96 protein-coding genes and 1 other RNA gene (2 of these 97 cut by a window edge) are annotated in these 115,343 nt (G+C 61.2%); 89 read left to right on the top strand and 8 right to left on the bottom strand.

Annotation, left to right across the window (positions count from 1 at the left end):
- The 14 genes from CIC07_RS16090 to holA all read left to right on the top strand — a co-directional run.
- Positions 1-184 carry the 3' end of a carbohydrate ABC transporter permease gene (locus CIC07_RS16090; protein WP_076354684.1) on the top strand. The gene continues 1,106 nt to the left of window position 1, outside the view, so 184 of the gene's 1,290 nt are visible here — the last part of the coding sequence; the start codon falls outside the window, past its left edge; it ends in the stop codon at positions 182-184.
- Positions 184-1,026: a sugar ABC transporter permease gene (locus tag CIC07_RS16085; RefSeq protein ID WP_049867718.1), complete on the top strand. Its 843-nt coding sequence runs from the start codon at positions 184-186 to the stop codon at positions 1,024-1,026. The genes CIC07_RS16090 and CIC07_RS16085 overlap by 1 nt, the downstream gene beginning before the upstream one ends.
- Positions 1,027-1,143: 117 nt before the next feature.
- Positions 1,144-7,368 carry an S-layer homology domain-containing protein gene (locus tag CIC07_RS16080; RefSeq protein ID WP_139334407.1) on the top strand — a complete coding sequence of 2,075 codons (6,225 nt, stop codon included), beginning with the start codon at positions 1,144-1,146 and terminating at the stop codon, positions 7,366-7,368.
- Positions 7,369-8,459: 1,091 nt separating this feature from the next.
- A complete protein-coding gene (locus CIC07_RS16075) occupies positions 8,460-10,004 on the top strand; it encodes an ABC transporter substrate-binding protein (RefSeq protein WP_076354686.1) in 1,545 nt (514 codons plus the stop codon).
- Positions 10,001-11,800, top strand: a complete 1,800-nt coding sequence (locus tag CIC07_RS16070; RefSeq protein WP_076354688.1) for a sensor histidine kinase — start codon at positions 10,001-10,003, stop codon at positions 11,798-11,800. Before CIC07_RS16075 ends, CIC07_RS16070 begins: the two co-directional genes overlap by 4 nt.
- 19 nt (positions 11,801-11,819) lie before the next feature.
- Positions 11,820-13,445, top strand: coding sequence for a response regulator (locus CIC07_RS16065; RefSeq protein ID WP_076354690.1), 1,626 nt, complete (start codon positions 11,820-11,822; stop codon positions 13,443-13,445).
- Complete coding sequence (locus CIC07_RS16060) at positions 13,396-13,635, top strand: hypothetical protein (RefSeq protein ID WP_139334408.1); 240 nt, start codon at positions 13,396-13,398, stop codon at positions 13,633-13,635. The genes CIC07_RS16065 and CIC07_RS16060 overlap by 50 nt, the downstream gene beginning before the upstream one ends.
- Before the next feature lie 200 nt (positions 13,636-13,835).
- Complete coding sequence (locus CIC07_RS16055) at positions 13,836-14,804, top strand: ABC transporter permease (RefSeq protein ID WP_076354692.1); 969 nt, start codon at positions 13,836-13,838, stop codon at positions 14,802-14,804.
- Positions 14,805-14,816: 12 nt separating this feature from the next.
- A complete protein-coding gene (locus CIC07_RS16050) occupies positions 14,817-15,710 on the top strand; it encodes a carbohydrate ABC transporter permease (RefSeq protein ID WP_076354694.1) in 894 nt (297 codons plus the stop codon).
- Between the two features lie 47 nt (positions 15,711-15,757).
- Positions 15,758-17,368 (top strand): extracellular solute-binding protein, encoded by a 1,611-nt coding sequence (locus CIC07_RS16045; RefSeq protein WP_076354696.1) that lies wholly within the window; start codon positions 15,758-15,760, stop codon positions 17,366-17,368.
- Positions 17,369-17,538: 170 nt separating this feature from the next.
- Positions 17,539-18,672: a GntR family transcriptional regulator gene (locus CIC07_RS16040; protein WP_076354698.1), complete on the top strand. Its 1,134-nt coding sequence runs from the start codon at positions 17,539-17,541 to the stop codon at positions 18,670-18,672.
- A gap of 221 nt (positions 18,673-18,893) precedes the next feature.
- Positions 18,894-19,442 (top strand): RNA polymerase sigma factor, encoded by a 549-nt coding sequence (locus tag CIC07_RS16035; RefSeq protein ID WP_048747286.1) that lies wholly within the window; start codon positions 18,894-18,896, stop codon positions 19,440-19,442.
- 23 nt (positions 19,443-19,465) lie between these two features.
- Positions 19,466-20,521, top strand: a complete 1,056-nt coding sequence (locus CIC07_RS16030) for an anti-sigma factor family protein (protein WP_157741922.1) — start codon at positions 19,466-19,468, stop codon at positions 20,519-20,521.
- Positions 20,522-20,901: 380 nt separating this feature from the next.
- Positions 20,902-21,942: a DNA polymerase III subunit delta gene (gene holA, locus CIC07_RS16025; protein WP_076354702.1), complete on the top strand. Its 1,041-nt coding sequence runs from the start codon at positions 20,902-20,904 to the stop codon at positions 21,940-21,942.
- A gap of 142 nt (positions 21,943-22,084) precedes the next feature.
- On the opposite strand, the gene rpsT is transcribed toward holA, so the two are convergent.
- Positions 22,085-22,357, bottom strand: coding sequence for a 30S ribosomal protein S20 (gene rpsT, locus CIC07_RS16020; protein ID WP_021881778.1), 273 nt, complete (start codon positions 22,355-22,357; stop codon positions 22,085-22,087).
- A gap of 176 nt (positions 22,358-22,533) precedes the next feature.
- Between rpsT and gpr the strand changes: the two genes are divergently transcribed.
- On the top strand, positions 22,534-23,541 hold the full coding sequence (gene gpr, locus CIC07_RS16015; protein ID WP_076354704.1) for a GPR endopeptidase: 1,008 nt from the start codon (positions 22,534-22,536) through the stop codon (positions 23,539-23,541).
- Between the two features lie 55 nt (positions 23,542-23,596).
- Here the strand turns inward: gpr and CIC07_RS16010 are convergent, their stop codons facing one another.
- Positions 23,597-24,190 carry a TetR/AcrR family transcriptional regulator gene (locus CIC07_RS16010; RefSeq protein WP_076354706.1) on the bottom strand — a complete coding sequence of 198 codons (594 nt, stop codon included), beginning with the start codon at positions 24,188-24,190 and terminating at the stop codon, positions 23,597-23,599.
- Positions 24,191-24,487: 297 nt separating this feature from the next.
- On the opposite strand from CIC07_RS16010, the gene CIC07_RS16005 reads away from it, so the two are divergent.
- The 13 genes from CIC07_RS16005 (at position 24,488) to CIC07_RS15945 (ending at position 42,631) form a co-directional block, all read left to right on the top strand.
- Positions 24,488-25,252, top strand: coding sequence for an SDR family NAD(P)-dependent oxidoreductase (locus tag CIC07_RS16005; RefSeq protein ID WP_076354708.1), 765 nt, complete (start codon positions 24,488-24,490; stop codon positions 25,250-25,252).
- A 212-nt stretch (positions 25,253-25,464) separates the two neighbouring features.
- On the top strand, positions 25,465-26,703 hold the full coding sequence (gene spoIIP / locus CIC07_RS16000) for a stage II sporulation protein P (RefSeq protein ID WP_076354710.1): 1,239 nt from the start codon (positions 25,465-25,467) through the stop codon (positions 26,701-26,703).
- A 27-nt stretch (positions 26,704-26,730) separates the two neighbouring features.
- Positions 26,731-27,219: a hypothetical protein gene (locus tag CIC07_RS15995; RefSeq protein ID WP_076354712.1), complete on the top strand. Its 489-nt coding sequence runs from the start codon at positions 26,731-26,733 to the stop codon at positions 27,217-27,219.
- A gap of 111 nt (positions 27,220-27,330) precedes the next feature.
- Complete coding sequence (gene lepA / locus CIC07_RS15990) at positions 27,331-29,148, top strand: translation elongation factor 4 (protein ID WP_076354714.1); 1,818 nt, start codon at positions 27,331-27,333, stop codon at positions 29,146-29,148.
- Positions 29,149-29,281: 133 nt separating this feature from the next.
- On the top strand, positions 29,282-30,499 hold the full coding sequence (gene hemW / locus CIC07_RS15985; RefSeq protein WP_076354716.1) for a radical SAM family heme chaperone HemW: 1,218 nt from the start codon (positions 29,282-29,284) through the stop codon (positions 30,497-30,499).
- Between the two features lie 103 nt (positions 30,500-30,602).
- Positions 30,603-31,010, top strand: a complete 408-nt coding sequence (locus CIC07_RS15980; RefSeq protein WP_076356866.1) for a HEAT repeat domain-containing protein — start codon at positions 30,603-30,605, stop codon at positions 31,008-31,010.
- 235 nt (positions 31,011-31,245) lie between these two features.
- Complete coding sequence (locus CIC07_RS15975; protein WP_076354718.1) at positions 31,246-32,268, top strand: LacI family DNA-binding transcriptional regulator; 1,023 nt, start codon at positions 31,246-31,248, stop codon at positions 32,266-32,268.
- A 162-nt stretch (positions 32,269-32,430) separates the two neighbouring features.
- Positions 32,431-34,557 (top strand): amylo-alpha-1,6-glucosidase, encoded by a 2,127-nt coding sequence (locus CIC07_RS15970; RefSeq protein WP_076354720.1) that lies wholly within the window; start codon positions 32,431-32,433, stop codon positions 34,555-34,557.
- A 76-nt stretch (positions 34,558-34,633) separates the two neighbouring features.
- Positions 34,634-35,986, top strand: coding sequence for an ABC transporter substrate-binding protein (locus tag CIC07_RS15965; protein ID WP_076354722.1), 1,353 nt, complete (start codon positions 34,634-34,636; stop codon positions 35,984-35,986).
- A gap of 167 nt (positions 35,987-36,153) precedes the next feature.
- Positions 36,154-37,104, top strand: a complete 951-nt coding sequence (locus CIC07_RS15960; RefSeq protein ID WP_234992882.1) for a carbohydrate ABC transporter permease — start codon at positions 36,154-36,156, stop codon at positions 37,102-37,104.
- A 4-nt stretch (positions 37,105-37,108) separates the two neighbouring features.
- A complete protein-coding gene (locus CIC07_RS15955; RefSeq protein ID WP_200801144.1) occupies positions 37,109-37,939 on the top strand; it encodes a carbohydrate ABC transporter permease in 831 nt (276 codons plus the stop codon).
- A gap of 7 nt (positions 37,940-37,946) precedes the next feature.
- Complete coding sequence (locus tag CIC07_RS15950; RefSeq protein ID WP_076354726.1) at positions 37,947-40,262, top strand: class I SAM-dependent methyltransferase; 2,316 nt, start codon at positions 37,947-37,949, stop codon at positions 40,260-40,262.
- Positions 40,262-42,631, top strand: coding sequence for a glucosidase family protein (locus CIC07_RS15945; protein ID WP_076354728.1), 2,370 nt, complete (start codon positions 40,262-40,264; stop codon positions 42,629-42,631). The genes CIC07_RS15950 and CIC07_RS15945 overlap by 1 nt, the downstream gene beginning before the upstream one ends.
- A gap of 273 nt (positions 42,632-42,904) precedes the next feature.
- On the opposite strand, the gene CIC07_RS15940 is transcribed toward CIC07_RS15945, so the two are convergent.
- Together CIC07_RS15940 and CIC07_RS15935 are read right to left on the bottom strand one after the other, a co-directional pair.
- Entirely contained in the window at positions 42,905-43,201 is a 297-nt protein-coding gene (locus tag CIC07_RS15940; RefSeq protein ID WP_076354730.1) for a hypothetical protein, read from the bottom strand.
- Positions 43,198-43,740 carry a DUF1572 family protein gene (locus CIC07_RS15935; protein WP_076354732.1) on the bottom strand — a complete coding sequence of 181 codons (543 nt, stop codon included), beginning with the start codon at positions 43,738-43,740 and terminating at the stop codon, positions 43,198-43,200. The genes CIC07_RS15940 and CIC07_RS15935 overlap by 4 nt, the downstream gene beginning before the upstream one ends.
- A 199-nt stretch (positions 43,741-43,939) precedes the next feature.
- On the opposite strand from CIC07_RS15935, the gene CIC07_RS15930 reads away from it, so the two are divergent.
- From CIC07_RS15930 to CIC07_RS15860, 16 genes are all read left to right on the top strand, one after another.
- A complete protein-coding gene (locus tag CIC07_RS15930; RefSeq protein ID WP_076354734.1) occupies positions 43,940-44,407 on the top strand; it encodes an N-acetyltransferase in 468 nt (155 codons plus the stop codon).
- Positions 44,408-44,606: 199 nt separating this feature from the next.
- Positions 44,607-45,440, top strand: coding sequence for a sugar phosphate isomerase/epimerase family protein (locus CIC07_RS15925; RefSeq protein WP_076354736.1), 834 nt, complete (start codon positions 44,607-44,609; stop codon positions 45,438-45,440).
- A gap of 141 nt (positions 45,441-45,581) precedes the next feature.
- Positions 45,582-46,610 (top strand): heat-inducible transcriptional repressor HrcA, encoded by a 1,029-nt coding sequence (hrcA, locus tag CIC07_RS15920; protein ID WP_076354738.1) that lies wholly within the window; start codon positions 45,582-45,584, stop codon positions 46,608-46,610.
- Between the two features lie 156 nt (positions 46,611-46,766).
- The gene (grpE, locus tag CIC07_RS15915; RefSeq protein WP_076356870.1) at positions 46,767-47,315 is read left to right on the top strand and encodes a nucleotide exchange factor GrpE; all 549 of its coding nucleotides are present in this window, start codon (positions 46,767-46,769) and stop codon (positions 47,313-47,315) included.
- Between the two features lie 90 nt (positions 47,316-47,405).
- Positions 47,406-49,244, top strand: coding sequence for a molecular chaperone DnaK (dnaK, locus tag CIC07_RS15910; protein WP_076354740.1), 1,839 nt, complete (start codon positions 47,406-47,408; stop codon positions 49,242-49,244).
- A gap of 346 nt (positions 49,245-49,590) precedes the next feature.
- A complete protein-coding gene (gene dnaJ / locus CIC07_RS15905; protein WP_076354742.1) occupies positions 49,591-50,730 on the top strand; it encodes a molecular chaperone DnaJ in 1,140 nt (379 codons plus the stop codon).
- Positions 50,731-51,017: 287 nt separating this feature from the next.
- Positions 51,018-51,713 (top strand): FadR/GntR family transcriptional regulator, encoded by a 696-nt coding sequence (locus CIC07_RS15900; protein ID WP_076354744.1) that lies wholly within the window; start codon positions 51,018-51,020, stop codon positions 51,711-51,713.
- 113 nt (positions 51,714-51,826) lie between these two features.
- Complete coding sequence (locus CIC07_RS15895; protein WP_076354746.1) at positions 51,827-53,176, top strand: acyclic terpene utilization AtuA family protein; 1,350 nt, start codon at positions 51,827-51,829, stop codon at positions 53,174-53,176.
- A 14-nt stretch (positions 53,177-53,190) separates the two neighbouring features.
- Entirely contained in the window at positions 53,191-53,517 is a 327-nt protein-coding gene (locus CIC07_RS25205) for a DUF4387 domain-containing protein (RefSeq protein ID WP_076354748.1), read from the top strand.
- Positions 53,518-53,520: 3 nt separating this feature from the next.
- On the top strand, positions 53,521-54,414 hold the full coding sequence (locus tag CIC07_RS15890) for an ABC transporter permease (RefSeq protein ID WP_076354751.1): 894 nt from the start codon (positions 53,521-53,523) through the stop codon (positions 54,412-54,414).
- 12 nt (positions 54,415-54,426) lie between these two features.
- The gene (locus CIC07_RS15885; protein ID WP_076354753.1) at positions 54,427-55,299 is read left to right on the top strand and encodes a carbohydrate ABC transporter permease; all 873 of its coding nucleotides are present in this window, start codon (positions 54,427-54,429) and stop codon (positions 55,297-55,299) included.
- A gap of 70 nt (positions 55,300-55,369) precedes the next feature.
- A complete protein-coding gene (locus tag CIC07_RS15880) occupies positions 55,370-56,863 on the top strand; it encodes an extracellular solute-binding protein (protein WP_076354755.1) in 1,494 nt (497 codons plus the stop codon).
- A 13-nt stretch (positions 56,864-56,876) separates the two neighbouring features.
- Positions 56,877-58,061: an ADP-ribosylglycohydrolase family protein gene (locus tag CIC07_RS15875; protein ID WP_076354757.1), complete on the top strand. Its 1,185-nt coding sequence runs from the start codon at positions 56,877-56,879 to the stop codon at positions 58,059-58,061.
- Entirely contained in the window at positions 58,058-60,184 is a 2,127-nt protein-coding gene (locus CIC07_RS15870) for an ADP-ribosylglycohydrolase family protein (protein WP_076354759.1), read from the top strand. The genes CIC07_RS15875 and CIC07_RS15870 overlap by 4 nt, the downstream gene beginning before the upstream one ends.
- The gene (rbsK, locus tag CIC07_RS15865; protein WP_240923480.1) at positions 60,181-61,128 is read left to right on the top strand and encodes a ribokinase; all 948 of its coding nucleotides are present in this window, start codon (positions 60,181-60,183) and stop codon (positions 61,126-61,128) included. Before CIC07_RS15870 ends, rbsK begins: the two co-directional genes overlap by 4 nt.
- Before the next feature lie 233 nt (positions 61,129-61,361).
- Positions 61,362-61,547 carry a hypothetical protein gene (locus tag CIC07_RS15860; protein ID WP_076354763.1) on the top strand — a complete coding sequence of 62 codons (186 nt, stop codon included), beginning with the start codon at positions 61,362-61,364 and terminating at the stop codon, positions 61,545-61,547.
- Between the two features lie 190 nt (positions 61,548-61,737).
- Here CIC07_RS15860 and CIC07_RS15855 read toward each other — a convergent pair whose 3' ends face one another.
- Complete coding sequence (locus tag CIC07_RS15855) at positions 61,738-62,871, bottom strand: cytochrome P450 (protein WP_234992884.1); 1,134 nt, start codon at positions 62,869-62,871, stop codon at positions 61,738-61,740.
- Positions 62,872-63,071: 200 nt separating this feature from the next.
- Between CIC07_RS15855 and prmA the strand changes: the two genes are divergently transcribed.
- The 5 genes from prmA (at position 63,072) to CIC07_RS15830 (ending at position 67,603) form a co-directional block, all read left to right on the top strand.
- A complete protein-coding gene (gene prmA / locus CIC07_RS15850) occupies positions 63,072-64,130 on the top strand; it encodes a 50S ribosomal protein L11 methyltransferase (protein ID WP_076354764.1) in 1,059 nt (352 codons plus the stop codon).
- 3 nt (positions 64,131-64,133) lie between these two features.
- Positions 64,134-64,814, top strand: a complete 681-nt coding sequence (locus tag CIC07_RS15845; RefSeq protein ID WP_076354765.1) for a site-2 protease family protein — start codon at positions 64,134-64,136, stop codon at positions 64,812-64,814.
- 135 nt (positions 64,815-64,949) lie between these two features.
- Complete coding sequence (locus CIC07_RS15840) at positions 64,950-65,735, top strand: RsmE family RNA methyltransferase (protein ID WP_076354766.1); 786 nt, start codon at positions 64,950-64,952, stop codon at positions 65,733-65,735.
- 5 nt (positions 65,736-65,740) lie between these two features.
- The gene (mtaB, locus tag CIC07_RS15835; RefSeq protein WP_076356874.1) at positions 65,741-67,096 is read left to right on the top strand and encodes a tRNA (N(6)-L-threonylcarbamoyladenosine(37)-C(2))-methylthiotransferase MtaB; all 1,356 of its coding nucleotides are present in this window, start codon (positions 65,741-65,743) and stop codon (positions 67,094-67,096) included.
- 63 nt (positions 67,097-67,159) lie between these two features.
- Positions 67,160-67,603, top strand: coding sequence for an NUDIX hydrolase (locus CIC07_RS15830; protein ID WP_076354767.1), 444 nt, complete (start codon positions 67,160-67,162; stop codon positions 67,601-67,603).
- Between the two features lie 45 nt (positions 67,604-67,648).
- Here the strand turns inward: CIC07_RS15830 and CIC07_RS15825 are convergent, their stop codons facing one another.
- Complete coding sequence (locus CIC07_RS15825) at positions 67,649-68,635, bottom strand: Na/Pi cotransporter family protein (RefSeq protein ID WP_076354768.1); 987 nt, start codon at positions 68,633-68,635, stop codon at positions 67,649-67,651.
- Positions 68,636-68,849: 214 nt separating this feature from the next.
- Between CIC07_RS15825 and CIC07_RS15820 the strand changes: the two genes are divergently transcribed.
- From CIC07_RS15820 to rnpB, 34 genes are all read left to right on the top strand, one after another.
- Positions 68,850-70,271, top strand: a complete 1,422-nt coding sequence (locus tag CIC07_RS15820) for a class I SAM-dependent rRNA methyltransferase (RefSeq protein ID WP_076354769.1) — start codon at positions 68,850-68,852, stop codon at positions 70,269-70,271.
- Positions 70,272-70,802: 531 nt separating this feature from the next.
- Positions 70,803-71,975, top strand: coding sequence for an exonuclease SbcCD subunit D (locus CIC07_RS15815; protein WP_076354770.1), 1,173 nt, complete (start codon positions 70,803-70,805; stop codon positions 71,973-71,975).
- Positions 71,972-75,064: an AAA family ATPase gene (locus CIC07_RS15810; RefSeq protein WP_076354771.1), complete on the top strand. Its 3,093-nt coding sequence runs from the start codon at positions 71,972-71,974 to the stop codon at positions 75,062-75,064. Before CIC07_RS15815 ends, CIC07_RS15810 begins: the two co-directional genes overlap by 4 nt.
- A 100-nt stretch (positions 75,065-75,164) precedes the next feature.
- Positions 75,165-78,749, top strand: a complete 3,585-nt coding sequence (gene addB, locus CIC07_RS15805; protein ID WP_076354772.1) for a helicase-exonuclease AddAB subunit AddB — start codon at positions 75,165-75,167, stop codon at positions 78,747-78,749.
- Positions 78,746-82,876, top strand: coding sequence for a helicase-exonuclease AddAB subunit AddA (addA, locus tag CIC07_RS15800; protein WP_234992885.1), 4,131 nt, complete (start codon positions 78,746-78,748; stop codon positions 82,874-82,876). The genes addB and addA overlap by 4 nt, the downstream gene beginning before the upstream one ends.
- 5 nt (positions 82,877-82,881) lie before the next feature.
- On the top strand, positions 82,882-83,472 hold the full coding sequence (locus CIC07_RS15795) for a hypothetical protein (RefSeq protein ID WP_094248055.1): 591 nt from the start codon (positions 82,882-82,884) through the stop codon (positions 83,470-83,472).
- Positions 83,473-83,665: 193 nt separating this feature from the next.
- The gene (locus CIC07_RS25465) at positions 83,666-84,172 is read left to right on the top strand and encodes a hypothetical protein (RefSeq protein WP_234992886.1); all 507 of its coding nucleotides are present in this window, start codon (positions 83,666-83,668) and stop codon (positions 84,170-84,172) included.
- A gap of 231 nt (positions 84,173-84,403) precedes the next feature.
- A complete protein-coding gene (locus CIC07_RS15785) occupies positions 84,404-84,760 on the top strand; it encodes a histidine triad nucleotide-binding protein (protein ID WP_076354775.1) in 357 nt (118 codons plus the stop codon).
- An 85-nt stretch (positions 84,761-84,845) separates the two neighbouring features.
- Positions 84,846-85,019, top strand: coding sequence for a 30S ribosomal protein S21 (rpsU, locus tag CIC07_RS15780; protein WP_005547957.1), 174 nt, complete (start codon positions 84,846-84,848; stop codon positions 85,017-85,019).
- Between the two features lie 15 nt (positions 85,020-85,034).
- Positions 85,035-85,478: a GatB/YqeY domain-containing protein gene (locus CIC07_RS15775; RefSeq protein ID WP_076354776.1), complete on the top strand. Its 444-nt coding sequence runs from the start codon at positions 85,035-85,037 to the stop codon at positions 85,476-85,478.
- A gap of 306 nt (positions 85,479-85,784) precedes the next feature.
- Positions 85,785-86,525, top strand: a complete 741-nt coding sequence (locus CIC07_RS15770) for an NfeD family protein (protein ID WP_157741921.1) — start codon at positions 85,785-85,787, stop codon at positions 86,523-86,525.
- Between the two features lie 13 nt (positions 86,526-86,538).
- The gene (floA, locus tag CIC07_RS15765) at positions 86,539-87,534 is read left to right on the top strand and encodes a flotillin-like protein FloA (protein ID WP_076354779.1); all 996 of its coding nucleotides are present in this window, start codon (positions 86,539-86,541) and stop codon (positions 87,532-87,534) included.
- 43 nt (positions 87,535-87,577) lie between these two features.
- On the top strand, positions 87,578-88,222 hold the full coding sequence (locus tag CIC07_RS15760; RefSeq protein WP_076354781.1) for a hypothetical protein: 645 nt from the start codon (positions 87,578-87,580) through the stop codon (positions 88,220-88,222).
- Between the two features lie 338 nt (positions 88,223-88,560).
- Positions 88,561-88,854, top strand: coding sequence for a sporulation protein YqfC (yqfC, locus tag CIC07_RS15755; RefSeq protein WP_076354783.1), 294 nt, complete (start codon positions 88,561-88,563; stop codon positions 88,852-88,854).
- Positions 88,851-90,044 (top strand): sporulation protein YqfD, encoded by a 1,194-nt coding sequence (gene yqfD, locus CIC07_RS15750; RefSeq protein ID WP_076354785.1) that lies wholly within the window; start codon positions 88,851-88,853, stop codon positions 90,042-90,044. The genes yqfC and yqfD overlap by 4 nt, the downstream gene beginning before the upstream one ends.
- Positions 90,045-90,051: 7 nt before the next feature.
- Positions 90,052-91,023, top strand: a complete 972-nt coding sequence (locus tag CIC07_RS15745) for a PhoH family protein (protein ID WP_076354787.1) — start codon at positions 90,052-90,054, stop codon at positions 91,021-91,023.
- Positions 91,024-91,040: 17 nt separating this feature from the next.
- On the top strand, positions 91,041-93,290 hold the full coding sequence (locus tag CIC07_RS15740) for an HD family phosphohydrolase (RefSeq protein WP_076354789.1): 2,250 nt from the start codon (positions 91,041-91,043) through the stop codon (positions 93,288-93,290).
- The gene (gene ybeY, locus CIC07_RS15735; protein ID WP_076354791.1) at positions 93,287-93,787 is read left to right on the top strand and encodes an rRNA maturation RNase YbeY; all 501 of its coding nucleotides are present in this window, start codon (positions 93,287-93,289) and stop codon (positions 93,785-93,787) included. Before CIC07_RS15740 ends, ybeY begins: the two co-directional genes overlap by 4 nt.
- 6 nt (positions 93,788-93,793) lie before the next feature.
- A complete protein-coding gene (locus CIC07_RS15730; protein WP_076354793.1) occupies positions 93,794-94,159 on the top strand; it encodes a diacylglycerol kinase in 366 nt (121 codons plus the stop codon).
- A 45-nt stretch (positions 94,160-94,204) separates the two neighbouring features.
- The gene (gene cdd / locus CIC07_RS15725) at positions 94,205-94,648 is read left to right on the top strand and encodes a cytidine deaminase (RefSeq protein WP_076354795.1); all 444 of its coding nucleotides are present in this window, start codon (positions 94,205-94,207) and stop codon (positions 94,646-94,648) included.
- Position 94,649: 1 nt separating this feature from the next.
- Positions 94,650-95,591 carry a GTPase Era gene (gene era / locus CIC07_RS15720; RefSeq protein ID WP_076354797.1) on the top strand — a complete coding sequence of 314 codons (942 nt, stop codon included), beginning with the start codon at positions 94,650-94,652 and terminating at the stop codon, positions 95,589-95,591.
- A gap of 108 nt (positions 95,592-95,699) precedes the next feature.
- Positions 95,700-95,867 carry a YqzL family protein gene (locus tag CIC07_RS15715; protein ID WP_076354799.1) on the top strand — a complete coding sequence of 56 codons (168 nt, stop codon included), beginning with the start codon at positions 95,700-95,702 and terminating at the stop codon, positions 95,865-95,867.
- A 96-nt stretch (positions 95,868-95,963) separates the two neighbouring features.
- Positions 95,964-96,827, top strand: coding sequence for a DNA repair protein RecO (gene recO, locus CIC07_RS15710; RefSeq protein ID WP_076354801.1), 864 nt, complete (start codon positions 95,964-95,966; stop codon positions 96,825-96,827).
- 168 nt (positions 96,828-96,995) lie between these two features.
- Positions 96,996-97,154, top strand: a complete 159-nt coding sequence (locus tag CIC07_RS15705; RefSeq protein WP_157741920.1) for a hypothetical protein — start codon at positions 96,996-96,998, stop codon at positions 97,152-97,154.
- Positions 97,155-97,558: 404 nt separating this feature from the next.
- Positions 97,559-98,446 (top strand): glycine--tRNA ligase subunit alpha, encoded by an 888-nt coding sequence (glyQ, locus tag CIC07_RS15700; RefSeq protein ID WP_049869661.1) that lies wholly within the window; start codon positions 97,559-97,561, stop codon positions 98,444-98,446.
- Positions 98,439-100,526: a glycine--tRNA ligase subunit beta gene (glyS, locus tag CIC07_RS15695; protein WP_076354803.1), complete on the top strand. Its 2,088-nt coding sequence runs from the start codon at positions 98,439-98,441 to the stop codon at positions 100,524-100,526. The genes glyQ and glyS overlap by 8 nt, the downstream gene beginning before the upstream one ends.
- Positions 100,527-100,586: 60 nt before the next feature.
- On the top strand, positions 100,587-101,417 hold the full coding sequence (locus tag CIC07_RS15690; RefSeq protein ID WP_083687911.1) for a pyruvate, water dikinase regulatory protein: 831 nt from the start codon (positions 100,587-100,589) through the stop codon (positions 101,415-101,417).
- Positions 101,418-101,517: 100 nt separating this feature from the next.
- Positions 101,518-101,991, top strand: coding sequence for a YaiI/YqxD family protein (locus tag CIC07_RS15685; RefSeq protein ID WP_076356878.1), 474 nt, complete (start codon positions 101,518-101,520; stop codon positions 101,989-101,991).
- Positions 101,992-102,032: 41 nt separating this feature from the next.
- Positions 102,033-103,880, top strand: coding sequence for a DNA primase (dnaG, locus tag CIC07_RS15680; protein ID WP_076354807.1), 1,848 nt, complete (start codon positions 102,033-102,035; stop codon positions 103,878-103,880).
- Between the two features lie 19 nt (positions 103,881-103,899).
- Positions 103,900-105,027 carry an RNA polymerase sigma factor RpoD gene (rpoD, locus tag CIC07_RS15675; RefSeq protein ID WP_048744411.1) on the top strand — a complete coding sequence of 376 codons (1,128 nt, stop codon included), beginning with the start codon at positions 103,900-103,902 and terminating at the stop codon, positions 105,025-105,027.
- Between the two features lie 210 nt (positions 105,028-105,237).
- Positions 105,238-106,062 carry a DUF2339 domain-containing protein gene (locus tag CIC07_RS15670; RefSeq protein WP_076354809.1) on the top strand — a complete coding sequence of 275 codons (825 nt, stop codon included), beginning with the start codon at positions 105,238-105,240 and terminating at the stop codon, positions 106,060-106,062.
- A gap of 40 nt (positions 106,063-106,102) precedes the next feature.
- Complete coding sequence (locus tag CIC07_RS15665) at positions 106,103-106,849, top strand: tRNA (adenine(22)-N(1))-methyltransferase (protein WP_234992887.1); 747 nt, start codon at positions 106,103-106,105, stop codon at positions 106,847-106,849.
- The gene (locus CIC07_RS15660) at positions 106,816-107,937 is read left to right on the top strand and encodes a Nif3-like dinuclear metal center hexameric protein (protein ID WP_076354813.1); all 1,122 of its coding nucleotides are present in this window, start codon (positions 106,816-106,818) and stop codon (positions 107,935-107,937) included. Before CIC07_RS15665 ends, CIC07_RS15660 begins: the two co-directional genes overlap by 34 nt.
- Before the next feature lie 35 nt (positions 107,938-107,972).
- Positions 107,973-108,380, top strand: an RNA gene (gene rnpB / locus CIC07_RS15655) — RNase P RNA component class A.
- A 120-nt stretch (positions 108,381-108,500) separates the two neighbouring features.
- Here the strand turns inward: rnpB and CIC07_RS15650 are convergent.
- A complete protein-coding gene (locus CIC07_RS15650) occupies positions 108,501-110,420 on the bottom strand; it encodes a S8 family peptidase (protein WP_076354815.1) in 1,920 nt (639 codons plus the stop codon).
- A 213-nt stretch (positions 110,421-110,633) separates the two neighbouring features.
- Between CIC07_RS15650 and CIC07_RS15645 the strand changes: the two genes are divergently transcribed.
- From CIC07_RS15645 to thiI, 6 genes are all read left to right on the top strand, one after another.
- A complete protein-coding gene (locus CIC07_RS15645) occupies positions 110,634-111,134 on the top strand; it encodes a YpuI family protein (RefSeq protein ID WP_021877509.1) in 501 nt (166 codons plus the stop codon).
- Positions 111,135-111,188: 54 nt separating this feature from the next.
- Positions 111,189-111,404 (top strand): DUF1540 domain-containing protein, encoded by a 216-nt coding sequence (locus CIC07_RS15640; RefSeq protein WP_021877508.1) that lies wholly within the window; start codon positions 111,189-111,191, stop codon positions 111,402-111,404.
- Between the two features lie 6 nt (positions 111,405-111,410).
- Entirely contained in the window at positions 111,411-111,800 is a 390-nt protein-coding gene (locus CIC07_RS15635) for a hypothetical protein (RefSeq protein ID WP_076354817.1), read from the top strand.
- A 159-nt stretch (positions 111,801-111,959) separates the two neighbouring features.
- Positions 111,960-112,679: a lytic transglycosylase domain-containing protein gene (locus tag CIC07_RS25685; protein ID WP_076354819.1), complete on the top strand. Its 720-nt coding sequence runs from the start codon at positions 111,960-111,962 to the stop codon at positions 112,677-112,679.
- Between the two features lie 147 nt (positions 112,680-112,826).
- Positions 112,827-114,008: a cysteine desulfurase family protein gene (locus CIC07_RS15625; RefSeq protein WP_076354821.1), complete on the top strand. Its 1,182-nt coding sequence runs from the start codon at positions 112,827-112,829 to the stop codon at positions 114,006-114,008.
- The gene (gene thiI / locus CIC07_RS15620; protein ID WP_076354823.1) at positions 114,009-115,244 is read left to right on the top strand and encodes a tRNA uracil 4-sulfurtransferase ThiI; all 1,236 of its coding nucleotides are present in this window, start codon (positions 114,009-114,011) and stop codon (positions 115,242-115,244) included. It begins immediately after the preceding gene.
- A gap of 59 nt (positions 115,245-115,303) precedes the next feature.
- Here the strand turns inward: thiI and CIC07_RS15615 are convergent, their stop codons facing one another.
- A protein-coding gene (locus CIC07_RS15615; protein ID WP_076354825.1) for a TerC family protein crosses the window boundary here: on the bottom strand, positions 115,304-115,343 show its final stretch. 653 nt of this gene lie beyond the right edge of the window; the window shows 40 of its 693 coding nt (coding positions 654-693); its start codon lies beyond the right edge, outside the window; it ends in the stop codon at positions 115,304-115,306.

The raw sequence follows: 115,343 nt of genomic DNA, 5'->3' as shown, positions 1-115,343 counted from the left end.
GGCGGTGCCGGGCCAAAGCGCGGGAGCGACCGACATTCTCATCTCCTGGGTGTACAACCTGACCTTCACCGACAACAACTACAAAATGGCCGCCGCCATCAGCATCATCATGGGCCTCATCGTCGCGGCGTTCGCGTTCTATCAGTTCCGGAAGACGCGGTCATTCCGTGAGGAGGGATATTGATGGGACGCACGCTGAGATCCAAGCTGGAAGTATCCGGCATCTACCTCGTTGTTCTGATCATGTTCGCCGTCATCCTGTATCCGCTGCTGTGGGCGGTCAGCATCTCGCTGAATCCCGGCACGAGCCTCTACAGCGCCAAGCTGATTCCCGACAATCTGTCGCTGGAGCATTACCGCTGGCTGTTCACGGATCCGCAGAGCGATTACGGCCTCTGGTACAAAAACACGATCATCGTCGCCGTCTGCAATGCCGTCGCCTCCGTGACGATGGTGTCGCTGCTGGCGTATGTGTTCTCGCGCTTCCGCTTCACGGGCCGCAAGTACGGCATCTACACCTTCCTGCTGCTGCAGATGTTCCCGGTGCTCATGGGCATGGTGGCGATCTACCTGCTGCTCAACTTGGTGAACCTGCTGGACACGTTCACCGGCCTGATCCTGATCTACGCCGTCGGCGGACTGCCGATGAACGTGTTCCTCGTCAAAGGGTACCTGGACACCATTCCGCGCGATCTCGACGAATCGGCCACGATGGACGGCGCGGGGCATCTGACCGTATTCTTCCGGATTCTGATGCCGCTGACGGCTCCGATCCTGGCGGTCGTCGGGCTGTTCACCTTCATGGCGCCGTTCATGGACTTCCTGACGCCGCGCATCATCCTGCGCTCGCCCGAGAAGTACACGCTGGCGCTCGGGCTGTACAACTTCATCAACGACAAGTTCTCCAACAACTTCACGATCTTCGCGGCGGGCACCATCCTGATCGCCGTGCCGATCGCGACCGTATTCCTGCTGCTGCAGCGCTTCCTCATCTCCGGCCTCGCGGACGGAGCGACGAAGGGCTGAGCTCTCCGAACAAGCAACAAAAAGGAAAAGCTGCACTCTTGATTGTCTTGGACATGATTGGGCGGCTTTTCTTTTGCCAAGGAAAGAAAGCGCAACCATAACGAAAGGGGATCCAACATGGCAATTCAATTCAGGCGGCTTGCTGCCGCTCTTCTGAGCCTGCTGCTGTTCCTGCCGGCGATGGCTCCGGGCGCGCGCGCCGCGGAAGCGGACCTCAGCTCGGCCGTACAGGACCTCGGGTACGAGGCTGCGGCATCCGCAACGGTTTCTGTTTCCGATTCCGTCTACGTCCGGCTGAAAAATGAATGGAAAGGCGTGTATCTGTACGAAGCGGAGGGACAAGCCCGCTACGGCTTCACGGCAGTGAACGATCCTGCATCCCAATGGGAGATCAAAAGCGGCGAAGGAGGCGCGCAGCTGCTCGTGAACCGGGCGACCGGCCATCTGCTGAACCGGGAGCTGGCATCGGATCCGCATGACAATCTCAAGAGCTCCGCGCTCGACAGCGGCGCGGCATCGGCTCAGTGGCAGGTGACGGAAGCATCCGGCAAGCCCGGTTACGTCAATCTGTCCATTCCCGGCCGCTCGAATCAGCTCGTCAACATCCAGGTGCTGAACGGTTACGCGCAGGCGAGCGACTGGGCGCAGCCGGGCTGGGGCTCGGCGTTGTGGCAGGTGGAGCCGGGGCATGGCGAGGAGCCGGTCCGGCTGGTCGACGGCTGGAAGGGGTACGTCCTCTATGAGGAAGCCGGTCTGGCGAAATATGGCGCGCCGGAGCTGAACGACGCTTCCTCGCAATGGTTTGTCGTGGACGGCGTGGCGCCGGGCTCGAAGAAGTTCGTCAATCGGGCGACGGGGCATGTGCTGAACCGTCTGGGCAACGATGGGGACCGTCTCAACGATCCCGTCAAAAGCTCGGATCTGCCGGAAGCTTCCACGGCAGGCGATTTTTCCATTCAGGAGCAAGCGGGGTCTGCAGGGCTGTATACGATAGCGAGCAGCGAGAAATCCTCCTACCTGCTCCATGTGCAGAGCCAGACCGGCCATGCGCAGATCAGCGACTGGGCGCAGCCGGGCTGGGGCAGCTCCTCGTGGAGACTGGAGCCGGCGGCCGATTCTTCCGCCAAGCGGCTGCAGGACAGTTGGAAGGGAAGCTTTTTGCAGGAGCAGGGCGGCCTGATCGCATACGGCACCCCGGATTACACCGATGCGTCCTCCCAATGGATTGTGGAGGACTACGGAACGGCGGTTCGGCTGCGCAACGTGCAGACGGGCCGTTACATGCAGCAGACGGAGCTGAAGGGCGGCGCCGCCCTTGCTGCCGCCGCTCCTCAAGCGGCGGATCCGCTGCTGACGAGCTGGATTCAAGCTCCGGGCATGGACGGCAGCGGCGATGTCCAGGCCGGACAGTCCACCTTCCAGGCCGCTTCCGATGGAGACGCGTATCTGAACGTGCAGAGCCAGGACGGCTACGGACATGCCAACAACTGGGCGCAGCCGTCCTGGGGCAGCGCGCGCTGGCTGGTGAAGGCTCCCGCGCCTGAGGGGCCGGCCGAGGAGCTGACCCCGTATGTGAAGATTCGCAACGACTGGCTGCAGCTGTATTTGTTCGAGAAGGACGGCAAGCTGGCCTACGGCAACGTCCAGCCGGGCGACGAGAGCGCGCACTGGCTGATCGAGTCGAAGGACGGCGTGCAGCATATCGTGAACCGGAAGACCGGCCATTACGTCACGCTGAGCGGCGTGAAGCCGGATTCCCGCGAATCGGTCCGGGTAGCGGATCCGGAAGGCGATATGGATTCGGCCGCATGGACCGTGTCGGATCATCAGGGCTTCAAGCTGATCCGCAGCGCGGGGGATGCCCGCCCGGCCGAAGCTTCCGGATACTTGAACGTCGAGCATAAGCTCAAGGCGGCCGAGTACAGCCCGGTGAACCGGGATTGGGGCAGCCCGAAGTGGGAATTCATTCCGGTGAAGGCAAGCGAGACCGGCACGGGTGGCGGCGCTCCGGTGCTGCTGCCTGACGGGGCGATCCGCTTGACGAGCAAGTCCGGCGGAGCGGCGCTCTACGAGAATGCCGGCGGCGTCGTGCTTTACGGCAGCCTGGACGCCAAGGACCTGCGTTCGCACTGGTTCGTGAAGGAAAGGGACGGAGGAGGCGTTTCGATCGTCAATGCCGTCACCGGCCGCGAGCTCTCCTGGCTGCCGGGCGTGAGCTATCTCGGCACCGTTGCTGCAGGAGGAGCGGGAGCAAACGCGGGATGGGCGCTCGAGAACGCGCCTGCCGCCGGAGCGATTCTGCTGCGCAGCCTGGCCGAGGGCCACGAGGATGAATACGCGCAGATCGCGGACGTACTCGGCTATGCCCAGCTTGACCTGCGTTCCATCGACAACGGAGCCGTCCAGTGGGTCGCTGCCGCGGCGCCCGAGGGAGGATACATCCCGGAGGTTCAGGATACGGTCGGCAGCGGTCTCACGCCGGCGGCGCCGCATGGGGGCTTGTACCGGCTGCAAAACTCGGCCGCCGGCTCGCTGCTGGCGATGAGCGGCGATGGGTTGGGGCTGTCCGGCGGAGATGTCCGCAGCAAGAGCGTCCTTTGGAGAATGGAAGACCGCAACGGCAGGCTGCTGCTCCGGAACGAGGAAACCGGCAGCTACCTGCTGCGGGACGGAAGCTCCGTCTCGGCGGGTGAGGCCGGCCCGACAGCGGAATGGACGCAGGAGCGGCAGTCCGGCTTGCTGATGCTGGCCGAGCCGGGCGGCAGCCGCGTGCTGTCAGCCTCCTCCGGTCATGCGACGCTTGCCGAGCGTGAAACGGCGGGAGGCTCAGGCCGCTGGAAGCTGCTCGAGGCCGCAGGCGATGTCGTGTACGAAGCGGAAAAAGGCTTTGTCTCCGGCGGCGCGGGCATACATGCCGAAGCGCCCGGTTATGCCGGCAGCGGGTATGCATCCGGCTGGAAGGATGCCGATGACCGGCTGATCCTGTCCGTTCAAGCGCAGGCAGCAGGCCGTTATGAAGCGGAGTGGACCGTTGCGGTCTTGGCGGGAGAGGAAGGGGGCAGGCTGTCCGTCTATGTCAACGGCCAGCCGCAAGGCAAGCTGGATGCGGCAGCCGGCGACGGCAGCGGGATGTGGAAGACGGTATCGGCCAAGCTGGACCTGCGGGCAGGCTACAACTCCGTTGAGCTGCGCAGGGCCGGGGACGACGGAGGCGGCCTGCTGGTGGATCGGCTGCTCGTCCATGGCGCGGTCAGCCGAGATTATCGCGGAGCGACTCTTCCTTATACGACTTATGAAGCCGAGGACGGAGCGACGAACGGAACCTTGCTTGGTCCCGACCGGACGTACATGACGCTTGCTTCCGAAGCGTCCGGCAGAAAGGCCGTCAAGCTGGATGCAGCCGGCCAGTATGTGGAATTCAAGCTTGCGGAACCGGCCAGCTACATGTCCTTGCGCTACAGCATACCGGACAGTCAGGACGGCGGCGGCCAGCAGGCGACGCTGAGCTATTCGGTGGACGGAGCCCCGGGCGGCAAGCTGGAGCTATCCAGCCGCCACGCCTGGGTATACGGCAAGTATCCATGGTCCAACAATCCCGAGGACGGAGATCCTCACCGCTTCTATGACGAGACGCAGCTGGACTTCGGCCGCACGCTCCCGGCAGGGACCGTGCTGAGGCTGGAGAAGCAGGTCTCCGATGCAGCCTCCTCTTATGTTCTCGACTCCGCCGATCTGGAGCTTGCGCCGGCGGCATACGCCATGCCGGCAGGCTTCCTCTCCGTGACGGATTTCGGCGCGGCGCCGAACGACGGCAAGAGCGATTCGGCTGCGTTTCTGGACGCAATCAGGGCAGCCAAGGCTGCGGGCAAAGGAGTCTGGGTGCCGCAAGGCTTGTTCCGGCTCGATTCGCCGCTGGAGGTGCAGGGAATCGTCATCCGCGGCGCGGGCATGTGGCATACGGCTATTGAAGGCGCAGGCTTCATGGGCACGGGAGACGGAGTCGGCGTGTACGATCTCAAGATCGACGTCGGCGTGACGGGGCGGCATGACGAGCTTCGGGAGGCCGCTTTTGACGGAACGTTCGGCAAGGGCTCCACGATTCAAGGCGTATGGGTCGAGCATGCCAAAGCCGGCATCTGGTCGGTCCGCAGCGACGACGAGGACGGCGGCATCGCCACCGACGGCCTGTACGCCGCAGGCATGCGCATCCGGGATACGTATGCGGACGGCATCAACTTCTCGACGGGAACCATCAACTCCATGGCGGAGCAGAATGCGATCCGCAATACGGGCGACGACTCCATCGCGATCTGGTCGTCGCAGCCGGACGGAGTAAGCGCGGACGACGCGCGGGCTTCGGGCAACACGATCCGCTTCAACACCGTCCAGCTTCCATGGCTGGCGGACAATGTCGCGATCTTCGGCGGCAGCGACAACAAGGTGCAGGACAACATCCTGTCCGATACGGTCGGATTCGGCGCCGGCATCGCGGTGTCGACGCGCTTCAATCCCGTCGCCTTCGGCGGCAGGACGGTCGTGGAGCGCAATACGCTGATCCGTGCCGGCGGCCATGAGTTCAACTGGAACCAGGACTTCGGCGCGATCTGGCTGTTCACCGGCGACAAGCCGATCGAGGCCGATATCGACATTCTCGACAATACCGTTCTGGACAGCACGTTCCAGGGGCTGTACATCAACGGAGCCTATCCGTTCAATGTCAGCGGCCGGCATCGCATTCTCATCCGCAATCTGGTGCTCGATGGAGCGGGCACTTGGGGCATCCACGCGGGCGGCGGCATCAGCGGCTCCGTCCAGCTGGACATGCTGCAGCTCCGCGGCGCTAAAGTAGGGCCGTTCTTCAACGCTTCCGGCAGCGCGTTCCAGCTGGCGCTGACCGAGCAAGCGCCGCCGGCAGGCGTGCTCCCGGTCGACGGCTACCAGACCGGAGAAGGCTTGACGTGGGACAGCCAGCCGGAGCCGGGAACGGGTTCGCCGACACCGGCGCCGACAGGCACGGCGTCGCCGACACCGGCGCCGACAGGCACGGCGTCGCCGACACCAGCGCCGACAGGCACGGCATCGCCGACGCCGGGGCCGACAGGAGCGGCATCGCCGACGCCGAGGCCGACAGGCTCGCCGGAGCCGGGAATGGGTTCATCCGCCGCCAATCAGGATGCGCTGGCGAAGGCGGCCGCCGGCAAAACGTCGCCCGTGCAGCTCGGATCGACAGCTCTCGCAGGCGGCGGAAGAGCGGCGGAGCTGCCGCTGGACGCCTTCCTGGCATATGCCGAGGCCATGCCGCTAGGAACGATTGCGCTTCAAGCCGGAAGCTCGTCGATTTCGATCCCGGCATCGGCAGCCGCCAAGTTGGCCGCCATGCGGGGCAAGGCGGATACGGCTGGAGCCGTCATCCGGATCGTGCTCGGCACAGCGGATCAGCAAGCCTTAGCCGCGATGAAAGCACGGGCTTCGGCCTTGAATGGCGCTGCTTTTTCCGGAACGGCAGCCTGGAGCCTGAGCATGGAGCAAGGCGGACGTTCCTTGCCGCTGACGGGCGAAATCGGCTATGTCGATGTCGAATTCCTTGCGGGCAGCGGCAGCAAGCCTGGCCCGAGCGCCGGCTTGCTGAGGACGGGAGACGGCGCGGTTCGAGCCGTGCCGGCATCGTTCGCAAAAGGCAAGGACGGGACGATCGTCCGCATCCGCACGCTGGGAGCAGGCAGCTTCGGGACGGCTGCGCTTCCGTCCAAGGCCTTCCGGGACACAGCGGGCAGCTGGGCGGCAGCGGATATCGAGCGGCTGTCCGCGGCTGGAATTTTGAACGGCATCTCCGCTGAGCGGTATGCTCCGGCGCAAGCCGTATCGAGAGCCGACTTCGCGGCGCTGATCAGCCGCGCATTGGGACTGGATCTGCTGGCCGGCGGGGCAGCCGACGGCCGAAGCTGGAAGGACGGCAAGCCCAATTACGGCTGGACAGCCGCAGCCGACGCCGTCCGTTCGGCCGGCATCATGCAGGGCGACTTGGACGGCAGCTTCCGGCCGGGAGCTTCCGTCACCCGCCAGGAAATGGCTGTCATGCTGAATCGCGCCATCCTCTTCGCCGCAAGCGGCAAGCCGCGCACTTCCGCTCCGGCTCCACAAGCCTCTGTATTCACCTTCACCGATGCGGCTAAGATCAGCCCGTGGGCGGAAGACGCCATAACCGCCCTGACCGCGAGAGGGATGCTGCGCGGAAGGCCGGATGGAGCCTTCCAGCCACAGGCGCCGGTCACCCGCGCCGAAGCGGCTGCGCTGCTGGCGCGGCTCTTGTTGGAAGCGGGCTTGCTCGGCAGCTTCGATTGATATAAAGGCATTGACTTGAGAAGCTGCTCCACGCAGGCGGCGACTCCTTCATTCAAACCGCATGGAAGAGCAGGATGAAGCTGAGCCTTGGCTTCGTCCTGTTTTCTTTTCGTCCATAGCTTCTAAGAATAGTGCGGAGCAAGGCGAAAGCCATCCGGACCCAGATTTTTCAGCTGGTTTTCGGAGCAAAACGGTCATCGAGCGGGGTCCTTTCTTGGTGGCGCCGCAACCGCGGGATTGGCCTGCTTTTTTTCTTCTATTCATGGGACAGGCCGATTTTCGTTGCCCAGGAAGGGAATTGTTGCCCGGGAAGCGGAATGGGTTCGTCTCATGCGGAAAAAACCAAGGCAAGCAAATAAGGGGGGATAAAATAAGGCTGAATTCGAGCCTTAGTTCAGAAAAAGTTGCCGATCGAAGGAAAATAAGGTTCATTGTGGGGCTTATTTCTAGAAAGTCAATAAAATCAGGGCGGCAGAACGGAAATAAGGCTGCATATGGAGCTTGCGCTACCGCATGACGGGCGGAAAAGACCAGATAAGGCTCGTTTTAGACCTTAGCCGATTGCTAGCCTGCATCTACGGCCTCAAACCCTTCTCACCGGAAGAGGATGCCCGACGGGCCGCCCCGAGTCATGCCCACGGCTCATGAGCCCCCTTTTTCGCGGAATGGAGCCGCTTTTACGAATGCGGCGGCGCGGCCAGCAACATTTCCCTCCCTTCCCTCCAGCTTCATATGGCAAGCGTCGCCTGAATGGCGTATACTATCGCTACCAAGGACGCAAGTCCGCGGCGTTGCAGCCCGACCACCCTTTTCCCAGAGCGTTTATGTGAGAGTGGGCGCTGATCAGGAACCGGGCTGCATCCATAACCTTTTGTTTCCTCCTCGCACATAAGTGCAGGAGGACTTTTTTGTTTGGCAGCATCATTCCCTCTTGCCCGCCCGAATCCGGCGCTCAGCCGGACAAGTCATCGGAGTGTTACAAAAGGTCACTATTTTTACCTATTTGGTTGAAATAAGAGTAGAGCGGCCAGCGGCGCGGGCGTATAATTGAAATCGCTTACTCCATTATCGCTGCAAGAGGGGTTCTTGCCATGACAGCCAAACGCAAACGACTGACGCTTGCGCTCGCCGCCGCAATCGCGCTGGCCGCGCTGGCGTTCTATTCCCGTCCGTGGACGATGCTTGAGCGCGACGATGCTCCGTCCGGAGTGGCGTCGGCCGCCGCCCCCGACCGCCTGGTCATGATGTTCCCCGCGAGCGTCGTGCCGGATGATCTGCCGCAGGTCCAGAATGAGATCAATGCGTACCTGCAGCAAAAAATCAGCGCCGCCGTCGAGATCCGGCCTGTCGATATGGGCAGCTGGTGGGACCGCACCGGCCTAGTATACGCTTCGGGCAGCCAGGTCGATCTCATGTTCACGGCCGGATGGATGAAGTTCGGCGACGAGGTGGCCAGAGGCCGCTTCTTGCCTCTGGACGACCTGCTGCGGCAATACGGCGGCGGAATCCGCGGGGTCATCAATCCTGACATTCTCGATGCCAGCCGCATCGGAGGCAAGCTGTACGCCATTCCGACCAACAAGGAGTTCGCCGCGAGCAAGGGCATCGTCATGCGCCGGGACCTGACGGAGAAATACGGAATCAAGCTGGCTTCGATCCGGTCTCTCGCCGACCTTGGCCCCGTGCTGGAGACGATCAAGCGGCGGGAGCCTTCGGTGACGCCGCTGCAGGTGCGCTCCGACCGCAGCCCGTTCACTTTCCTCATGCAGTACGGCCTGTTCGACATGCTCGGGGACGGACCCGGCGCCCTTCAGCGCGAAGGGGGCGGGACGAAGGTCGTGAACATGGTGGCGACCGAAGCGTACCGCATCAACGCCAAGCTCATGCACCAATGGCATCTCGACGGTTACCTCAATGCCGATGCGGTGACGTCAAGGGACAGCGAATACGAAGCGGTCAAGGCGGGAGCCGCCTTCTCCTTCGCCGAGTCGATCAAGCCGGGCTTCGAGATCCAGGCATCGCGCAACACCGGCATGCCGATGGCGGCCGTGGAGCTGACCAAGCCGTTCACGACGACGGCAGACGTGACGAGCGCGATGTTCGCCATTCCCCGCACTTCCCGCCATCCGGGCAAGGCGATGCAGCTGCTGGATCTGCTCTATACCGACCCTTATTTGCTGAACTTGCTCGATTGGGGCATCGAGGGCAAGCATTACGTCGTCCGGCCGGACGGCCGGATCGGTTACCCGGAGGGAGTAGATTCCCGAACCGTCGGCTACAACCTGAACCTGCCGTGGATGTTCGGCAATCAGCTCAATTCCTATCTGTGGGACAACGAGGATCCGGAGCTCTGGACGAAATACAGGCAGTTCAACGAGGAAGCGGAGCCGTCCCGGGCGCTCGGCTTCGTGTTCAACCCGGATCGGGTGACGAGCGAGATCGCGGCTTGCAGCCGCGTCGACGAGGAGTTCGCTCCGGCCATCATCGCGGGAGAGCTGGATCCCGACCTGGTCATCCCGATGTATCTGGACAAGCTGAAGGCGGCGGGAGCGGACCGGGTCATCGCGGAGAAGCAGCGCCAGCTCGACGAGTGGCTCGCCGCGAAGCGGGCGGCGGGCAAGGAGGGAGGCCGATGAAGGGCCTCCGGCTCCCCCAGGCGACGCTGCGCACGCGCCTGATCATCGGGTTCGCGGTCGTCACGGCGCCGCTTGTCATCCTGCTGTTATGGAACAATCTGTATTCGACGACAGTCGTGCGCTCCCAGGTGGCCCAGTCCAACCGGAGCCTGCTGACGATGTACATGAACGACATGGACAAGGTGCTGGAGGAAATCCAGAATTATCTGTTCAAGACCGCCGAGCAGAACCGCGATCTGCTGTCGCTGTCGCAGAACGAGCGCGGAGGCTGGGATTACTACCGGGCCAAAACGCAGATGGCCGCCGACCTCGGGGTCAACTCGAACTATTACGAGGCGGCGGATGTGCTGTTCGCCTACAGCTCCAAGTACGACGATCTGTTCGTCTCCCAGCAGCAATCGGTCAGCTTCCAGCGGAAGCGGGAAATCCAGCGGAGGCTGCATGAAATTCTGAAGGCGGGAGCAGGGGCAGACACTCCATTCAGCGGCTGGACGGTGACGGAGCTGAACGGCTCCCATGCCCTTGTGCGCATCGTAGACACGGGCTACGGCTCGGCAGCGGGAGCGTGGGTCGATCTCGACCGGCTCATGAAGCCGCTCCATGCCCTCGGCGAGAGCGGCAAGGGAGAAGCCTTGCTGCTCGGCGGCCGCTCCGGCAGCCTGCCGCTGACGACGCTCAAGGCCGGCCTGCGCGACGAGCTGCAGGCGACCGGAGCGGCCGCGGATACGGAGGCTGCAGCCGGGGCGTACACGATCGCGAAGCTCCCGCAGCCCTATCTTCTCGTCGCCCAGCCTTCGCGGATGGCGGGCATGAGGCTGGTCCTGCTCGTGCCGGAGAAGTCGCTGCTCGAAGGGCTTCCGTATTTCCGCTATCTGACCTATACGGTTCCGGTGCTGGCCGCCATTCTGCTCGCCCTGTACCTGTACTACCTTCAGCGGGCGGTCGTCGTGCCGATGCATCGGCTCATCAAGGGGATGCGCAAGATCCGCTCCGGCGATCTCAGCGCCCGCCTGCCGGACAGCAGGCTGCCGGAATTCGTCACGATCAACGAGACGTTCAACGGCATGGCCTCGCAGATCGAGCATCTGAAGATCGACATCTACGAGGAGCAGATCCGTACCCAGAAGGCCGAGCTCAAGCATTTGCAGGCGCAGATCCAGCCCCACTTCTTCATGAACTCGCTCAATATCGTCTATCAGCTCGCCCAGATCCGCAGCTTCGACATCATCCAGAGCATCGCGCTCCACCTGGTCCGTTATTTCCGGTTCACGATCAATACGGCTGCCGCGTCCGTGACGATCCGCCAGGAGCTGGACCATATCCGCGATTACCTGACGATCCAGAAGCATCGATTTCCGGAGACGCTGGAGTTCGACTTCAACGTGGAGGCAGGGCTGGACGATTATATGCTGCCGCCGCTATCGATCCAGCCGATCGTCGAGAACGCGATGGTGCACGGCTTCTCCACCAGCGGCGGAGGCCCCTTCCGGATCCTGATCGCGGTCAGCCGGAACGGAACCGCCGGTGAGGGTTCGGCTGCCGGCGGCATCCGGATCGACGTGGCCGACAACGGCAAAGGCTTCGCTCCCGGAATGGCGGAGAGGCTCGCGGCGCGTGTGCAGGAGCAGGAGCCGGGAGAGCGCCATGTGGGTTTATGGAATGTCGCCCGCCGCTGCCGGCTGTATTATGGAGCTTCCGTGACGTTGAAGTTCGAGAACGGAGCCGAGCGGGGAGCGCTCGTCACCCTCGGCCTTCCTCCTGGAGAGCAGGCCGCGGACAATCGCCAAGCAGGATGACGCAAGGAGGAGACGCAGCATGAAGGCGCTGATCGTGGACGATGAAATCTATGCCGTCAAAGGATTGATGGCAGGCGTATCCTGGCAGGAAGCCGGGATCGACGAGATCTATGAGGCTTACCATGCGGACATGGCCAAGGAAATGCTTCGGACTCATGACATCGACATCATGATCTGCGACATCGAGATGCCGGAGCAGAGCGGGCTGGAGCTGATGGAGTGGGTCAAGGAAGAGGGAATGAAGCTGGAGACGGTGGTGCTCACCTGCCATTCCGAATTCCGCTATGCCCAGAAAGCCCTTCAGCTGGGAGGAAGCGACTATATCCTGAAGCCGGTCATCTACCGGGAGCTGGAGCAGGTGCTGCAGGCGCTCGTCCGCAAAGTGGAGGAGCGGCGGCAGGCCGGCCATGAAGGGGAGCGCTACCACCAGCTGGCGGAGCTGTGGCAGGGACAGAAGCCGCTGCTGGCCGAGCGGTACTGGAAGGATCTGCTCGACGGCCGCGAGCGTCCCGACGCCAGCTGGCTGGAGAGGGTCAGGCTCGCCGCGGATGTCGACGCGGAGAGCATCGGCCGGGTCCGTCCGCTTCTGATCAGCGTGGAGAACTGGGAGAAGGAAATCGACGAGCGGGATGAGCGCGTCATGGAATTCGCCCTGCGCAAGGCGGCGGAGGAAATCCTGCTGGAATCGCTCCCGGGTGCCGTCGTCGAGGATTACCGGGGCAACAGCCTGATTCTCCTCTATGAGGGAGGCGCAGCGGCGCCGCTGCTGCCGGAGCTGTGCGACCGGTACCGGGAAGCCTGCAGAACGTATTTCTATTGCAAAATGTCCGTCTACATCGGAGACGCGGTGCCGCTCAAGGAGCTCAGAGGGGAATATCTCGGCCTTCTGCATGAGGAATACCGCAATGTCAGCATTGCCTGGAGCAGCATTCCCGCCGGCGCCGCCAGCCGCGGAGAGCGTCGCGACCATCGAGACCATCTCCTGCAGCCCGATTCCGCGGCTCTTCTGGAATGGGCGGACCTGCTGGAGCAAGGCGGAATCGAGTCGATGAGGGCAAGGCTCGAGGAGCTGCTCACGCCCGGGGCGGCCGTGACGGTCGAGACGCTGAGCGCGTATGCGTACGCCTTGATGCAGGCCGCGTATCTGACGCTTCACCGCAAGGGCTTTCCCGCCTTCATGCTGCATCAGTACCGGGAAGACTTCGACGTCAGCGCCGCGACCCGCTCGCTGCAGCGGTTCCGGGCATGGTCGGAGGGCATTCTCGGCCAGATCGGCGCCCTGCTCCAATCCCGCCGCTCGGAAAGTCCCGTCGTGAGGCAGATCAAGACGTACATCGCCGACCATATGGACCGCGACGTGACCCGGGAAGAGCTGGCCGAGCATGTGTTCCTCAACCCGGCCTACCTGTCGCGCTTGTTCCGCAAGGAGACGGGCAAGGTTCTGACCGACTATATTCTGCAGGAGAAAATGCGCGCCGCGGCGCGAAGGCTGACGGAGACCGACGAGAGCGTAAGCGCGGTCGCCGCCGGTCTCGGCTACGGCAACTTCTCGTACTTCGCGCGGCTGTTCCGCAAGGTGTACGGCAGGAATCCGCATGAGTTCCGCAAAATCGGAGCCGACAGCAGCACGACCTCCGGCGCTTGAAGGGCTTCGCTTTCCGCTGGCCGGACATCGGCAGGAATTGCTCGAGCATGCCTTTATTGATAAGCTGGATTTAAGCATCCAGATCGAAAAGCTTGATTGGGATCTTCCGATCGAACCAGCTCGATTGGAACCTCCCGATCGAACCAGCATGGATTCCGCTGCATCAGCGGAATCCATGCTTTTTTTATAGGTCCAAAGACCTGGATTCGAACAGTCATTCAAGGAGAATTCATGCTTACCTCACTTTATATGTCATAACAAATGTGAGGAAAATAAAGGGAATCAGAACGAACGGCTCTATAAAACGCTTTCATAGGACTAATTCATCATATACATATATCAAATATTCCGATAATATTTTATTTGTCATAACAAGTTATGGAAAAGGAGATGGATGCCCGCATGGAAATCCAGACGGCGCGAAAGCCCTCGGCCGAAGGTTTTTCCCGCCGGCTCGCGGAGATCGGAAAACAGCTGAAGCGCAATATCGGATTGTACCTGATCATCGCACCGGCCTTTTTTTATTTCGTCATCTGGCATTTCTGGCCGCTGTACGGAATTCAGATCGCATTCAAGGACTACATGCCCGCTCTCGGAATTACGGGAAGCCCCTGGGTAGGGCTGGAGCATTTCACCCGTTTCTTCCGCACCTTCTTCTTCTGGGACATTCTCCGGAACACGCTCGGCATCAGCGTTTACGGGCTGATCGTCGGCATACCGGCTCCCATCATCCTCGCTCTCATGTTCAACGAGATCAGGCGCAAGCGGCTGCGCGGCATCGTGCAGACGATCTCCTACGCGCCGCATTTCATCTCCGTCGTCGTGGCGGTCGGCATCCTGTTCTTCTTCATCTCTCCGACAACGGGCGTCATCAACGGAATCATCACCCGCTTCGGCGGCTCTCCGATCGATTTCATGGCGAATCCGTCCCATTTCTGGCATCTGTTCGTCTGGTCGGGCCTGTGGCAGTCCATCGGCTGGTCGTCCCTCATCTATACGGCCGCGATGGCGGGCATACCGCCGGATCAATATGAAGCCGCATACATAGACGGGGCAAGCCGCTTCCGGCGCATCTGGCATGTGACTCTTCCCGGCATCATGCCGACGATCATGATCCTGTCCATCATGAGCATCGGAGGGGTGATGAACGTCGGCTTCGAGAAGGTGCTGCTCATGCAGACCGACATGAACCTCGCCAAGTCAGAGGTCATCTCCACGTACATGTACAAGAGCGGCATCGTCGAAGCCCAGTACAGCTTTTCCGCGGCCGTAGGCCTGTTCAACAACGTCGTCAATTTCATCCTGCTGATCCTGTTCAACGCCATCGCCAAGCGGGCCGGACAGACCAGCCTCTGGTAAGGAGGAGCCCGCATGGATACCATCAAGCAGACGCCTGGAGAAAAAGCATTCGAGGCCGTCAATCTGACGCTCGTGCTGCTCATTACGATCGTGCTCTTGTACCCGCTTCTGTTCGTCATTATCGCCTCCGTCTCGGATCCGCGGAAGATCTACGATACGTTTCTGCTGGTCTGGCCGCAGGGCTTCAACCTGGAAAGCTACAAGGCGATCTTCGAGAACGGCGACATCTGGATCGGCTACCGCAATACGGTCCTCTATACGACGGTCGGCACGGCGATCAATGTGTTCATGACGATCCTGGGCGCTTATCCGCTGTCGCGCCGCCGGTTCTACGGCAAGAACGTGTTCACGTTCCTGTTCACGTTCACGATGTTTTTCAGCGGCGGCCTCATCCCGACCTATCTGGTCAACCAGTCTCTCGGCATTCTGAACAGTATCTGGGTGCTCGTCCTGCCGGGAGCGATCAGCGTGTTCAATCTCATCATCATGAGAACCTACTTCCAGACCCAGATTCCGGTCGAGCTGGAGGAGAGCGCGTTCGTCGACGGCTGCAGCGACTGGCGGCTGCTGTTCAAAATCGTGCTTCCGCTGTCCATGCCGATCATCGCCGTCATGATCCTGTTCTACGGAGTCGGGCATTGGAATTCCTACTTCGATTCCCTGATCTACATGACGGACAGGGACAAGTTCCCTCTGCAGCTGTTCCTGAGGGAGATCCTGATCAAAAACAGCATGCAGGACATGCTCGGGGTCGCGGTGGACGAGCAGTACAGCCAGCGGATGATGGCGCGCGAAGGAATCAAGTACTCCATCGTCGTCGCATCCTCGCTTCCTCTGCTTATCCTTTATCCGTTATTGTCGAAATTTTTTGAAAAAGGCATTCTCGTCGGCGCGATCAAAGGCTAGACGGCAGACAAGCAAGTCTGCCCTACAATGCGACAGGGGGAGTAGACATGAACAACGCAAGGTTGAAACAAGGGCTGATCGGGGGGCTTGCCGTGCTGATGCTGGCCGGCTGCCAGTCGGGCGGCTCGGCAGGAAGCGGGGAATCCGGCAGCGGGGGCAAGGACGGCAAGCTCACGCTCAAGATGGCCCGGGACAGCTTCACGGACGTCCATCCGGCTTCGAAGGACCTGTGGATGTGGAAGAAATATGAGGAGAAGACCGGCATCCACATCGAGTGGGAGGAGATACCGGGCGAGAGCTCGGCGGAGCGCAAAAACGTCATGCTCGCCTCCGGCAAGCTTCCGGACGCATTCTATCAGACCGGCTTCAGCAGCTCCGAGCTCATCAAGTACGGGGAGCAGGGCTTGTTCCTTCCGCTGGAGGATCTCATCGAACAGCATGCTCCGAATCTGAAGCGATGGTTCGAGAAAAATCCGGAGGTCAAGAAGGCGATCACGATGCCGGACGGCCATATCTACTCCTTGCCGTACATCGATACGGCCCTTCCGTACCGGTCCATCCGGCTCTACATCAACAAAACCTGGCTGGACAACCTCGGCTTGCCGGTGCCCAAGACGACGGACGAGCTGCAGGCGGCTCTCAAGACGTTCAAGGAGAAGGACGCCAACGGCAACGGCGATCCGAACGACGAGATGGGCTGGGTCATGCCGACGGGCTTCATCAACGGCATGTTCGAGCGGCAGCTGTACGGCAGCTTCGGCATGGGGAACGGAGGCTACAAGGGAGCGGCAAGCTGGATCTACAAGGATTCGGACGGCGAGGTCAAGCTCATCTTCAACGATCCGAAGTACAAGGAGGTGCTGCAGTACCTGAACGGGCTGTTCAAGGACGGCACGCTGCCGCAGCTCAACTATTCCGGCTATGAATACGCCCAGTGGGCGGCCGACGGCTCGGCCGGCAAGGTCGGAGCCTTCTCGTGGGGAGATCCGCATTATATCGGCACGATCGGGGCCAAGGACTATATCGGCATCAACGTGCTGGCCGGTCCGCATGGGGACAAGGTCGTGAACTGGATGGATCCCATGACGAGGCAGACGTCCTCCTTCACGATCACCAAGTCCAACAAGCATCCGGAGGAAACGATGGAGTGGGTCGATTATTTCTACGGCGAGGAAGGAAGCAACTTCGGCTACTTCGGCATCGAGGGCGAAACGTACACCATGGTGGACGGCAAGCCGCAATACAGCGAAGAGATCCGCACGTACAAGGGCGGCATCCAGCTCGGAGCGTTCCAGTACGTGGACAACGTGTATGGAGGCGGCTACCCGTACGCGGAGCCCGATATGGAGCTTCGTTCCGCCGTGAAGGGCAAGACGGTGGACGAGGACTTCAAGACGAATGCGGCGGAGCTCCAGCAGTTCCTGCCGGAGGAAGTGTGGCCCGAATTTTCTCCGACTGCGGAGGAAGCCAAAAAGCAGTCGGCCATCTTGACGGACATCAACAAGTACATCCAGCAGATGAGGGTGAAATTCGTCACGGGGCAGGCCGACTTCGACAGCGGCTGGGACCAGTATGTCGCCACTTTGGACAAAATGGGCGCACAGGATTATCTGGCGTTCAAGAAGGGCCAGTATGAACGCTATCAAAGCGTGAAGTAGATCAGGCAGACAAGCGGCAGAGCCGGGTCCGGACGCCGCCTCCTTCCGGGGGCGGGGCGGCTCCGGCTCGTAGCCGGTTAAGCTATTTTCATGTACAATGAAATCACGACAACGGGCTTCGCCGGCAGCGGCAGAACCCGGTGCTTTAAGGCAGGATGTGAATAATCGCAGTGAGCAAATCCCAGAAACCGCTCTATTCCGTCATCAAGGATGAGCTGCAGTCCAAAATCGATCAGGGCGACTATCAGCCGGATCAGCAGCTGCCGACCGAGAACGAGCTTTCATCCCTCTACAGCGTCAGCCGGATCACGACCCGCCGAGCACTCGAGGAGCTCGAGAGGGAAGGCTACATCTACCGGATCCAAGGCAGCGGGAGCTTCGTAAAGAAAGCGGATGCGGCTCCGGAACGCCAGGCTCCGCATCCTCCTGCTTTTGCGGAGGTGGAGCCGGGCCCGATCATATCCATGATCCTGCCTCATCTCGATGAAGGGGCCATGGTCGGTTATATCCGCGGAGCCTCCAATTACCTCAACCGGCTCGGCTACCATCTCAGCCTCCATACGAGCAACAGCGATCCGGCGCTGGAAGAAGAGCTGCTGGAATCGATGCCGGGCCGGGGAAGCTCGGCCGTCATCCTGTATCCGCTCAACGACTCCTGCAGCTTCGAGCGGCTCAACCGGCTGTACTTGATGGATTTTCCGATCGTCACCATCGACAAGGAGATGCCCGGCATGCCGATTCCCTCGGTCGTCTCCGACAATTTCGGCGGCGTGTACGAGGCGGTATCCCGGCTGATCGATCTGGGCCACCGGCGCATCGCCTTCTTCAGCAACGCGGGAATCGAGTCGGTCTCCTCGGTGCGCAGCCGCTACTTCGGCTACTGCAAGGCCATGAAGGACCGCGGAGTTCCCCTCCTTCCCGAGCTGGTGCGGCTTGGCGCGAGCAAGGAGCTGAAGGCTGCCGGAAAAACCGCTTTTTTCAGCGGGCTGCTGAACGGCTACCGGGAGAACGGCATTACGGCGGTGCAGGTGGAGAACGACCTCATCGCGGTCCAGCTTCTGCTCTATGCCCAGCAGCTGGACATGCGGGTTCCCGACGATCTGTCCATCTTCGGCTTCGACAACAATCCGATCTGCGAGATGCTGCATATCCCGGTGGCGACGGTCGCGCAGAATTACGACGAGATCGGCCGGATGGCGGCGGAGCTGCTCATCCATAGGCTGCGGCAGGGCCAGGCCGACACGGGGCAGCATGTCGTTCCGGTCAGCCTGATCGAAAGGAAATCGGTCCATCGGCTTGCCTGAAAGCGGCTGCAATTCCGCTGTTCCGGCCGTTGCCAATGACTCCCGCTCCCGGCGTCTATACGCCGGGAGTTTTTTTTGCTATTGTTGGGTGGTAAATGCCTGCTTCATTTTCATTCACGGCATTATTTACCATAACTAACTTTTTTATATTACTTATGCTTGCCCTGCAACCTTTCGCGCCAGGCGCGCGTCAGTACGGGTGCAAGAGAGGGGGAACCTTCGTGGTAGAGCCTGGTCTCATACGAGCCGCTCAACAGGGCGATCGCGACGCTCTCGTGTCCCTATTGCGCGAAATAGAAAATCACGTATATCGGACGGCCTATTATATACTGGGCAACGAGCAGGACGCGCTGGACGCTTCCCAGGAAGCGCTCATTCGCATTTATACCAAAATTACTTCCTACGAGGAAAAAGCGCAGTTCAAGACATGGGTGCAGAGAATCGTCACGAACATCTGCATCGACAAGTTCCGGCGCACCAAGCCCGTCGTGTCCATCGAAGAGCATGATATGGTCTTCCGTGAGAAGCAGGACGTGGAAGAGGAAGTATTGTCCGCCTATGCGGCCAAAGATATTCGAGAAGCAATCGACAAGCTTCCGGATCACCACAGAGCCGTTGTCGTGCTCCGTTATTTGCAGGACTTCTCGTACAACGAAATCGCGGATTCCCTCGATCTTCCGCTGAATACGGTGAAATCCTATTTATTCCGGGCCAGGCAACAGCTTCAGACGCTGCTGCATGACTATCAGAAAGGTGGTGTCCGAGGATGACTTGTCAAGAGGTGGTTGAGGTTATGAATCGATATTTGGACGGCGATCTTGACGAGCATGAACGCGTGCTCTTGATGGAGCATCTCAAGAACTGCCCGGACGACCAGGAGCTGTTCGAGCGTCTTCAGAGGCTCTCCGAAGAGCTCGAGGAGCTGCCCAAGGTCACGCCGCCCTTCAGCCTGGTGGATTCCATCCTGCCGCAGCTGGCCGAGATCGACGCGCTGCGGGATGCCAAGGCCGCCCAGGCGGCGGTCATGGACGAAGAGCGGACTCAGGCGGAGGAAGCCGCTGCGGCGGAAGGCGGCTCGCTCGGCTCGCACCGGGCTTCGCGGAAGCGGACGGGCTGGCTTGGCCGCAGAACGGCTGCATGGGGAGGGGCGACCGCGGTTGCGGCGGCGGCCATCATTCTCGCCGTCAGCCTGAACGGTCCCCATCCGAACAGGCAGACCGCCATGCTGGAATCCAAGGCGCCTGCCGCCGCGGGCAACGCCTCGCCGTATTCGTCTGCCGCTGATCAGGAAGCTGCGGATACGGGGGGAGCGGCCATGAAGTCCATGGAAGAGGGAACCGGCTCGAGCGAGCCGGCCACATCTCCGACGGCGGTCTCCGACGGCAGCCGCGGGACTGGAGGCGGCTCGGGCACGAAGCCGTCGACGCCTCCATCCCCGTCGGCCAGGGTCGGAGGCGTCGGGGGAGCGAGCCAGTTCAACAAGAGCGATCCCAACAATTCCGGCTCCGCGAACCTGGGAGGACCATCGATGGGAATCGCCCAATTCCCGAGCCCTCCGGCATCTCCATCGCCGGGAACGGAGCAGGGATTCGCCAGCCAGGGACTTGCAGCCTCTGCGGCATCTCCGGACGGCAAGTACAGCTACACGGTCACCGGCAACCTGCTGGAAGTGTTCGAGAGCGGGGACAAAAAGCTGGCGGAGCTCAAGCTGGACGGCGAGCTTCAGGGCTCTCCTTCCTGGAGCTCCGACAGCACGACCCTTGCGGTCGAGGTGAAGGACGGCTCCGGAGCCGTCAAGAAATTCAAGATCGCAGCTGCCGAGGGCACCGTGGAGGAGCAAAAATCCTGAACGGCGTACAAGCACGGATCGCGGGGCATGCGCGTATGGTATAGCAGGCGGCATGCAGGCGGGACGGAAGGCTCGTTCCCTGGCATCGTATGACCATCCCGTAGAGGCACCATGGGCTTCTGGCGGCGATGTTTATATAGATGTACGGCAAACAGAGGCAGGCAGAGGAAGGCTTCGTCGGAGACGGCGAAGCCTTCCTCTGTTTGTTGCGGATGCCGGAGAAGGAGGGTTGAATCCATTCCGCCGGCGGAAACAACCGTTATTCCCTTTTGGACGGTGCCTACGCAGGAGGCTCGGCGCCGAATGCGAGGCGCCGCCCTTGCCTAAGCAGGAGGTTCTGTCCTATGATGGGACGACATGAGCATGGAGGAGGGACTGGCATGGAAGCCAAAGACGCCGTAAAGGATATTCGGGCCGGCAGGATCGCTCCCGTCTATGCCGTCTTCGGGAAAGACCGCTACCGGATGAGCCAATTCGCGACGATGCTGACGGAGAAGCTGCTGGCGCCGGACGAGAGGGAGCTCGGCATCGTCCGGTACGACATGTCCGAGACCTCGCTGGAGGAAATCATCGGCGAAGCCGAGACGCTGCCTTTTTTTGTGCCGAAGAAGATCATTCTGGCAAGGGATTCGAGCTTTCTGTGCGCGGCGGCGAAGGAAGGAAAGGTCGAGCATAAGGCGGAGCGCTTCCTCTCGTACATGGAGCATCCGAGCGAGACGAGCATCATCGTCTTCCTGGTCCAGGCCGACAAGCTCGATGAGCGCCGCAAGGCCGTCAAGCTGCTCAAGGAGCGCAACCTGCTCGTCGCTTTCCCGGAGCTTACCGAGGGCGAGCTGGCGACCTGGATCATCCGCAGGGCGAAGGACCAGAACCGCAGCATAGGCGAGGAGGCGGCATCGCTGCTCGTCTCCAGAGTCGGCACCGGCATGCAGGCGCTGTCGCAGGAGGTGGACAAGCTCTGCCTGTTCGCGGGGGAAGAAGGAAGCATCTCCGTCGAAGACGTGGCCCGATTGACGGCCTCGACGGTCGAGGAGGATGTGTTCGCCCTGATCGACTCCATGGCGGAGCTGAACATGGACCGGACGCTGACGATCTATCGGGAGCTGCTGCTGAGGCGGGAGGAGCCGATCCGCATCGCCGCTCTCGTCGCGAGGCAGCTGCGCATCATGCTGCAGATCAAGGAGCTGGAGCGGCATCGCTATTCGCCGCAGCAGATGGCCGGCCAGCTGGGCCTTCATCCCTACGCGGTCAAGCTGGCCGCGGAGAAGGCGCGCAAGTTCGAGACGGCCGTGCTCGGCGAGCATCTGTCGGCGCTCGCCGAGCTTGATTACGCGATGAAGACGGGGCGCATCAACAAAGAGCTGGGCTTGCAGCTGTTCCTTCTCTCGATGGGAACGGGAGCGAAAAGCGGGCGGGCATGAGATGCCGCGCCGAAGGCAAAAAGAATGAGAATTGCTGCGCGCAGCAATTCTTTTTTCATTTCGCGGGTATCCTGAGAGGAGTCCCGTCCGGGCAAACGAAAAACAGCCCTTCTCCAAGAGGAGACGGGCTGTCAGCTTGTCCTTAGGCTTGCGCCGAAATGGCGTTGAGCTTTTTGGCCAGGCGGGATTTTTTACGGGCAGCAGCGTTTTTATGGATCAGGCCTTTAGTTACGGCTTTGTCCAGCTTTTTCGTTGCGACGATCAGAGCAGCCTTGGCTGCTTCCGCATCGGTACCGGTAGTCGCTGCGTCAGCTGCTTTGACAGCCGTGCGGAGCGCGGATTTTTGGGAAGCGTTCAGAGCGCGGCGCTTCTCGCTCGTTTTCACGCGTTTGATGGCGGATTTGATGTTTGGCACTTGTGGTTCACCTCCTACAAAAGGGGATAAGACCCCATACTGCAACACAACTTAAAATATCTTATCATGCACATTGGCAAATTGCAATACGAACGGCTGGATAAAACATGCCGGCCGCATAAAACGAATCCGGGATCAGCAAGCTAATGGCAAATCGTGCAGAGGAGCGTTGGCGCATGAATCATGATTTGGATTTGGGACGTTATGCGGTTCACACCGACCTGGCGCTGGAAGCGAAGCAAATGGCCGAGGAGTCGAGCGGAGGCCCGATTCCCGGCGTCCACTCCGAGACGACGGAAGACGAGGGCATCACGATCACAAGGCTGACGGTCGAGAACGAAGCGGGCTCGCGGGCCATCGGCAAAGTCATGGGCAAATATGTCACCTTCGAAGTGCCCGAGCTGCGGACGCATGATTCGGAGCTCGGAGATCGAGTCGCGACCTCGTTCGCCCAGGAGTTCGAGCGCTTCCTGCAGGAGCTCGGCGTCGCCAAGGACGCGAACGTGCTCATCGTCGGGCTCGGCAACTGGAATGTCACTCCCGACGCTCTCGGCCCGCTCGTCGTGGAGAATACGATGGTGACGCGGCAATTTTTCGAGCTGATGCCGGATCAGGTCGCTCCGGGCTACCGCTGCGTCAGCGCCGTCGCCCCCGGCGTGCTCGGCATCACCGGCATCGAATCCAGCGAGATCATCCAGAGCATCGCGGAGAAAACGAAGCCGGGCCTCATCATCGCCATCGACGCGCTCGCCTCCCGCTCGCTCGACCGCGTGAATACGACGATCCAGATCGCGGATACGGGCATCCATCCCGGATCCGGGATCGGCAACAAGCGCAAGGGGCTCACGAAAGAAATACTCGGCGTTCCCGTCATCGCCATCGGGGTTCCGACGGTCGTCTACGCCTCGACGGTCGTGAGCAGCGCGTTCGACATGATGAAGGAGCATTTCAAGCAGCAGGCTGGCGATACCGGCCAGCTGATGGGCATGCTGGATCAGCTCGGGGAGACGGAGCGGCTCATGCTCGTCAAGGAGGTGCTCTCGCCGCTCAAGCATGACCTGCTCGTGACGCCGAAGGAAATCGACCAGTTCATCGAGGATATCGCCAATGTCATCGCCAGCGGACTCAATGCGGCGCTTCATGACGCGGTGGACAGCTCCAACGTGGCCGCCTATACGCATTGACCGATCCGCGGAATCCGCACCGGGACGCTTTCTTATGGAAGCTGTCCCGGTTTTTTCATTGTTTCCGCTTGAATTCGATGTAGTCGAGGCGATTGTTGATCTGCAGCAGCAGCTGCCTGGCCATATAGTCGGAGGAGAACTTGAAGCCGGTCCCGGCCCAGTACATGACGACGCCGATCGTCGCGGAGGCGAGATAGCTGTACATGAATTCCCGATCCACCTCGGGATCCTGCTCCTCCACGCTCAGCTGCAGGTCCCGCTTCATGGCGTCCTTCAGGACGCGGTTCATGTCTTCCCCCAGCCCTCTGTCGACCGCCAGCAGCGCCAGGAAGGTCTCCTTGTTCTGCTCGACATGCTGGAATAGAAGCAGGCTGGAAGGATAGATGTCTGCGGCGCCGACTCCGCTCATCCCCGGATAGGGCCCGAGAATGAGGTCGGCGAACTGCTGGAGGAAGCCCAGCCGGATTTCCTCCAGCAGCTCTTCCTTGCCGGCGTAATGGTTGTAGAAGGTGCCGCGGTTGTAATCGGCCTCCTCGGCGATCTCGAGAATGGTCGCCGCCTCGTAGCCTTTTCTCCGGATAATCCGGATCAGGGCGGACTGAAGGGCTTCGCGGGTTCGTTTGGTTCTGCGGTCTAGCTGTTTGTCCATGCGCGGCGAGACTCCTCTCGATGGAATGTCCTTTATCCAGTATAGACAAGCGGGGACGCTCAAGGGAAATGCCGATCGGAAAGGCGACATTCCCGAGCCGAATGTGCAAGATGACGGCGTTGAACGACAGCCGGATTCCGGCTGTCCAATAGGCGACAAAGCAGGCGGCGCCTGCTTATTGCGGCATTTTCCGGCCAGGCGTATGCTTGGTCTGTAAGCGGTTAACCGATACCGGTTCAAGCGGGCCGCCCATCCGGGCCTTCCCCAAAAATCTAATGGATAAGGTAGCGATCCTATATGTCCGAACAAACGAAAACAGCCGTCATCACGGGAGCCGCAGGAGGAATCGGCAAGGAGCTGACGCGCCGTCTGGCCCAGCGGAACCTCAATCTTGTCCTCGTCGATCTGAAGGAGGAAGCCCTGCAGGCCGTCATCGCCGAGCTCGGCCTCGACAGCGCCAAGACGATTGCCGTCGCGGCGGATGTCTCGAAAGAGGAGGATGTCCGGAACTACGTCGAGCGGGCGGTGGAGAAGTTCGGCACGATCGATTATTTCGCCAACAACGCCGGCATTGAAGGAGCCGTGGGCAGCATCGAGGACCAGAGCGTCGCTACGCTCGATCTCGTCTACAACGTCAACGTGCGCGGAGTGTTCCTCGGCCTGCAGCATGTGCTTCCGGTCATGAAGAAGCAGAAGTCCGGCGCGGTGCTGAACACATCCTCGCTGGCAGGCCTCATGGGCGCTCCGGGCATGTCTCCCTATATCATGTCCAAACACGCCGTCATCGGTCTCACCCGCGTCGCGGCGAACGAAGCGGCCGGCTACGGCGTCCGCGTCAATGCGGTGCTGCCGGGCACAATCAATACGAACATGATGCGCCAGATCGAGACCAAATCGGGAGCTCCCGAAGGATTCAAGAAGGCCAACGAGGACAGCACGCCGCTGGGCCGCTACGGCGAGCCGCAAGAGGTAGCGGCCGTGATGAACTTCCTCTTGTCCGATGAAGCGTCGTTCGTTACCGCTTCCCTGTACACGGTCGACGGAGGCATGATGGGCCAATAACGACCCGGGTAGAGGTTTCCGGATAAAAAGCAACAGCCTGCTCCTGCCAAGGAGCGGGCTGTTTTTTTGCGCGCTTTCCCCGCTGCCGCAGGCTCATCTCTCGAATGGAGTTCTATCACTTCCTTTTTCCTCATAGAGTAGAAACAGTTGAGAGAGCAGGACCCTGTTTTTGCTTTCAGAACCGCAGAACCGCTTTCGGGAGGAGAACCGATATGAAACGAATCATGGCCGTCAATCTGGGAAAAAGCAGTCTCCGCATCCGCGAGTTCCTCGCTGCGGGACGCACCTTCGTGCTGCTGTCGCTATGCTCCATGATCATCTTCGTGCTGGCCGGGGCCGCTTCGATTGTCCGCCATCAGGATCCTTCATCGCCGGCTTCCTCCATGAAAGGATTGACATCGATGGTTTCAAGCGCCTTTCTGGCGGACATGCTGGGAATGGAGATGCCTGCGTTCCAGAGCAGCGGGCATGGCGAGAGCGTATCGACCCGGCAGGTGAGCAGCTTCGTGCTCCGCATGCTGACCGACGTGAATCCGGGCAGCCCGCGCAGCCTGCTGGCGGCCGGCATGCCCGTCATGCAGAGCGGCGGCGAGAATCTGGCCGGCAAGGCGGGCGCGGCGGGTGGTCAGACGCCGGCGCCGGAGGACGAGCCCGAGGCGGCTGCAGGCGACGATTCCGGCGAAGACGGCCATGACGCAGGCATCGAGGACGATTCGCCGGTAGGTCCGATCGGAGTGCCGCAGGAGGATCCGGCGGGCAGCGGGCAGAGCGGTCCGGGGAGCGGCGGGACCGGCAGCGGAGCGCCTCCGGCCGCCGATGGCGGCAGCAAGGCCGTGTTCATCTATCATTCGCATATCCGCGAATCCTACAATCCGGAAGTGAGCAAGCCCGGAACGAATCCGGAATCCTCCAAGGTCAATGTGGCCAATGTCGGAGAGAGGCTGGCCGAGCAGCTGGAGAAACGCGGTGTCGGAGCCGTCCACTCCAGCACGGATTATCCTTCTGTGATTCCGGGCTTCAAATATACGATGAGCTACAAGTATTCCAAGAAGAGCGTGCAGGAAGCGATGAGCGCCAATAAAGGGCTGAAGTTCTTTTTCGATATCCATCGGGATTCCGCCAAGCGCAAGACGACGACGGTGAATATCGGAGGCAAGGATTATGCCAAAGTATTTTTCATCATCGGCCGCAAAAATCCGAATTGGGAAGAAAACGAGAAATTCGCCGAGCGGATCCACAACCTGCTGAACGAACGTTATCCCGGCTTGTCGCGCGGCATCTGGGGCAAGACGGTGACGACCGGCAACGGGGAATACAATCAGTCGCTGGCCTCGGACAGCGTGCTCGTCGAGGTCGGCGGCATCGACAACTCGCTGGAGGAAGGCTACCGGACGGCCGACGCGCTGGCCGAAGTGATCGCGGATCTGTATTTCGAGGGCGAGAAGGCTTGATTCCATTAATCGAGAGGAGAGGTCATCATGCGCAGAAGAAGCCAGCTCAAATGGACCGTGCTGGGCGCCGCTCTGGCGGCCGTGCTGATGTTCGGGATGGAGATGACGACGGGCGGCATCAACCGGGTATACGGACCGATCGAGGGCTCCGATCCCGCGGCGGTGGGGCGTTTCGCGGAAGCCGCGAAAGCGCGCGAGCAGCTGCAGGCGGCGCAGAAATACGAAGCGGAGCTGCGTCAGCTTCAGAAGAAGTACGGCGTCCAGCCGTCCGCCTCGTCAGAGTCGCAGACGGCATTCGCCGGAGATGCGGAGTCGGCCGGAGCGGAGGGCGGAGACGTCTCGGCATGGAATGGAGTCTCGGGCGCGGATGAACGGTCCAGGCTGCCGGGAGTCGCGCCGCTGGATTCCGACACCGGCGTCAACCGCCTTGCCGACGGAACGGCCGGCATGCTGCAGAGCGTATCCAGCTCCGGCATCCGCATGATCGTGACCCTCTTCGACTCCTTCACCAAATAACGGCTTGCCGTCCGGCTCGCTTCCTTTCCCTGCCGCTCATTGCCGCCCCGGTCCGCCTCGGGTATAATGGTACGAATGGGTTAGATAATTGAGGGGTGTGGATAGTTAAGCATGGCAGACGTACGCGACCGCCAACAGAAGATACGGAATTTTTCCATTATCGCGCATATCGACCACGGGAAGTCGACGCTGGCCGACCGTATTCTGGAATATACCGGAGCATTGACCTCCCGCGAAATGCAGTCGCAGGTACTCGACCAGATGGATCTCGAGCGCGAGCGCGGCATCACCATCAAGCTGCAGGCCGTGCGCCTCGGCTACAAGGCCGACGACGGGGAAGAGTACATCCTGAACCTGATCGATACGCCCGGACACGTCGACTTCACCTATGAAGTCTCCCGCAGCCTCGCGGCCTGCGAAGGCGCGCTGCTGGTCGTGGACGCGGCCCAGGGCATCGAGGCCCAGACGCTGGCCAACGTCTATCTGGCGCTGGACAACAACCTGGAGATCCTTCCGGTCATCAACAAGATCGACCTGCCGAGCGCGGAGCCGGAGCGGGTCAAGCAGGAGGTCGAGGATGTCATCGGGCTCGACGCGAGCGACGCCGTCCTCGCTTCCGCCAAGGCGGGCATCGGCATCAAGGAGATTCTGGAGCAGGTCGTCAAGAAGGTTCCCGCTCCGACGGGAGATCCCGACCAGCCGCTCAAGGCGCTGATCTTCGACTCCCACTACGATCCGTACAAGGGCGTCATCGTCTATGTGCGCGTCGTCGACGGCAGCATCAAGGCCGGATCCAAGATCCACTTCATGGCGACCGGCGCTGAATTCGAGGTCATCGAGGTCGGCGCCTTCAAGCCGCGCATGAGCATCGTGGACGAGCTTGCCGTCGGAGATGTCGGCTTCATCGTCGCCGGCATCAAGAATGTCAAGGACACGCGCGTCGGCGATACGGTGACCGAGGCGAAGCGCAAGGCTCCCGAGCCGCTTCCCGGCTACCGCAAGATCAACCCGATGGTGTACTGCGGCCTGTATCCGATCGACAACACGGAGTACAACGACCTGCGCGAGGCGCTCGAGAAGCTGCAGCTGAACGACGCGTCCCTCACCTTCGAGCCGGAATCGTCGACAGCGCTCGGCTTCGGCTTCCGCTGCGGATTCCTGGGCCTGCTCCATATGGACGTCATCCAGGAGCGCATCGAGCGCGAGTTCAACATCGACCTCATCACGACCGCGCCGAGCGTCATCTATTCCGTGACGCTCACGAGCGGCGAGGTGCTCAGCATCGACAATCCGTCCAACTATCCGGAGGTCGGCAAGATCGAGCATGTCGAGGAGCCGTACGTCAAGGCCGCCGTCATCGTGCCGAACGACTTTGTCGGCACCGTCATGGAACTGTGCCAGAACAAGCGCGGCGAATTCGTGAACATGGAGTATCTGGATACGAACCGCGTCACCATTACGTACCAGATTCCGCTGTCGGAGATCGTCTACGACTTCTTCGACCAGCTGAAATCCAGCACGAAGGGGTATGCTTCCTTCGACTACGAGCTTTCCGGCTACCGGCAGTCCAAGCTGGTGAAGATGGATATCATGCTGAACGGCGAGACGGTCGACGCCCTGTCCGTCATCGTGCACCGCGACCGCGCCTATCAGCGCGGACGGGTCATCTGCGAGAAGCTCAAGGATCTGATTCCGCGCCAGATGTTCGAGGTGCCTATCCAGGCGTCGATCGGGCAGAAGGTCATCGCGCGCGAGACGGTCAAGGCGATGCGCAAGAACGTTCTTGCCAAATGCTACGGCGGCGACATCAGCCGGAAGCGCAAGCTGCTGGAGAAGCAGAAGGAAGGCAAGAAACGGATGAAGCAGGTCGGCAACGTCGAGATTCCGCAAGAGGCGTTCATGGCCGTCCTGAAAATCGACGAGGATTGATGGCTGGACACAGGCCGGACGGGCGCTTCCGCCCATTCGGCATCCGGCTTCGCTGGAGGAGAGCCGAGGCTCTCCTCTTGCGGCGTTTAAGGGAACCCGAAGTGCAGCGGTTCCCGGTAGAGGAGGCATCGCCATGCTGAAGCACGCGCCCAAGGCGCTTTACATTCATATCCCTTTTTGCACGAACAAATGCTTTTACTGCGACTTCAACTCCTATGTGCTGCAAGGCCAGCCGGTCGACAGCTATCTGACCGCGCTGGAAAAGGAGATGGAGCTCACCCTGGCTGCGGTTCCGGCGGAGCGGATCGATACGGTATTCGTGGGAGGAGGCACTCCGACGGTGCTGACTCCGCCTCAGATGGAGAGATTCCTTGCCGCCGTAAGGAAGCATTTCCCGCTGCATGAAGGAACGGAATTCACGATGGAGGCCAATCCCGGCACGACCGATCCCGACAAGCTCGCGGTCATGTTCGCGGGCGGGGTCAATCGGCTGAGCTTCGGCGTGCAGTCGTTCGACAACGGGCTTCTGGAGCGGATTGGCCGCATCCACAACGTGGACGACGTATACCGCAGCCTGGAGAATGCGCGGGCGGCGGGCTTCCGCAACTTGTCCATCGACCTGATGTTCGGCTTGCCGAAGCAGACGGTGTCGATGCTGTCCGACAGCGTCGACAAGGCTCTGGAGCTGGATCTGCCGCATTACTCGCTCTACAGCCTCAAGGTGGAGGAGAACACGCTCTTCCACCATATGTACGAGCGCAACGAGCTGCCGCTGCCGACCGAGGACGAGGATCTGGAGATGTATCTCCATCTCATCGGGCGGCTGCAGGGCGCGGGATACGAGCATTACGAGATCAGCAACTTCGCGAAGCCCGGCTTCGAGAGCCGGCACAACTCCACCTACTGGCGCAATGAGCCCTATTACGGGCTTGGAGCCGGCGCGCACGGCTATGTCCACGGGCTCCGGCATGTGAACATCAAAGGCGTGCAGCCGTACATCGATGCCGGTCTGCAGAGGCTGCCCCGCCTGTCGGAGGAGCGGGTCCCGGATACGGACGCGATGGAGGACTTCATGATGGTCGGCCTGCGGCTGCTGGACGGCGTCCGCGACCGGGACTTCGAGCAGCAGTTCCCGGGACATACGATCGAAGGCGCATTCGGAAGCCAGCTGCAGCCGCTGCTGCAGGAAGGTTTGATGCAGCGTGTCGACGGCGGCGCCGAGACATTGCCGGGAGGCACGCCGCTTCGCCCGGGCACCGGCTATCGCCTGACTCCGCAAGGCGTGCTGCTCGGCAACGAGGTGTTCGGCGCGTTCGTCGGCGTGCTGGGCGAAGAGACGGCCGGCGTATAAACAGCCGGCAGTGGTAGCATGATTGATTATGAAGCGATAAAAGGGGAAATTTCCATTGAAACAGGAAGAATTCAAGCCGGAGCAAGAACAAGAACTGGATCCTATGGCGGAGCTCAAGCGTGCGGCCAGCCGCACTTCCGACTGGAAGGCTCGTCTGGCCGCCGTCAAGGAGCTCGGCAAGCACAAGCAGCCTCAGTCGGTTGAAATCATGTCGCGCCTGCTGGCGAGCGACCCGGTCTATGCCGTGCGCGAAGCGGCCTACTCGGGGCTCAAGAGCTTCGGCGAGCCGGTCCAAGCTCCGGCGCGCAGCAAGTCCGAGCCGGTCAAGGGCGTGTCCAAGATCATCGTCCGCATCCGCAAAAGCCTTCCGGAAGGCCATACCCTGGAGGATTTCAAGGAGAAGCTGCGGAAGACGAGGAGCGACGTCTATGACGTCTACGAAGGCGAGAAAGGCCCTGAGTTCGATACTTGGCTGGAAGGTGTCTGGAAGGCGTCCTTCGACCGCAAATAAGCTCGGCAAGCCAAGCCGGTCCGGATCTGTCCCAGGACAGATCCGGACCGGCTTTTTTTGTCGGAGCTTCGTTTCGACGGGCTCCGCACTTGGGATGTTGAAGCTCATGGCATGCTCCATTAGCGGGACAAGGTAGAAAAGAAGTAAAAAAAATGGTTGCAAGCGTTTTCGGTTATCCGTTATACTGAGCGGGTAAAGACTTCCAAAACGTTTTGGAAGAAAGGGGTGAGGAAGACTGACCACCATAAAAGACTTGGCGAAGTATGCGGGAGTCTCCGTCACGACCGTTTCCAGAGCGTTGAACGGCTATGACGATGTGAACGAGGGAACCCGCCAAAAGATCCAGAAAGCGGCCAAGGAGCTCAACTACCGCCCCAATGTGCTCGCCCGCAGCCTAGTCACCAAGAAAACGCGGACGCTCGGCGTGATCCTGTCGGACATCAACCGGGCCGGAGCGAAGGATGCGATGGCATTCGAGATTCTGTGCGGCATCAACGACCGGGCAGGAGAGCTGGATTACGAGATCATGCTGTTCAGCACGAACGCCAAAAAGCAGATGTCCAAATCCTACAGCGATCTGTGCAAGGAAAGGAACGTGGACGGCGCCATCATCTCGGGCCTTCGCGTCCAGGATCCGTACCTGCAGGAAGTGACGTACGACTCCAACTTTCCGTGCGTGCTGATCGACATCCCGGCCGAGGGCAGCTGCCTCGGGCATGTCACGACCGACAATGTGGAGGGAGCTTCCATGGCGGTCAGGCATCTGATCGAGCAGGGGCATCGCCATATCGCGATGATCAACGGCCACAACGATGCGGCGGTCAGCCTGGAGAGGCTGAGCGGCTACCGGAAGACGCTGGAGAAGCACGGGATCGCCTACAGGCCCGAGCTGGTGTTCAACGGCAGCTTCTCGGAAGAGGGCGGCTGCGAGGCGATGTTCGAGATCCTGCTTCATCATCCCGAGGTGACGGGCGTATTCTCGGCGAGCGACTTGATGGTTCTCGGAGCGCTGAGGGCGGTCGAGCGCAGCGGCGGCAAGGTGCCGGAGAGAATCTCGATCGTCGGATACGACGACATTGCGATCGCTTCCTACAGCTCTCCCAAGCTTACGACCATCCGCCAGAACAAATACGAAATGGGCTACCAGGCGGCCCAGCTGCTCGTCGACCTCATCGAAGGCAGGCCTGTGAACCACAAGATCATGCTCCATAACGAACTGATCATAAGAGAAAGCACGTCGCCCTGCGAAAAACCGTGACAGCGGAAGGGCGTTTTATTTTCGGAAATTACCAAAACGTTTTGGTTGACAAGTAAGCGCTTCCTAATTCAGGAATATCAGTGTTTATAAGGCATGATCATTTATGGACATCATGTAAAGTTGTCCAAAACGTTTTGGGGATCTAAAGGGGATTGCATACACATGGACTACCGCGTGATAAAAGAGAACGACCTGTTCCTGATGACCGACCATTCGGGCGATATTCCGGAGCGTCAGGATGACGGCCAAGGCTTCGGCCTGTATACGAAGGACACCCGCTTCCTCAGCATGCTGGAGCTGCGGATCAACGGCAAGAAGCCGATTGTCCTCTCCTCGGAGGCGGATGAGAATTACTTGTCCACCATCCTGCTTACGAATCCGCATATGGAGATGGACGGCAAGCTGGAGCTCTGGCGGGAATCCATCGAAATCAAGCGGACCCGCTTCATTTACGGCGATGTGCTCTATGAAACGGTCGAAGCGACAAACTACAGTCCGATGGCGTGGGAATTCGAGCTGTCGCTTCGATTCGCGGCCGACTTCACGGATATGTTCGTCATCCGGGGTTTCCAGAGCGGAGGCGCAGGCGTCGCGGCTCCGCCTCTGCCCGGCGAGAACGGGCTTGCGTTCGCTTATGACGGCTTGGACGGCATCAAGCGCAGCCTCATCGCCAGCTGGTCCAGGCAAGCGGACCGATTCTCTGCCGAAGGGGAAGCCGCATTCCGGATGAAGCTGGAATCGGGGGAGTCAAGCGCGGTCCACTTCAGCTTCGCCCCGACGTTCGGAGAGGAGCAGGCCCGGCTCGTTCCGAGGGACGAGGCATTGGAAGCATTGCGCCGTTCGTACCGGGAATGGAACGAACAGGCGACATCCGTCGACAGCGATCTGCCCGCCTTCAACCGGCTGTACGGACGCGGCCTGCAGGATATCCGCGTGCTGCTGACGGACATCGGCTTCGGACCGTTCCCTGTCGCAGGTCTGCCATGGTTCGCGGTGCCGTTCGGCCGCGACAGCCTCATCACGGCGCTGCAGCTGCTGCCGATCCAGCCGGAGGCGGCCAAAGGCACTCTTCTGACGATGGCTCATTTCCAGGGGACGAAGGAGGATCCTTGGCGCGACGAGCAGCCGGGCAAAATCATGCATGAGCTGCGCAAGGGAGAGCTGGCGAACACGAATCAGGTTCCTTTCAACCCGTATTACGGCTCGGTGGATTCGACGCCTCTGTTCCTGGTGCTGCTCGGGGAATATGTCAAATGGACCGGCGACATGGATACGCTCAAGCGGCTTCTGCCCCATGCGGACAGGGCGCTGGAGTGGATCGACCGGTACGGGGACCACGGCGGCAGAGGCTTTACCTCTTATTATCAGGAGTCATCCAAAGGCATCGCGAACCAGGGCTGGAAGGATTCCGCCGATTCCGTCGTCCATCGGGACGGCCGCTACGCCGAGGCTCCTGTTGCCCTGGTGGAGGTGCAGGGCTACGTCTATCAAGCCAAGCAGTCCCTCGCCGGCCTGTACCGGAGCCTGAACGATCCGCAGAGGAGCATTCAGGCCGGACGCCTCGAGGCGGAAGCCGAAGCGCTCAGGCAGCGGTTCGAGGAGCGCTTCTGGATGGAGGATCGCCAGTACTACGCGATCGCCCTGGATGGAGACAGCGCCCAGGTCGGCACCGTGACGTCCAACCCCGGCCATGCGCTCATGTCCGGCCTCGTCTCGCCGGAGCGGGCGCGGGCGGTTGCCCGCCGGCTCGTCTCGACGGAGATGTTCAGCGGTTACGGCATCCGCACGATGGCGGAAGGCGAGAAAGCCTACAATCCGATGAGCTACCATGACGGCAGCATCTGGCCGCATGACAATTCGCTGTGCCTGATGGGGCTGGCCAGGTACGGCCTCGACAAGGAAGCCGCTGTCGTGATGGAGGGACTGCTGGAGGCATCCGGACATTTCGAGAACGGCCGCCTTCCGGAGCTGTTCTGCGGATACCCGGCTTCCAGAGGCCGTGCAGTCCGCTATCCGGTCGCCTGCTCGCCGCAGGCATGGGCCGCTGCGACTCCGCTCGTGTTCGTGACGGCGATGACGGGGCTGAGGTTCGATCCGTCCGCGAGGACGATCAGCCTGAAGCCATCTTTGCCGGAAGGGATGAACCGCCTGTCCATCAAGGGGATGCGGATCGGTGAAGGACGGCTGGCGGTGGAGATCGTGCGTACTGGCGGCGAGTATCGGACTGCGGTGCTCCAGCAGCCGGATGGCTGGACCGTCGACATAGGCTTCTTGGCAGGCCGGCAATAGGCGGATGAAGGTATTTCGGGCCCGCGCCCCGCGCCGGCCCTTAATATAACCACTACTTTAGAGGGGTGTTCCAAGCATGAAGATCAAAGGAACCGCATTACTGGCCATCGGGATGTCGGCGGCGATCGCGCTGACGGCCTGCGGTACGAATTCAGGCTCCAATTCCGGCAACGCGGCAAGCGGGAACAGCGGCAAAGCGAGCAACGCAGACGCTTCAGGCGGCACGGAAGCGAAAGAGGTCAAGCTCCGCGTCGGAACGTGGGACGGAGGAGACAGCCTCAAGATCCAGCAGCAAATTGCGGACAATTATATGAAAGCGCATCCGAACGTAAAGGTGTCCATCGAATCCGTGCCGGATCAATACGGCACGAAGCTGCTGACGCAGATCGCAGCCGGCCAGGCGCCGGATGTATTCCAGATCGGCGACGGAGACATCAGCATGTTCATGAACAAGGGGTCGCTTGAAGACCTGACCTCCTATATCCAGGGCGGCAACGGAATCAAGCTGGACGATTACTATACGAACGTCCTCGACGTCGGCAAGCTCGGAGACAAATACTACACGCTGCCGAAGGACTATTCCGACCTGGCCGTGTTCTACAACAAAAAACTGTTCGACGAAGCGGGACTGCCCTATCCGCAAGCAGGCTGGACCTGGGAGCAGCTGTACGACACGGCCAAAAAGCTGACGAAGAAGGACGGCGACCGCATCACCCAGTGGGGAGTCAACCTGCCAGGCGCCTGGACGCGCGCGGTCCTGCCTCTAATCAATGCGTACGGCGGCAGCGTCATCAGCCCCGACGGCGAGAAGTTCGACGGCTTCATGAACAGCGACGGAACGGTGAAAGCGCTTGAGCTGTACCAGGACATGTACCAGAAGGACCGCATTTCCCCGTCCAGCACCGAGAGCGCGGCATTCAAGGGCGTCGATCTGTTCGCGACAGGCAAGGTGGCGATGAGCGTAGGCGGCCGCTGGCCGGTGACGGATTACAAGAGCAACAAGGACCTGAGCTTCGGCGTCGTCAGCATGCCGGCCGGCCCGAGCGGAGCGGCCAATACGATCTGCTACGCCGGTTATGGCCTGTACTCCAAGTCGGCCAACAAGGACGAAGCCTGGAGCTATCTGAAATACCTGACCGGTCCCGAAGGACAGGAGCTTCTCGGAGCCTACGCGTTCACAGCGGTCAAAGCTACCGCAGAGAAGCTCGGCCAGACGGCGGACGAGGCGCTCAAGCCGTTCCTCGACGACATCCCGAACATCAAGGACTTCCCGGAAAAAACAAGCCCTTACTTCAGCACGACCGGAGGCAAGACGCTGCAATCCGTCATGGACAAAATGATGCTCGGCAAGCCGATCGACGTGAAAAAAGAGCTGGACGCAGCCGCCAAGCAAGGCGATGCGGACCTGCAAACGGCCAAATCCGAGTAAGCCTAGGATGGCGCCGCCTCTTGGCGGCGCTGCCGCGCAGCAGAGAGGGGAAGCGGATCGTCTTCCCCTGTCCGGCTGCCCGGATCCCGTCCCGCAACGAAACGGACCAGCCGCATGCCTTGAGGCGGCGGAATCGGTCCCACTTAATCCGCTTGAGGTGATAAAAGATGACTATGCCGGAGATGGACGGCGCTTCCGCAACAACCGCAGCTGCTCCCCGCAAGAAGGCCATGCGGGCTACAAGCAAGGAAGCCATATGGTTTTATGTGCTGATCTCTCCTTGGCTGATCGGATTCCTGGCTTTCGTGCTCGGTCCGATGATCGCTTCGTTTATCATCAGCCTGACCAAATGGGATCTGCTGACGCCGGCAAAATTTATCGGCTTCAAAAACTATTCCAAGGCGCTGAATCATGATCCGCTTTTTTGGACTTCGCTCAAAGTAACCGTTCTCTACTCCGTCTTGTCCGTACCGCTGGGACTGGTGTTCTCGCTTGCGCTTGCCCTGCTGCTCAATCAGGCCGCCTGGGGAATGAGGCTGTTCCGCACGATCTTCTATATGCCGGCCGTCGTCAGCGGCGTTTCGGTCATGGTTCTATGGATGTGGATATTCAATCCGGAAATCGGATTATTCAATACGATCCTCGGCTACTTCGGCATCTCGGGACCGGGCTGGATCTACGATCCCAACTGGGCGATGCCTTCCATGGTCATCATGAGCCTCTGGGGAGTAGGCGGCGGCATGATCATCTGGCTGGCCGGCCTGAAGGGCATCTCGCCGTCCCTGTACGAGGCGGCCGACCTCGACGGAGCCAACGCTTGGCAGAAGCTCAAAAACGTCACCGTCCCGATGCTGACTCCGACGATCTTCTTCAACCTGATCATGGGCATCGTCGGCGCGCTGCAGACGTTCGGGCAGGCCTATGTCATGACCAAAGGCGGACCGATGAACTCCACGCTGTTCTACAATTATTACCTGTTCCAGCATGCGTTCGAGAACTTCAACATGGGCTACGCCTCCGCGCTTGCCTGGTTCCTGTTCATCATCATTCTGGTGCTGACGCTGATCGTCGTGAAGTCCTCGGACGCCTGGGTCTACTATGAAGGGGAAAGGAAGTAAAGGCATGCGTACAAACAAATGGCTTCATCAAACCGTCGTGTATGCGCTGCTTCTGGCCGGCTCGCTCGTGATGCTGATTCCCTTCGCCTGGATGCTGTCCACTTCGCTGAAGGAGTCGTACCAAGTGTTCACGGTTCCCGTCAAGTGGATTCCCGATCCGATCCGCTGGGACAACTACATCACGACCTTCACGGGCCTGCCGTTCGGCCGCTGGCTGCTCAACACGCTTGCCGTCACCGTGCCGAACATCATCGGAACGGTGCTGTCCTGCACGGTCGTCGCGTACGGATTCGCCCGCTTCAAGGCGAAGGGCAAAAACATGCTGTTCATCCTCATGCTCTCGACGATGATGCTGCCGACCTCGGTCACGATGATTCCGGTGTTCTACCTGTTCAAGGAGCTCGGATGGATGAACTCGCTGCTGCCGCTGATCGTGCCGGCCTTTTTCGGCACGGCCTTTTATATCTTCCTGCTGAGGCAGTTCTTCATGACGATACCCGTCGAGATGGAGGAGGCGGCCAAGATCGACGGCGCCAGCACGCTCGGCATTCTCGTCCGCATCATTCTGCCGCTGACCATTCCTGCGATCATCACGGTGGCCATCCTCCAGTTCAACGGCGTCTGGAACGATTTCATGACTCCGCTGCTGTACCTGAACAAGCCGGAGCTGTATACGCTGGCGCTCGGCATCAACTTCTTCAAGAGCGAGAACAACGTTCAGTGGAACTTCCTCATGACGGCTTCCGTCGTGACGATGCTGCCTTCGCTGCTGTTCTATTTCCTCGGCCAGAAGTATTTCGTGGAAAGCATCACGCTGACCGGAATGAAAGGATAACGAGCCTATGGCCAAGCTGACCTTGAACCGAAGCGGAGCGGGATGGCTGGCAGGCGTCGGCCTGCTGTCGGCATCCATGCTGGGACTGGAAATCGCGCTGACGAACGTGCTCGGCGTGCTGCTTCAATATCATTACGTGTCGCTTCTGATCTCGCTGGCCGTCCTCGGCACCGGCGCCGGCGCTTACGCCGCCGTCCGGTTCGGAGGCAAGGCCGGCAGGATGCAGGCTGCGGCTCCTGCGGGCTGGGCAAGCATCGCTGCGGGAGGATACGCCATCCTCCTGAGCTTTGTCCTGGCCCGTTTTCCCTATTCGGGGCAGCTTGTCTTTTACGCGCTGTTGTGCGCGCTGCCGTTCCTGCTTTTCGGCTGGGTCACGGGCCGGGCTCTCGCCTCCGGGGCCGCTCCCGCGCCGGCCGTATATGCGGCCGATCTGCTCGGCGCAGCGGCCGGCGCGCTGTGCGGCTACATTCTGACGGAGCGGCTCGGCGGCTTCGCGGCTGTATTCCTCATGTCGATGCCTGCGTTCGCGGCGGCGCTCGCCTTGTTTGCCGGCGGGCGGGGCAAGAGGAGGAGATATGCCGTCCTGGCAGCCGTGCTGCTGCTCGCTGCGGCGCCGCCCGCCTTCGAGACGGCCAGGCAGCTGGACGGCTGGCGGCTCGATTTCGCCGCTTTCCACGGCGCGGCGCCTGACAAGACGATTGTCGGGACGCTGCGCAGCGATCCTTCCGCCCATGTCGTCTCGACGCATTGGGACGGATTCGCCCGCACGGACACGGTCGCGACCGCGGATGACAGACGCCGCATGCTGTTCGTCAACGGCGGCGCCGGAAGCTACATGTACCGGTTCGACGGCAGCCTGAGCTCCGTTGCCGGCCTTGCCCGGGATATCGAGTTCCTGCCGTTCGCCGCTGGCCGGGCGGATCGGACCGCCGTCATCGGAGCGGGCGGGGGACGCGACATTCTGTACGCGCTGCTTGCCGGAGCCAAGGATGTCACTGCCGTCGAGCTGAGCTCCGGCATCGTCCGGAGCATGAGGGAGCAGGCGGACTACAACGGAGGCCTCCTGGATCGTCCCGGCGTCAAGACCGTCGTCGGCGACGGAAGGAGCGTGCTCACCCGGAGCGCCGGCGGTTACGACCTGATCGTCCTTGATCTCGTCTATTCGCAGGTTGGCGGCATGGGCGGCCAGGCCTTGTCTGAAAACTATGTGTTCACCAGGGAAGCGTTCAAGGCGTATTTGGCCAAGCTGGCGCCGGGAGGAAGGCTCGCCATCCTGTCCCATCAAGGCATCGAAGGCGTCCGCGCCTATTATACGGGCCTTGAAGCGCTTATGTCGGACGGGGAGCGCACGGCGGCGGAAGCTTCCCGCCACACGGCCCTGCTCCTGGCGACGGACCAGTCGGCCTCGCCGCAGCTTACCCTGTCCCTGATCCAGAACACGCCGCTCGGCTCGAGCCAGCTGAACCTGCTACAGACCGGGGCGCGTTCGCTGGGGCTGCGGCCGCTGTTCCTTCCGGACTCCGACGAGGAGCTGCTGAAGCCGCTCGTTCAAGGCCAGGTCCCCTTCGACCGGTTCGTGCGGAATTCGGACTACGCGGTCCATCCCGTCAAGGATGACCGGCCGTTCTTCTTCCAGGTGGATCCCGGGCTGCCGCCCGCCCTCTGGCAATGGCTCGCTGCCGCCGCGGCTTTGACCCTGCTGGCCGCATTCGTCATCGGCATCGGAGAGTACGGGCCAGGACGGGCTTCCAGGCTGCGGACCGGAAAGCCGCGCTTGAAATCCTATCCGCTCTATCTTCTGCTCGGAATCGGTTATATGGCCGTCCAGACGGCGCTCATCCAAAAGGCTCTGCTGTATCTCGGCAGTCCGGCGCTCGCCTCCATCGCCGTCATCATGCCGCTGCTGCTCGGCGGAAGCCTGGGGAGCGCGGCGGCAGGGCGTCTCCGCCTTCCGGCCTATGCCGGCGCCGGGGCCGCTTTTGCGGCAGCGGTGCTGCTGCTGCTGGCGGAGCCTGCCCTGTCGGAGAGTCTTCTCGTGTCCGGCGACAGCGCGCGGCTGGCATTCGTCGGCGTCACCGCTTTGCTGCTCGGCCTGCCGATGGGCATGCCGCTTCCGTCCGGGCTTCGCGAGGATGACCGGCGGCTGCCGGGATCTTCCGCCTATTTCTTTGCCGTGAGCGGCTTGGCCGGCATCTGGGGCTCCCTGCTCGGCGCAGCCGTCTCGATGGAGGCCGGAGTGACCGCTACGCTCGCTGCCGGCTGCCTCTGTTATGCCGCTGCCGCGGCAGCGGACCGCTTTTTTACCGATAGGAGGAATGGATAATGAACATGAAGGTATGGGACACAGGGCCGGCGCTGGCTCCATATAAGGAAGAGGGAAGCGCGGAGGGAGCCTCGTGGCAGGATCTGTTCCTTTGTGCGGGCAGCAGGGCGTGCCTGATCGGGGGACAGAACGGAGGCTTTCCGGATTTCGGCCATCACGTCAAGCTTGAGATGGGCGGGCTGTGGCTGCATCCCGTCAAGCTTCTCGACGGCTTCTGGCTCGGCATCCGGGATCGGGAAGACGATGGCGGAGCTTCGGGAGAGACGCCTGTCTGGCTGACGGAGGCCCGCATTTTCGTGAACCATCCCTTCCACAACGAGCATCGGTACACGATGGGCGGGCTCGGTCTGGAAATCGTCCGCAGGCAGTTTTGCCCTGACGGCGAGCAAGGCATTCTGGTGTCGTTCGACATTCGAAATCTTCTCGATCGTCCGCGCTCATTGGATGTCCATTTCCTGGTTCGGACCGATCTCAGTCCGGTCTGGTTCTCGGAAGGAATGGAATGGCGGGAAGGGTTCGATCAAGGCCGGTTCCATCCGGAGCGAGGCGTCTTCACCGCAAGCGATGAGCATCAGCCTTGGCATGTCGCTGCCGGCTCTGCGCTTCCTGCCTCGGATTGCGCAATCGACCGGGAGCTGTTCGGGCCGCATTGGACCGCGGGCAAGGGCGTCGGCGGCGAGCTGAAATACGCCGGCGTGCACCTTCCCGCCCGGGGAGGGACCGAGCTGCGGTTCGCCGTTGCAGGCTCGCTGCACAGCGAGCCCGACGCGCTGGCAAGCCTCGAGAAGCTGCTCGGCTCGGCCGAAGAGCTGTGGACGGCCAAGGTGCTGCGGTATGAAAGGCTGTTGTCCGCCTCCGAGCTGGACATCCCCGACAAGCATCTGCAGAAAACCTTTCACTGGGTGAAATTCCATCAGGACTGGCTGCTTCGGGATGTTCCGGGTGTCGGCAGGGGACTCGGGGCCGGCCAGCCGGAGTATCCATGGTGGTTCGGCTGCGACAGCAGCTATGCGATTCCCGGGCTGCTGGCATCGGGAGGCATGCAGACGGCTCTGGATACGGTGAGGCTGCTGCACCGGGCTTCGGAGCAGGCGAACGGGAACGGACGCATCATCCACGAGATGTCGACGAACGGGCTTGCCGCCCATCCCGGCAATACGCAGGAGACCGCCCATTTCATCTCCTGCCTGTGGGAGGTGCTGAGATGGACGGGAGATGCCGCGCTCCTTGGCGAGCTCTATCCTTCCGTGCAGAAGGGACTGGACTGGCTGCTCGGGGAGATGGACCCCGACGGCGACCTGCTGCCGGAAGGCTACGGCATCATTGAGATCGAGGGCTTGAACGTCGAGCTGATCGATACAGCCGTCTATACGTGGACCGCGCTCAACGCCGCATCGGAGATGGCGGCCCTGCTTGGAGACGAGAGCGGACGCAGCCGCTGGTCGGAGCTTGCCGTCCGGGTCGGGGAGGCCGTCAACCGGGGCATGTGGCTGGAGGAGGAAGGCCTCTATGCGGACGCCATGGCTCCGGTCGGCAAGGTCAGGGAGAGGATCGATCTCTACATCGAGAGGGCCAGGCAATTCGGCGCGGATAACGCCGTGGACGATCTCCTTGCCATGAAGGCCGGCATGGAAGGGCTGCATCCCGAGCTCGAGAAGCCGTGGCTGTTCAAAAACTGGGTCATCAACACGCCGATGGAAGCCGGGCTCGCTCCGCGGCCTCAGGCGATCCGCGCGCTGGACCGGATGGCCGGCGAGGAGTTCACGGGCCGCTGGGGAACGTATTTGTCCGGCATGTACCGCGATCAGATGATGACGATATCGACCGGCGTGCAAGCGGTGGCGGAGGCGCGTTACGGCCGGATGGACGAATCGCTCCGCTATGCGCGGATGATCGCCTCCACCTTCAACCGGAGGCTGCCGGGCTCCATGTCGGAGATGTCTCCCGACTATGGCTGCTTCGTGCAGGCATGGACCAATTACGGCATCGTGTGGCCGCTTGCGGCGTACATGTTCGGCATCGGTCCGGAAGCGTTCCGCAAGCATCTGACGCTGCGGCCCCACTTGCCGGAGGAATGGAAGGAAGCCGCCATCCGCAACGTCGGCTTCGGCCTGGGCGAGCACGCGGCGGAGCTGCGGCATTATGAGATCCGGCTTGCGGAAGATGAGGATGTGTACCGCTGGAGGCTGCAGGGCGAAGGCTGGACCGTGAGGCTGCGCTTGCCGGGCGAGACGCTGGGGGCGGCAGCCGTGCTGCTGGACGGACTCCGGATCAGGCTGGAGGCGGACGGAGAGGGCTGTTATGCGGACGTCGATGGCGAAGGCGAGCATGAGGTCCGGATCGTCAAGCCGGCGGCGGCCGGCTCCTGAATGAACAGAAGCCTGCATCTAAGGATGCAGGCTTTTTTGCGGCCGCTTCGACAAGGGCTGCGTACTTGCTGACATGCCGCCAGCATGCCGTTCGCATGTCGTGAGCTTGCCGTAAGCAAGCCGCTACCGTCGCTAGCATGCCGTGAGCTTGCCGTAAGCAAGCCGCTAATATGCCGCCAGCATGCCGGTTGAACGAAGCGTTTTATGCCGTTTGGGGTTGTAAGGTCGTGTGCATGCCGCTTGCTGGACAGCTGCGTCAATATTAATCGACGGTCACCCGGCTTCCGAGTCCGTTCCGCTTCCTTCCGTTCGACGGCGGTCTTCTTCGGGATGGGGCGGAAGCTGCCGGTACAGGACGAGAGCCAGGATGAAGTTGATCAAGCCGGTGCATCCGGCGGTGAACAGACGCATCCAGGCGAAGGCGGATAGCTTCGGCGGCCCGTTCCCGATCGGCCCCGTCCTGGGCACGTTCTGAGTCCACCAGATGTCGATCAGGATGAAGAGGAAGAAGACGATGAGAATCAGGCTGAAGACGAGATAACCGGTCACGAAGAAGCGGTTGTTCCTCATCCTCCGCTTTTTTTCGCTTCATTAAATGCGTCCGAGCCTCCCCTAGGGATGCTGAGCGTGCGCCAGTCTCCGGAACGGTAAGCCTTGGCGGCATACACGATCTGCCCGACATGATGGCTGAAGTGGGCGACCTGGCGCTGGATCGCTTCGACGACGGTGTGCCGCTCGCCGCGGATGAGGACGGTTCCGAGCAGATCCTCCGGCTGCAGGGAATCGAAGGCCGTCCGGAGCGCCGCCCATCCCTCCTCCCAGCCGGAGAGGACATCCTGCCTGGCCGTCCCGGGGGGCAGCTCGAATTCCCCGTCGCGGTTGCGGTCGGGCTTCTCCCCGTCGGCCGTCAGAAAGTCGGTCCATCTGGACTTCAAGTTCCCGGACAGATGGCGGACGATGACGGCGATGCTGTTGGATTCCGGCGAGGGCGCCCAGAACAGGCCCGCGTCGTCGACCTGGCCGAGCGATCGGTCCGCCAGCTTCTTCTGGCTTTCGAAGGTCGCGAGGCAGCTTTGCAGCAGATGGCTTCCGAGCTGTTGAGAAGACATGTCTTTTTCCTCCTTAGGCTTGTGCTGTCCCTATCATACTCTTCAATGGAAATATCCGGCAAACCGATTTTATGATCGGGAGGCCAAGCTTTTTCTATCGGGAGGCGGCAGGCAGGCGGCCGGATTTTTTTCTTGAGCATTAATTCTATTTGATGTATATTTATTCATATTGTAAAAAGGGCCGGGAGGAGGACCATGGATGCTGGTAAAGGAAGCGTTGTGCCGCAAAGCAAGCCCCCAGGACGTGGATACGCTGTATGAGCTGATCAAAAATTATGCAGAGAAGGGGATCATGCTTCCGAGGTCCAGGGAAGTGCTCCTCCGGCAGATCGATACGTTCGTCATTGCCGAGCTCGATGGGGATGTCGTCGGCTGCGGCTCTCTTACGCGGCTGGGGCAGGACCTGGTCGAGATCCGTTCGCTCGGGATTACGGAAGGATACAAGGGATACGGCATCGGCAGCAAAATCGTCGATTTGCTGATCAAGAACGCCCAGGAGCAGGGCATACCCAAGATCATGGCGCTGACCTATGAAGTCCGCTTCTTCGAGCGCAACGGATTTGCCGTCGTGAACAAGGATATCTTTCCGGAGAAGGTGTGGACCGATTGCGTCCATTGCCCCAAGCAGCATGCCTGCGATGAAATCGCGGTGCTGCGGAATATTTGATCAAGCTGAGTCCCGGCAGGAACTGACGGGGCCGATCGCGAAGCAGGAGGAGAAGCCGCCCGGGGGACGGGCGGTTTTTCTTTCGGGCAGGCTGATCGCCTGATACCGACATATAGATGTAAGAGTCCTCGGGCCGGAAGCCGGCTGGCATGAAAGCGATTTCTTCAACATATGCTTATCCCAAAGGAGATGCTGCCAAATGTCGTATTTATCCGTCAGCACATGGAGTCTGCATCGGCTCCTCGGTCCTCTTCGCTGGACGATATGGGACCAGGAGGATGGAATTCAAAGGACGGCGCTGGAGCCCCAGCCGGAAGAGCTGACCTTGCTTGAGCTGCCCGCTGCTGCGGCAGCGAGAGGCTTTCAGGCGCTCGAGGTATGCCACTTCCACTTCCCTTCCCGCGAGCCGGACTATCTGGTCGAGCTTAGAGCCGCATTTCGGAATGCAGGAATCGCATTCGACACGCTGCTGCTGGACTACGGGGATCTGACTTCGCCCGATGTCCGCAGAGTCGAGGCGGATGAGCGGTACATCTCGTCCTGGATCGATGCAGCCGCCCTTGCCGGAGCGAAGAAGGTGCGGGTCATAGCAGGAGAAGCCATGCCGACGGATGAGGATGCCCTCGCCCGCTCCGCGGCGAGCCTGGACAGGCTGTCGGCTTATGCGCAGGAGTGCGGGGTGCGCATCGTGACGGAGAATTTCAAGCCTCTGACCTCTACCGGCCCCAGCTGCCTGAAGCTGATGGGGCGGACGGAGAGGCCGCTGGCGATGATCACGGATTTCGGCAATTTCAAGGGTGCCGCGAAGTACGAAGAGCTGGCGATGACGCTGCCGAGAAGCTTGTCCGTGCATGCCAAGGCCGAGTTCGACGAGCATGGCATTCCGGATGAGCAGGAGCTCCGCCTTTGTTTGGAGGCTGTCCGCAATTCGGGCTACGACGGCTCCTACGTCATCATCTACGACGGTCCCGGGGACATGTGGGCCGGAATCGAAAGGGTACGCCGAATCGTGGAGCCCTATGCGGCCGGCTGAAGCCGGACAGATACCAAATCACTTGACAATCGTCGAGTAGGTTTGGTATTTTTGTATTAAATGTTAGCACTCATCAAGGTGGAGTGCTAACGGCGAACCGGCAAGCCGGCCGAAAATGGAACGCACGGGAGGAGAACGCGGATGTTGACCGAACGACAGCAGCTGATTCTTGGCGCCATCATCAATGACTATATCCGGTCTGCCGAGCCTGTAGGTTCCCGCAGCATCTCCAAGCGGGGAGACGTAGGGTTCAGCCCTGCGACCATCCGCAACGAGATGGCGGATCTGGAGGAGCTCGGCTTCCTGGAGCAGCCCCATACATCGGCCGGACGCATCCCTTCCATTCAGGGATACCGGTATTACGTCGACCATTTAATGAAGCATGACAGCGTCACGGACAGCGAGCTCAAGACCATGCGGTCGTTTTTTGCGAGCCGGATGATCGAGATGGAGCAAGTCGTCCAGCATGCCGCGATGATTATCTCGAACCTGACCAATTACACCTCGATCGTGCTCGGACCCGACTCGGTCAATCAGGCGCTCAAGCATTTCCAGCTTGTTCCCCTTGGCGGAGACAAGGCAGTCGCGATCGTCGTCACGGATACCGGCCATGTCGAGAACCGCACGGTGACGATTCCGGCCGATCTGGACATGAGCGACATGGAGAAGGCGGTCCGCTTCCTCAACGAGAGGCTGAGCGGAGTTCCGCTGCTGCGGCTCAAGTCACGGCTTTTCTCGGAAGCCGGGGAAGAAATGGGACGTTACGCCGAGCAGATCGAAGGCCTTCTGGGCATACTTGAACAGGCGCTGCGGCCGGAGCAGGACGGCAGGCTGTTCGTCTCCGGCACGACCAATATCCTTACGCAGCCGGAGTTCAAGGATGTCGACAAGGTCAAGACCCTGTTCGATCTGCTCGATGAGACGCCGACGATGCTGAAGCTGTTCTCGTCCATGCCGGAAGGCATCCAGGTGCGGATCGGCACCGAGAACGATCATGAGGCGATCGCGAGCTGCAGCCTGATTACGGCGACTTATGCTCTCGACGGACATTCGCTCGGCACGATCGGCATTCTCGGCCCTACCCGGATGGACTACGGCAAGGTGATCAGCCTTCTGGGAGTGCTCAGCAGCAACATGCATCTGATGATCGGGCGCGGAGGGCCGCGCTGAGGCGGAGACATTCGATTCCGCACCGCCATGGTGCGGGATGGCCGGGGGAATCCCGGTACATAAGCCGCTAGCGGCGATTATTGCAGGAGGTGAGTATGCTTGGAATCCAAGAAGAATACGCTAGATGAACAGGAACAGCATCACGAAGGGGATATCATGGACCCGGATCAGCAGACGGCGGAGCAGGCATCGGCTGCCGCAGCAGGCGAGCCGGCTCCGGCAGAGGGCGCGGCAGAAGCCGACGCCCCCGCAGGAGATCCGCGCTGCGACGAGCTGGCGAAGCAGGCGGAGGAGCACCAGCAGCGCTATCTGCGCGCGCAGGCGGACTTCGACAATTTCCGCCGCCGCACGCAGAAGGAGAAGGAAGAGCTTGCCCAGTACGCTTCCTCGAAGCTTCTGACCCAGCTTCTGCCGGTCGTCGACAACTTCGAGCGCGCCCTCGCGGCGGCAGCCGGCAGCGGCGATTCCGATTCGCTCGCCAAGGGTGTGGACATGATTTTCCGCCAGCTGCAGGGCGTCCTTGAACAGGAAGGCCTCAAGGCAATGGAAGCGGTCGGAAGCCCGTTCAACCCCGAGTTCCATCAGGCGATCATGCAGGTGGAGTCGGACGACCACGAGGAAGGCATCGTCGTGGAGGAAGTCCAGAAGGGCTATATCCTCAAGGACAAGGTGCTTCGCCCAGCGATGGTCAAGGTCAGCGGTTAAGCCGTCGTCCCGACGCATTAAGCTGCCTTTAAGATACAGAGGTTATACTTCATTTATAAAATGTGGATGAAAACGAAGGAGGATATACTCATGAGCAAAGTAATCGGCATCGACCTTGGAACAACGAACTCCTGCGTAGCGGTAATGGAAGGCGGCGAGGCCGTCGTCATTCCGAATCCGGAAGGCAACCGCACGACTCCATCGGTCGTCGGCTTCAAGAAGGACGGCGAGCGCATCGTCGGCGAAACGGCCAAGCGCCAAGCGATCACGAACCCGGACCGCACGATCATGTCGATCAAGCGCCATATGGGAACGAGCCACAAGGAAACGGTGGACGGCAAAGACTTCACGCCGCAAGAAATTTCGGCCATCATCCTGCAGAAGCTGAAATCCGATGCGGAAGCCTACCTGGGCCAAGCCGTGACGCAAGCGGTCATTACCGTACCGGCCTACTTCAACGATTCCCAGCGCCAGGCGACCAAGGACGCAGGCAAGATCGCCGGCCTCGAAGTGCTCCGCATCGTCAACGAGCCGACAGCGGCGGCGCTGGCTTACGGCCTCGAGAAAACGGAAGATCAAACGATCCTCGTTTATGACCTTGGCGGCGGCACGTTCGACGTCTCCATCCTCGAGCTCGGCGACGGTTTCTTCGAAGTCAAAGCGACAAGCGGCGACAACCACCTCGGCGGCGACGACTTCGACCAAGTCATCATCGACCACATCGTATCCGAGTTCAAGAAGGAGCATGGAACGGACCTGTCCAAGGACAAGGCTGCCGTCCAACGCCTGAAGGATGCGGCCGAAAAAGCGAAGAAAGAGCTGTCCGGCGTCCTGACGACGACGATCAGCCTGCCGTTCATCACGATGGTGGACGGCGTTCCCCAGCATTTGGAGATGAACCTGACCCGCGCCAAATTCGAGGAGATCGCAGCTCCGCTCGTCGAGCGCACGCTCGGACCTACGCGTCAAGCTCTGAGCGACTCCGGCCTGTCCGCGAGCGAGATCAGCAAGGTCGTCCTGGTCGGCGGCTCCACCCGCATTCCTGCCGTGCAGGAAGCGATCAAGAAGCTGATCGGCAAAGAGCCGCATAAAGGCGTCAACCCGGATGAAGTCGTCGCTCTCGGCGCTGCCGTGCAAGCGGGCGTCCTGACCGGCGACGTCAAGGATGTCGTGCTGCTCGACGTCACCCCGCTCTCCCTCGGCATCGAGACGGCCGGCGGCGTATTCACCAAAATGATCGACCGCAACACGACGATTCCTACGAGCAAATCCCAGGTGTACTCCACCTATGCGGACAACCAGACTAGCGTAGAGATCCACGTCCTTCAAGGAGAGCGCTCCATGGCTTCGGGCAACAAGACGCTTGGACGCTTCATGCTGGGAGACATTCCTCCGGCTCCGCGCGGAATTCCGCAGATCGAGGTCACCTTCGACATCGACGCCAACGGCATCGTGAACGTCAGCGCCTTGGATAAAGGCACGGGCAAGAGCCAGAAGATCACGATCACATCCTCGAGCGGCCTGAGCGACGAGGAAGTCGAGCGCATGATGAAGGACGCCGAGCTGAACGCCGAGGAAGACCGCAAGCGCAAAGAGCTCGTCGAAGCGAAAAACAATGCCGACCAGCTGATCTACTCCGTCGACAAGACGGTGAAGGATCTGGGCGACAAAGTCGATGCGGGCGAGATCGAGAAAGCGAACAAGGCGAAGGAAGCTCTCCAGGCGGCGATCGGCGGCGAGGATCTGGAAGCCATCCAGAAGGCGACCGAGGAGCTCACGGAAATCGTGCAGCAGCTATCGGTGAAGCTCTATGAGCAAGCGGCCCAAGCCGAGCAGGGCGCTTCTGGCGCAGACGCGGGCGGAGCTTCCGCCGGCGGCAAGGACAACGTCGTGGACGCCGACTACGAAGTCGTCGACGACAAGAAGTAAGCCCGTTGCTTCTCCGACGCGAATGGCGAGGGATGGACTTGAAGGAGCCATTCGCGTTACCATAGCAATAGCCATCCATCAAGCGGCTCCGCCTTTTTCCAAGCAGCGCCCTGCGGCCACCCGGCCCGGGGCTCCGGGAGGGAGAGGGCGGCAAGCCGTTTGTTGCGTGTTTGAGCAAGGTTTGAGGGTTGGAAGTGGAGGTTCTAGTTGTGCGAGCTGGCGCGGGAGAGTGGTTTGAATCTGCAGAAGCGGAAGCGTCCGCCTCTGACAGCGGTCGGAAGATCAAACCGTCTCCTCAGCGATCATATGCACATGGATAGACAAGTGCTCATGGGGGTGAGAGAGGTTGGCGGACAAACGCGATTATTACGAGGTGCTTGGAGTCGATAAAGGCGCCTCGGGCGAAGACATCAAGAAGGCTTACCGCAAGATGGCCAGGCAGTACCATCCCGATGTGAACAAGGAAGCGGATGCGGAAAGCAAGTTCAAGGAAGTGAAGGAAGCCTACGATACGCTGAGCGACGACCAGAAGCGCTCGGTGTACGATCAGTACGGCCATGTCGACCCGAACCAGTTCGGGGGCGGCGGCTTCTCGGGGCAGGACTTCGGAGGCGGCGGCTTCGGCGACATCTTCGACATGTTCTTCGGAGGCGGAGGCGGCCGGCGCGATCCCAATGCGCCGCAGCGGGGCAACGATCTCCAGTACACGATGACGATCGAGTTCAAGGAAGCGGTATTCGGCAAGGAAACCGAAATCACCATTCCGCGGACCGAAAATTGCGATACATGCCACGGCTCCGGCGCCAAGCCGGGAACGAAGCCGGAAACCTGCTCCGTCTGCCGCGGCAGCGGCCAGCAGGAGGTCGTGCAGAACACGCCGTTCGGCCGCATGGTCAACCGCCGCGCCTGCACGAACTGCGGCGGCTCCGGCAAGATCATCAAGGACAAATGCGGCACCTGCCATGGCGCCGGCAAAGTCAAAAAGCAGCGCAAGATTACGGTCAAGATTCCGGCGGGCGTGGACGAAGGCGCTCAAATCCGCCTGACCGGCGAAGGCGAGGGCGGAACGAAGGGCGGCCCGAACGGGGACCTGTACATCGTGCTGCGCGTCAAGCCGCATGAATTCTTCGACCGCGAGAACGACGACATCTACTGCGAGATTCCGCTGACGTTCGCGCAGGCGGCGCTCGGCGACGAGATCGAGATTCCGACGCTGACCGAGAAGGTCAAGCTGAAGATTCCGGCCGGCACCCAGACGGGCACTTATTTCCGCCTCAAGGGCAAAGGCGTGCCGAAGCTGCGCGGCTACGGCAACGGCGACCAGCATGTCAAGGTGACGGTCGTCACGCCGACCGCTCTCAGCGACGAGCAGAAGGATCTGCTGCGCCAGCTCGGCGGCCTGGGAGGCTCTTCCGCCTCGGGCCAGGATCAGGAGCATCACGAGAGCATTTTCGACCGGATGAAAAAGGCTTTCAGGGGCGACTAGATTAGCCATGCAAGACCATAAAAGGGCGTTCTTCTCATCGAAGAACGCCCTTTTTTACATATAGCCCTGCCAAGCCTAGGGGGTAAACCCTTCAATGCATACTGTCGTACCCGGCATGCTGGTTATTCAAAGCGTTATCGTCACCTAGCGAGAAAGGCTTCTCTCTCCTGACAAATCAGATGCATGAAAGCGCTTGACACGATCCCAGCCTGCGCTTATGCTTAACAAGTGGTCAATTGGATGATCCAATTCCGGCAACGCGCGCGATAGAGGGGAAAGACGTATTTATGACGATTAAGAAAATCAAATATCATCGGGTCTACGAGGATGTCATCGAGCAGCTGAAAACCCTTATCCTCGAAGGCAATCTCGCTCCGGGAGACTTCCTGCCGACGGAGAGGGAACTCGCCCAGTCGTTCGGCATCAGCCGCGGCACGCTGCGGGAGGCGTTCCGCATCCTCGAGCGGGAAGGGCTGATCGAGGCCCGTCCCGGCGGCGGCCGCTTCCTGAGCAAGTCGCTCGACGTCGCCGAGGACCGCAGCCGGATCCTCGACAATATCGAGCGGGCGACGATCATCGAGCTGCTGGAAGCCCGCGAGCTGTTCGAGACCGGCATCGTGGAGCTCGCCGCCAAGCGGGCGACCGAGGAGGATATCGCGGAGATCGAAGCGGCCTTCGAGGCTTGGGGCCAGATCGATCTCGACGGGGACCGCTCCAAGCCGGACCAGGCATTCCATCTTTCGATCGCCAAGGCGACCCATAACGTCGTGCTCGTCAACATGATCGAGCTGCAGATGGATATGCTGCAGCGCACGCTGAGCAAGACGGCGGTCATTCCCGGCCGCAAGAGCGAGGTATACGAGGAGCATCTGCTCATCCTGCAGGCGATCAAGGAACGGGATCCCGTCAAGGCCAGGCTTGCGTTGCTCAACCATTTAAGCCATGTGAAGGACAACATCCAGCGAAACGCTGTTCAAGCCTAAGGGGAAATCCCCTTTTTCTTTATCCTAAATTGGGTGATCCAATTATCCAACTGTCCAACCATCCAAATGATACCAGAACGACCCACTACGACTTGAAAATGAGGGAGACCGAGATGAGCACAGACATTCGAATCTTATCGCCCTGCGGCATGCTGGGATACGGATTTCCGGAGAATTCCTTCATGAATGGAATGAGCCGGGAGCCGCATGGCATCGTCGTGGATGCCGGCTCGACCGATGGAGGCCCGCACAAGCTGGGCGCCGGCGTCTCCATCGTCAGCAAGAGGGCGGTGAAGAAGGACCTCGGCATCATGATTCCAGCCGGCCTGTCCAGCGGAATCCCGATCATCATCGGCTCGGCCGGGGGCTCCGGGGCGAGAACGCATGTGAACTGGACGCTGGAGATCATCGACGAGCTGCTGGAGGAAATGAAGCTGCAGGCCAACATTACCGTCATCTGGGCAGACTTCTCCCAAGAGGAGCTCCTGCAGGCAAGAGAGGAAGGGCGGATATCCTCCCTGAGTCCGAACATTCCGCCGCTTACGGAGGAGGCCATCGCGGCTACGAACAGCATCGTGGCCCAGATGGGACACGAGCCGATCGTCGAAGCGCTGCGGGGCGGAGCGGACATCATCGTCTGCGGCAGAGCCTACGATCCATCGCCGTTCGCGGCTATCGGCATCTACCATGGCAAGGATCCAGGCCTGTCCTATCATCTGGGCAAGATTTTGGAATGCGGCGCGCTGTGCGCCGAGCCGGGAACGACCAAGGACAGCATTCTCGGGACGATCAGCGACGGCTATTTCACCGTCGAATCGCTCAATCCGGACCGGACCTGCAGCGAGACGAGCGTTGCGGCCCATACGTTCTACGAGAAGGAGCATCCCTACATCCTGCATGGACCGGGCTTCACGCTGGACCTGGAGTTATGCCGCTTCGAGGAAAGCAGCCCGGGCGTCGTGCGCGTCAGCGGCAGCCGCTACCTTCCGGCCGATACGTATAGAATCAAGCTCGAAGGCGCGAGGCAGACCGCATATCGGACCTTCGTCGTGGCCGGCATCCGCGATCCGATTCTGCTGGGCAAGCTGGTGGCGGTCCAGGAGCTGGTCCGCAGCCAGGCGAAGGACTACTACCGGGACATTCCGGAGTCGGATTACGAGATCCGCTTCTACAACTACGGAATGAACGGCGTCCTGGGCAGACAGGAGCCGGAAGCGTTCCGGGGGCATGAGGTCGGCGCCATGTTCGAGGTCGTCGCCCGCACGCAGGAGCTGGCCAGCAGCATCTGCGCGACCGTCCGCTCGACCTTCCTGCATTACGGCTATGAGGGACGCAAGTCGACCGCCGGCAATCTGGCCTTCCCGTTCGCTCCCAGCGATATCGAGTTCGGGCCGGTGTATGAGTTTTCCGTGTACCATCTGATGGAATCGAGACCGGATGTCTTCACGATCGAGCAGCGATAAGGAGGATGCAAGCCATGACCAAGCTCGGCGATATGGCCAAGGTGCTGCGGAGCAAAAACTCCGGCCCTTTTGAACTTACTCTGGATGTGCTCTTCGACTCCAGGGAAATGTATGAAAACGTCAAGAATTCCGGTTCCGTCACCAGAGAAGCCGTCGGCAAGGCTTATGGAATCTCGGAGGAGCAGATCCATCACTTCGTCTTTTTCGATCAGGCGCTCGGCTTCAAGGTGACGATGTCGCGGGAGATCTCCTCCGGCAGCGCCGGAGACCGGGATGTGTACGGGGCGCAGCAGCACGCCCCGCTCATGCAGCTGGAAATCCATTGTCCCCGGGAGGTGTAGGCTATGAACGTCATGAAGCGGCTGCGGCAGGACTGGGTTCTCTACGCCATGCTGTTCCTGCCCCTGCTCTACTTCTTCATCTTCCATCTCATCCCGCTCTACGGCATGAAGCTCGCCTTCCAGGATTACCGCATCATCGGCGACCCTGTCTGGGTCGGATGGAAGCATTTCAAGACGCTGTTCAGCTCGCCGGCATTCGCCAGCGTGCTCCAGAACACCATCATCATCAGCTTGATGAAGATCGTCTTCGTCTTTCCGATTCCGATCGTGCTGTCGCTCTTCATCAATGAAGTGCGCAGCTCCAAGTACCGCAAATACGTGCAGTCCGTGCTTTACCTGCCGCATTTCCTGTCCTGGGTCGTCATCGCGGGCATCTGGATCAGCCTTCTGAATCCGGCGACCGGCGGCGTCAACCAGATCGCGAGCTTCTTCCAGCTGCCGTCGGTCGATTATATGACGAGCAAGGAGCATATCCGCTGGGTGCTCGTCTTCTCGGAAATCTGGCGCAGCGCAGGATGGGATTCCATCATCTATCTGGCCGCCATCATGAAGATCAGCCCCGGGCTGTACGAAGCGGCCAAGATCGACGGCGCGACCCGGCTGCAGCAAATGCGCTTCATTACGATGCCCCATCTCTACAGCACTGTTGTAACCGTCTTCATTCTCAATCTGGGCTTTTTCATGAATGCCGGCTTCGATCAGGTGTTCAACTTCATGAATGCATCGGTCATCAGCGTCGTGGACATTCTGGACACGTATGTGTACCGGATCGGCATCGGCAACGGCCAGTTCGCCTATGCGACAGCGGCAAGCCTGTTCAAGGGCGTCATCGGCATCGTCCTCATCCTGGGCACGCATTTCATCTCGAAGCGCATCTCAGGCAAAGGCGTCTGGTAGGAGGGATATCAAGTGAGACGACTGGAAGTTTCGAAACTCGTCATTTATCTGCTGTTGTTCGCCTTCACGCTCATGGTGCTCGTGCCTCTGCTCAATCTGCTTGCCCTGTCCTTCACGGAGCCGGGCAAGGCGCATCTGATGGGCGGGCTGGACATCATTCCGAAGGGCTTCTCCACGCTCAACTATGAGCTTCTGTTCGCCAATCCGCTCATAACGGGCAGCATCCTCAATTCGGTCTGGATTACCGTCGCGGGTACGGCGCTCAACCTGGCGCTCACCTCGATGGCCGCCTACGTGCTCGCCCGCAATGAATTCGTGGGCAAGAAATTCGTCCTCTTCTTCCTGATCGTCATCATGGTGTTTGAGCCGGGCATGATTCCGGAATATCTGCTCATCAAGGACATCGGCCTGATGAATACGCTGACCTCGCTGATTCTGTACAAGGCGGTCAATGTGTATTACCTCTTCATCCTGATGCGGTTTTTCCAGGACATTCCGGAGGAGATTCTGGAGGCTTCCCGCATCGATGGAGCCGGCCACTTCCGGATGTACAGCCGGATCATGATGCCGCTCTCCAAGCCGGGGCTGGCCACGCTCGGACTGTTCTACGGAGTGTACCACTGGAACGAGTATTTCCGGGCCACGCTGTACATCTCGGAGCCGGCGAAGTGGCCGCTGCAGGTCGTGCTGAGGCAGTTCGTCGTCCGCAAGGACAACACGTCGCTCATCGGCAGCCAGAACATGTTCGACAGCTCCATCCACTTCGACTTCGCGGCGCTGCAGGCCGGAACGATCATCATCGCCATCGTGCCGCTGCTCGTGCTCTACCCGTTCATCCTGAAGTATTACGCCAAGGGCGCTCTGGAAGGGGGAGTCAAGGATTAAGCCGGAGCGTTCCGGCCGCAAGGGCAGCTTAAGCGAGGAAGGCTATCATCCATAAGGGGAGATAAAAAACATGAAAAAATGGAATTCAATCGCGATCGCCGCTACGATGGCCGTCGTCATGACCGCTTGCTCGTCCAACTCGGGCACTCCGGCCGCCAATCAGGGAAATGCCGGCTCCGCCCAGCCTGAAGGCGGCAGCCAGCCGATCACGCTCAAGATCGTCTACAAGGACGAAGGCACGGCGAACGCCGCTTCGGTCCGATTTTTCGGAGAGCTGGAGAAAGCGCTTGCCAAGGACGAAGGCCTGAACGTCAAGTTCGAGCTGGTCGATCTGGCGCAGGGCAGCTACGCCGAGAACCTGAACCTGCTGCTGCTCGGCGGCACGATTCCGGACATCATCTACTTCCAGGGCGGCGACCAGCAGATGGCCGAGCAAGGCCTTCTGGAGGACTTGACTCCTTATATCAACAAATCCAAGTACGTCAAAGACATCATGGAGCCTCACAACATCACCCGCATGACCAGCTATCCGTATCTGCTGTGGATCAAGCCGCTCGCTCCCAAGGCTCCGGTCGTCCGGGCGGATTGGTTCGAAGCGATGGACAGCTCCAAGGCATTGACGGAAAACCCGTCCGTGGACAACTACTACGCCTTCTTCAAGGAGCTGGTCGAGAAGAAGCCGGGCTCCGGCAAGCCGGCCTATGCGCTTACGGCTGCGGGAGACATCGCGGAGATCAATACGATCTTCAACTCGGCGTTCGGCCTCGACAAAACGTGGATCAAGAAGGATGACGGCACGTTCGAATACGCCAAGATCTCCGAAGGCGAGAAAGAAAAGCTGGCCTTCTACAACAAGCTGTACAAGGAAGGCCTGCTGGATCCGCAGTTCATCACGAAGCAATGGGATACGAAGGAGGATGCCTTCTACAAGGGCGAAGCCGGCGTCATCACCGGTACGGCAGGCAAAATCCTCGACCTGTACAACGGCCGCATGCAGGATCTCGGAGGAGCCGGCGCCAAGCTGGTCGTGCTGCCTCCGGCCAAGGGCATCGGCCAAGGCTTCGGAGCGACGGACGTCACGAAGGAATCCCGCGGCCTGGCGATCTCTTCCCAATCGAAGAACAAGGATGCCGCGTTCCAGGTGTTCGACTACCTCGCCAGCCCCAAAGGCCAGATGCTGGACCGTCTCGGCTATGAAAACGAGGACTACAAAATCGTCGACGGCAAGATCGAGCTGAACGAGAACTATTACAACAACTGGTATGCGCGCTTCTGGGAGCCGGTGACCATCAAGTCCGACATTCCGCTGAAGACGCCGCTGCTGGGCGAGCCGGGGGAAAAATCGCTGAAGATGGCTTCGGAGTACTACACCGAAGACAACAACTTCATCATTCCGGAGCAGTTCGTCGCCAACTGGGACGCGATGAACAATCTGTACAAGGAATACTCGACGGACTTCATTACCGGCAAGAAGGATCTGAGCCAGTTCGGCCAGTTCGTCGACGCCTGGAACGCAGCCGGAGGAACCGAAATCACCAAATACGCGAACAAAACCATCAAGTAAGGAGCATGCATCGATGACGACATTCCGCAGTCGGGTAAGGGGCGTGGTGATCTCGACCGCGCTCGGGGATGCCATGGGAGCCCCGGTCGAGAAGCTGACCTATGACGAAATCAAAATGAAATACGGGCGTGTAGAGTCCATCATGACGAGATGGCATAAGATGGATCTGCCCGAGGATGTCCGGCTCGGCCGGGTCAGGGGAGACGGCATCGTTACCGACGATACGCTGATGACCATCGCCCTGATCAACGTGTACCATGCCGAGGGCAGGCATCTGGACGCCTACGATATGGGCGGCGAGTTCGTGAAGGAGATCGCCTTCCGCAAAACGTTCGTTCCCGAGCTGGACCGGGAAACCTACATCATGGATCGGCTCTTCTACCCGGAAAAGCATATCTTCCTCCGCCATGTGCTGGCGAACTGCGAGCCGCGCGAAGGCGGCCTCGGCAATATGGTCAACTGCGGGGCGGCGATGTACATCGCCCCGATCGGCGTCGTCAACGCCGGCAACCCCAAGGCGGCCTACGACGAGGCGATCCTGTTCGCGATGGGGCATCAGAGCAGCTACGGCCTCGAGGCGGCAGGCGTGCTCGCCGCCTGCGTCGCCAAGGCTTTCGAGCCCGGCGTGACGGCGGATGCCATCGTGGAGACGGCGCTTTCCCTGGCGAAGGACGGCACGAAGGCGGCGATTGCCGAATTGACGGCCGCCGCCCGCGACCTGCGCCCCCGCAGGGACGACAGGGACGCGGTCATCGCCGTGCTGCACCGGATCATGGCGAAATACTCGCCGATGGGCGACGATGTCAGCCGCCATATCGACAAGGTCGGCATTCCAAGCAACCACTACACGCCGAGCCGCCTCTGGTCGATCGAGGAGCTGCCGCTCGCGCTCGCCTTCATCATCCTGAACGACGGGGACTACTACCGTTCCATTCTGGACGGCATCAACTCCGGACGGGACACGGATTCCATCGGGGTCATGGCCGGCGTGATCCTCGGCGCCATGCACGGCGCCGAGGTCATCTCGCCAGAGGATATCCGGCAGCTGGACGCCGTCAACCGTCTTGATCTGACGGACATCGCCGACCGGTTCAGCGCGACGGCGGCGCGGATCATTCAGGACGATCTGCATGCCTGGGAAGCCCGGCGCGACATGCTGGAAAGCATCCATGACGCTGCGAAGGAGGAGAGGACATGATGCCGAAATCCTACGTCGAGACGGTCTATGCGGGCTTCATCGGGATGAATGTCGGCATCAGGCTGGGAGCTCCGATCGAGCCGGTCGCCTGGACCTACGAGCGCATCCGGGATGTATACGGGGATATCAGGAATTACGTGAAAAGCTACAGCACCTTCGCTGCGGACGACGATGCCAATGGACCTGTCTTCTTCGTCCGGGCTTTGTACGACGATGCCGACGGACGCGAGCTTACGCCCGAGGATGTCGGCAAGGCTTGGCTGAACTATGCCAGGGAAGGCATCGGCATGTTCTGGTGGGGCGGCGAGGACATCAGCACGGAGCACCGGGCTTACCTGAACCTGCGCAAGGGCATTCCCGCCCCCCGCTCAGGCTCGATCGAGGTGAACGGCCTGGAAATGGCCGAGCAGATCGGCGGACAGATCTTCATCGATTCCTGGGGATTGCTTTTCCCCGGCAATCCGGAGAAGGCGGCGGAATACGCGGAGAAGGCAGCCAGCGTCTCGCATGACGGCAACGGCCTGCACGGAGCCCGTTTCATGGCGGCATGCATCGCCAAGGCATTCGACGCCTCCAGCGTGCAGGCTGTCATTGCCGAAGGGCTTCGCCAGATTCCCGGGGACTCCACGTACGCTCGAGTCGTGAATGCCGTCCTGGACTTCCACAAGCGGCGCCCCGGCGATTGGCAGGCATGCCGCCAATACCTGGAGGATCACTGGGGCTACGACAAATACACGGGCGTATGCCACATCATTCCGAATGCCGGCGTCTGCGTGCTTGCCCTTCTATACGGCGAAGGAGATTTTGCGCGCACGGTGGAGATCGCCTCCATGTGCGGCTGGGATACGGACTGCAACGCCGGCAATGTCGGCACCATCCTCGGCGTATACTCCGGCCTGGCCGGCATCCCGGACCATTATCGGGAGCCGATCAACGATTTCATCGTCGCCTCCAGCGTGTCGGGGTATCTCAACCTCGTCGACTTTCCGACCTTCGCCAAGGAGCTCGCGCTTCTCGGCTTCCGCGTGAACGGGCAGGTGGCTCCGCAGGATCTGAAGGAAAGCTTCAAGCCGGGAGAGGTGTTCTTCGACTTCGACCTGCCAGGGTCGACGCATGGCTTCCGCACGAGCAATCCCTTCAAGACGCCGGTCGTCCGACATTCCGCCTTGCGGAGCCGGGACGGCAGTCGAGGTTCGCTGGAGGTCGTCTTCGACCGCCTCGTGACCGGCGACAGCAGCAAGATCTACTGGAAGCCGTTCTACCGGCGGGCGGAATTCAACGACGAGAAGTACAAGCCGGTGTTCTCGCCGCTGGCCTGCAGCGGGCAGACGGTCAGCGCCGCCATCTATGCCGACCAATGGGAAGGCGAGCCGATCGTCCTTACTCCCTATATCCGGAATACGTTCACGCAGAAGGAGATGCTCTTGGAGCCGATCAAGCCGGCGAACGGGCAATGGAATGAAATCTCCTTTGTCATTCCCGATACGGACGGCGCGCTGATCGACGAGATCGGCTGGATTCTGGAAAGCCCGTCGCCGCTGCTCGACCGCGCGCTCGGAAGCCTGTTCATCGGCCGCTTCCATGTCGGCGGCGCCGCCAGGTACAGCATCGACTTCGCCAAGCAGGCCAAGGAGTTCGGCTCCATCACGCCCTTCTCCCATCATCGGGGCAAGTGGGAGCTGGAAGGCGGCGTCATGGTATGCCGGGCGGAGAGCGACGCCGCTTCGTTCTCGGGCAATTATTACGGGCGGGACATGATCGTCGAGGCGACGGTCCAGCCGCTGGAGGGAATAAGCCATCTCCTGATCGCTCGGGCACAGGGCGTCATGCGGCATTATCTGGCCGGCTTCGACGGACGTGGAACCGTGTCGTTCATCAAGCAGGATTTCGGAACGACACGCCTCTTCACGGCCAAGTACGACTGGGAGCCGGGCCAGGAATACCGCTTCAAGCTGACGGCCGTGGGAGATGCCTTCACCCTCGAGATCAACGGGGAGAACGTGCTGGAATGCAGGGATCCGTCCTTCGGACACGGCATGTTCGGCTTCGGCTGCCTGGAGGGCGGCGTCAGCGGAATCAAGGATGCGGCGGTGCGGGCGCTCCCCGACGGGGAGAAGGCATGATGCCGGATCAGCAAGGCAAGCGCAGCATCCTCGTTGTCGGAAGCATCAACATGGATGTCGTCAGCAAGGTGGAGCGCTTCCCGCAGCCGGGCGAAACGTTGTCCGGTCTCGGAACTTCGTTCTTTCCCGGAGGCAAGGGAGCCAACCAGGCGGCGGCGGCCGCCAAGGCCGGAGCGGCATGCTCCATGATCGGCGCGGTCGGCAGCGATCCGTTCGGCGACGCCTTGGTCGGTTCGCTGGAGGACTCCGGCGTCGGCGTGCAGTCCGTCCTGACCAAGGAAGGGACGTCGGGTCTCGCCATCATCACCGTGAATGCGGACGGGGAAAATCATATCGTCCTGTCGGAAGGCGCCAACGGATTGCTGACGGCGGAGGATGCCGCCGCCGAGGCGGACTGGGACGGAGTCTACGCAGTGCTGCTGCAAAACGAGATTCCATGGGAGACCGGCACGGCGGTCATCCGGTCGGCTGGCGAGGCCGGTGTCCGCGTCTGGCTCAATCCCGCTCCGGCAAGGGAGGTGCCGGCCGAGCTGCTGCCGCTGCTGGACACGCTGATCGTCAACGAGACGGAGGCTGCGGCCGTGAGCGGAATTCTGGTCGGAGACATCGGGTCGGCCGAGGCTGCCGCCTCCGAGCTGCTGTCCCGTGGCGCGAGGAGAGTCGTCGTCACGCTCGGAGAGCAGGGCTGCTTGTACGCGGAGGCTGCGGGAGACCCGTTCGCCGTGCCGGCCTATAAGGTCGAGGCGGCCGATACGACCGCGGCGGGCGACACCTTCATCGGCGCGTTCGCGGCTGCGTGCGCGCAAGGATCGGAAGCCCGGGAGGCGCTCCGGTTCGCTTCGGCTGCCGCAGCGGTCGCCGTTACGCGTCAAGGAGCGCAGTCCTCGATTCCGTCCAAGGCTGAGGTCGAGGCGTTCATGGCGGGGGAGCTGGCCAGGAAATAATGAACCCGCAATGGCCTTCCGCAATTGATTTCCGCAATGGCCGTGGCCGTCAGACACAGCCGGAGGATGTTCCTTCGGCTGTTTGCTGTTCCGGTTATCCTTGAAAGGGAGCCGCGCCTGCGCCTGCCTCTGCGGCGAGACGGCCTGGCGATATTCCGTGCATATCGATAAGGCAAAGGCGCAACCTAGGAGAGGCCATTCCATACGAACGTCACGGGAGGAGAGGCAACATCATGGAAATACAGGCAGCCTTTACGTCGCCGGAGGGAATCCGGGAAGCGCTCCGCAAGCTGGAGATGCTCAGAGCGGCGGAGATCCGCGAAGGCGAGGGCGGCATCCTCACCGCCGTCGTGGACGACAGCCGCGCAGGGCAGGCGCTGGCGGTCATCTCCGGTGCCGGGGGCACGGTGGAGCAATAAGCCGCGGCCCGGCAGCAGCTTGCGACCTGCGGATCCGACGCATTATCGGTCGCCGGCGCAACGCCTGCTGCCGGAAACGGACTGCCGTGCCGCTTGTTTCATGAAAAACAGCCCGGAAGCGGAATGCTTCCGGGCTGTTTGGATTGCTTTCCGAGGCGAGGCTTTTGGGGATAGAAGCTATGAGCCTGCGCTACCGTTTCAAAAAGACCGGCAGCCGCCGCAGTCCGAACATCAGGTTGCTCTCGATCCGCTCCAGCGGCACGGAGCGGTCGCGGCTGAACCGGGGATAGCGCTCCAGCAAGGTTTCCAGGACGATGCGGGATTCCAGCCGCGCGAGCTGGGCTCCAAGGCAGTAGTGGATGCCGCTGCCAAGCCCCACATGGGCATTGGGAGAGCGGCGGATGTCGAAGCGCTCCGGCTCTGGAAATGCCTTCTCGTCATGATTGGCCGAAGCGATATACAGAAAGACCGGATCGCCGGCTTTCATGGCCATTCCCCCGAGCTCGGTATCCCGCTTCACCGACCGGAACATCATCTGCACCGGAGAGAAATAGCGGAACACCTCCTCGATGGCGGAGGGAATGAGCGTGCGGTCGGCAATCAGCTCCTCGCGTACTTCGGGCAGGCTGTCGAGGCAAAGGAAAATCGAGGTGATCAGGTTGGTCGTCGTCTCGTTGCCGGCTACGAGCAGCAGGATGCAGAAGCCGATCAGCTCGATCTCGCTCAGCTGCTCTCCGTCCACCTTGGCCTGGACCAGATTGCTGATGAGATCGTCCCGCGGCTCCAGCCTGCGCTCGGCGGCGACAGCCGAGAAGTAGGAGCTCATTTCGCGCTGGCATTGGACGTAGCGCTCCTGGTTCGTGCCGACAAGATCCTCCGACCATTGCTTGAAGCGGCTGAGGTCGCCCTCCGGGATGCCCAGCATGCGGGCGATGACGGAGATGGGCAGCGGGCTTGCCAGGTCCTCCATCACATCGAAGCGGGGCTTCGCTGCCGCCTTGTCGAACAATTCTTCCGCGAGCTTGCGGATGGCGGGCTCCATCGATTCGATGACACGCGGCGTGAAGGCTTTCGACACGAGCATCCGAAGCTGGCGATGCTTCGGAGGATCCTGCCTGAGAATGCTGGAATCGATCGGGTCGTCCGGGTTCTGCTCTCCCTGGGAAGAGAAGCGCTCGTAATCCGTAAAGGCGGCCTTGACCTCGTCGTAACCGAAAAGCCTCCAGCCGGCATAGCCCTCCCCTTCGAAACGCTCCACGGGAGACTGGCGTCTCAGCTCTCGGAACCGGTCCAAAGGAATCAGCTGCGGTTCGTTCCATTCCACTGTGTTCACCTCGTCAGGATGCATGATTGGTCTGTCCGGTGCTGCAAGGCTGGGTTCCGCCATGCGACCGGCTTCGATTTCCATTTTAATCCTTATCCAAGCGGGCGGGAAGTCCAGTCTTTCCCGATCGGAGGTTTTGTGCCGCCTGTCGCTTCTGTTGTAGAATAGACGGGATAGCAAGTTAGGGGGCTTATGCGAAGATGAAATATCATGAACTTACGATCTCGACCACCGAGGAAGCGGTGGAGATGATTTCCAACTTTCTGCATGAACAGGGCGCAGGCGGAGTTTCCATCGAAGAATCCGGCTCCTTGAACAGGCGGCGCGACGAGTCGTTCGGCCAATGGTACGAGCTGCCGCTCAACGACATCGCCGAGGGAGACGCCGTCATCAAGGGCTACTTCAGCGAAGAAGAGGACATGGACGCCCATGTGGCCGCCATCCGTCCCCGCATCGAGGAGCTGAAGGACTACGACATCGATCCCGGTACATACGAAATCGCGGTCGTCACGGTGGACGAGGATGACTGGGCGACGGCCTGGAAGCAGTATTTCAAGCCGATCCGGGTCACCGAAAGGCTGACGATCAAGCCGACCTGGGAGCCGTACGAGGGTTCCGAGGGCGAGCGCATCATCGAGCTTGATCCCGGCATGGCGTTCGGCACCGGCACCCATCCGACGACCTCCCTATGCCTGCGCGCGCTTGAATCGGCGATCCGCGAGGGAGACGAGGTCATCGACGTCGGCACCGGCTCCGGCATACTGGCCATCGGAGCCGTCCTGCTGGGCGCATCCAGCGTGCTGGCTGTCGATCTCGATCCGGTGGCTGTCTCCAGCGCCAAGGAAAATGCCCGTCTGAACGGCATGGGCGACGTCATCCAGGTGCTGCAGAGCGACCTGCTCGGCGTCATCAGCCGCAGCGCGGGAGAGGGCGCCGGCTGGAACGGCGCCGCCAACGCGGCCGAGGACGAGGCCAGGCAGCAGCTGGCCGAAGTCATGGAGCAGGCCGGCCCGCTGCGCGTCGAGGCGCCCTGCGACCTGGTCGTCGCCAACATTCTCGCGGAGATCATCCTGCTGTTCATCGATGATGTCTACGAGGCTCTGAAGCCGGGCGGCATCTATATCGCGTCCGGCATATACGAGAACAAGGAGCAGGCCGTCGAAGCCGGGCTTCTGGCATCCGGCTTCGAGATCGTCGACCGCGTCCGCGAGGACAAATGGGTCGCCTTCGTGGCCGCCAAGCCTGAAGGGGAGTCGTAAGCCATGGAGGGGTTGGACAACCTTCTCGCTTATCCTGTCGCCGAGCTTCCCTTTGTCCTGCTTGTCCTGATCATCGCCTTCACTCTCCATGAGTTCGCCCATGCCTACTCAGCGTACAAATTCGGAGACGACACCGCCTACAAGCAGGGCCGGGTCACGCTCAATCCGGCTTCCCATATCGATTTCTTCGGCATGTTCCTGATTCTGATCGCGGGCTTCGGCTGGGCCAAGCCGGTGCCGGTCATGAGCTCCCGCTTCAAGCGGCCGCGGCTGATGAGCATCGTCGTCTCTCTGGTGGGACCGCTCAGCAACCTTCTGCTGATGGCGATCGGGGTCTTCATCGTGTCGGCGCTCAATTTTTCGGGCATTCTGAATGACACGCCCCTGCGCTACATCGATGCCTTAAATGTTTTCTTCAAATATTTCATCTATCTGAACGGCATGCTGTTCCTGTTCAACCTGATTCCGCTGCCTCCGCTGGACGGCTACCGGATTCTGTACGAGCTGCTGCCTCGCCGCACCCGGATTCTGCTGGACCAGTATTCGCAGTGGGGGGTCCTGGTTTTCCTGCTGCTCGTGTTCATACCGGCGCTGAGCAATGCGACCATCCGTCCCTATCTGGCTCTTGTCGGCGATCTGCACTTGTTTTTCCTTCGCCTCTTCACGCCCTTGTTCTTTGGATAAATTCAAGTCCGCGCTTCCATGGCGCGGTCTTTTTTCATGCCGCCGAGCGGCTGGGATCTCTGCGGCCGAATAGATTTCCCGCCTCAAAACGTGTATGATGGAGGATGACTTTTAAAAACAGGAGTTTAGCCCACTATGCAGCGTTACTTTATAACTCCGGAGCAATTCGGCGACAACGGCGTCACCCTGAGCGGCGAGGACGCCCATCATATCGCGAGAGTCATGCGGATGAAACCCGGAGACGAGATCATCGCCAGCGACGGCGCGGAGCGTGAAGCCCGAATCGTCCTGACGGATGTCGAGCCGTCTATCGTCAGAGGCGACATCGCCGAAAGGCTTCCGATGGACCGCGAGCCGCTCTGGCAGGTCACGGTCGCCCAAGGCCTTCCGAAGGGAGACAAGATGGAGCTTGTCATCCAGAAGGGGACGGAGATCGGCGCGGCCGGGTTTCTGCCGTTCCAATGCGAGCGGATGGTCGTCCAATACGACGCCCGCAAGGAAGCGAAGCGGCTGGAGCGCTGGGGCAAGATCGCCAAGGAAGCGGCGGAGCAGGCCCATCGCAGCCGGCTGCCGGCCGTCCATGAGGTCCATGCCTGGAAAGAGCTGCTGGCGGCTTTTTCCGATTACGACCTCGTGCTGTTCTGCTACGAAGCGGAAGGGCATGAGCCGGGCGAGCTGACCGGACTCGCGGACCGGATCAGGCAAGCCCGCGAGGCGGGCAGGCTGACGGCGGACAAGGCGCACCGGCTTCTGCTGGTCGTCGGGCCCGAAGGCGGCTTCTCCCCGCGCGAAGCGGAGGCGGCGGCAGCGGCCGGCGCGATGGCGGCAGGCCTCGGGCGCAGAATTTTAAGAGCGGAGACGGCACCTCTTGCAGGCTTGGCCTGCCTGATGTACGCATCCGGCGAAATGGGAGGAAGATGAAGAAGATGCCATCGGTTGCACTCTACACCTTGGGCTGCAAAGTCAACTTTTACGATACCGAAGCCATCTGGCAGCTGTTCAAGAATGAAGGGTACGAGCAGGTCGACTTCGATACGACGACGGCCGACGTATATCTCATCAATACATGCCATGTGACGAACACGGGGGACAAGAAAAGCCGGCAGATCATCCGCCGCGCCATCCGCCGCAATCCCGAGGCGGTCATCGCCGTCACCGGCTGCTACGCGCAGACGTCCCCGGCCGAGATCCTGGACATTCCGGGCGTCGATCTCGTCATCGGAACGCAGGACCGCGACAAGCTGATGGACTACATCCGCCAGGTGCAGGACGAGCGCACGCCGGTCAACGCCGTGCGCAACATCATGAAGACGCGCGAGTTCGAGGAGCTGGATGTGCCCGACTTCGCGGACCGCACCCGCGCGTTCCTGAAAATCCAGGAAGGCTGCAACAACTTCTGCACCTTCTGCATCATCCCCTGGTCGCGCGGGCTGTCCCGCAGCCGCGATCCCAAAAGCGTCGTGGAGCAGGCCCGCAGCCTGGTCGCGTCCGGCTTCAAGGAGATCGTCCTGACCGGCATCCATACCGGAGGCTACGGCGACGATCTGGACAGCTACAAGCTGTCCGACCTGTTATGGGATCTCGACAAGGTGGACGGTCTCGAGCGCATCCGCATCAGCTCGATCGAGGCCAGCCAGATCGACGAGGACATGATCGAGGTGCTCAACAAATCCTCCAAGATGTGCCGTCATCTCCATGTTCCTCTGCAGGCCGGAGACGACATCGTGCTGAAGCGCATGCGCCGCAAGTATACGACCGAGGAATTCGCGGCGACGATCAAGCGCCTGCATGAAGCGATGCCGGGCGTGGCGATCACGACGGACGTCATCGTCGGGTTCCCAGGCGAGAGCGAGGAGCAGTTCGAAGCCGGCTACCGCTATATGAAGGAGCTCGGATTCTCCGAAATGCATGTGTTCCCTTATTCCAAACGGACCGGCACTCCTGCCGCGCGCATGGAGGACCAGGTCGACGAGGAAATCAAGAACGAGCGCGTCCACAAGCTGATCGACCTGTCGGAATCTCTCCAGCTGGCTTATGCGGAGAAGTACGTCGGCCACGTCCTGGAGGTCATTCCGGAGCGCGAGCACAAAGGCTCGGCGGGAGCGGGACTGATCATGGGATACTCGGACAACTACATCCAGGTCGTATTCGAAGGTTCCGAGGCGCTTGTCGGCAAGCTTTGCCGCGTGAGGATCACGGAAGCCGGAGTCAACGAGAGCCGCGGAGTTCTCGTCAGCGTCCAGGAAGAAGCGCCGAGCCTGACGGAAAAAGCCGGAGCCTGATGGGGCTCCGGCGGCGGACTCATCGTGGACAACGGAAATCATTATCGGGAGGATAAGGAGCGCATGAAGGAAATTTCAGCAGGCGGGGTCGTGTACAGACGGACGCCGGAAAATGGGCTGCAAATTCAACTGATCCAGGACCGTTACGGCAAAGTTTCCCTTCCCAAAGGGAAAATGGAGCCCGGAGAAACGGTGGAGCAAACCGCCCTGCGCGAAATCGTCGAAGAAACGGGGATGGAGGGCCGCATCATCGAGCCGATCGCCCAGATCAAATACCAGTACCGCCACGAGACGAAAGGTGTCGTGGACAAGGAAGTCCACTATTACCTCGTGGAAGCGACGGGCGGTACCCTTCATGCCCAGGTGGAGGAAATACGCGGCGTCGACTGGTTCGAGCCCGAGGAGGCATGGCGCAAGCAGCGCCAATCCGGCTACGACAACAACGATCGGATCGTCGCGGGCGCGCTCCGGCTGCTCGGCTTAAGCGCCGATGAAACGGATCGCTAGACGGCTTCCAAGCGGCATGACAGGCAGAGGCAAGAAGCCCCGTCCCTATTTTCTGGGGGCGGGGCTCTTGTTCGGAATGCGGAGCCGCGGGATGTAGCAGAGCGGCAGCACGATCAGCGAGCAGAGGACGTTGAACAGCGTCTGCGCATGGGCTAGCTGCGAAGCGGGGCCGCCGCCGAACCAGGCGGAGGCGGCGGCGAGCCAGCCCGTGAAGGGCAGGAACAGCAGCGCTCCGCCGGCATTGAGCGCGACGTGGAACCAGGCCACCTTGGCTCCTGCCCGGGTGCCGCCGATGGAGGCGAGCACGGCGGTGAGGCAGGTGCCGACGTTGGCCCCGAGCACGATGGCGACGCCCAGCTCCATGGGGAGCGCGCCCGATGCGGCGAGGCTCATCGCCATCCCGATGACGGCGGCGCTGCTATGGACGGCCGCGGTCAAGGCAGCCCCTGCCAGCAGTCCCCAGAGAAGGCTGTCTCCCGAGCGGTCCATGAACCAGTGGAAGAACGGGCTGTCCTGAACGGCATCGCCGATCGATTTCATGACGGCGATGCCGGACAGAATGAGGGCGAATCCGCCCAGGACGAGCGAAGCGCTGCGCAGAGGGCGAAGCCAGCGCTGCCTGCGATATCCGTCCGAGGAGCTCATTTCGCCCAGCAGGGCGGTCAGCAGCCATCCGGCAAGGGAGAGCAGCAGCAGCGGGCCGGCGAGCCGGTCCAGATTAAGGCCGATCAGCTCGGTCGTCAGGCAGGTGCCGATGTTCGTGCCGAGCACGATCCCGATCGTTCGGGGAAAGGCCATGACGCCGGCGTTGACCATGCCGATGGCGATAACGGTGACGGCGGTGCTGCTTTGCAGCACCGCGCTCGCCGCGGCGCCGGTCAGAAGGCCGTGCAGAGGCGTGCGTGTGAAGCGCTCGATCGCAGCTTGAAGCCAGCGTCCGGCTGCGCGGTGGAGCGCCGCTTCCATCAGCTTCATGCCGAGCATGAAAACGGCGAAGCCGAATGCGGCCGGAAGCACGATGGCAGTGAGCATGATGAAGGTCTCCTTTTTTGGACGGCGATTCCGGAAATCTCCTGACCAGCGGCCGCCGCTGGCCGGGCAGAGCCGGATTCATATCAACGCTTTTTTTAGATGGGCCATAGGCGGCAAGCCGGCGAAGCCTACCCTAATCTATGATTCGCTGGGGACAAGAATGACAAGCAGGCCGAGCCGGGAGGGCCGGCTTGGACAATGGAAGGATGATAGCGTGAGCAGAGCCAAGGCGATATTGGTCAAGAAAAGAACGAGAAGGTTGGAGCAGGGGCATCCCTGGGTCTACGCCGGAGAAGTCGAGCGGATGGAGGGCGAGGCGGAGCCGGGAGCGATGGTGGACGTGCATGCTTCGAACGGCAGGTACATCGCCTCGGGATACTGGAATCCCCAGTCGCAGATCCGCGTGAGGATCGTCTCCCGCCAGCCGGAGCAGGAGCTGGACCAGGCTTTCTTTGCGGACAGGTTCAGCCGCGCCAAGGAGTACCGGGAGCGCTTCGTAGCGGATGCGGACTGCCGTCTCGTCTATGGAGAGGCCGATTATGTGCCCGGCCTGGTCGTGGACCGGTTCGCGGACGTTCTCGTCGTCCAGATCCTGACGCTCGGGCTGGATCTCAAGCGCGACGCCATCGTCGCCGCGCTCGTCAAGGTATTCGGTCCGCGGGGCATCTATGAGCGGAGCGACGTCGGCGTGCGGCGCCTCGAAGGCTTGGAGGAGCGGACGGGCGTCCTTTACGGCGATTGCCCTTCCATTGTGGAGATCACGGAGAACGGCCTTGCCATGGAGGTCGATATCGCCCAGGGCCAGAAGACGGGTTATTTCTATGATCAGCGGGGGAACCGGGCTGCCATCGAGCCTCTCATGAAAGGCTGGGGCAAGCGCAGCGGCATCACGCTTCAGCCGCATCCGTTGGACGGGCTGCCTGAGGATGCGCGGCTGGTCGCGACTGCACCCGGTGCGGCGGCCTCCGAGCCCGGCACCGTGCTCGTTCCGGTCAACAAAAGCGGCAAGGCCGTCACCTACCCGCTCTGGGACGGAGCGACGGTGCTGGAATGTTTTGCCCATACCGGCAGCTTCACGCTGCATGCCTGCAAATACGGGGCGAAAAAAGTCACCTGCCTGGACGTCTCCGAGCATGCGATCGATACGGCCAAGCGCAACGTGGAACGGAACGGGTTCGCCGACCGGGTTGAATTCGTCGTGGACGACGCGTTCCAATACTTGCGCCAGCAGGTGAAGGGGCTGGAGGAACGGACGGCGCGCGCCTCCGGAGGGAAGGCCGTCGACACGTCCAAGAAGTTGGGCGGGGAAGGACGGACCTGGGATGTGGTCGTGCTCGATCCTCCGGCTTTCGCCAAGACGAAAGGCGCGGTCGAGGGCGCATGCCGCGGCTACAAGGACATCAACCTGCACGGCATGAAGCTTGTCAACGAGGGCGGTTATCTCGTGACGGCCAGCTGCTCCTACCATATGAAGCCGGAGCTGTTCCTGGAGACGATCCTAGAAGCGGCGGCGGATGCGGGCAAGTCGCTCAAGCTGGTGGAATGGCGCGCGGCGGGCAAGGACCATCCTCAGCTGCTCGGCGTAGCGGAAGGGCATTACTTGAAGTTCGCGATCTTCGAGGTCCACAGCTTGTAGGTATTGGGCGCTTCGGGTTTTTGAGCTTGCAGGCTTTGTTGATTTAGATCCGAAGAGATTCAAAGCCTGCTCTCAGGGCATGCGATCAACGAGGCTTTGCAGGAAGGCGGCGCCGCAGGCGCCGCCTTTTTTTTGCGGAATGAACCGGGCTTCGATCCGATGGGAGAGCGCGGACGGGCGTGTGCGGCGCTTGGAGCTGCAAGGAAGCAGGCGGGAATCTTGAAACTGGAGCCTTGAAGCTGAAGCAGCTGCCTAATGAAGCGGGCGTCAGAGCATCGGCTTTTTTACCGGAGCCGCAGCCGGATATCCGACCGCATAAGGGGGAGTCCCTGCCGGCGGCGCGGTTTTCCGGCTTCTCCATCGGACCGGATGGGTACATTTGCAGCTTCCGCAGGGGTTGTCATCAAGGATGGCTAATGCTACTGTATAAGAACATATGTTCATTGATAGAGTCATAGCGGGATCGAATCCGAAGGCGCGGGCACGGTCGGATCGCCCGACGTTCGCGACATAGAAAGGAAGCGGTAAGCGGTGAAATTCCTACATACGGCAGACTGGCATCTCGGCAAGCTCGTTCAGGGAGTCTATATGACGGAGGACCAGCGGCATGTCCTTCAGCAGCTTGTGCGCGCGGTGGAGGAGGAGCGGCCGGATGCCGTCGTCATCGCCGGCGATCTGTACGACCGCGCCGTGCCGCCTACCGAGGCGGTGGAGCTGCTCGACGAGACGCTTTACCGCATCGTCATCGAGCTGGACACGCCCGTGCTCGCCATCTCCGGCAATCATGACAGTCCGGACCGGATCAGCTTCGGCACCCGCATGATGTCTCGCCGGGGCCTGCATCTGGCCGGGGCGCTGAAGGCGGACAGCGTGCCCGTCGTCCTGTCCGACGAGCATGGCGAGGTCCATTTCCATCTGGTTCCATACGCGGATCCCGCGATGGTGCGACATGCCTTCGGCAACGAAGACATCCGCACCCACGACGACGCCATGAAGGTCGTCACGGACCGCATCAAGGCCGGGATGGAGCCGCAGGCGCGGCATGTATTGGTGGGGCATGCGTTCGTCACTCCCGGCGGCGTGCCGGAGGCGAACACGAGCGAATCGGAGCGGCCGCTCTCGATCGGAGGGGCGGAGCATGTCAAGGCGGAATATTTCGGACCGTTCCATTACACGGCGCTCGGCCATCTGCATCAGGCCCATTGGGTGGAGAGGGAGTGCGTCCGCTACGCGGGTTCGCCGCTCAAATACTCGGTGTCCGAGGAGCATCACCGCAAAGGCTTTTTCCTCGTCGAGCTCGACGGAGCGGGACAGGCTTCCGCCAGCTTCCGGCCGCTGCACGCCCGCCGGGACATGCGGAGGGTAGCGGCTCCTATCCGCGAGATCGAGCAAGATCACGAGCCGAGCGGGGATTATGTGTTCGTAACGCTGCTGGACGAGAATCCGGTGCTTTTTCCGATGGAGAAGGTCCGCTCCGTCTACCCTAACGCCCTCCATGTCGAGAGGAGGCCGGCCGCAGGCCTGCTGCCGCCGGAGCAGGGAGATGGCCCGGGAGGGGCGAAGGCCCGCCGCGACCGCGATCCGGTCGATCTGTTCGATGCTTTTTACCGTGAAGTGAAGGGCGCCGAGCTCAGCAAGGAAAAGAGAGAGCTGTTCGGGCGGGTCTATGCCGAAGTGCTCCAGGAAGAGGGGGCGGGGCGATGAGGCCGATCAGACTGGTTTTGACGGCTTTCGGGCCTTACCGGGACGGGGAGGCGATCGACTTCGAGCCGCTGCACGAGCGCGGCTTGTTCGTCATCTCCGGACAGACGGGCGCGGGCAAGACGACGGTGTTCGACGCGGTCTGTTATGCGCTCTACGGCACCGCGAGCGGCGAGGACCGGGCGGAGGCGCGGATGCTTCGGAGCCATTTCGCGGGAGACGATACGCCGACGTCGGTGGAGCTCGTTTTTGCCGCGCGTGGACGGAAGTACCGGGTATTCAGGCAGATGCCCCATCGCAAGGCCGGCAACAAGAGCGAGACGGGCGGCAAGGCGGAGCTGTACGAGCTTACGGCGGAGGGAGAATCGCCTCTGACGGACCGCTTTCACATCAAGGAGGTCGACGCCAAGCTGGAGGAGATCGTCGGCCTCAGCCGAGACCAGTTCATCCAGATCGTCATGCTGCCGCAAGGGGAGTTCCGCAAGCTGCTGACCTCCGATACCGAGAACAAGGAAGAAATATTGCGCCGCCTGTTCCAGACGGGGCTTTACCGCAGCCTGGAGGAAAGCTTCGCGAGGCGCAGCCGCGAGCTGCGGGAAGTCGCCAAGGACAGCCGTCAGCGGCTGCTGTATATGAGCGAGCAGGTGCGGGCGAGCCTCCCTGTCCGGGCGGAAAGCCGGCTGGAAGAGCTGCTTGCGCAAGAGCATGCGGCTCCTTCGCGCCTGATGGAAGCGCTGGAGGAGGAAGCCGCTTATTTCGGCGGCCTGGCAGCGGGGCTGGAGCGCGGCCGGCTGGAGGCGGAAGCCGCTTATGAAGCGCAGCGGACGAAGCTCGCGGAGGCGTCCCGCCTGAATGCGAGGCTCGACGAGCTGGAGGCGGCCGAGGCGATGGCGGCGAAGCTGGAAGGCCGCGGAGGCGAGATGGCGGAGCTCGAGGCGAAGCTGGAGCGGGCGGAAAGAGCGGCTCGGCTGGCGCCGTACGAGGAGCAGTCGCGGCGTGCGGCAGCCGAGGCTGAGGCCGTGGATCGGAGGCGCGCCGAAGCATCCGCCGCAGCCGCAGCCGCGGAAGCGGAGCATAGGGCCGCGGCGGAGGCGGCCGAGGCCGAGGAGGCGCGCGAGCCCGAGCGGCGCAAGGCGGAGATGGAGCTGCAGAAGCTGCGCGAGCTGCTGCCGGCGGTGCGCACGCTCGGCGAGCGGCAGGGAGAGCTGGCGAAGCAGCGCGCGGAGGAGGCAAGGCTTGGACGCGAGGCGGATAGGCTTGCCTCCGAGCTGGAGCAGGAGCGCGTCCAGCGCCGCGCGCAGGCCGACCGGATGGGCGCGCTTGAGCTTGAGACGGAACGTCTGCCACAGACGCAGGAGCGGCGCACGTTCATGCAGGAGAAATACAAGCTGCTGAAGCTGATGGCCGATACCGAGCGGCTTGCGGCCGAGCTGGAGCGTCAGCAGGCGGACCAGGAATCGGCCGCGAAGCGCCTGCGGCTCGATGCGGAGGAGCTGGAGCTGCGCTGGATCGAAGGTCAGGCGGGCAGGCTCGCGGCGCATCTGCATGACGGGCGTCCTTGCCCGGTATGCGGCAGCGCGGAGCATCCCGCTCCCGCTGCCGCCGCAGACGGCGGCGTGAGCCGCGAGCAGCTGCAGGAGGCCAAGGAACGGCTGCTTCATGTCGAGAGAGAGCTCAGCGCCGCTGCCGCGCAAGCGGCGGCCGCCCGGGGCCGCGGCCAGGAAGCTTGGCATCAGGCGGATGCGTTCGGAATCGGTTCCGACCGGCTGGACCTCCAGCTGCAGGAGGCTCTTTCCGAGGGGCTGTCGCTCAAGGCGGAATGTCAGCGGCTCGCGTCGCTGCAGATCCAGCGGCAGGAGCTCCGCGAGGCGCTCGCTGTCCGTGACCGCCGCCTGGAAGAGCTGCAGGCGTCCAAGGAGAGGCTGCTGCAGGAGCTGCAGCCGCTGGCGCTGGACATAGCGGCCCGGAGCTCCCGCCTGGAGGCGGAGCTCGAAGCCGTGCCGGAGCCGCTGCGCGACGCGGCGGCGCTCGAGAAGCTGGCGGCCGAGCTGGAGGCGCGCTGCGCCAGGATGGACAGCTTGCTGAAGGCGGCGCGCGAGCGGCTGGCGGGAGGCTCGTCCCGCCTTGCCGAGGCGCGGGCCCGCCTGGAGCAGCTGTCCGTGCAGGCCGAAGAAGCGGCCGCAGCCGGCAAAGACGCCGCGGAGCGCCTCCGCCTCGAGCTGGAGGCGGCAGGCTTCGCTTCCGGAGCCGAGTACCGGGAGGCAAGGCTGGACGAGGAGCTGCGCAGGCAGGGAGCCCGCGTGCTGGAAGCGTACCGGTCGGAGCTTGCCGCGCAGCGGCGGCTCGCCGCCGAGCTGCGCAAGGAGCTCGACGGATGCGTGCGCGGCGATGCGGCGGAGCTTGCCGCCGAAGCGGATCGCCTCAAGGCGGTCCGCGAGGAGGCGGACAACCGCTGGCGCCGCTGCAGGCAGCTGGCTGAGAACGCCTCCTCCCTCAAGGCGGCGGTTGGCGAGGCTTCGCTCCGATTCGAGGATTCGGAGCGTGCGCTGGAGGAAGTGGCCGATCTGCACGAGATGCTCAAGGGCGACAATGCGCTGAAGATGTCCTTCGAGCGGTACATCCTCATCGAGTTTCTGGAGCAGATCCTGTACGCCGCCAACGAGCGGCTGCGGGTGCTCTCGAGCGGACAGTTCATGCTGGAGCGCAGCGGCCGGCTCGAGGCGAGAGGGCGTCAGAGCGGCCTCGGCCTCGACGTCTACGACAGCTACACAGGCCAGAACCGGGACGTGAAATCCCTCTCGGGCGGCGAGAAGTTCAACGCCTCCCTGGCGCTCGCTCTCGGCATGACGGATGTCATCCAGGCCCATCAGGGCGGGGTATCCATCGAGATGATGTTCATCGACGAAGGCTTCGGCTCGCTGGACGAGGAGTCGCTCGGAAGGGCGATCGCGGCTCTGGCGGACCTGCAGCGGGCGGGCAGGATGATCGGCGTCATCTCGCACGTCCAGGAGCTCAAGGACGCGTTCCCGGCCGTGCTGGAAGTGAGCAAGACCAAGGAAGGGCACAGCCGGACGAGGCTGGTGCTCAAGTAACTCGGCCGCGGCAGCTACATCTGTTCGCTCACCCATCTGTAGTGCGCCCCGGCAGCTATAGCCGCCGGCACGATTAAAGCCGTAGAAGGAGGTTCGGCCCATGGGGCTTCGCATCATAACAGGAAGAGCGGGCACCGGCAAGACTTCGGCCTGCCTGGACGAGATCCGGGCGCTGCTGGCCGAGGAGCCCGGCGGACCGCCGCTGATTCTGCTGACTCCGGAGCAAGCGACGTTCCAGACGGAATACGCTCTGCTCGGCAGCGGCCCGATCCGCTCGAGCCTGCGCGCCCAGGTGCTCAGCTTCCGCAGGCTGGCGCTGCGCGTCATGCAGGAGACGGGCGGAGCGGCGATCATCCCGGTCGGCGAGAACGGCAAGAACATGCTTCTCCACAAAATTGTCCACCGGTTGTCCTCCGACCTGCTGCTGTTCCGGGGAGGCGCGGACCGGCAAGGCTTCATCGGCAAGCTCGGCGAGCTGCTGACGGAGTGGAAGCGGTACGGAATCCGCCCCGCCGACATCGAGGAGAGGCTGGGAGACGGGCCGACGGGCGGCCCTGCCTCGCTGCTCGCGCGCAAGCTGCATGATCTGTCCCTGATCTACGGCGCCTTGGATGGAGAGCTTGCCGGGCTGTATATGGACGACGAGGATCATCTGCTCCATCTCGCGGAAGGCTTCGGCGGCTGCGGCTCCCTGCGCGGAGCGCGGATCTGGGTGGACGGCTTCAACGGCTTCACGCCGAACGAGCTGTCCGCCCTCGGATCCATGCTGCGGCATGCGGAGCAGGTGACGGTGACCCTTTGCCTGGACAGGCCCTATGACGACGGCGTCCGTCCGCATGAGCTCGACCTCTTCCATCCGGCGGCGGACACATATATCCGGCTTCGAGCCTTGAGCGAGGAGCTGTCGGTTCCGGCCGATCCGGCAATCGCATTGCCTGCCGATGCGCCGCCGCGATATGCGCGGGGCGGCATGCTGGCCCATCTGGAGAAAAGCTTCGGCTGGTGGAGCCCGATGCCGGATCCGGCATCGGCCGGGCAGGCGGAAGCCGTTGTCCTGACGGCCGCCGCGAACCGCAGGGCGGAAGTCGAGGCGGCCGCGAGGCAGATGCTCCGGCTGACGCGGGAGAAGGGCGCGCGCTGGCGGGAAATGGCTGTCATCGTGCGCCAAAGCGCGGAATACAACGATGCCATCCATAACGTGTTTACGGATTACGGCATTCCCTTCTTCATGGACCAGAGCAAGGACGTCCTGCATCATCCCTTGTCCGAATTCATCCGCTCCGCCCTGGAGACGGTTCTCTACGGCTGGAAGCATGAAGCGGTTTTCCGCTGCGTCAAGACGGAGATGCTGTTTCCCGAGGACGGCAGGATGGACCGCGAGCGCTACGACCGGCTGGAAAACTACGTCCTTGCCGCCGGCATCGAGGGACGGCAGTGGAAAAGCCCCAAGAGCTGGAAGCCGCTCCTGCGCGGCGGAGTGGAGGACGAGCCGGCGGAGGCGGATGCCCGCAGGCTGGCGGAGTTCGAGGATCTGCTGAAGGCGCGCAAGGAGCTTGTCTCGCCGCTGGCGAGGCTCGAGCGGGCGATCGCCAAGGCCGGGACGATCCGGGGCATGTGCGAGGCGCTGTTCGATTTCCTGGACCGCTCTGGAGCCGCATCCAGGCTGGAGCGGCGCAGCGAGAACGATCTGGCCGAAGGAAGGCCGGGCTCCGCCCGCATCCACCGGCAGCTCTGGGACGGCGTCATGAGCCTGCTGGATCAGCTGGTGGAGATGGCGGGTGAAGAGGAGGTGCCGGCGGACCTGTTCGCCGGCATGGTCGAGACGGGGCTGGAGAGCCTCAAGCTGTCCGCCGTGCCGCCTTCCCTGGACCAGGTCGTCGTCGGCACGATGGACCGGACGAGGACGGGAGATGTCCGCTTCAGCTTCGTGCTCGGCGCCAGCGACGGCGTCCTGCCGATGCGCATGCAGGAAGACGGCGTGCTGACCGAGAGGGAGCGGGAATCGCTCGGCGACCTGGGGCTCGAGATGGCTCCCGGCATGAGAAGGAAGCTGCTCGATGAACGCTTTTTGATCTACAGGGCGTTCCTGTCTCCTTCGGAAGGGCTCTGGGTCAGCTGGCCGCTGGCCGACGAGGAAGGCAAAGGCCTCTATCCTTCCGAATATGTCCGGCATTTGAGAAAGCTGTATCCTTGGCTGGAAGCCCGTCCTGCGGCGGCCTTTCCGGAGAAGGACGAGGGAGAGCGGCAGCTGCTGGAGTACATGGAGCTGCCGCAGCGCACGCTCTCCTACCTGATGCCGAGAATCCGTTCCTGGATGGAAGGCGGAGAGCTGACCGGCTTGTGGCGGGATGCGTACAATTGGTTCGCTGTCCGGCCGCAGTGGCAGTCCCGGCTGCAGGCGATGCTGGATTCCTTGAGCTACGCCAACCAGGAGGCGGCGCTGACCAAGCGGACCGCGGACAGGTTGTACGGAAGCCGGCTGACGGCGAGCGTCACCCGGATGGAGAGGTTCGTCTCCTGTCCGTTCCAGCATTTCGCCATCCACGGTCTCGGGCTCAAGGAGCGCAAGCTGTACAAGCTTCAGGCGCCCGATATGGGCCAGCTGTTCCATGCGGCGCTCAGCCGAGTCGCCACGGAGCTGGGCGAAGGCTGGGGCAGGGCGGGCAGCGAGGAGATCAAGGCGGTATCCGGCCGTGTCGTCGAGGAGCTGTCGCCCCGCCTGCAGTCGGAGATTCTGCTCAGCAGCGGGCGCTACCGTTACATCGCCGGCAAGCTGAAGGACATCGTCAGCCGCGCCGCCGTCGTGCTGGGAGAGCATGCGCGCAGGGCGGAGTTCCAGCCGGTCGGGCTGGAAGTGGATTTCGGGCCGGACGGCACGCTGCCCCCGCTGGATATCGAGCTGCCGGACGGAGGCAGCATCCGCATCGTCGGAAGGATCGACCGCGTCGACGCGGCCCGATCGGACAAAGGCCTGCTGCTGCGGGTGCTGGACTACAAGTCCAGCGCGACCCAGCTTCGCCTCGAGGAAGTCTCGCACGGCCTTTCGCTGCAGATGCTCACCTACCTGGACGTTCTGCTCACGCATGCCGAGAAATGGCTGGGCTCCTCTGCGCAGCCGGCGGGCGTCCTGTATTTCCATGTCCATAATCCTGTGCTCAGCGTTCCGTCGGGGCTTGAGCCGGACGAGGCGGCGGCGATGCTGCTCAAGCGCTTCAAGATGCGCGGACTGCTGCTCGACGACGCGGATACGGTGCGCATGATGGACGGAGCGATGGAAGGACGCTCCGACCTGCTTCCGGCGGGCTTCAAGAAAGACGGGACCTTCCTCAGCGATTCGGCTCTGGCGTCGGGAAGGCAGTGGGAGCTGCTGCGCTCTTCGGTGCGGCGCACGATCGCGACGATCGGACAGTCGGTCAAGGACGGCGAGATCGCCATCCGTCCTTACCGCCTCGGCTCCAAGACGCCTTGCCAATTCTGCTCGTACCGGCCGGTATGCCAGTTCGACCCGCTCAACGAGGCCAACGAGTACCTGAAGCTCGGGACTCCGGGCAAGGAAGAGGTGTGGCGGTCGCTCGAGGAGCTGGCGGAAGCCCAGGCAGAGCCTGCTTGCGCCTCCGTGGACATGAGCGCCATGGACGGAGCGGCGGAGCCGGATGAAGACGGAGAAGGAAGGAGGAGGACATGAAGATGGCAGCAGGCTTGATTCCCAAACCGGAAGGATCGACCTGGACCGACGACCAGTGGCGGGCCATCACGGCGCGCGGCGAGGATGTTCTCGTCGCGGCCGCGGCCGGCTCCGGCAAGACAGCCGTTCTTGTCGAGCGGATCATCCGCATCATATCGGAGGATACCGACGTGGACCGGCTGCTCGTCGCGACCTTCACCAAGGCGGCCGCGGCGGAAATGAAAGAGCGGATCCGGACGGCTCTGGAGGCCGCTCTGGAGCGCGATCCGTCCTCGGAGCATCTGCGGCGGCAGCTGGCTCTGCTCGGCAGGGCATCCATCACGACTCTGCACTCCTTCTGCCTGGATGTGATCCGCCGCTACTATCCACTGATCGGCCTTGATCCCGGATTCCGGGTCGCCAACGAGACCGAAGCCGAGCTGCTTCGGCTGGAAGTGCTGGACGAGCTGTTCGAGGAGCATTATGCCGGAGATGCCGGAGGCGACGGGGATTTCCTCCGCCTGGCGGACCGCTACGGCGGCGAGAAGGGCGACGAGCCCTTGTACCGGCTAGTCCAGCAGCTCTACGACTTCTCGCGCTCGCAGCCTTGGCCGGATGATTGGCTGCGTGCGATGGCGGCCGCTTTTTCCGCCGGAGGACCGGAAGAGCTGCAGGGAAGCCCTTGGGTCGCGGCGCTGGAGGCGGATATTGCGCTCGCGCTGGGCGGCGCCAGGCTCGCGCTTGAGGAAGCGCTTCGGATGGCGCTCCAGCCGGAAGGTCCTTCCGCTTATGCAGACACGCTGCGGGAGGATCTGAATCTGGTCGCCGGACTGTCGGAGGCGGTCGCTGCCCGTCCTTGGGACGAGTGGCGGGACGCCTGGCAGCTGGCGGGTGGCTTCGGAAGGCTGAAGTCCGTGCGGGGCGGCGATGCCGACAAGAGCCTGCAAGAGCGGGTCAAGGATCTTCGCGACGAAGCGCGATCGCTCGTGGACGAACTCGGCAAGGAGCTGTTCAGCCGCTCGGCCAAGCAGTATGCGGCCGAGCTGGAGCAGCTGGCGCCGCTCATGCGCGCCCTGGCGGAGCTCGTCATTGAGTTCGACGGGCGCTATCAGAAGGCCAAGCGGAAGAAGGGGCTCCTCGACTTCGGGGATCTGGAGCATTACTGCCTGCAGATTTTGAGGGCGGACGACTCCAGGCCGGGCAGCAATCTGCCATCCGCCGCAGCTCTCGATTACCGCAAGCAATTCCGCGAGGTGCTGCTGGACGAATATCAGGATACGAACCGGGTCCAGGAATCCATCGTCGAGCTGCTGACCGGATTCTCCGGAGAGGGAGAAGGCGGCACCCGCTTCATGGTCGGGGACGTCAAGCAGAGCATTTACCGGTTCCGTCTGGCAGAGCCGGATCTGTTCCTGGAGAAATACCGTCTGTTCCAGCCTGCCCGGCAAAAGGAAGCGGCCGCCGATGCAGCGGGCATCGACGCGGGAGCTCCCGGACGCCGGATCGATCTGGCCCGGAATTTCCGCAGCCGGCTGCAGGTCGTGGACGGAGTGAATGCGGTATTCAAGGCTCTGATGAGGGAATCCGTGGCGGAGATGGAATACGATGAAGCCGCCGAGCTGGTGCTTGGGGCATCTTATCCGGACCCGGACCCTCCGCGCGCGAACCGGATCGAATTCGCGCTGATCGACCGGGAAGGCACCGGCGGGCGCAGCGTCCGCGAAGCCCCGGCCGAGCAGGCGGAAGGATCGCCGGAAGCGGAGCAGCGGGAAGAAGCCGCCGACCTGCAGACCGCCCAGCTCGAAGCCCGCTACATCGCCGGACGCATCCGGCAGCTGCGGGAAGATGGCTTCGCCGTCCATGACCGCAAGGGCAAGCGGGGACTGGCCTGGAGGGACATCGTCATTTTGCTGAGGGCGACGAGATCCTGGGCTCCGATCCTGATGGAGGAGCTGCAGGCTGCCGGAATTCCGGCTTACGCCGAGCTTGGCAGCGGATACTTCGACGCCGTCGAGGTGGAGGTCATGCTCTCGGCGCTGCGGGTCGTGGACAATCCCTATCAGGACATTCCGCTCGCCGGACTTCTCCGTTCGCCGATGTTCGGCCTGAACGCCGAGGAGCTTGCCGGAATCCGGATCGGGGGCGGCAAAGGCTACTTCTACGAGGCGGTTGTCAAGGCAGCCGACGACCTGCTTACGGAAGGGGGACTGCGGCGCAAGCTGTCGCTGTTCCTCGGCAAGCTGGACGAATGGCGGGACGCTGCCCGTCAGGGCAGCCTGGCCGACCTCATCTGGCGCATCTACGGCGAGACCGGTTATTATGATTGGGCGGGAGGTCTCGCCGGGGGCATGCAGCGTCAGGCGAATCTAAGGTCGCTGCATGACCGGGCGCGCCAGTTCGAGGCCGGCACCGCGCGCGGCCTGTTCCGCTTCCTCCGCTTCATGGACCGGATGCGGGAGAACGGCGGGGATCTCGGCACGGCCGGCGCTCTCGGCGAGGGCGAGGATGTGGTGCGGATCATGTCCATCCACAAAAGCAAGGGGCTGGAGTTTCCGGTCGTGTTCATCGCCGGACTGGGCAAGAAATTCAACCAGCAGGATATGAGCGCGCCGTTCCTCATGCACAAGGAGCTCGGCTTCGGTCCCAAGTTCATCGATCCGGACCTGAGGCTATCCTATCCGACTCTTCCGTGCCTGGCGATCCGCCGCCGGATGAGGATGGAGATGCAGGCGGAGGAGCTGCGTGTCCTGTACGTGGCGCTCACCCGTCCCAAGGAGAAGATGATTCTCGTCGGCACGACGGACGATGCGGCGAAGACGACCGAACGGTGGGCATCGGCGCTGGACGAGTCGGGCCGGCTGTCGGATTACCGGATCGCCTCCGCGCGCCGGTTTCTGGACTGGCTCGGACCTTTGGCCGGAGCGGGCATGATGGATATCGCCGCCATGCCGCCTGCCGAGACAGCGCCGGAGGGAACGGAGCGGGAGCTTCCAGTCCGCCCGGACGGCGGATCCCCTTCAGCTTCCGAGGGAGCGGAATGCGGATCGACCGCCGTGGAGCCGCAGGCAGACGGCTTGGAGCCCGCTGCGGAATCAGCGGCTGCAGACCAGCCGGCTGCCGGCTGGTCTGCAGCCGCCGAAGCGGCCGCTCCTGCCGGCAAGCGGCTTCCAGGCCGGAACGGCTTCGAGGAATGGGAAGCCGGAGTCGTGCCGTATTACACGCTCGGCTCCGAGGCGGCCGCAGCGTCCGATGCCGGTCCAGCCGGACCTGACCCGGACGAGCTGCAGGCGGTCATCGGCATGATTCCGATCGCGGCCGGCGGCTGGGAAGCCGAAGTGGAGCGGCGGCTTTCGTGGGAGTATCCTTACGGAGAGGCATCGCGCATAGCGGCCAAAACCTCCGTGACGGAAATGAAGCGCATGCGGGCAGAAGCTTATCGGACGGAAGATTCCGCTTCTTACGAAGAAGGTCCATATGTCGACAAGAATGGCGGCGGCTTTCCGGCCGTGCCGGAAGCTCCCGGCTCCTATGGCGCCAGCCGCAGCTCGCAGCAGCGGACGGAGGGCTCCTCCTTCCGTCTCCGCAGGCCTCAGTTCATGGAACGCAAAAAACTGACGGCGGCCGAGAAGGGAACCGTCCTTCATACGGTCATGCAGCATTTGCCGCTGGCCGGCAGCATTGATCCTGCGGCGGTTGAGGAGACGGTTGCCGGGCTTGTCCGGAAACGGATCCTGTCCGAGGAGCAGGCTTCTGCCGCCGATACGGATTCGGTCGTCGCTTTCTTCGTGGGAAGCCTCGGCCAGAGGCTGCTGCGCTCGTCCAAAGTGCGCCGCGAGGTGCCGTTCAGCAGCACGCTTCCCGCAGCGCGGGTATATCCCGGCACGAGCGCTGCGGAGGCCGGCGAGCCCGTGCTGATCCAAGGCGTCGTCGACTGCCTGTTCGAGGAAGGGGAGAGGCTCATTCTCGTCGATTACAAAACCGACCGTCTAGCCGGCGCCGCATCGGAAGCGGCCGAGAAGCACCGGTTCCAGCTGGAGCTGTACGCCGCCGCGATACAAGCGGCGCTCGGCAGGCCCGTCGATGAGCTTCACATCTATTTCCTGAGCAGCCGCGAGGCCGTTCAGCTGACTCCTGACGAAAAGGAATGATTTTGTTGGAAGCATCATCACCACCGGAAACGACCAAGCGCTCCTATGCGCTCGCCGTGACGCTCGTGCTGCTCACGGCCAGCCTCATCGGCAACGTGTTCTTATTCTCCCTGCATCTTCAAGACAAGCAGCAGGACCGCGTGGACAAAGGAAAGGCGATTCTCCAAAGCATGGGCGGAACGAGCCGGTCTTTGTCGAATCTTGAGGCTCTGCTGTCTGCGATGGAAGAAGCAAGCGGGGCGGAGAGAGACAAGGCCATCTATGATGCGGGGGCCATGTTCCTGGGACAGTCCGGCTCGTTCCTGACCTTGATGGACAGCGGCAAGGAATTCAGCGCGGACGCCTCCACGTGGCCGGCGGAGTACAAAAAGACGGCCGTTGCGTTCATGGACAGGGCCGGCAAGGATATCGTCTCCGGCACCAAGGAGGACAAAGCTCGTCTCGCGCAGACGGCCAAGGAGCTGACCCGGCTGCTCGGGGGCGTCGACTTTTCGATCGACAGCAAGGAGCGCGCCCTGACGATTCAAGCCGATAAGGGCTGGCCCGACATCTGCCTGCAAATGCTGAACGTCATGGAAGCCTACTTGAAAAGCTGACGACCAAGCTCTTGACCAAAAGCGGCCCTCAGGCCGCTTTTTCTGCCAAATGCCCCCCGCGCTGGGCGGAATGCATGTCGACGGCGCGGCTGCCGCTCAATTTTTCGGAGCCTCTCTGAATTTATCGGGACAAATAACCATCTGCCCATGGGCTGCATAGGATAACGCAGAACCTATGAGGAGTTGGTCTTCTTTGGAACCTGTCAATCCTGTTGCGACGACGCTTCCTGCCGCGCATCATAAAACTTCCACGGCACCCGTCGGCAAGCCTTCCACGGCGCCGGCCGCAAAGCCATCCACGATGCCCGTCATGCCGGAGCCGTCGATTCCGGCGCCGATGCCGATGGCTCCGCCGGTCATGAACACGACCATCAACGTGCTGGTCATGGAAAAGCCGGAGATGAAGCATTTCTGCGACAACCACAAATACCGGTACGTCCTTGCCCACACGAAAGACGGCTGGTGCTGCGACGGCTTCATCGAGCATTACGACGACGAGTATGTCTGTCTTGCCATCCCATGCGACATGGGCGAAGCGCATCCGCGCGCATTCGGGCCGGGCTTCGGACCGGGCTTCGGACCGGGGTTCGGACCCTATCCGCCGCTGTATCCATATCCATACTACCCGCGCCGCCGCTTCTCGCGCGCCGTATTCCCGCTGGCTGCGCTTGCCGGCCTTACGCTGCTGCCCTTCCTGTAGTCTCCCTCATCCCGTACGAAACTGCCGCGAAGCCGCCCCAAGCCGGCTTCGCGCTTCTTCTCCGTCAATGGAGGACGAGCCTTGGCGGGCCAGATGAGGCCGGCATGGATCGCAGAGGAGGAAGGCCTCGTGCCGTATCCGAAAAAGCTTCTCAACTTCATTAGACGGCAAGCCTCTTTTGCGCTACAATAGGGGGATCAAGGTCTGGAGACGAAGGAGCTGTCGGGAGCTGTGAGCGATTGTATATTCTGCAAGATCGTTGAAGGAACCATTCCCTCCACCAAAGTCTATGAAAGCGCCAATGTTCTTGCTTTCCGCGATATCATGCCTGCGGCGCCCGTACATATTCTGGTCATCCCCAAACGCCATATACCGACGATGAACGACGTGCTCCCCGAGGACGGCGGGCTCATCGCCGAATTGTTCCAGACGGCCGCGTCGCTCGCCAAGGAAGAGGGCATCGACGAGTCGGGCTACCGTCTGATCAACAACTGCAACGCCGACGGAGGGCAGACGGCTTACCATCTGCATTTCCATCTGCTTGGCGGCCGCAAATTAGGCGCTTTGGTGGAAGGACACTCGAGTTGACACCGGCTTTCTCTTTGAATTATAATGAAGATTGATAAGCCGTGTTCATGCTCTGGACCGTCTGTTTCGGAGGGAGGGATAACAAGTGTCTGAAACGAAAGTTCGCAAAAATGAGACCATCGATGCTGCACTCCGCCGCTTCAAGCGTTCCATTGCTAAGGACGGTGTCCTTGCAGAGGTCAAGAAGCGCAAGCATTACGAGAAGCCGAGCGTTAAGCGCAAGAAAAAATCCGAGGCTGCGCGTAAGAGAAAGTTTTAGGAGGATCCTTCCGATATGAACCTGAGCGAACGATTGAACGACGATATGAAGCAAGCCATGAAGAATCAGGACAAGTTCAGACTCACTACGATTCGGATGGTGCGCGCCGCAGTGAAGAACCTGGAGATCGAACTCAAGCGTCCGCTTGAAGACGAAGAGGTTCTTGACATTGTGAGTCGTGAGATCAAACAGCGTAAAGATTCCCTCCAAGAATTTCAAAAAGCGGGCCGCGAAGATCTTGCAAAAGATGTCGCAGCAGAAATTGATATTATTAGTGTTTACCTTCCCACGCAGCTGACCGAAGAAGAAATCAAAGCAATAGTAGAGCAGACCATCCAGGAAACCGGTGCTTCTTCCAAGGCCGAGATGGGTAAAGTCATGAGCGCCCTGATGCCTAAGGTCAAGGGACGCGCTGACGGTAAGCTAGTAAACCAAACGGTACTGCAATTTCTGCCCTAACTCGGACCACTCAGACACTCCCCTCCGGGGAGTGTTTTTTGGTTTAAACGGGGAAATGCTTGTCATGCGGAACCCATGCAGGCCATACAGCTAGTTATAGCGGGATTTCGGCCTGATTTAAGCGAAACCAACCGCATTCGGCCGACGTATGTAAAGGTATACGAATAAAAGGTTTACCAATTGAAACAAGGGGGTGTTTCAGTGGGAACAGGAAAAAAAGCAGGGCTGGGAATCGGATCAAGTTGCTTTGACGAAAAGAAACCGACAGCCGAGTCCGGCCGCTTTCATTTGTTCAGGGTCATGAAAATGACGGCTTTAACGGCGGCAGGGCTGCTCTTGCTGCCGTCCCAGGGGTTTGCGTCGGAATCCGGCATGCTGCTGGCTGCCCAGACGGAATCGGCAGGCAGCTGGCTGTCGATTCCAGCGGTGGCGGCGATCCTGCTCTTCATCGGATTTGCCGGCACGATGCTGGCGCTGCTGCTGTCGGGCTTCGCTGCTCCGGGCCTGATCGGCATCGCGGCATTCGGACTCTTTTTCCTTGGTGCCCATCAGGCGGGATACAGCAACGGCTATGACGTCTTCTTCTTTGTTCTAGGCGTTCTGCTGCTGGCGCTCGAGCTGTTCGTGCCGAGCTTCGGCATCTTGGGCATACTGGGAGCGTTGGCGCTGTTCCGAGCGGTTCTGATGAGCTTCGAGGACAGCTTCACTGCGGTTGTCTGCATGCTCACCGCGCTTGCCCTGGCGGTCATCGTTGTAACCGCTGTAGCGCGGCGCTTCAGGGACCGGGGCATATGGAACCGGTTTGTTCTCCGGGACAGACTTACATCCGAGGAAGGGTTTTTGCCCGCCGCTTCCAAGGAGCAGCTGCTGGGACAGCGCGGCATCACCATCACTCCGCTTCGTCCGGCAGGAATCGTGGAGATCGGCGGGGAAAGAATCGATGTCGTGACTTCCGGCGAGTTCATCGCCCAGCACGCCGCGGTTCTGGTATCTCGGGTAGAAGGCACCCGCGTCATCGTCAAGGAATCAACGAATAACGACCAATAAAGGAGTCGATGGAATGGACTATAGTTCCGTAGGGTATGTAATCGCCGCAATTGTGGTTGTCGTCGTCATCGCATTGTTTCTGAGTTTCTTTCCCGTCATGCTTTGGATCTCGGCGCTCGCTTCGGGCGTGCGGATCTCGATCCTCACGCTGTTCGCGATGCGCTTGCGCCGCGTAACGCCAAGCCGGATCGTCAATCCGATGATCAAGGCGACGAAGGCCGGTCTGGGCCTGTCGATCAATCAGCTCGAGAGCCATTACTTGGCGGGGGGCAACGTCGACCGTGTCGTCAATGCCCTGATTGCCGCGCAGCGCGCCAATATCGAGCTCGAATTCGCCCGCGCCGCCGCCATCGATCTGGCCGGCCGCGATGTGCTGCTCGCCGTGCAGATGAGCGTCAACCCGAAAGTGATTGAAACGCCTACCGTCGCCGCCGTCGCCAAGGACGGCATCGAAGTGAAAGTAAAGGCCCGGGTAACGGTGCGCGCCAACATCGAGCGCCTCGTCGGCGGCGCCGGCGAGGAGACGATCATCGCCCGTGTCGGCGAGGGCATCGTTACGACCGTAGGCTCCTCGAATTCCCATAAGGACGTGCTGGAGAATCCGGACCTTATTTCCCGCACCGTGCTCGGCAAAGGCCTCGATGCCGGAACGGCTTTCGAGATTCTGTCGATCGATATCGCGGACGTCGACGTAGGCAAGAACATCGGCGCGAACCTGCAGACCGAGCAAGCGGAGGCCGACAAGCGCATCGCCCAGGCGAAGGCGGAGGAACGCCGCGCGATGGCGGTTGCCCAGGAGCAGGAAATGAGGGCGAAGGTCGTCGAGATGAGAGCCCGCGTCGTGGAATCCGAATCGCAGGTTCCGCTCGCCATGGCCGATGCCCTCAAGTCCGGCAAAATCGGCGTGATGGATTACATGAACCTCAAAAATATCGAAGCGGATACCCAAATGAGAGGCAGCATCGCAAAACCGGAAGGCGGAGCGGGCGACGGCAAGCAGGATCGCTGATCCCGTGCCGGCTTTTTCTTCCAGAGGAGGTGGGTAACTGCCCGTGGACAACAATCCAATCGAAGCTTTGATCCGCTTTATCGTGGAGCATATTTATGTGGTCTTTATTGTCGGCGGCGTCATCTGGTCGATCTTCAGCAAAATGGCGAAGCCAGGCGCCGGGCCTAGTCCCGGACCGCAGCGGCGGCCGTCGGGAATGCCTGATTTCGGAGGGGGCGGCCTGCCGCAGCGCACATCGAGTCCTCCGCAGCGCGCCGAAGCCCCGGCACAGCGTCCGGAGCAGCCCGTGCCGGGACCGGCACGTCCGCCTTCCGTTCCATCACGTCCATCGTCCGCCGGCCCGCTCGGACGTACGGCAGATCGCCGTACGGGCTCCATGTTGCCGTCCGAGGAAGGCCTGAGCGGGGGTGAAGGCCTGAGCGGCGGCGAAGGGAGATCGTCCGAGTGGGCGGAGCCCTGGACCGACGCTCCCGCATTTCCCGAAGCATTGCCGTCCGGACGCAGAAGCGGGCCCGACAGCCGGAGCATGGACAGCTCCGATCGTCAGCCGCTGCGCCCGTCGCAGCCTTCGCCCCCGGAGGCTGTAGCCGCACGCGCTTCCGACCTGACAGGCGAAGACATGAGGAAGGCGGTGCTGTGGGCCGAAATTATCGGCCCGCCGCGCTCCCGCAAGCCTTACCGCCGCTAGCCGTTCAGCTTGATGCCTTGGCTGAGGCCGCAGCATGGAAATCTCCATGCTGCGGCCTTTTTGCCGTGGATAAGGGTTGGACGCCATCGCGCCGTTGACGAGCGAAGCCCGCGAGATGCGCCGTCCCGGCCTCCGCATGATCCGGCACCATGTCTCCAAGCCGCTTTCCTCCGTTCATAATCGGGCCGCTCCCTGCATACTTTTTAAGAAGAAAAGACAGCGGATGGATGCATTCTGTTCTTCTCTGCGCAAAGCGCCGGCTATCCGCCCTCACTCCTGGCGGCGGAGCCGATGTCCCTCGCGGAGAAAAGCTGTACGGAGGGAGAATGGACACCTCAATGGGCAAGCTGAGCCGAAGAATGCGCAAATGGACGGCCGATATCCTCGATCTGCCCCAGGATGTGGCCTATGATCTTCCCCGGATGATCCTCATCGGGGACCGCCAGCTTTATATTGAAAACCACCGCGGCGTGCTCCATTTCTCTTCTGAGCAGCTAAGGCTCAAGCTCAGCAAGGGAGAGCTCGAAGTCAACGGGATGGACCTCATCATCCGGACGATCTGGACGGAAGAGGTGTTCATCGAGGGCAGAATCACTTCCGTTAATCTGAAGGACGGGGAGGGAAAAGGATGAATGAGGGATGGTTGCCGCGGGTGCGGGGAATCGTCACGGTGCGGCTGCGCGGTGGCGCCCAGGAAGAGCTGGTCAACGACTGCCTGAAGGACGGGCTCGCCCTGTGGTCGATCCGGCGGACAAGCCCGGAGGAGCTGGAGTTTGCCGTGCAGGTGCCGGACTTCTTCCGGCTGAAGCCGTATTTGAAGCGGACGGGCTGCCGGATTCATGTGACGCAGCGGCGGGGGCTGCCGTTCTGGCTGCGCAAAGCGGCGGGGCGCAAGTTTTTTGCGGCCGGAATCGTCCTCTTTTTCGTGACGATGTTCCTGCTCTCTTCTCTGGTGTGGACGATCGAGGTGCGGGGGACGAAGCGGATCAAGCAAGAGGATCTGCTTGCCGCAGCGAAGGCGGAGGGGGTGTATCCGTTCCAATGGTCCTGGAAGCTTCCCGAGCCCAGCCTGCTGGCCGCCAAGCTGTCGGCGCGATTGCCGGATGCGGCATGGATCGGCGTGGAGAAAAAAGGGACAAGAATCATCTTCCAGGTGGTGGAGTCCAAGCGGCCGGATGCCGCCAAGCTGAACAGTCCGCGCCATATCATCGCCTCCTCGGATGCGGTCGTGACGCGCATCATCGCCGATAAGGGAAGGCCGGTCGTCCGAGTCAACTCCAAGGTGAAGAAGGGCCAGACCTTGATTTCCGGCACGATCGGAGAACCGCCCAATACGGCTACCGTCGTTGCCGATGGAGAGGTGCGCGGCCTCGTCTGGCATGAATATACGATCGTTTCTCCGCTAAGCATCCAAACCAATGTATACACCGGGGAGAGCAAGACAAAATGGTCGGTTGTCCTGTTCGGCAGGGCGCTGCAGGTGAGCGGATTCGGAGGCGACCCCTTTGCCCAGTCGCAGACGCAGGAGAAGCTGGAGAATCTGGGCTGGCGGGGACTGAGGCTGCCGGCAGGACGGCTCAAGGAGACGGTCATGGAAACCCGGGTGGAGCAGAAGACGCTTACCCGCGAGGAGGCCGTGCAAGCGGGCATCGAGAGAGCAAAAGAGGATCTGATGTCGAAGGCGGGGGCGGATGCTGTCGTGAAGGAGCAAAAAATTTTGCATGAGAAGACGGACAATGGTAAAGTTTATATGAAAGTTCTGTTGGAAGTGGACCAATCGATCGTGAAGGAAATGCCACTAGTTCAGATGCAAGGAGAATGAGGAACGCTTGCCGACTGAGACGAAAACCGCCAAGATCGTGCTGGACAACGCTGCGGAAGGGCTTGCTTTGTTCGGTCCCCGCGATCACTATTTGAGAATGATCGAAGCTCTGACCTCCTCGCAGGTCCGCTCCCGCGATGCCGAAGTCGTCATCAGCGGGCCGGCCGAAGAGGTCGATTCCCTGGAGCAGCTCTATTCCGTCCTGCTTCAGCTCATCCGAGGGGGCTACACCCCGAGCGAGAGAGATATCATGTACGCTTACGAATTGTCCCGCACGTTGGAAGCCGACCAGCTGCTTGACTTGTTCAAGACGGAGCTGACGACGACTTTCCGCGGCAAGCCGATTCGCGTCAAGACTTTGGGACAGCGCCATTATGTCAAGATGATCAAGGCCAAGGACGTCGTGTTCGGCATCGGACCGGCCGGCACGGGCAAAACCTACCTGGCTGTCGTCATGGCTGTCGCTGCGCTGAAGGAAGGCGCGGTCAAAAGAATTCTGCTTACCCGTCCCGCCGTCGAGGCGGGCGAGAATCTCGGCTTCCTTCCCGGCGACCTGCAGGAGAAGGTGGACCCTTACCTGCGCCCGCTGTACGACGCGCTCCATGACGTCATGGGGCCGGAGGCGACCGCCAAGGCGTTCGAGCGGGGAATCATCGAGATCGCGCCGCTCGCATATATGCGCGGACGGACTCTGGACGACTCCTACATCATTTTGGACGAAGCCCAGAACACGACTCCCGAACAGATGAAAATGTTTCTGACGCGGCTTGGCTTCGGGTCCAAGATGATCGTAACGGGCGACGTCACCCAGATCGACCTTCCGAGAGGCAAGAAATCCGGCCTCAAGGAAGCGCAGCGCATCCTCACGGACATTCCTGAGATCGGATTCATCCAATTCGTGGAGCAGGACGTCGTCCGGCATTCCCTTGTGCAGAAAATCATCATGGCCTACAATGAGGATGCCGAAATCCAAGCATAGAGAGGACTGTTGGCGGCATGGACCGGAAAAGGGAAGACAGCCGGAGTGCGGCTGAACAGCCTTCATGGATCTATAAATGGAAGCAGAGCCCAGTCATTCGAACCGGGCTCTGCATTTTGTTCGTGCTGCTGTTCTACTTCAACTTGTCCCCGCATCTTGTTCCGGAGACATACAACATCACCCTGGATCAAGCGAGCGACCGCGACATTGTCGCCTCCAAAACCGTGGAGGACAAGATCGCCACGAAACGGGCGCAGGAGCAAGCCGCCGAGTCGGTCGAGCCGATCTCCAGCTCGTTGCCGCTCAAGCCGGATTCCATTCTCAACCGGGTATTCAACCGGATCGAGCTGCTGAATCAGGACGAAGGCGTCACCGAAAGCAACAAGATCGACATCTACCGCAGCGAGATCCCGAGTTATTACAATGAATATTTGGACGAGTTCAGCCGCCTGAACCAAGGGAAGCCGGGAATCAGCGATACGCTGCTGGAGGAGATGGCCAAAGCCGCCAAGGCGCAAGGCTACGCCGTCCCTGCCGAAGTGTTCTACAAGCTTCCGAGCCTGACCTCGGCCCAGATCGCGGAGATGAGGCAGGTCGGAGTGACCGTCGTCCGCAAGCTGTCGGCCGATCCGATCCGGGAAGCCGAGACGGCGCGCGCCAAGGTGGCCGAGCTCGTGAACGCCAGCTCGCTCACGCAGCGGACGACCCGCGAGATCGTGCAGGAGCTCGCCCGCATGTCGCTCATGCCGAACAAGTTCCCGGACAACGCGGCGACCGAGGAAGCCCGGAATCTCGCGAGAGAGAATACGACCCCCGTCATGATCAAGGAAGGCGGCATCATCGTCAAGAAAGGCGAGGTCGTGGGCAAGGAGAAGTACGACATGCTCGCGGGAGCGGGCATGCTCGGCGGGCAGCGAACCTACTGGCCGCAGCTCGGACTTCTGCTGGCGAGCGTCCTGTTCGTGCTCATGATCATGGTTTACCTGCAGCAGTCCGGCAGCATCAGCGGAGTGAAGCCCCGCTACAACAACATGCATCTATTCATGCTGTGGCTGATCAATCTGCTCAATCTGGCCTTGATGCAGGCGGCGGGGCTTACGCAGTCGGCCTCGATGCCTTACGCGGCTTACATCGCCCCGGCGGCCGTCGGCACGATGCTCATCACGCTGCTGCTCGACAAGCAGCTGGCGATCGTCAGTTCGTTCCTGTTCGCGATCATGGGGAGCGTCATCTTCAACGCCGACCAGAACACGCTGTTCGACTTCCGGTACGGCTTCGTCATCAGCGTCGTCTCGTTCAGCGCGATCTTCAGCGTTCACCGCGCGAGCCAGCGCTCGACGATTCTGAAGGCGGGCATCATGGCGAGCCTGTTCGGCACGGTCTCGGTGCTGGCGATCCTCCTGCTGGGCGATCTGCCCGAGCGGAAGGACATTCTGTATTCGCTCGGCTTCGCCTTCGGGAGCGGGCTTGTCACCGCCGTGCTCGTCATCGGGCTCATGCCGTTCTTCGAGCTTACGTTCGGCATCCTGTCCGCGCTGAAGCTCGTGGAGCTCTCGAATCCGAACCATCCGCTGCTCCGCAAGCTGCTGACGGAAACTCCGGGAACGTACCATCACAGCGTGATGGTCGGCAACCTGTCGGAGGCTGCGGCGGAGGCGATCGGGGCAGACGGGCTCTTGTGCCGGGTAGGGTCGTTCTATCACGACATCGGCAAGACCAAGCGGCCCAACTATTTCATCGAGAATCAGACGAACATCGACAATCCGCATGATTCCATCGATCCGAAGCTGAGCAAGTCGATCATAACGGCGCATGCCAGAGACGGAGTGGAGATGCTGAAGGCGCACAACATGCCGAAGCCGATCCGCGATATCGCGGAGCAGCATCACGGCACGACGTCGTTGAAATTCTTTTATTTCAAGGCGGTCAAGGAAGCGGAGGCGGAAGGAAAGGAAATCGCCTTCACGGAGGATGATTTCCGGTATCCGGGGCCGAAGGCGCAGTCCAAGGAAGCCGCGATCGTCGGCATCGCCGACTGCGTGGAGGCCGCCGTACGGAGCCTGCGCAACCCGACGATGGAGAACATCGAGTCGATGATCCACAAAATCATCAAGAGCCGGCTGGACGACAACCAGTTCAATGAATGCGACCTGACGCTCAAGGAGCTGGACCGGATCGCCCAGACGCTCAAGGAAGCTGTCATCGGCATCTTCCATTCGCGGATTGAATATCCGGAAGACGTGAAACCAAAGGAGAAGCTGGCATGAGTCTGAAATTGGAATGGAGCAGCGAGCAGGAAGCATTCGACATCCCCGCCGAGTGGGGACAGAGGCTGGAGCAGCTGCTGCAGCTTGCAGGAGAAGCCGAAGGCATGACGGAGGGCGAGGTTGTCGTCACATTCGTGGACGACGCCCGCATTCACGAGCTCAACAAGGAATACCGCGGCATCGACCGTCCGACGGACGTTCTCAGCTTCGCCATGCAGGAGGACGGGGAGGACGAGCCGGAGATTCTGTTCGAGGTCGAGGACGAGAGCGAGCCGCTGCCTTACCCGGACTCGCTGGGCGATATCGTGATATCCGTCGAGACGGCCCAAAGCCAGGCGGAGGAATACGGACATTCCCTGGAGAGGGAAATCGGCTTCCTGTTCGTGCACGGCTTCCTTCACCTGATCGGCTACGACCATCAGGATGAAGAGGCGGAGGCGGTCATGACGGCCAAGCAGGAAGCCGTCCTGCAGAAGGCCGGCCTCCCCCGGGCGTAGAAGGACATGAGACGCTTTTTTGCCAGCCTGGTGCTCGCGGGATCGGGCATCGGCCATGCGGTTCGCACCGAACGTCACATGAGAGCGCATCTCGTCCTGTTCGTGCTGGCGATGGCCATGGCTTCATGCCTTGGCCTCAAGCGGACGGAGTGGGCGCTGCTGCTATTGGCATCCGCTCTCGTGCTGGCGGCGGAGCTTGTCAATACCGCCATCGAGAGGGCGGTCGATCTGGCTTGCGGAGGCGAGCTTCATCCGCTGGCCAAGCTGGCGAAGGATACGGCATCCGGCGCGGTGCTGGTCTGCGCGGCAGCGGCAGCGGCCGCAGGCATCATCATCATGGGGCCGCCGCTGTGGCGGCTGCTCGCGACATAAGAAGAACCGGGGTTATATTCCCCAACAAGGAGACTAGGAAGCTAGATGAAGGCAGATCCGGTAATTGAGCAATTGAGTGAGCAGCTGTACGAATCGGCGCGCGAAGCGATGAGCAGGGCATATGTACCTTATTCCCATTTTCAGGTCGGAGCCGCCTTGCTCGACGAGCAGGGCCGCATCCATCTTGGCTGCAACATTGAAAATGGCGCCTACAGCCCCGGCAACTGCGCGGAGCGCACCGCATTGTTCCGCGCCGTCGCCGACGGCTGCGCGCCGAAAAGCTTCAAGGCGATTCTTGTCATCGGCGATACGCCGGGACCGATCTCGCCATGCGGCGTATGCCGCCAAGTGCTGTCGGAGCTGTGCGCTCCGGACATGCCGGTCATCATGACCAATCTGTCCGGCTCCAGAAGCGTCATGACGGTTGCCGAGCTTCTGCCCGGCGCCTTCTCCCTGGAGGAGAGCCGGAACAAGAAGGAGGACAACTAAGATGGCAGGTGGAACAGCAGGAAAAGGTCCCGATAACACGGGCAAGGGAAACAAAGGGTTCCGCTCGGGATTCGTCGCGATCGTAGGCCGCCCGAATGTCGGCAAATCGACTCTCATGAACCATATGATCGGACAAAAGATCGCGATCATGTCGGACAAGCCTCAGACGACGCGCAACAAGATCCATGGCGTGCTGACTCGCGAAGGCTCCCAGATCGTATTCCTGGACACTCCAGGCATCCATAAGCCGCAATCCAAGCTTGGCGACTATATGATCAAGGCAGCCGAGGGGGCGCTGTCCGAGGTCGAGGCGGTCCTGTTCCTGATCGACGTGTCCGAAGGAATCGGCGGCGGCGACCGTTTCATCATCGAACGGCTGAAATCGGTCAAAACGCCGGTATTCCTGATCCTGAACAAGATCGACAAGGTCGAGCCGGAGAAGCTGCTCGAAACGATCGTCCAGTACAAGGATCTGTACGATTTTGCCGAGATCGTTCCGATCTCCGCCCTTCAGGGCAGCAACGTCGACCGGCTCCTGGAGCAGCTCGAGCGCTACTTGCCGGAGGGACCGCAATATTATCCCGCCGATCAGGTTACCGACCACCCGGAGCAGTTCGTCTGCGCCGAAATGGTGCGCGAGAAGATTCTCCAGATGACGCGCGAAGAAGTGCCGCATTCCATCGCCGTCACGATCGAGGACATGAAAGTCCAGGAAAACGGCGTCGTTCAGATTGGAGCCGTCATCTTCGTCGAGCGGGATTCGCAGAAAGGCATCATCATCGGCAAGCAAGGCGCGATGCTCAAGGAAGTCGGCAAGCGCGCGCGCCGGGATATCGAGGCGCTGCTCGGCTCCAAGGTATTCCTGGAGCTGTGGGTCAAGGTCAAGAAGGACTGGCGCAACCAGGACCGCGTGCTCAAGGACCTCGGCTATCGCAGCGAATGATTTCCTGCATGGAATTGTCAGCATAGCCGACGCTCCTTTATCGCATTCTAAGGAGGACGACGCCTGCGGGGGCGTTTTCCACTTCGAGAGGCGAAAGGGTGTTGCTTCATGCGGGATTTTTCGTGGACCTATTTTACGCGGACCGGTGATGTGGAGTCATTTCTGCTTTACAAGGAAGTGGATCAGCTTCGCGAGGCATCCGGCACAGCCGGCATGGCCGCCGCGGCGGAAGCTGCCGAAGAAACGGGAGAGGCGGAGCAGGCGGCCTACTTTTGACTCCTGGCAGCATAGCAGGTCCGGAGCGAGCGCTCCGGACCTTTTGCATGCGGAGAGTCCGAGGATTCCCTCCGATGGCGAAAGGGGATGGTGTCCATGCTGTACCGAGTCGAAGGGATTGTGATCCGCAGCACGGATTACGGGGAAGGCAACAAGATCGTGACGCTGCTCACGGATACGGTCGGCAAGGTCGGAGTCATGGCGCGGGGAGCGAAGAAGGTCAGAAGCCGGCATACGTCGCTTGTTCAGCCGTTTACATATGGGGAATTCGTTTTTTTCCGCAATGCAGGACTGGGTACGCTGAACGCCGGGGAAATCATGGAATCGAACCATCGGCTTCGCGAGGATCTGGATTTGTCGGCTTATGCCGCCTATGCGGCTGAGCTGTGCGACAGGGCCTTCCAGGACGAAGAGGCGGGAGCCTATCTGTTCCATCAGCTCAAGGCCTGTTACGACGGTCTTCGGGAGGGGAAGGATCCTGCGGTCGTCATCCATCTTTTTGAAATGAAGATTCTCGAAGCGGCCGGATACGGCCCGCAGCTGTTCGAGTGCATCCATTGCGGCTCGGATCAAGGCCCTTTCCGGCTGAGCGCGGATGGAGGCGGAATTCTCTGCCGCCGCTGCCACGGCAGGGATCCGCGCGCGATTCCGCTCGAGGAAGGGACGCTGCGGCTGCTCCGGGTATTGTCGGCTCTCGACATGCGCAGGCTCGGCAATATCCAGGTTCGTCCCGAAACGAGCAAGCAGCTGAAGACGGCGCTGCGCGTTCTGATGGACACTCATCTCGATCTTCGGCTGAAATCGCGTTCCTTCCTGGATTCGCTGGAGCGGTTCGCTCCGGATCCGTCGGCGCCGGCCGTTCCGCGCCGGAGGATGCCTGCGCCCGAATCTGCCGAGGATAATCTCTCGGAGGCGGCGCCGTCCGGCCCCGAGGAAGCGGTTGACCCGGAGGACGCCTGATCGAGGATTGAGGATCGTTCCCGCGCGGCTTGCCGCAAAACGGTGATTGGCTCTTTCCCGCCCTCCATCCATGCTGCTTGAACCTTTTCCCGATAGGGTAAGCATCTTTACCCGAGGCCGTTGATGGCCGGATACGGGACCAACGACGTTCAAAGGAGAGTGGCCGGCATGGCGGACCAAATCAACGCAGGAAATCCCGATGAGCGGGACAAGCAAAACCCGGAGAACAATTCTCCGGAGCAGACACGCAAAATCGAGCAGGGGCAGAACATAGATCCTCAAGCGGAAGGCAGCAGCAAGCCTGCTCCGGCAGACAGGCAGTCCTGAACGTGTCGGGAGCATGAATTCCATCACGAGGCTGAACCCGGGAGTTGACAAACCCGTCCCTGAATAATACAATGAGTCAATATGTATAACGGACTATGATGGAGAAGGTAGTCTGCGGCAGATCCGATCAGCGAGCCGGGGGCAGTGCAAGCCCGGCCGGACGATGCAGATGACAGGCGCTCCGGAGTGCGTGTTGTTCAGGAAAGAGGGCATTCGGACGGCGGCCAGCCGGAAGAGGCCAAGTAGGGTGGAACCGCGGGAGCAGACTCTCGTCCCTACGTCTGTGCGTCAGACGTAGGCGGCGAGGGTTTTTTGCGTGCATACAGCCTCTCTCCCTTCCATCTGACGGCATCCCCGGATCCATGGATCCGGGATTCCATCCCACTTGAAGGAGAGTGCATATGATGAATTTTCAAGGCATGATTCTGACGCTGCAGCAATTCTGGGCGGAACAGAACTGCATTCTGGTCCAGCCATACGATGTGGAAAAGGGCGCCGGAACGATGAATCCGATGACATTCCTGCGCTCCATCGGCCCGGAGCCGTGGAATGTAGCCTACGTCGAGCCTTCCCGGCGTCCTGCTGACGGCCGTTACGGCGAAAATCCGAATCGGCTGTATCAGCATCATCAGTTCCAGGTCATTCTCAAGCCGTCGCCGGACAACATCCAGGAGCTTTATCTGGAGAGCCTCAAGCGTCTGGGCATCGACCCGTTGCATCATGACATCCGCTTTGTCGAGGACAACTGGGAGAATCCGTCTCTCGGCTGCGCGGGCCTTGGCTGGGAAGTATGGCTGAACGGCATGGAGATTACGCAGTTCACCTATTTCCAGCAGGTCGGCGGCATCGAGACAAGCCCTGTATCCGGCGAGATCACGTACGGGCTTGAACGTCTGGCGTCCTATATCCAGGAGAAGGAAAATGTTTTCGACCTCGAATGGGTGGAAGGAGTCTCCTATGGCGACGTTTTCCTGCAGCCTGAGTACGAGCATTCCAAATATACGTTCGAAGTCAGCGATTCGGCGATGCTGTTCCAGCTGTTCTCCATGTACGAAGGCGAAGCCCGCCGCGCCATGGAGCAGAACCTCGTATTCCCGGCTTACGATTATGTGCTGAAATGCTCCCATGCGTTCAATCTGCTGGATGCGAGAGGCGCGATCAGCGTTACGGAACGGACGGGCTATATTACGCGTGTCCGCAACCTCGCCCGCACCTGCGCGGCCACTTACCTGGAGGAGCGGGAACGCCTCGGCTTCCCTTTGCTGAAGAAAGGAGCTGAGCAGAATGGCTAAGGATCTGCTGTTCGAGATCGGACTTGAGGAAGTGCCTGCCCGCTTCGTGCGCGCGGCCGTGAACCAGCTGAAGGACCGGACGGCCAAATGGCTGGATGATTCCCGAATCGGCCATGGAGACATCCGCGCCTACGCGACTCCGCGGCGTCTCGCCGTACTTGTGGAAGGCGTGGAGGAAAAGCAGGCCGACGTGCATGAGGACGTGAAAGGGCCATCTCGCAAAATCGCCCAGGATGCCGAGGGGAACTGGAGCAAGGCTGCCGTCGGCTTCGCCCGCAGCCAGGGCGTGGAGCCCGAGGCTCTGTTCTTCAAGGAGCTTGCCGGAGTGGAGTACGTCTATGCCAGCAAAAGCAGCATCGGCACCGACACGGCTTCGGTGCTTCCGGAAGGCCTGGCCGGCATTCTGGCCGCGATGACCTTCCCCAAGAACATGCGCTGGGGCAGCTACGACCTTAAGTTCGTGCGTCCGATCAAATGGCTGGTCGCGCTGCTGGGAACCGCTGTCATCCCGCTGGAAATCGCCGGCGTCCGCAGCGGCAACGTGACCCGCGGACATCGCTTCCTCGGAGGCGAGACGGCAGTGGAGGAGCCATCCCGCTATGTCGAAGCTCTCCGCTCCCAGCACGTCATCGCCGATATCGCGGAGCGCGAGAAGCTGATCGTGGAGCAGATCGAGGCGCTTGCCGCGGAAAAGGGCTGGACGATCTCCATCAAGGACGATCTGCTGGAGGAAGTGCTGTTCCTCGTCGAAACGCCGACCGTGCTGTTCGGAACGTTCGACTCCGCCTTCCTGGAAATTCCGCAGGAGGTGCTCATCACTTCAATGAGGGAGCATCAGCGCTACTTCCCGGTGCTCGACGGCAGCGGCAAGCTGCTGCCCTACTTCGTGACGGTGCGCAACGGGGATTCCGTCTCGCTCGTGAATGTCGCCAAAGGCAACGAGAAGGTGCTGCGCGCCCGCTTGTCCGACGCGAAGTTCTTCTATGACGAAGACCAGAAGCTTCCGATCGCCGAAGCTCTCGCCAAGCTCGAGAATGTCGTCTATCACGAGGAGCTCGGCACGGTGGCGGACAAGGTCCGCCGGATCGTCAAGCTGTCCGGAAGCATCGCGAAAGCTCTGAAGGCGGATCCGCAGGCCGCCGGCGATGCCGTCCGCGCGGCCGAGATCTGCAAGTTCGACCTCGTGACGCAGATGGTGTATGAATTCCCCGAGCTGCAGGGCATCATGGGCGAAGACTACGCCCGCAAAGCCGGCGAGCGCGAAGAAGTGGCCCGGGCTGTCAACGAGCATTACCAGCCTCGCTTCTCCGGCGACCTGGCTCCGGCTTCCCTGGCGGGAGCGATCGTCAGCCTGGCGGACAAGATCGACACGATCGTCGGCTGCTTCTCGATCGGAATCATTCCGACAGGATCCCAGGATCCTTACGCCCTGCGCCGCCAGGCAGCCGGCATCGTCCAGATCGTCCTGAGCCATCGGATGGCGATCGGCCTCGGCGAGCTGTTCAGCTTCGCCCTCGATATTCATGCCGAACGGGGCTTGAAACGGAGCGGGGACGAAATACGTAAAGAGCTGTACGATTTCTTCGCCTTGCGTCTCAAGAACGTGCTTACGGAACAAGGCAACCGCTACGATGTGATCGATGCGGCGCTGGCTGCCGGCTTCGACGATCTCAATATGGCCGTCAGCCGCGCCGGAGCGCTGATCGCGCTGGCGACCGGACCGGACAAGGACGAGTTCAAGAGCGTCGTGGACGCCTTGACTCGCACCGCCAATCTTGCTGCCAAAGCGGAGGATGGCGCAGCCGTCGACGCTTCCTTGCTGGAGGCGGAAGCCGAGCGCAGCCTGTTCGAGCATGCCAATGGCGTTCACGCCCGGTTCGCCGCCTCCATGGAAGCCGGCGACGCCCATGGAGCGCTGGCCCGTCTGGCGGAGCTGCGCGGCCCGATTACGGCGTTCTTTGACAGCGTCATGGTCATGGCCGATGACGCCGCCGTCCGCCGCAACCGCCTGGCGCTCCTGTCGCAGATCGCCCGCGATGCGGCTGCCTACGCTGATTTCTCCAAGCTGGTCTGGTCCTGATATTCTCTCGGCCCGCCTTAAGGCGTACCCCTTAAGGCGGATTATATTTGGATAGGGGGTATGACCGGCATGAAACAGCCGGCTCAGATTCGCGATGTGATCGTATATGTCGTATCCGATTCCGCCGGGGATACGGGCGAGCTCGTCGTCCGTGCCGCAGCGGCCCAGTTCCATCCTATCGTGCCCCAGATCCGTCGGGCTCCGTTCGTGGCGGACGAGCCGTCGCTGGCCAAGGTGGTCGAGCTTGCCAGGGGCAACGGAGCGATCGTTCTGTATACGCTCGTCCTTCCCCATTTGCGGGAAGCGATGACCCGACTGGGAGCTACAAGCGGAGTCGAGACGATCGATCTGCTCGGACCGCTGGTCGCCAGCCTCGAGAAGAAGACTGGAATGCCGTCCAGGCAGGAGCCCGGCCTCAACCATGTGCTGGACGAGGATTACTTCCGCAAGGTCGAAGCGGTCGAATTCGCCGTCAAATATGATGACGCGAGGGATACAACCGGCGTCAAAAAAGCCGATATTGTTCTTGTGGGCGTATCGCGGACGTCGAAAACCCCGTTGTCCATGTATCTCGCCCACAAGAAATACAAAGTCGCGAACGTCCCGCTCGTGCCGGAACTGAAGCCGCCGGACGAGCTGTTCACGGTTCCCAAGGAGCGGATTGTCGGCCTTACGATCGACGTCCATTATCTCAACGTCATCCGCAAGGAGAGGCTCAAGGCGCTCGGCCTTCCTGACAGCGCCTCCTACGCGACGGCGCAGCGCATCGAGAGGGAGCTCCTCTACGCCAAGGAGATCATGGACCGGATCGGCTGTTTTGTCATCGACGTGTCTCACAGGGCGGTCGAAGAAACGGCAAGCCTCATCATGGAGCATATCCGGAGCAGCTGAAGTTCCATCATGGAGCACATCCGGAGCATCTTGAAGCCACATGATGAACCATGGCCGGGGCAGTACTGCTGCGTCGGAGGCAGGACGGGTTGACGGGAGGATCCTATTGAGCGAACCGTTTGTGATCGTTGTTGACGCCGATGCTTGTCCGGTCAAGCGGGAAATAATCGATACGGCAGCCGCCGCATCCGTGCCGGTGGTGCTTGTCTCGTCCTATGACCATCGCTTGGAGAGAGAGCCCGGCACGGAAGTGGTCCATGTGGACCGAAGCAGCCAGTCCGCCGATCTTTATATCCTGAACCGGATCCGCCGCGGAGATATCGTCATTACCGGAGACTTTGGACTTGCCGCCATCGCGCTGGCCAAGGGAGCCGAAGTGATCGGGTTTCGCGGCCAGAGCTACACGGACGGGAATATCGACTTCCTGATGGCCCGCCGGCATGAGCAAAGCGTGATCCGCCGCAGCGGCGGAAGGACCAAAGGGCCTAAAGCCATGACGTCGGAAGACCGAACTTGCTTTCAACAAAAGCTGACAAAAGTTTTGAAGCACAGGCAGGAAAACGATAGGGTCTAGCGAATAGTATTACGTGTTATTAAGACGAAGGTGATGAACGAGTGGCATATGGCAAGATACCGGACAGCGTCATCGATGAAGTGCGCCGGCATCATGAAATTGTGGACACGGTAGGGAAGTACGTTCATCTAACCAAGAACGGCAAATACATGAAGGGGCTCTGCCCGTTCCATTCCGAACGGACTCCCTCCTTCACGGTCACGCCGGAGCTGCAGATTTTTCATTGCTACGGCTGCGGCAAAGGCGGCAATGTCATCCGGTTCATTGAAGAGATCGAGGGCTACACTTTCCCTGAAGCCGTCCGCCATCTGGCGAAAGAGGCGGGGATGCCCATTACATGGGACGCGTCCGACGATAGCTCTTCGCCTCGTGACCCCGAGCTCGAGCGCCATTATGAGGCGCATGAGCTTGCCGCCAAGTTCTACCATTATCTGCTCAACAATTCCGCCCAGGGCCAGGAAGCTCGCGCTTATCTGCTCTCCAGGGGGCTGAACAGCAAGCTGATCGACGAATTCTCCATCGGTTTCGCGCCTGAAAGTTGGGACACGCTCTCCAGATTTCTGACATCGAGGGGCTACGAGCCCGAGCTGCTGGAACGAGCGGGACTGCTTTCGGCCAAGTCCGACGGCAGCGGCCACGTCGACCGTTTCCGGGGAAGGGTCATGTTTCCGATCCGCAATCGGGACGGCAAAGTATGCGGCTTCGGCGGACGAATCATGGACAACTCCCAGCCTAAATACTTGAACTCTCCCGAGACGAGGCTGTTCGGCAAAAGCAAGCTGCTGTACAATCTGCATGCTGCGCGGCCGGTCATGCGCAAAAAGCGTTCCGGCGTGCTGTTCGAGGGGTATATGGACGTCATCAAGGCATGGAGCGCCGGAGTCAAGAACGGCGTGGCCACGATGGGAACCGCTCTGACCGATGAGCAGGCGACAAGGCTTTCAAGGGATTTGGAAGAGATCATTCTCTGTTATGACGGAGACGACGCCGGCCAAGCCGCCGTCATGAAGAACATCCCGATCCTGGAGAAGGCCGGACTTCGCGTGCTCGTCGCCATGCTGCCCAAGGGCATGGATCCGGACGAATGCATCACCCGATTCGGCGCGGAGACCTTCATGCGGGAGACGATGGACAATCCCGTGTCGGTCACGAAATTTAAACTACTATATTCACGCAGGAGTCATACACTCATAGGAGAAGAGGGCCGCAAAAATTATGTCATGGAAGCCGTTGGCATTGTAGCGGAACTGGATTCCCGAACGGAGCAGGAAGTGTATCTGAAGGAATTGTCGCGAGAATTCGAAATTTCCCTTGAATCGCTGAAGCAGGATTGCCACAGGCTGTTCAGCGAACGCCAGAAATCCAGGCCGGACAGGGATAAGAACGACAATTCGTGGAATAATGGTAGGAATGAAACGAGGCGTGCGCCTGCTGCGCCTGCTCTGCTGCCCGCTTACCAACGCGCGGAACGCAGGCTCCTCGGCGTGATGATACGGGATGCTGAAGTCGCACGGAGCATTTACGACCGGCTCGGAGATGCATTCAACGTGGAGGATCACGCGGCGCTTGCTGCTTATTTATACGCCTATTACGCGCAAGGGCATGAGCCGGATGCAAGCCGGTTCATCGCTTCGCTGCAGGACGACCGCCTGGAGAGGGCGGCGGCTTCCATTCTGATGCACGAGGATTCATCTCCCTTTGACGAGCATCTGCTTTCGGCCTACATTCATGAGATTCTGAAGGTGCCGCAGCTGAGGGAAATCGAGCTCAGGAGAGAAGAAGCCCTGCGGGCGGAACGGAGCGGCGACGTGCTGAAGGCGGCCAAGATCCAAAGTGAGATTATCGCCCTAGAAAGACAGCTAATGAAACGGCAGGATGAACATTTCTAGGGAGGAGGGAGTCGGGAATATGGCGAATGACCAACATACTGAGCTGGACAACGAACAAAAAATGGAGCTGGTGAAAGATCAGCTCATCGAACAGGGCAAAAAGCGCTCTTCCCTGTCCTATAAAGAAATCATCGACAAGCTTGCTCCGTTCGACCAGGAGCCGGAGCAGATCGATGAATTTTTCGAGCAGCTGGACGATCTCGGCATCGAAGTGACCAACGAGACCGAGGACGGCCCGACCCCTATGGGCAGCGAAGACCAGGAACGCGAAAGCGACGATTTCAACTTCGACGACGATCTTTCGCTGCCTCCGGGCATCAAGATCAACGATCCTGTACGCATGTACCTCAAGGAGATCGGACGCGTCCCGCTGCTGCTGGCCGATGACGAGATCGAGCTGGCCAAGCGTATCGAGAAAGGCGATGAAGAAGCGAAGCGCCGTCTTGCGGAAGCCAACCTTCGTCTCGTCGTCAGCATCGCGAAGCGTTATGTCGGCCGCGGCATGCTGTTCCTGGATCTTATCCAGGAGGGCAACATGGGCCTCATCAAGGCTGTCGAGAAATTCGATCACCAAAAAGGCTTCAAGTTCAGCACGTACGCGACATGGTGGATTCGTCAGGCGATCACCCGCGCCATCGCAGACCAAGCCCGAACCATCCGTATTCCTGTCCACATGGTGGAGACGATCAACAAGCTGATCCGCGTCTCGCGCCAGCTGCTGCAGGAATTGGGGCGCGAACCTACGCCGGAGGAAATTGCCGCCGAGATGGATCTCAGCACGGACAAGGTCCGCGAGATCATGAAGATTGCTCAGGAGCCTGTATCGCTGGAAACGCCGATCGGGGAAGAGGACGACTCGCATCTGGGGGATTTCATCGAGGATCAGGAAGCTCTCGCGCCGGCCGATGCCGCTGCCTACGAGCTGCTGAAGGAGCAGCTTGAGGATGTGCTGGATACGCTGACGGAGCGGGAGGAGAATGTCCTCCGCCTGCGTTTCGGCCTCGATGACGGCAGGACAAGGACGCTCGAGGAAGTGGGCAAGGTATTCGGCGTCACTCGCGAGAGGATCCGCCAGATCGAAGCCAAGGCGCTCCGCAAGCTTCGCCATCCTAGCCGCAGCAAGCGGCTCAAGGATTTTCTGGAATAGGCCTTCAAGGAATGACCTTCTGCCGCCGGCAGGGGGTCTTTTTTTTGGTCATGGAGTCCGTTCAGGCGGGCAAAATCTGTGGGACCATGGTCATCGGGGACCGAAGTCCCTTCAACATGAGAGCCTTGTTGTCGATGACTACGGTATACCGTTCCGGCTGCGGCATACCTGCCTTGCCGGCCTGAGCCTTTGCGTGAAAAGGAGCCGAATATGGAAGCTGACCGACGCCGCATCATCGTGCAGGAAATCCAGCAATGGAGAAAAGGGAAGCTGCTTCCCGATCATTACTGCGACTTTCTGCTCAACCTGTATGTCACCGAGAAGGAAGCTCAACCCGATTTTTTGAATGAACCGGCCGCGGGCCGTGCCGGAAGATTTTCGGTCTGGAAATGGATATCTATTTTTGTTATCTTTTCCTTTTTCTGTTTGATTGTTCTTCATTTTAGCTCTTTTCATCCGGCATTGCAAATAGCTCTCTGCCTGTTGACGACGGGGGGCATGCTTACGGCGGGGACGATCCTGAGACCGCGCAACGAAACGGTCGGGCTGAGCTGGATCGGTCTCGCCATGCTGTTATTGGCCGGCTCGTCGCTGTATCTTCTGCATCTGCACGAGCTGGATGCGTGGGGGTGGAAAGCTCTCGTTCTCGGACTTTGCGCTGCGTTCTGGATCGCCTACGGCATTGCCGCGCGCATCCCGCTGCTGCATTTCAGCGGCTGGGCTTGCCTTGCCATCGTCTACTCCCTGCTGCTCCGAAACCATTCGCATCCTTATTCGCTGCTTCAAGCCCAGCTGTACTGGCTGCCGCTGGCCGGCCTGTTCTCCTGGTCGGGATGGTTCGCTCAGCGGTGGAGCAAGCGCGATTGCGCGGTGCTGCTCGGCTTCTCGGCGCTGCTTGTCCTTATGCCGGAAATCGCCTTCTTTGCGAATTCGGGCTCGGAAGTTTGGCTCCAGGCGCTGTTTGTTGGTAAACTGGTCATAGGCGGAGGGGTTCTTTTCCTTCTGCGAAAATATTGGATAGCGTGGGTTGCCTGATATGTTGATTTCCAAACGACTTTCCGCCATAGCGGGGTTTGTGTCCGAAGGATCGCGAATCGCGGATATCGGATCGGATCATGCGCTGCTGCCCGTCTATCTCGTGCAGAGCGGCATCAGTCCGTCCGGCATTGCCGGAGAGCTTAACGAAGGACCGCTGGAAGCGGCTCGCCGAGGAATCGCAGCCGCCGGCTTGACGTCGTCGATTCAGGCCCGCCGGGGCAACGGCCTGGAGGTGCTCCAGCCCGGAGAAGCCGACACGGTCACGGTTGCCGGCATGGGCGGAGGCCTGATCCGGACGATTCTGGACGAGGGGGCCGCAGCGGGCAAGCTGGAGGGTGTCCGCGAGCTTGTGCTTCAGCCGAATGTAGGCGAGGAGCTTGTCCGGCATTGGCTGCGGGAGCAGGGCTGGTATTTGCAGGAAGAGATGATAGTGGAGGAAGACGGCAAGTTCTATGAAGTTCTCCATGCGGTCCGGAGCCCACAGCATGCGGAGCTGAATGAGCGGCTGTACGGTTCGGGCACGACGATCGAGGGACTGTCGGTTGAAGAAGAGGCGGAATTGCGGCTGAAAATGGGCCCTTGGCTTCTTCGCGGCAGAAACGAGACTGAAGCCTTCGCCCTCAAATGGCGCTCCGAGCTGAAGAAATTGGAACGGATCGTCGGAGAACTGCAAAAATCCGGAACGGATGAAGCGGCAGCCCGTGCCGAAGGCTTCAGGCGCGAGAGCCGGCTGATCGAGGAGGTGCTGTCATGTTCGCAAGCGGACAATTCGTCACAGGATTGATGGAGCAGCTGGCTCCCAAGAGATACGCGGTGGAGAACGATCGGATCGGCCTGCAGCTCGGCACGCTGCAGAAGGAGATCCGGAAAGTGCTTGTCGCGCTGGACGTCACGGAAGCGGTGGTGGAGGAGGCGATCGCCATGGGGGCCGATCTGATCATCGCCCATCATGCCATCATTTTCAGGCCGCTGGCCAAGATCGACACCTCGTCGCCGGCAGGCTCGCTCTATGAGCGTCTGATCAAGCATGATATCGCCGTGTTCATTTCCCATACGAATCTCGATACGGCCGACGGCGGCATGAACGACTGGATGGCTGATGCGGTCGGCATCGAGCCGGAAGGAAGGGTCAGCCTGGAGAAGGTGCATGAGGACAAGCTGTTCAAGCTATCGGTGTACGTCCCGGCTTCCCATCACGAGGCTGTGCGCGGAGCGCTGTGGGAAGCGGGCGCGGGCTCGATTGGCGCGTACGACCAGTGCAGCTTCAGCATGGAGGGAAGGGGCACGTTCCGTCCGGGGCCGGGCACGGATCCGTTCATCGGCTCCTCAGGACGCCTTGAAACGGTCGACGAGATCAGGCTGGAGACCATCGTGCCGGAAAGCCTGCTGAAGCGCTCGGTCAAAGCAATGCAAACCGCTCATCCGTACGAAGAGGTCGCCTTCGACATCACGCTGCTCCAGCAGGAGGGCGTTGTCCGCGGGCTTGGCCGTTCCGGCAAGCTGGAAGAGCCCGTCACGCTTGCAGGCATGGCCGAACGGGTCAAAGCCGCCTTCGACGTTCCGTTTGTGCGGGTCATCGGCGATTTCTCCGCGACGATCCGCAAGGCGGCCGTGCTGGGCGGCTCCGGGGCCAAATACTGGCGGGCCGCGCAGTTCGCCGGCGCGCAGGTGCTCATTACCGGAGATGTCGACTACCACTCGGCCCATGATGCGCTGGCGGCGGGCATGTTGCTGATCGATCCGGGCCATAACGCCGAAAAGATCATGAAGGCCAAAACAGCCGACTGGCTGCGCGAGCGGCTGGCCGGATCCAAGTACAGCACGGAAGTGGCGGCCTCAGCCATAAATACCGAGCCTTTCCGGCTTGCTTGATGAGGCTGCAGCAGGTATACTAGCTAAGGGTTTGGAAAGTCTGACAGACAATCGCTGGCGGCTTGTGCCGCGAGAGGAAAGTCCGGGCTCCGCAGGGCAGGATGCTGGATAACGTCCAGTCGGCGCGAGCCGAAGGATAGTGCCACAGAAATGGACCGCCGATGGCCCGCCGCTTGCGGCGCGGATCAGGCAAGGGTGGAACCGTGGTGTAAGAGACCACGAGCGGCGTTGGCGACAACGCGGCTGGTAAACCCCATCCGGAGCAAGACCTAAGAGAACGCGGCAGCTTCGTGCTGCAACCCTTGCCCGGGGAGCGTTCGGGTTGGTCGCTTGAGCCTGCCAGCAATGGCAGGCCTAGATAGATGATTGTCGCTTGCAGTGGGAGGGTCGTTCCCGTCTGGACCACGAAGAGCACAGAACCCGGCTTACGGCAGGCTTTCCGCAACGAATTCCCATTCCATCAACTACTAATCCAGCGCATACAAGGCCTCTCCCCGGCGAATCGCCGGATGAAGGCAAGCACCAAAGAAGGAGCTCCCTTGCGGGAGCTCCTTCTTGCATTTCTATTTGGCGCCGTTTTTGAACTTGTCCGTAATTCGCTGCAGCCGGCCTTTCACCTGTTCGGGGAATGCCTGCAGCGGCTGGGACGTCCGGCCCGCTTCCCGCAGCGCCTTGTCGATGTCGATCTGGCCGTAGCCGAAATAAGGGTCCTTGCCTTTGGCGCCGAGATCAATCGCCGTGCGGCGCATGATATCCATCACCTGGACGTTGGTCAGGTTGGGATTGCGCGAGCGGATCAGGGCGGCCAGAGCGGCCACATGAGGGCTCGCCATCGATGTTCCCGACAAGGCGGCGTACTGGCTGCCGGGGTAGGTGCTCGCGATGCTGTCGCCCGGAGCTGCGGCATCGATGTAGTCGCCGAAATTGGAGAAAGACGACTTCTGGCCCTTGGAGTCGGTCGAGGCGACTGCGAACACTTCCGGGTAGGCGGCCGGATAGCCTGGCCGGTCCGTATTGTCGTTGCCGCTGGCCGCGATGAGGACGACGTCCCGGTCGTAGGCATATTTGATCGCGTCATGCAGGAACTCGGCGGATGCATAGTTGCCGAGGCTCATATTGATGACCTTGGCGCCATGGTCCGTCGCCCAGATGAGTCCTTGGGCGACGGAGTACGTGGAGCCCGCCCCGCTGCTGTCCAGCACCTTGACCGGCATAATCTTGTTGTACCACGTCAGTCCGGCTACGCCTTCCCCGTTGTTGACGGTGGCGGCGATGATGCCGGTGACATGGGTGCCGTGGCCGACATCGTCGTCGGGCTTCGATCCGCTGGTCACGATGTTGGTTCCCGGCTCCAGCTTGCCGGTGAGGTCGGGGTGGTCGGCTTGGACGCCGGTATCCAGCACGGCGACCTTCACGGCATCGCTGCCTTTGGACAGGTTCCAGCCGAGCTCGGCTTCAATGGACGGGAGATTCCACTGATAATCGGAGTACAGCCTGTCGTTGGGAATGATCGGCTGGGCCGCCGTCTCGTCGACCAAGGCCCTCGCGCCGCGGCCGGCTTGATTTTCGAGGGGACGGTCGTTGGTTATATACAGGTAATGGGGCTCCACATAGACGGGATTCCATTTCTTGCGGAAATAGCCCATCATCTTCATGGCGTCCATGCTGCGGGATCGGAAAATGTACGTGCTGTTCATCTGGTTTTCGGACACGGCGCCGATATCCCGCCGGATGCGCGCCAGCTCACTGGGTCCTGGATTGCCGCGGAACCGGACGACGACCTCCTGCACATGATAATGGCTGGACGCGCCATTGTCCTCCCCCGTGCGGACGGTCATTTCACGGCCGGATCCCGCATGGACCGATTCAACCCTGTAATGGCCTTCGGCCGGATACGGCACGAGCCGCAGATTGCGCATCTGATGCCTCTGCACCTGGCCGACGATATCCTGCCGGATGATTCCGAGCACTCCTTCTCCGCCGCCGTATGCCGGAATGCCAAGCACCATGTAGCGCCGGCCATCCGCTTCGACGACAGGGGACTGGTACCGGCTGCCGGCTTCGACTCCTCTTTTGGCCGCTTGGATCGGAGCCTTCAGCCGGGCTTCGGCGGCCTTGGGCATGCTGCCCGCGGAGATGGAAGCCTTGCCTTTCCGCATCCATTCCAGCCGCAGCATCTGCGGATGCATGGCGATCAGCTTTTTCATGCCGCGCTCTTTATCGGCGGACGGACGTTCCGCAAGCGAGAACAGCTTGCCGATGTCCTTGGAGCACTGGGAGGCGCACAGCTGCGAGGTGGCGTCCATATCGTGCTTGACGTCTGCTTCCTTGAGGAGATGTTCTTCCCGGGCCGAAAGGACCCGCGTCTTGGCCTGCTGCTGCTCATGATGCTTGCCGCCGGGAGATACGAACAACGGGCTGACCGGAATCAGAATAGTAAGGAAAGCGAGCGCCGCGAAGGCGCCGATCCATTTTTTTCGCATAGCTTCAGAAAACCTCCCGAAAGCATTAAGTCACTGGTCGAGCGTGCTCCTTTAGAGTTGGGAAGGAAGCCCGGAATTATGCGCCTCGGCACCGGCTGCGGATGCAGGACGATGCAGGAACATGTCCCAAATACCTACAAATCGCCGCTGTTCTGTGATAGGATAAACGTGACCATCAAAGTCTTGCTGGATCGATGAAAGGGGAACATCACAATGCCATCTGCCAACGTCAAAGCGTTAAGCGAATCCACGCGCGGCAAGCTCAAAGAAGCCGTATCCTTGCTGGAGCCATTCCTGAACCAGCATGCACTCCCGCAGCTGGAGGCGCCGGATGCAGGCGGCGAGGAGCAGACCTTCTACAAAGGGCTGCTGTCGGATCTGCGCCATCTTCTGGTCTATTCGGAAGTGGCTTACGAGAAGCTGGGCGTCACACTGCGCCGCCCGACCTTTGACAATGACTATGCGGAGAGATTGCTGTATGAGGTTTACCACCATAGCGTGAACGCGTTCTTCTATCCGAAGAACGAAGGGTACTCCGAGGATGGAAGATATGCCTATACGGGACAGGATGCGATCCGCTTCCGCCACAAGCCCGTGCGCGCGGCGCGCGACATCGTGCTCGGCGTATCCAAGATTTACGAAGAGCTTCGCGACGACCTTGCCTATTACGAAAATGACTACATGACCCAGCGCAGGATGCAAGGTCAGAAATAGGAAAGCATATGTCGAGCCCGCCGCGGGAATTCTTAGTAGCGGAGGTGATCGACTATGCCAAAAGGCGTAGCTTGCAGCGTATCGAACTGTGCGTTTTGGGGACAAGGCAACCAGTGTGGCGCCGATGCCATCAACATCGAGATCGACCAGCATGCCCATGCGGATTTGACGGCCGAATTCGCCGATGAGGATCTTGGCGTCAACCACCAGGATTCTGCCAAGGAATCCTCCGCCACCTGCTGTCATACGTTCAAGCCGAAGGAAGGCTGACGGCTTATGTCCGATCCATCGAAACGCCGTCACGGAATACGGAAGAAGAGGCATGAGGATTGGATCGCCCGCTCGCGAGAGCAGTTCGGCGATGTGGAGACGGCTGCCGAGATCGCTCCGGCCCCGCATTCCGAATCCAGCGGCAGCCAAAGGCGCATCGAATCGCTGAAGCGGGAAGTCGTCTCGGCCGGCCGCTCGCTCGGCTGGACCGCCCTCGTATTCGCCGTGCTTTCCTGGCTGATCTGGCCGGCGTTCATGGGAATCACAGCGGCCGTATTCGGTTATTTCGCCTTCTTCCAAGGCAGCCGGATGCTTGGCGGCATCGCCATGGCGATGGGCGGCCTGGCCGCAGCCGTTTATTTGATCTTACTGCCCTTATATGTGATGCTCGGCTGACCGCAACCCGTCCTTTTCCAAGGACGGGTTTTTCGTTTCGACAGCGCCGGAGACACGAGGTCGGGCCCGAGCGGTTTAATCTTTGTTCAGGCATTCATTTTGACTGGCGATAAACCGATACAGATAGCATGACATTGGCAAGAGAGGAATGACATTGACATGATGTCCATCGACCCCCGCATCCTCACGACTCTTCTCAAACTGCAGCTGTCGCCTAGCTTGAGCCAGCTCACCGGCTCTTCCGCATCTTCCGCCTCCGGCACTTCGGCAGCCGGACAAACCTCGTTCGACCAGCTGCTGTCCCAGCTTTCGGCATCGGGCCAGAGCGCATGGGCTGGCGAGGAAGAAGACGATTCCTACGGCTATGGCATTCCGGCCTCGCTGCAGCTGCTGCAGACGGGCTTGCCGGAAGGCCTGGACTTGATGGGCGCGGCTGACTCAGGATCAGCGGCGGGCGGCTCCGCAGCGCCTTACGAAAGCATGATCCAATCCGCCGCCGCCCGCTATGGAGTGTCCGAATCGTTGATCAAGGCGGTGATCGGAGCGGAATCGTCCTTCAACCCGAGCGCGGAATCGTCCGCCGGAGCCAAAGGGCTCATGCAGCTGATGGACGGCACGGCAAGCGGGCTTGGCGTGACCGACTCGTTCGATCCGGCCCAAAATATCGACGGCGGCTCGAAATACTTGTCGTATCTGCTGCGCAAGTACGACGGCAGCGCGGCAACTGCGCTCGCAGCCTACAACGCAGGACCCGGCAAGCTTGACCGCCTCGGCATTTCGGATGAATCGTCCCTCAGCGCCCTGTTCTCCACCTTGCCGGCCGAAACCCAGCGTTATGTGGCTAAAGTGCTGAATAAGGAGAGCTCCCTCCGCTTGTAACGCCACCTGTTTTGCGATACGATAGTGGGTGCCTGTTCAACATTCGGACATGTACCAAGACCGCTGCTCCGAAGCTGTCCCGATCCGAATCGGGACAGCCGGCCAGGCGGTTTTTTTATTTTTTTGCCAAAAGGAGTCTTGGACTAAATGAACCCGGAAAAGACTTGGCTTTACTTTGACCACTGCGCTTCGACGCCTCCTCATCCGGAGGTCGTCCGGACGCTGGCAGAGGTCATGCAGCGCCATTACGGCAATCCATCCTCGCTGCATCGCGCAGGCGTCGATGCGGACCGCCTGATTCGTCAGGCGAGAGAGCTGCTCGGCAAGCTGTTCGAGGTGGAAGCGGACGAATGGATCTTCACATCGGGAGGCACGGAGAGCAACCAGCTGGCCATCAAGGGAGCGGCGAGAGCGAACCGTTCCAAAGGCAGCCATCTGATCACCTCCGTCACGGAGCACGCCTCGGTGCTGGAGGCGTTCCGCCAGCTGGAGCGCGAAGGCTTCGAGGTCACCTATCTGCCCGTCGATTCCATAGGCCGGATCAGCATCGAGCAGCTCCGCGATGCCATGAAGCCAGGCACGATTCTGGTCAGCCTGATGCAGGTCAACAACGAGACGGGAGCCGTGCAGCCGATCGCGGAAGCGGGGAGCCTGCTGCGCGGCTATCCCGATACCCTTTTCCATGTCGACGGCGTCCAGAGCATCGGCAAGCTGTCCGTTCGCTTGAGGGAGTGGGGGATCGATCTGTTCAGCGGTTCCGCCCATAAGCTCCGCGGTCCGAAGGGCAGCGGGTTCCTATACGTCCGCGGAGGCGTGAGGCTGGAGCCGCTGCTTGGAGGGGGCGAGCAGGAGAGCGGCTTCCGGCCGGGGACGCAGAACGTGCCCGGCATCGTCGCTTCCGCCAAGGCGGTCCGCCTGTCCATGGAATCCAGGGAAGAGCGCGCGCGCCAGCTGGGCGGACTGAGAAGCCGCCTGCTGGAGCGCATTGCCCTTCTGCCGGAGCTTGAGGTGAACGGGGATTCCGCACCGGATTCGCCCTATCAGGCGCCGCATGTGCTCAACTTCTCTTATGCCGGCATGAAGCCTGAAGTGCTCGTCCATGCGCTGGAGGAGGCGGGGATGCTCGTCTCGACTAAATCGGCCTGCTCCTCCAAGGACGACAAGCCGAGCGGCGTGCTGCTGGCGATGGGCTGCCCCCGGCAGAGAGCGGCAGCGGGAATCCGAGTGAGCTTCGGGGACGAGCACGGGCCGGAGGATATCGACCGGCTGGCGGACGCCCTTGCCGAAGCGGTCCGCCGCCTGAAGCCCCTTGAAAGGAATGGGAGATAAATGATTTATGACTTCATAACCGTCCGGTTCGGCGAGATTACGCTGAAGGGCCGCAATCGGGGAAGGTTCGAGCAGCAGCTGCTGCGGCATGTTCAGGGAGCGCTCCGGCATATGCCCGAACTTGAGTTCAACAAGACGTACGGACGAATCTACATCAAGCTCAACGGGGCTTCGTACGAGGAAGCCGCAGCCGGACTGAGGAAGGTGTTCGGCATCCATTCCTTCAGTCCGGTGAAGAGGACCGAGTCGGATGCCGACGCGATCCGGGAGACGGCTCTGGAAGTATGGCAATCGCTTCCGAAGGAGCCTGCGACTTTCAAGGTGTCCACCAAAAGAGGATGGAAGGGCTTCCCGCATCCATCCTACGACATGAACCATATCGTCGGTTCAGCCATTCTTCGCGCTTGCCCCGGCCTCTCCGTGGACGTGCATCGTCCCGAGACGGAGCTGCGGATCGACATCCAGCCCGAAGGAACTTACCTCTATTGCGCGAGCGAGCCTGGCGCAGGAGGATTTCCGTACGGAACGAACGGGAAAGCGATGCTGCTGCTGTCGGGCGGCATCGACAGCCCAGTCGCCGCTTGGTCCGCCATGCGCAAAGGGCTGGAGCTGGAGGCGGTGCACTTCCACAGTTATCCGTTCACGAGCGAGCAGTCGACGGATAAGGTCATCGAGCTGGCGCGCCGGCTGTCGGTGTACGCCGGCAAGCCGCTGAAGCTCCATCTCGTCTCGTTCACGGATATCCAGACCCGGTTTACGCAGACGGGCCAGGAGCATTTGACCATTACGCTCATGAGACGCTCGATGCTCGCCATCGCGGAGCTGCTGGCGGAAAAGCATGGAGCGGGAGCCGTCGTGACCGGCGACAGCCTCGGGCAGGTGGCGAGCCAGACGCTCGGTAGCATGAACGTCATCGGCCGCACGCTGTCGCTGCCGCTGCTGAGGCCGCTCGTCATGATGGACAAGCAGGAGATCATCGACAAGGCCGTACGGATCGGCACTTACGAGACGTCCATCCTGCCGTTCGAGGACTGCTGCACGCTGTTTGTGCCGAAATCCCCGAGCACGAATCCCAATCTGCGCGTGGTGGAGCGCACCGAGCAGTCGATCGACGGGCTGGAGGACATGGTGCGGCTCGCTGCGGAGAACACGGAGACGGTCGTCCTGAACCGCGGCGAAATCATCAAGCGGAAATCTGCGGTCGTGCAGGAATCCGAGGAGCGGGATTGGTTCTAGAACTTGCCTCAACTAAAAAAAAAGCCCGCCGGGATATCCCCGGCAGGCTCCGGGAGACCCTAATGGGTCTCCCTTTCTTTTTGCTGCGAGTTCATTTTG

The organism is Paenibacillus sp. RUD330, assembly GCF_002243345.2.
GTDB lineage: Bacteria > Bacillota > Bacilli > Paenibacillales > Paenibacillaceae > Paenibacillus_O.
Note: the sequence above shows the minus strand (reverse complement) of the source record. Positions and strands in the feature narration are given on the sequence as shown.

Coding starts and splice junctions, on each gene's coding strand:
- CIC07_RS16085 (WP_049867718.1), top strand. CDS start 184: ATGGGACGCACGCTGAGATCCAAGCTGGAAGTATCCGGCATCTACCTC.
- CIC07_RS16080 (WP_139334407.1), top strand. CDS start 1,144: ATGGCAATTCAATTCAGGCGGCTTGCTGCCGCTCTTCTGAGCCTGCTG.
- CIC07_RS16075 (WP_076354686.1), top strand. CDS start 8,460: ATGACAGCCAAACGCAAACGACTGACGCTTGCGCTCGCCGCCGCAATC.
- CIC07_RS16070 (WP_076354688.1), top strand. CDS start 10,001: ATGAAGGGCCTCCGGCTCCCCCAGGCGACGCTGCGCACGCGCCTGATC.
- CIC07_RS16065 (WP_076354690.1), top strand. CDS start 11,820: ATGAAGGCGCTGATCGTGGACGATGAAATCTATGCCGTCAAAGGATTG.
- CIC07_RS16060 (WP_139334408.1), top strand. CDS start 13,396: ATGAGTTCCGCAAAATCGGAGCCGACAGCAGCACGACCTCCGGCGCTT.
- CIC07_RS16055 (WP_076354692.1), top strand. CDS start 13,836: ATGGATGCCCGCATGGAAATCCAGACGGCGCGAAAGCCCTCGGCCGAA.
- CIC07_RS16050 (WP_076354694.1), top strand. CDS start 14,817: ATGGATACCATCAAGCAGACGCCTGGAGAAAAAGCATTCGAGGCCGTC.
- CIC07_RS16045 (WP_076354696.1), top strand. CDS start 15,758: ATGAACAACGCAAGGTTGAAACAAGGGCTGATCGGGGGGCTTGCCGTG.
- CIC07_RS16030 (WP_157741922.1), top strand. CDS start 19,466: ATGAATCGATATTTGGACGGCGATCTTGACGAGCATGAACGCGTGCTC.
- holA (WP_076354702.1), top strand. CDS start 20,902: ATGGAAGCCAAAGACGCCGTAAAGGATATTCGGGCCGGCAGGATCGCT.
- gpr (WP_076354704.1), top strand. CDS start 22,534: ATGAATCATGATTTGGATTTGGGACGTTATGCGGTTCACACCGACCTG.
- CIC07_RS16010 (WP_076354706.1), bottom strand. CDS start 24,190: ATGGACAAACAGCTAGACCGCAGAACCAAACGAACCCGCGAAGCCCTT.
- CIC07_RS16005 (WP_076354708.1), top strand. CDS start 24,488: ATGTCCGAACAAACGAAAACAGCCGTCATCACGGGAGCCGCAGGAGGA.
- spoIIP (WP_076354710.1), top strand. CDS start 25,465: ATGAAACGAATCATGGCCGTCAATCTGGGAAAAAGCAGTCTCCGCATC.
- CIC07_RS15995 (WP_076354712.1), top strand. CDS start 26,731: ATGCGCAGAAGAAGCCAGCTCAAATGGACCGTGCTGGGCGCCGCTCTG.
- lepA (WP_076354714.1), top strand. CDS start 27,331: ATGGCAGACGTACGCGACCGCCAACAGAAGATACGGAATTTTTCCATT.
- hemW (WP_076354716.1), top strand. CDS start 29,282: ATGCTGAAGCACGCGCCCAAGGCGCTTTACATTCATATCCCTTTTTGC.
- CIC07_RS15980 (WP_076356866.1), top strand. CDS start 30,603: ATGGCGGAGCTCAAGCGTGCGGCCAGCCGCACTTCCGACTGGAAGGCT.
- CIC07_RS15970 (WP_076354720.1), top strand. CDS start 32,431: ATGGACTACCGCGTGATAAAAGAGAACGACCTGTTCCTGATGACCGAC.
- CIC07_RS15965 (WP_076354722.1), top strand. CDS start 34,634: ATGAAGATCAAAGGAACCGCATTACTGGCCATCGGGATGTCGGCGGCG.
- CIC07_RS15960 (WP_234992882.1), top strand. CDS start 36,154: ATGACTATGCCGGAGATGGACGGCGCTTCCGCAACAACCGCAGCTGCT.
- CIC07_RS15955 (WP_200801144.1), top strand. CDS start 37,109: ATGCGTACAAACAAATGGCTTCATCAAACCGTCGTGTATGCGCTGCTT.
- CIC07_RS15950 (WP_076354726.1), top strand. CDS start 37,947: ATGGCCAAGCTGACCTTGAACCGAAGCGGAGCGGGATGGCTGGCAGGC.
- CIC07_RS15945 (WP_076354728.1), top strand. CDS start 40,262: ATGAACATGAAGGTATGGGACACAGGGCCGGCGCTGGCTCCATATAAG.
- CIC07_RS15940 (WP_076354730.1), bottom strand. CDS start 43,201: ATGAGGAACAACCGCTTCTTCGTGACCGGTTATCTCGTCTTCAGCCTG.
- CIC07_RS15935 (WP_076354732.1), bottom strand. CDS start 43,740: ATGTCTTCTCAACAGCTCGGAAGCCATCTGCTGCAAAGCTGCCTCGCG.
- CIC07_RS15930 (WP_076354734.1), top strand. CDS start 43,940: ATGCTGGTAAAGGAAGCGTTGTGCCGCAAAGCAAGCCCCCAGGACGTG.
- CIC07_RS15925 (WP_076354736.1), top strand. CDS start 44,607: ATGTCGTATTTATCCGTCAGCACATGGAGTCTGCATCGGCTCCTCGGT.
- hrcA (WP_076354738.1), top strand. CDS start 45,582: ATGTTGACCGAACGACAGCAGCTGATTCTTGGCGCCATCATCAATGAC.
- grpE (WP_076356870.1), top strand. CDS start 46,767: ATGGACCCGGATCAGCAGACGGCGGAGCAGGCATCGGCTGCCGCAGCA.
- dnaK (WP_076354740.1), top strand. CDS start 47,406: ATGAGCAAAGTAATCGGCATCGACCTTGGAACAACGAACTCCTGCGTA.
- CIC07_RS15900 (WP_076354744.1), top strand. CDS start 51,018: ATGACGATTAAGAAAATCAAATATCATCGGGTCTACGAGGATGTCATC.
- CIC07_RS15895 (WP_076354746.1), top strand. CDS start 51,827: ATGAGCACAGACATTCGAATCTTATCGCCCTGCGGCATGCTGGGATAC.
- CIC07_RS25205 (WP_076354748.1), top strand. CDS start 53,191: ATGACCAAGCTCGGCGATATGGCCAAGGTGCTGCGGAGCAAAAACTCC.
- CIC07_RS15890 (WP_076354751.1), top strand. CDS start 53,521: ATGAACGTCATGAAGCGGCTGCGGCAGGACTGGGTTCTCTACGCCATG.
- CIC07_RS15880 (WP_076354755.1), top strand. CDS start 55,370: ATGAAAAAATGGAATTCAATCGCGATCGCCGCTACGATGGCCGTCGTC.
- CIC07_RS15875 (WP_076354757.1), top strand. CDS start 56,877: ATGACGACATTCCGCAGTCGGGTAAGGGGCGTGGTGATCTCGACCGCG.
- CIC07_RS15870 (WP_076354759.1), top strand. CDS start 58,058: ATGATGCCGAAATCCTACGTCGAGACGGTCTATGCGGGCTTCATCGGG.
- rbsK (WP_240923480.1), top strand. CDS start 60,181: ATGATGCCGGATCAGCAAGGCAAGCGCAGCATCCTCGTTGTCGGAAGC.
- CIC07_RS15860 (WP_076354763.1), top strand. CDS start 61,362: ATGGAAATACAGGCAGCCTTTACGTCGCCGGAGGGAATCCGGGAAGCG.
- prmA (WP_076354764.1), top strand. CDS start 63,072: ATGAAATATCATGAACTTACGATCTCGACCACCGAGGAAGCGGTGGAG.
- CIC07_RS15845 (WP_076354765.1), top strand. CDS start 64,134: ATGGAGGGGTTGGACAACCTTCTCGCTTATCCTGTCGCCGAGCTTCCC.
- CIC07_RS15840 (WP_076354766.1), top strand. CDS start 64,950: ATGCAGCGTTACTTTATAACTCCGGAGCAATTCGGCGACAACGGCGTC.
- mtaB (WP_076356874.1), top strand. CDS start 65,741: ATGCCATCGGTTGCACTCTACACCTTGGGCTGCAAAGTCAACTTTTAC.
- CIC07_RS15830 (WP_076354767.1), top strand. CDS start 67,160: ATGAAGGAAATTTCAGCAGGCGGGGTCGTGTACAGACGGACGCCGGAA.
- CIC07_RS15825 (WP_076354768.1), bottom strand. CDS start 68,635: ATGCTCACTGCCATCGTGCTTCCGGCCGCATTCGGCTTCGCCGTTTTC.
- CIC07_RS15810 (WP_076354771.1), top strand. CDS start 71,972: ATGAGGCCGATCAGACTGGTTTTGACGGCTTTCGGGCCTTACCGGGAC.
- addB (WP_076354772.1), top strand. CDS start 75,165: ATGGGGCTTCGCATCATAACAGGAAGAGCGGGCACCGGCAAGACTTCG.
- addA (WP_234992885.1), top strand. CDS start 78,746: ATGAAGATGGCAGCAGGCTTGATTCCCAAACCGGAAGGATCGACCTGG.
- CIC07_RS15775 (WP_076354776.1), top strand. CDS start 85,035: ATGAACCTGAGCGAACGATTGAACGACGATATGAAGCAAGCCATGAAG.
- CIC07_RS15770 (WP_157741921.1), top strand. CDS start 85,785: ATGACGGCTTTAACGGCGGCAGGGCTGCTCTTGCTGCCGTCCCAGGGG.
- floA (WP_076354779.1), top strand. CDS start 86,539: ATGGACTATAGTTCCGTAGGGTATGTAATCGCCGCAATTGTGGTTGTC.
- yqfC (WP_076354783.1), top strand. CDS start 88,561: ATGGGCAAGCTGAGCCGAAGAATGCGCAAATGGACGGCCGATATCCTC.
- yqfD (WP_076354785.1), top strand. CDS start 88,851: ATGAATGAGGGATGGTTGCCGCGGGTGCGGGGAATCGTCACGGTGCGG.
- CIC07_RS15740 (WP_076354789.1), top strand. CDS start 91,041: ATGGACCGGAAAAGGGAAGACAGCCGGAGTGCGGCTGAACAGCCTTCA.
- ybeY (WP_076354791.1), top strand. CDS start 93,287: ATGAGTCTGAAATTGGAATGGAGCAGCGAGCAGGAAGCATTCGACATC.
- CIC07_RS15730 (WP_076354793.1), top strand. CDS start 93,794: ATGAGACGCTTTTTTGCCAGCCTGGTGCTCGCGGGATCGGGCATCGGC.
- cdd (WP_076354795.1), top strand. CDS start 94,205: ATGAAGGCAGATCCGGTAATTGAGCAATTGAGTGAGCAGCTGTACGAA.
- era (WP_076354797.1), top strand. CDS start 94,650: ATGGCAGGTGGAACAGCAGGAAAAGGTCCCGATAACACGGGCAAGGGA.
- CIC07_RS15715 (WP_076354799.1), top strand. CDS start 95,700: ATGCGGGATTTTTCGTGGACCTATTTTACGCGGACCGGTGATGTGGAG.
- recO (WP_076354801.1), top strand. CDS start 95,964: ATGCTGTACCGAGTCGAAGGGATTGTGATCCGCAGCACGGATTACGGG.
- CIC07_RS15705 (WP_157741920.1), top strand. CDS start 96,996: ATGGCGGACCAAATCAACGCAGGAAATCCCGATGAGCGGGACAAGCAA.
- glyQ (WP_049869661.1), top strand. CDS start 97,559: ATGAATTTTCAAGGCATGATTCTGACGCTGCAGCAATTCTGGGCGGAA.
- glyS (WP_076354803.1), top strand. CDS start 98,439: ATGGCTAAGGATCTGCTGTTCGAGATCGGACTTGAGGAAGTGCCTGCC.
- CIC07_RS15690 (WP_083687911.1), top strand. CDS start 100,587: ATGACCGGCATGAAACAGCCGGCTCAGATTCGCGATGTGATCGTATAT.
- rpoD (WP_048744411.1), top strand. CDS start 103,900: ATGGCGAATGACCAACATACTGAGCTGGACAACGAACAAAAAATGGAG.
- CIC07_RS15670 (WP_076354809.1), top strand. CDS start 105,238: ATGGAAGCTGACCGACGCCGCATCATCGTGCAGGAAATCCAGCAATGG.
- CIC07_RS15660 (WP_076354813.1), top strand. CDS start 106,816: ATGTTCGCAAGCGGACAATTCGTCACAGGATTGATGGAGCAGCTGGCT.
- CIC07_RS15650 (WP_076354815.1), bottom strand. CDS start 110,420: ATGCGAAAAAAATGGATCGGCGCCTTCGCGGCGCTCGCTTTCCTTACT.
- CIC07_RS15645 (WP_021877509.1), top strand. CDS start 110,634: ATGCCATCTGCCAACGTCAAAGCGTTAAGCGAATCCACGCGCGGCAAG.
- CIC07_RS15640 (WP_021877508.1), top strand. CDS start 111,189: ATGCCAAAAGGCGTAGCTTGCAGCGTATCGAACTGTGCGTTTTGGGGA.
- CIC07_RS15635 (WP_076354817.1), top strand. CDS start 111,411: ATGTCCGATCCATCGAAACGCCGTCACGGAATACGGAAGAAGAGGCAT.
- CIC07_RS25685 (WP_076354819.1), top strand. CDS start 111,960: ATGATGTCCATCGACCCCCGCATCCTCACGACTCTTCTCAAACTGCAG.
- CIC07_RS15625 (WP_076354821.1), top strand. CDS start 112,827: ATGAACCCGGAAAAGACTTGGCTTTACTTTGACCACTGCGCTTCGACG.
- thiI (WP_076354823.1), top strand. CDS start 114,009: ATGATTTATGACTTCATAACCGTCCGGTTCGGCGAGATTACGCTGAAG.